The organism is Bradyrhizobium sp. LB14.3 (assembly GCF_040547985.1).
Classification (GTDB): Bacteria; Pseudomonadota; Alphaproteobacteria; order Rhizobiales; family Xanthobacteraceae; genus Bradyrhizobium.
Genome location: NZ_JBEPQT010000002.1, coordinates 278143 through 390968 on the forward strand (window position 1 = coordinate 278143; position 112826 = coordinate 390968).

At 64.3% G+C, this 112826-nt stretch carries 112 protein-coding genes and 3 pseudogenes (2 of these 115 only partly in view); 61 read left to right on the forward strand and 54 right to left on the reverse strand.

Annotation, left to right across the window (positions count from 1 at the left end):
* The 4 genes from ABIB00_RS05025 to ABIB00_RS05040 form a co-directional block, all read left to right on the forward strand.
* On the forward strand, positions 1-373 hold the 3' portion of the coding sequence (locus tag ABIB00_RS05025; protein WP_354103600.1) for a tyrosine-protein phosphatase. Its footprint begins 401 nt before the window's first position; only the last 373 of its 774 coding nucleotides appear in the window; its start codon lies off the left edge, out of view; it ends in the stop codon at positions 371-373.
* A 40-nt stretch (positions 374-413) separates the two neighbouring features.
* On the forward strand, positions 414-1094 hold the full coding sequence (locus ABIB00_RS05030) for an SDR family oxidoreductase (protein ID WP_354103601.1): 681 nt from the start codon (positions 414-416) through the stop codon (positions 1092-1094).
* Between the two features lie 97 nt (positions 1095-1191).
* Complete coding sequence (locus ABIB00_RS05035; protein WP_247346547.1) at positions 1192-1878, forward strand: DUF2161 domain-containing phosphodiesterase; 687 nt, start codon at positions 1192-1194, stop codon at positions 1876-1878.
* A 95-nt stretch (positions 1879-1973) separates the two neighbouring features.
* Positions 1974-2279, forward strand: coding sequence for a hypothetical protein (locus tag ABIB00_RS05040; RefSeq protein WP_247346545.1), 306 nt, complete (start codon positions 1974-1976; stop codon positions 2277-2279).
* Between the two features lie 80 nt (positions 2280-2359).
* Here the strand turns inward: ABIB00_RS05040 and ABIB00_RS05045 are convergent, their stop codons facing one another.
* From ABIB00_RS05045 to ABIB00_RS05075, 7 genes are all read right to left on the reverse strand, one after another.
* Positions 2360-2989, reverse strand: coding sequence for a GNAT family N-acetyltransferase (locus ABIB00_RS05045; protein ID WP_354052976.1), 630 nt, complete (start codon positions 2987-2989; stop codon positions 2360-2362).
* Positions 2990-3139: 150 nt separating this feature from the next.
* Positions 3140-3541 (reverse strand): PaaI family thioesterase, encoded by a 402-nt coding sequence (locus ABIB00_RS05050; RefSeq protein ID WP_354103602.1) that lies wholly within the window; start codon positions 3539-3541, stop codon positions 3140-3142.
* A 145-nt stretch (positions 3542-3686) separates the two neighbouring features.
* Positions 3687-4889 carry a kynureninase gene (gene kynU / locus ABIB00_RS05055; protein WP_354103603.1) on the reverse strand — a complete coding sequence of 401 codons (1203 nt, stop codon included), beginning with the start codon at positions 4887-4889 and terminating at the stop codon, positions 3687-3689.
* Positions 4890-4897: 8 nt separating this feature from the next.
* Positions 4898-5737: a tryptophan 2,3-dioxygenase gene (gene kynA / locus ABIB00_RS05060; protein WP_247346527.1), complete on the reverse strand. Its 840-nt coding sequence runs from the start codon at positions 5735-5737 to the stop codon at positions 4898-4900.
* A gap of 33 nt (positions 5738-5770) precedes the next feature.
* Positions 5771-6580: a hormone-sensitive lipase gene (locus ABIB00_RS05065; protein WP_354103604.1), complete on the reverse strand. Its 810-nt coding sequence runs from the start codon at positions 6578-6580 to the stop codon at positions 5771-5773.
* A gap of 264 nt (positions 6581-6844) precedes the next feature.
* The gene (locus tag ABIB00_RS05070; RefSeq protein ID WP_247346510.1) at positions 6845-8122 is read right to left on the reverse strand and encodes an ArgE/DapE family deacylase; all 1278 of its coding nucleotides are present in this window, start codon (positions 8120-8122) and stop codon (positions 6845-6847) included.
* A 54-nt stretch (positions 8123-8176) separates the two neighbouring features.
* Complete coding sequence (locus ABIB00_RS05075) at positions 8177-8902, reverse strand: pyridoxamine 5'-phosphate oxidase family protein (RefSeq protein ID WP_354103605.1); 726 nt, start codon at positions 8900-8902, stop codon at positions 8177-8179.
* A 74-nt stretch (positions 8903-8976) separates the two neighbouring features.
* On the opposite strand from ABIB00_RS05075, the gene pdxR reads away from it, so the two are divergent.
* On the forward strand, positions 8977-10449 hold the full coding sequence (pdxR, locus tag ABIB00_RS05080; RefSeq protein ID WP_354103606.1) for a MocR-like pyridoxine biosynthesis transcription factor PdxR: 1473 nt from the start codon (positions 8977-8979) through the stop codon (positions 10447-10449).
* Between the two features lie 67 nt (positions 10450-10516).
* A complete protein-coding gene (locus tag ABIB00_RS05085) occupies positions 10517-10762 on the forward strand; it encodes a DUF6719 family protein (RefSeq protein WP_354053025.1) in 246 nt (81 codons plus the stop codon).
* Between the two features lie 3 nt (positions 10763-10765).
* On the opposite strand, the gene ABIB00_RS05090 is transcribed toward ABIB00_RS05085, so the two are convergent.
* Both ABIB00_RS05090 and ABIB00_RS05095 read right to left on the reverse strand, forming a co-directional pair.
* A complete protein-coding gene (locus ABIB00_RS05090; protein ID WP_247443474.1) occupies positions 10766-11131 on the reverse strand; it encodes a hypothetical protein in 366 nt (121 codons plus the stop codon).
* Positions 11132-11165: 34 nt separating this feature from the next.
* Positions 11166-11330 carry a hypothetical protein gene (locus ABIB00_RS05095; RefSeq protein ID WP_354103607.1) on the reverse strand — a complete coding sequence of 55 codons (165 nt, stop codon included), beginning with the start codon at positions 11328-11330 and terminating at the stop codon, positions 11166-11168.
* Between the two features lie 414 nt (positions 11331-11744).
* Between ABIB00_RS05095 and ABIB00_RS05100 the strand changes: the two genes are divergently transcribed.
* Positions 11745-11954: a hypothetical protein gene (locus tag ABIB00_RS05100; protein ID WP_354103856.1), complete on the forward strand. Its 210-nt coding sequence runs from the start codon at positions 11745-11747 to the stop codon at positions 11952-11954.
* Positions 11955-11985: 31 nt separating this feature from the next.
* On the opposite strand, the gene ABIB00_RS05105 is transcribed toward ABIB00_RS05100, so the two are convergent.
* Positions 11986-12534: a CreA family protein gene (locus ABIB00_RS05105; RefSeq protein ID WP_354103608.1), complete on the reverse strand. Its 549-nt coding sequence runs from the start codon at positions 12532-12534 to the stop codon at positions 11986-11988.
* Positions 12535-12742: 208 nt separating this feature from the next.
* On the opposite strand from ABIB00_RS05105, the gene ABIB00_RS05110 reads away from it, so the two are divergent.
* From ABIB00_RS05110 to ABIB00_RS05125, 4 genes are all read left to right on the forward strand, one after another.
* Complete coding sequence (locus ABIB00_RS05110) at positions 12743-14374, forward strand: L,D-transpeptidase family protein (RefSeq protein WP_354103609.1); 1632 nt, start codon at positions 12743-12745, stop codon at positions 14372-14374.
* A 101-nt stretch (positions 14375-14475) separates the two neighbouring features.
* On the forward strand, positions 14476-15042 hold the full coding sequence (locus tag ABIB00_RS05115; protein WP_354103610.1) for a glutathione peroxidase: 567 nt from the start codon (positions 14476-14478) through the stop codon (positions 15040-15042).
* 164 nt (positions 15043-15206) lie between these two features.
* Positions 15207-16217 (forward strand): polysaccharide deacetylase family protein, encoded by a 1011-nt coding sequence (locus ABIB00_RS05120; protein ID WP_247346437.1) that lies wholly within the window; start codon positions 15207-15209, stop codon positions 16215-16217.
* Positions 16218-16224: 7 nt separating this feature from the next.
* A complete protein-coding gene (locus ABIB00_RS05125; RefSeq protein ID WP_354103611.1) occupies positions 16225-16776 on the forward strand; it encodes a dihydrofolate reductase family protein in 552 nt (183 codons plus the stop codon).
* An 11-nt stretch (positions 16777-16787) separates the two neighbouring features.
* Here ABIB00_RS05125 and ABIB00_RS05130 read toward each other — a convergent pair whose 3' ends face one another.
* Complete coding sequence (locus ABIB00_RS05130) at positions 16788-17240, reverse strand: DoxX family protein (RefSeq protein WP_354103612.1); 453 nt, start codon at positions 17238-17240, stop codon at positions 16788-16790.
* A gap of 220 nt (positions 17241-17460) precedes the next feature.
* Positions 17461-19770, reverse strand: coding sequence for an NADP-dependent malic enzyme (locus tag ABIB00_RS05135; RefSeq protein ID WP_247346419.1), 2310 nt, complete (start codon positions 19768-19770; stop codon positions 17461-17463).
* 244 nt (positions 19771-20014) lie between these two features.
* Here ABIB00_RS05135 and ABIB00_RS05140 point away from each other — a divergent pair, with 244 nt between their 5' ends.
* Positions 20015-21982: an aq_1923 C-terminal domain gene (locus tag ABIB00_RS05140; RefSeq protein ID WP_354103613.1), complete on the forward strand. Its 1968-nt coding sequence runs from the start codon at positions 20015-20017 to the stop codon at positions 21980-21982.
* A gap of 43 nt (positions 21983-22025) precedes the next feature.
* Here ABIB00_RS05140 and aspS read toward each other — a convergent pair whose 3' ends face one another.
* On the reverse strand, positions 22026-23864 hold the full coding sequence (aspS, locus tag ABIB00_RS05145; protein ID WP_354103614.1) for an aspartate--tRNA ligase: 1839 nt from the start codon (positions 23862-23864) through the stop codon (positions 22026-22028).
* Between the two features lie 196 nt (positions 23865-24060).
* On the opposite strand from aspS, the gene ABIB00_RS05150 reads away from it, so the two are divergent.
* The 3 genes and pseudogenes from ABIB00_RS05150 to rnd all read left to right on the forward strand — a co-directional run bounded on the left by ABIB00_RS05150 (position 24061) and on the right by rnd (position 27216).
* Entirely contained in the window at positions 24061-25533 is a 1473-nt protein-coding gene (locus tag ABIB00_RS05150; RefSeq protein ID WP_354103615.1) for a protein adenylyltransferase SelO, read from the forward strand.
* 56 nt (positions 25534-25589) lie between these two features.
* Positions 25590-25698 (forward strand): annotated as a pseudogene (locus tag ABIB00_RS39055) (LysR family transcriptional regulator); the annotation flags it as partial.
* 366 nt (positions 25699-26064) lie between these two features.
* Positions 26065-27216, forward strand: coding sequence for a ribonuclease D (rnd, locus tag ABIB00_RS05155; protein ID WP_247346408.1), 1152 nt, complete (start codon positions 26065-26067; stop codon positions 27214-27216).
* Between the two features lie 229 nt (positions 27217-27445).
* Here the strand turns inward: rnd and ABIB00_RS05160 are convergent, their stop codons facing one another.
* The 5 genes from ABIB00_RS05160 to ABIB00_RS05180 all read right to left on the reverse strand — a co-directional run bounded on the left by ABIB00_RS05160 (position 27446) and on the right by ABIB00_RS05180 (position 31008).
* On the reverse strand, positions 27446-28828 hold the full coding sequence (locus tag ABIB00_RS05160) for an aspartate aminotransferase family protein (protein ID WP_247346405.1): 1383 nt from the start codon (positions 28826-28828) through the stop codon (positions 27446-27448).
* Positions 28829-28999: 171 nt separating this feature from the next.
* A complete protein-coding gene (locus tag ABIB00_RS05165) occupies positions 29000-29170 on the reverse strand; it encodes a hypothetical protein (protein ID WP_247346393.1) in 171 nt (56 codons plus the stop codon).
* A 30-nt stretch (positions 29171-29200) separates the two neighbouring features.
* Entirely contained in the window at positions 29201-29764 is a 564-nt protein-coding gene (locus ABIB00_RS05170; protein ID WP_354103616.1) for an isochorismatase family protein, read from the reverse strand.
* Between the two features lie 25 nt (positions 29765-29789).
* Complete coding sequence (locus ABIB00_RS05175) at positions 29790-30410, reverse strand: GNAT family N-acetyltransferase (RefSeq protein WP_247443457.1); 621 nt, start codon at positions 30408-30410, stop codon at positions 29790-29792.
* A complete protein-coding gene (locus ABIB00_RS05180) occupies positions 30397-31008 on the reverse strand; it encodes a hypothetical protein (RefSeq protein ID WP_354103617.1) in 612 nt (203 codons plus the stop codon). Before ABIB00_RS05180 ends, ABIB00_RS05175 begins: the two co-directional genes overlap by 14 nt.
* A gap of 77 nt (positions 31009-31085) precedes the next feature.
* On the opposite strand from ABIB00_RS05180, the gene ABIB00_RS05185 reads away from it, so the two are divergent.
* Positions 31086-32126 carry a LysR family transcriptional regulator gene (locus ABIB00_RS05185; protein WP_354053011.1) on the forward strand — a complete coding sequence of 347 codons (1041 nt, stop codon included), beginning with the start codon at positions 31086-31088 and terminating at the stop codon, positions 32124-32126.
* A 79-nt stretch (positions 32127-32205) separates the two neighbouring features.
* Here the strand turns inward: ABIB00_RS05185 and ABIB00_RS05190 are convergent, their stop codons facing one another.
* Positions 32206-33363 carry an autotransporter outer membrane beta-barrel domain-containing protein gene (locus tag ABIB00_RS05190; RefSeq protein ID WP_354103618.1) on the reverse strand — a complete coding sequence of 386 codons (1158 nt, stop codon included), beginning with the start codon at positions 33361-33363 and terminating at the stop codon, positions 32206-32208.
* 378 nt (positions 33364-33741) lie between these two features.
* On the opposite strand from ABIB00_RS05190, the gene ABIB00_RS05195 reads away from it, so the two are divergent.
* Positions 33742-33948: a cold-shock protein gene (locus tag ABIB00_RS05195; protein WP_148752975.1), complete on the forward strand. Its 207-nt coding sequence runs from the start codon at positions 33742-33744 to the stop codon at positions 33946-33948.
* An 87-nt stretch (positions 33949-34035) separates the two neighbouring features.
* Here the strand turns inward: ABIB00_RS05195 and purN are convergent, their stop codons facing one another.
* Together purN and purM are read right to left on the reverse strand one after the other, a co-directional pair.
* Positions 34036-34689, reverse strand: a complete 654-nt coding sequence (purN, locus tag ABIB00_RS05200) for a phosphoribosylglycinamide formyltransferase (RefSeq protein ID WP_354103619.1) — start codon at positions 34687-34689, stop codon at positions 34036-34038.
* On the reverse strand, positions 34689-35762 hold the full coding sequence (gene purM, locus ABIB00_RS05205; RefSeq protein ID WP_354103620.1) for a phosphoribosylformylglycinamidine cyclo-ligase: 1074 nt from the start codon (positions 35760-35762) through the stop codon (positions 34689-34691). Before purM ends, purN begins: the two co-directional genes overlap by 1 nt.
* A 155-nt stretch (positions 35763-35917) precedes the next feature.
* Between purM and ABIB00_RS05210 the strand changes: the two genes are divergently transcribed.
* The 4 genes from ABIB00_RS05210 (at position 35918) to ppx (ending at position 41102) form a co-directional block, all read left to right on the forward strand.
* On the forward strand, positions 35918-36460 hold the full coding sequence (locus ABIB00_RS05210; protein ID WP_354103621.1) for a CDP-alcohol phosphatidyltransferase family protein: 543 nt from the start codon (positions 35918-35920) through the stop codon (positions 36458-36460).
* Between the two features lie 125 nt (positions 36461-36585).
* A complete protein-coding gene (locus tag ABIB00_RS05215; RefSeq protein WP_354103622.1) occupies positions 36586-37263 on the forward strand; it encodes a P-loop NTPase family protein in 678 nt (225 codons plus the stop codon).
* A gap of 128 nt (positions 37264-37391) precedes the next feature.
* A complete protein-coding gene (locus ABIB00_RS05220) occupies positions 37392-39584 on the forward strand; it encodes an RNA degradosome polyphosphate kinase (RefSeq protein WP_354103857.1) in 2193 nt (730 codons plus the stop codon).
* Positions 39585-39599: 15 nt separating this feature from the next.
* The gene (gene ppx, locus ABIB00_RS05225; RefSeq protein WP_247443449.1) at positions 39600-41102 is read left to right on the forward strand and encodes an exopolyphosphatase; all 1503 of its coding nucleotides are present in this window, start codon (positions 39600-39602) and stop codon (positions 41100-41102) included.
* A gap of 22 nt (positions 41103-41124) precedes the next feature.
* On the opposite strand, the gene ABIB00_RS05230 is transcribed toward ppx, so the two are convergent.
* Both ABIB00_RS05230 and ndk read right to left on the reverse strand, forming a co-directional pair.
* Entirely contained in the window at positions 41125-41985 is an 861-nt protein-coding gene (locus ABIB00_RS05230; RefSeq protein ID WP_354103623.1) for a TerC family protein, read from the reverse strand.
* A 44-nt stretch (positions 41986-42029) separates the two neighbouring features.
* Positions 42030-42452, reverse strand: a complete 423-nt coding sequence (gene ndk / locus ABIB00_RS05235; protein ID WP_106943663.1) for a nucleoside-diphosphate kinase — start codon at positions 42450-42452, stop codon at positions 42030-42032.
* 310 nt (positions 42453-42762) lie between these two features.
* Between ndk and ABIB00_RS05240 the strand changes: the two genes are divergently transcribed.
* The 3 genes from ABIB00_RS05240 (at position 42763) to ABIB00_RS05250 (ending at position 45333) form a co-directional block, all read left to right on the forward strand.
* Positions 42763-43017 (forward strand): sulfur globule protein precursor, encoded by a 255-nt coding sequence (locus ABIB00_RS05240; RefSeq protein ID WP_247443447.1) that lies wholly within the window; start codon positions 42763-42765, stop codon positions 43015-43017.
* Positions 43018-43236: 219 nt separating this feature from the next.
* Positions 43237-43410 carry a hypothetical protein gene (locus ABIB00_RS05245; RefSeq protein ID WP_354103624.1) on the forward strand — a complete coding sequence of 58 codons (174 nt, stop codon included), beginning with the start codon at positions 43237-43239 and terminating at the stop codon, positions 43408-43410.
* A 57-nt stretch (positions 43411-43467) separates the two neighbouring features.
* On the forward strand, positions 43468-45333 hold the full coding sequence (locus ABIB00_RS05250) for an ABC-F family ATP-binding cassette domain-containing protein (RefSeq protein ID WP_354103625.1): 1866 nt from the start codon (positions 43468-43470) through the stop codon (positions 45331-45333).
* A gap of 100 nt (positions 45334-45433) precedes the next feature.
* On the opposite strand, the gene ABIB00_RS05255 is transcribed toward ABIB00_RS05250, so the two are convergent.
* From ABIB00_RS05255 to ABIB00_RS05265, 3 genes are read right to left on the reverse strand one after another with little or no spacing between them, the layout of a single operon-like run.
* Complete coding sequence (locus ABIB00_RS05255; protein WP_354103626.1) at positions 45434-46888, reverse strand: HlyD family type I secretion periplasmic adaptor subunit; 1455 nt, start codon at positions 46886-46888, stop codon at positions 45434-45436.
* Positions 46875-49007: a type I secretion system permease/ATPase gene (locus tag ABIB00_RS05260; RefSeq protein ID WP_354103627.1), complete on the reverse strand. Its 2133-nt coding sequence runs from the start codon at positions 49005-49007 to the stop codon at positions 46875-46877. The genes ABIB00_RS05255 and ABIB00_RS05260 overlap by 14 nt, the downstream gene beginning before the upstream one ends.
* Positions 49008-49036: 29 nt before the next feature.
* Positions 49037-51886 carry a beta strand repeat-containing protein gene (locus tag ABIB00_RS05265; RefSeq protein WP_354103628.1) on the reverse strand — a complete coding sequence of 950 codons (2850 nt, stop codon included), beginning with the start codon at positions 51884-51886 and terminating at the stop codon, positions 49037-49039.
* Positions 51887-52144: 258 nt separating this feature from the next.
* Here ABIB00_RS05265 and ABIB00_RS05270 point away from each other — a divergent pair.
* A pseudogene (locus ABIB00_RS05270) lies at positions 52145-52348 on the forward strand (class I SAM-dependent methyltransferase); the annotation flags it as partial.
* Between the two features lie 188 nt (positions 52349-52536).
* Positions 52537-52788, forward strand: a complete 252-nt coding sequence (locus ABIB00_RS05275) for a hypothetical protein (protein WP_354103872.1) — start codon at positions 52537-52539, stop codon at positions 52786-52788.
* Between the two features lie 73 nt (positions 52789-52861).
* Here ABIB00_RS05275 and ABIB00_RS05280 read toward each other — a convergent pair whose 3' ends face one another.
* From ABIB00_RS05280 to ABIB00_RS05290, 3 genes are all read right to left on the reverse strand, one after another.
* The gene (locus ABIB00_RS05280; protein ID WP_354103858.1) at positions 52862-53353 is read right to left on the reverse strand and encodes a hypothetical protein; all 492 of its coding nucleotides are present in this window, start codon (positions 53351-53353) and stop codon (positions 52862-52864) included.
* A 166-nt stretch (positions 53354-53519) separates the two neighbouring features.
* Positions 53520-53972 (reverse strand): DNA polymerase III subunit chi, encoded by a 453-nt coding sequence (locus ABIB00_RS05285; protein WP_247346350.1) that lies wholly within the window; start codon positions 53970-53972, stop codon positions 53520-53522.
* A 6-nt stretch (positions 53973-53978) separates the two neighbouring features.
* Positions 53979-55478 carry a leucyl aminopeptidase gene (locus ABIB00_RS05290; protein ID WP_354103629.1) on the reverse strand — a complete coding sequence of 500 codons (1500 nt, stop codon included), beginning with the start codon at positions 55476-55478 and terminating at the stop codon, positions 53979-53981.
* Positions 55479-55817: 339 nt separating this feature from the next.
* On the opposite strand from ABIB00_RS05290, the gene lptF reads away from it, so the two are divergent.
* The 10 genes from lptF to ABIB00_RS05340 all read left to right on the forward strand — a co-directional run bounded on the left by lptF (position 55818) and on the right by ABIB00_RS05340 (position 66241).
* Positions 55818-56987, forward strand: a complete 1170-nt coding sequence (lptF, locus tag ABIB00_RS05295) for an LPS export ABC transporter permease LptF (RefSeq protein WP_247346345.1) — start codon at positions 55818-55820, stop codon at positions 56985-56987.
* Entirely contained in the window at positions 56984-58081 is a 1098-nt protein-coding gene (lptG, locus tag ABIB00_RS05300) for an LPS export ABC transporter permease LptG (RefSeq protein WP_247443439.1), read from the forward strand. The genes lptF and lptG overlap by 4 nt, the downstream gene beginning before the upstream one ends.
* Entirely contained in the window at positions 58081-60570 is a 2490-nt protein-coding gene (locus ABIB00_RS05305; protein WP_354103630.1) for an LPS-assembly protein LptD, read from the forward strand. Before lptG ends, ABIB00_RS05305 begins: the two co-directional genes overlap by 1 nt.
* Before the next feature lie 68 nt (positions 60571-60638).
* Entirely contained in the window at positions 60639-61565 is a 927-nt protein-coding gene (locus ABIB00_RS05310; RefSeq protein WP_247443437.1) for a peptidylprolyl isomerase family protein, read from the forward strand.
* Entirely contained in the window at positions 61565-62581 is a 1017-nt protein-coding gene (pdxA, locus tag ABIB00_RS05315; protein ID WP_247346337.1) for a 4-hydroxythreonine-4-phosphate dehydrogenase PdxA, read from the forward strand. Before ABIB00_RS05310 ends, pdxA begins: the two co-directional genes overlap by 1 nt.
* Positions 62578-63432 carry a 16S rRNA (adenine(1518)-N(6)/adenine(1519)-N(6))-dimethyltransferase RsmA gene (gene rsmA, locus ABIB00_RS05320; RefSeq protein ID WP_247346335.1) on the forward strand — a complete coding sequence of 285 codons (855 nt, stop codon included), beginning with the start codon at positions 62578-62580 and terminating at the stop codon, positions 63430-63432. Before pdxA ends, rsmA begins: the two co-directional genes overlap by 4 nt.
* A gap of 24 nt (positions 63433-63456) precedes the next feature.
* A complete protein-coding gene (locus ABIB00_RS05325; protein ID WP_247346333.1) occupies positions 63457-64515 on the forward strand; it encodes an alcohol dehydrogenase in 1059 nt (352 codons plus the stop codon).
* 214 nt (positions 64516-64729) lie between these two features.
* A complete protein-coding gene (locus ABIB00_RS05330) occupies positions 64730-64843 on the forward strand; it encodes a Flp family type IVb pilin (RefSeq protein ID WP_247346784.1) in 114 nt (37 codons plus the stop codon).
* 75 nt (positions 64844-64918) lie between these two features.
* A complete protein-coding gene (locus ABIB00_RS05335; RefSeq protein WP_247346331.1) occupies positions 64919-65155 on the forward strand; it encodes a hypothetical protein in 237 nt (78 codons plus the stop codon).
* Between the two features lie 333 nt (positions 65156-65488).
* Positions 65489-66241, forward strand: a complete 753-nt coding sequence (locus tag ABIB00_RS05340) for a Crp/Fnr family transcriptional regulator (RefSeq protein ID WP_247346329.1) — start codon at positions 65489-65491, stop codon at positions 66239-66241.
* Here ABIB00_RS05340 and ABIB00_RS05345 read toward each other — a convergent pair.
* The gene (locus ABIB00_RS05345) at positions 66220-66957 is read right to left on the reverse strand and encodes a Crp/Fnr family transcriptional regulator (RefSeq protein ID WP_247346327.1); all 738 of its coding nucleotides are present in this window, start codon (positions 66955-66957) and stop codon (positions 66220-66222) included. The genes ABIB00_RS05340 and ABIB00_RS05345 overlap by 22 nt on opposite strands.
* Positions 66958-67437: 480 nt before the next feature.
* Here ABIB00_RS05345 and ABIB00_RS05350 point away from each other — a divergent pair, with 480 nt between their 5' ends.
* Positions 67438-67689 (forward strand): Crp/Fnr family transcriptional regulator, encoded by a 252-nt coding sequence (locus ABIB00_RS05350; protein ID WP_247346325.1) that lies wholly within the window; start codon positions 67438-67440, stop codon positions 67687-67689.
* A 42-nt stretch (positions 67690-67731) separates the two neighbouring features.
* On the opposite strand, the gene ABIB00_RS39060 is transcribed toward ABIB00_RS05350, so the two are convergent.
* The 4 genes and pseudogenes from ABIB00_RS39060 to ABIB00_RS05370 form a co-directional block, all read right to left on the reverse strand.
* Complete coding sequence (locus tag ABIB00_RS39060; protein WP_247346323.1) at positions 67732-67896, reverse strand: low affinity iron permease family protein; 165 nt, start codon at positions 67894-67896, stop codon at positions 67732-67734.
* Between the two features lie 95 nt (positions 67897-67991).
* Positions 67992-68759, reverse strand: coding sequence for a LysR substrate-binding domain-containing protein (locus ABIB00_RS05360; RefSeq protein WP_354103631.1), 768 nt, complete (start codon positions 68757-68759; stop codon positions 67992-67994).
* A gap of 201 nt (positions 68760-68960) precedes the next feature.
* Positions 68961-69482 (reverse strand): hypothetical protein, encoded by a 522-nt coding sequence (locus ABIB00_RS05365; RefSeq protein ID WP_354103632.1) that lies wholly within the window; start codon positions 69480-69482, stop codon positions 68961-68963.
* A 64-nt stretch (positions 69483-69546) separates the two neighbouring features.
* Positions 69547-70084 (reverse strand): annotated as a pseudogene (locus ABIB00_RS05370) (REP-associated tyrosine transposase).
* 1151 nt (positions 70085-71235) lie between these two features.
* Here ABIB00_RS05370 and ABIB00_RS05375 point away from each other — a divergent pair.
* Positions 71236-72429, forward strand: a complete 1194-nt coding sequence (locus tag ABIB00_RS05375; protein WP_354103633.1) for a hypothetical protein — start codon at positions 71236-71238, stop codon at positions 72427-72429.
* Here the strand turns inward: ABIB00_RS05375 and gmk are convergent.
* The 9 genes from gmk to ABIB00_RS05420 form a co-directional block, all read right to left on the reverse strand.
* Positions 72362-73021, reverse strand: a complete 660-nt coding sequence (gene gmk, locus ABIB00_RS05380; RefSeq protein WP_247346312.1) for a guanylate kinase — start codon at positions 73019-73021, stop codon at positions 72362-72364. The two genes, ABIB00_RS05375 and gmk, sit on opposite strands and share 68 nt — an antisense overlap.
* 3 nt (positions 73022-73024) lie before the next feature.
* The gene (locus tag ABIB00_RS05385) at positions 73025-73912 is read right to left on the reverse strand and encodes a YicC/YloC family endoribonuclease (RefSeq protein WP_354103634.1); all 888 of its coding nucleotides are present in this window, start codon (positions 73910-73912) and stop codon (positions 73025-73027) included.
* Positions 73913-74029: 117 nt separating this feature from the next.
* Positions 74030-75304, reverse strand: coding sequence for an endolytic transglycosylase MltG (gene mltG, locus ABIB00_RS05390; RefSeq protein ID WP_354103635.1), 1275 nt, complete (start codon positions 75302-75304; stop codon positions 74030-74032).
* A gap of 125 nt (positions 75305-75429) precedes the next feature.
* Positions 75430-76695, reverse strand: a complete 1266-nt coding sequence (fabF, locus tag ABIB00_RS05395; RefSeq protein WP_354103636.1) for a beta-ketoacyl-ACP synthase II — start codon at positions 76693-76695, stop codon at positions 75430-75432.
* A 108-nt stretch (positions 76696-76803) separates the two neighbouring features.
* Complete coding sequence (locus ABIB00_RS05400) at positions 76804-77043, reverse strand: acyl carrier protein (RefSeq protein ID WP_006020277.1); 240 nt, start codon at positions 77041-77043, stop codon at positions 76804-76806.
* A gap of 311 nt (positions 77044-77354) precedes the next feature.
* Positions 77355-78092 (reverse strand): 3-oxoacyl-[acyl-carrier-protein] reductase, encoded by a 738-nt coding sequence (gene fabG / locus ABIB00_RS05405; RefSeq protein ID WP_247346302.1) that lies wholly within the window; start codon positions 78090-78092, stop codon positions 77355-77357.
* 102 nt (positions 78093-78194) lie between these two features.
* On the reverse strand, positions 78195-79154 hold the full coding sequence (gene fabD / locus ABIB00_RS05410) for an ACP S-malonyltransferase (RefSeq protein ID WP_247346300.1): 960 nt from the start codon (positions 79152-79154) through the stop codon (positions 78195-78197).
* 172 nt (positions 79155-79326) lie between these two features.
* Positions 79327-80352: a fatty acid desaturase family protein gene (locus ABIB00_RS05415; RefSeq protein WP_247346297.1), complete on the reverse strand. Its 1026-nt coding sequence runs from the start codon at positions 80350-80352 to the stop codon at positions 79327-79329.
* 3 nt (positions 80353-80355) lie between these two features.
* On the reverse strand, positions 80356-81060 hold the full coding sequence (locus ABIB00_RS05420) for a TetR/AcrR family transcriptional regulator C-terminal domain-containing protein (RefSeq protein ID WP_354103637.1): 705 nt from the start codon (positions 81058-81060) through the stop codon (positions 80356-80358).
* Positions 81061-81404: 344 nt separating this feature from the next.
* Here ABIB00_RS05420 and rpsF point away from each other — a divergent pair, with 344 nt between their 5' ends.
* The 4 genes from rpsF to rplI all read left to right on the forward strand — a co-directional run bounded on the left by rpsF (position 81405) and on the right by rplI (position 83942).
* A complete protein-coding gene (rpsF, locus tag ABIB00_RS05425; protein WP_247346293.1) occupies positions 81405-81935 on the forward strand; it encodes a 30S ribosomal protein S6 in 531 nt (176 codons plus the stop codon).
* A gap of 5 nt (positions 81936-81940) precedes the next feature.
* The gene (gene rpsR / locus ABIB00_RS05430) at positions 81941-82180 is read left to right on the forward strand and encodes a 30S ribosomal protein S18 (protein WP_007592020.1); all 240 of its coding nucleotides are present in this window, start codon (positions 81941-81943) and stop codon (positions 82178-82180) included.
* Positions 82181-82309: 129 nt separating this feature from the next.
* The gene (locus ABIB00_RS05435) at positions 82310-83287 is read left to right on the forward strand and encodes a DUF2232 domain-containing protein (RefSeq protein WP_354103638.1); all 978 of its coding nucleotides are present in this window, start codon (positions 82310-82312) and stop codon (positions 83285-83287) included.
* A 49-nt stretch (positions 83288-83336) separates the two neighbouring features.
* Positions 83337-83942, forward strand: a complete 606-nt coding sequence (gene rplI, locus ABIB00_RS05440; RefSeq protein WP_354046926.1) for a 50S ribosomal protein L9 — start codon at positions 83337-83339, stop codon at positions 83940-83942.
* A 37-nt stretch (positions 83943-83979) separates the two neighbouring features.
* Here rplI and ABIB00_RS05445 read toward each other — a convergent pair whose 3' ends face one another.
* Both ABIB00_RS05445 and ABIB00_RS05450 read right to left on the reverse strand, forming a co-directional pair.
* Positions 83980-84606: a TetR/AcrR family transcriptional regulator gene (locus tag ABIB00_RS05445; protein ID WP_354103639.1), complete on the reverse strand. Its 627-nt coding sequence runs from the start codon at positions 84604-84606 to the stop codon at positions 83980-83982.
* Entirely contained in the window at positions 84578-85555 is a 978-nt protein-coding gene (locus ABIB00_RS05450) for a hypothetical protein (RefSeq protein WP_354103640.1), read from the reverse strand. The genes ABIB00_RS05445 and ABIB00_RS05450 overlap by 29 nt, the downstream gene beginning before the upstream one ends.
* 279 nt (positions 85556-85834) lie before the next feature.
* On the opposite strand from ABIB00_RS05450, the gene ABIB00_RS05455 reads away from it, so the two are divergent.
* The 3 genes from ABIB00_RS05455 (at position 85835) to alr (ending at position 90699) form a co-directional block, all read left to right on the forward strand.
* The gene (locus ABIB00_RS05455; protein WP_247346282.1) at positions 85835-87085 is read left to right on the forward strand and encodes a cyclopropane fatty acid synthase; all 1251 of its coding nucleotides are present in this window, start codon (positions 85835-85837) and stop codon (positions 87083-87085) included.
* Positions 87086-87838: 753 nt separating this feature from the next.
* A complete protein-coding gene (locus tag ABIB00_RS05460; RefSeq protein WP_354103641.1) occupies positions 87839-89347 on the forward strand; it encodes a replicative DNA helicase in 1509 nt (502 codons plus the stop codon).
* A gap of 74 nt (positions 89348-89421) precedes the next feature.
* Positions 89422-90699: an alanine racemase gene (gene alr, locus ABIB00_RS05465; protein WP_354103859.1), complete on the forward strand. Its 1278-nt coding sequence runs from the start codon at positions 89422-89424 to the stop codon at positions 90697-90699.
* A gap of 12 nt (positions 90700-90711) precedes the next feature.
* On the opposite strand, the gene ABIB00_RS05470 is transcribed toward alr, so the two are convergent.
* A complete protein-coding gene (locus ABIB00_RS05470) occupies positions 90712-90930 on the reverse strand; it encodes a cysteine rich repeat-containing protein (protein ID WP_247446976.1) in 219 nt (72 codons plus the stop codon).
* Between the two features lie 41 nt (positions 90931-90971).
* Between ABIB00_RS05470 and ABIB00_RS05475 the strand changes: the two genes are divergently transcribed.
* Positions 90972-91742: an exodeoxyribonuclease III gene (locus ABIB00_RS05475; protein WP_354103642.1), complete on the forward strand. Its 771-nt coding sequence runs from the start codon at positions 90972-90974 to the stop codon at positions 91740-91742.
* A gap of 107 nt (positions 91743-91849) precedes the next feature.
* On the opposite strand, the gene ABIB00_RS05480 is transcribed toward ABIB00_RS05475, so the two are convergent.
* Both ABIB00_RS05480 and ABIB00_RS05485 read right to left on the reverse strand, forming a co-directional pair.
* Positions 91850-92218, reverse strand: coding sequence for a GFA family protein (locus ABIB00_RS05480; protein WP_354103643.1), 369 nt, complete (start codon positions 92216-92218; stop codon positions 91850-91852).
* Between the two features lie 75 nt (positions 92219-92293).
* Complete coding sequence (locus tag ABIB00_RS05485; RefSeq protein WP_354103644.1) at positions 92294-92611, reverse strand: hypothetical protein; 318 nt, start codon at positions 92609-92611, stop codon at positions 92294-92296.
* Between the two features lie 177 nt (positions 92612-92788).
* On the opposite strand from ABIB00_RS05485, the gene ABIB00_RS05490 reads away from it, so the two are divergent.
* From ABIB00_RS05490 to ABIB00_RS05530, 9 genes are all read left to right on the forward strand, one after another.
* Positions 92789-93529 carry a FadR/GntR family transcriptional regulator gene (locus tag ABIB00_RS05490; protein ID WP_247346266.1) on the forward strand — a complete coding sequence of 247 codons (741 nt, stop codon included), beginning with the start codon at positions 92789-92791 and terminating at the stop codon, positions 93527-93529.
* Positions 93475-94464: an NAD(P)-dependent oxidoreductase gene (locus tag ABIB00_RS05495; protein ID WP_354103860.1), complete on the forward strand. Its 990-nt coding sequence runs from the start codon at positions 93475-93477 to the stop codon at positions 94462-94464. The genes ABIB00_RS05490 and ABIB00_RS05495 overlap by 55 nt, the downstream gene beginning before the upstream one ends.
* 10 nt (positions 94465-94474) lie before the next feature.
* The gene (locus ABIB00_RS05500) at positions 94475-95158 is read left to right on the forward strand and encodes an amino acid ABC transporter permease (RefSeq protein ID WP_247346263.1); all 684 of its coding nucleotides are present in this window, start codon (positions 94475-94477) and stop codon (positions 95156-95158) included.
* A 7-nt stretch (positions 95159-95165) separates the two neighbouring features.
* Entirely contained in the window at positions 95166-95834 is a 669-nt protein-coding gene (locus tag ABIB00_RS05505) for an amino acid ABC transporter permease (protein WP_247446971.1), read from the forward strand.
* A gap of 1 nt (position 95835) precedes the next feature.
* A complete protein-coding gene (locus ABIB00_RS05510; protein WP_354103645.1) occupies positions 95836-96594 on the forward strand; it encodes an amino acid ABC transporter ATP-binding protein in 759 nt (252 codons plus the stop codon).
* 20 nt (positions 96595-96614) lie between these two features.
* On the forward strand, positions 96615-97412 hold the full coding sequence (locus tag ABIB00_RS05515; protein WP_354103646.1) for a transporter substrate-binding domain-containing protein: 798 nt from the start codon (positions 96615-96617) through the stop codon (positions 97410-97412).
* A gap of 67 nt (positions 97413-97479) precedes the next feature.
* Entirely contained in the window at positions 97480-97926 is a 447-nt protein-coding gene (gene rpiB / locus ABIB00_RS05520; RefSeq protein ID WP_247346250.1) for a ribose 5-phosphate isomerase B, read from the forward strand.
* Positions 97927-97940: 14 nt separating this feature from the next.
* Entirely contained in the window at positions 97941-98858 is a 918-nt protein-coding gene (locus tag ABIB00_RS05525) for a ribokinase (RefSeq protein ID WP_354103647.1), read from the forward strand.
* A gap of 44 nt (positions 98859-98902) precedes the next feature.
* Positions 98903-99628 (forward strand): sulfite exporter TauE/SafE family protein, encoded by a 726-nt coding sequence (locus tag ABIB00_RS05530; protein WP_354103648.1) that lies wholly within the window; start codon positions 98903-98905, stop codon positions 99626-99628.
* A gap of 11 nt (positions 99629-99639) precedes the next feature.
* Here ABIB00_RS05530 and ABIB00_RS05535 read toward each other — a convergent pair whose 3' ends face one another.
* Positions 99640-99825: a hypothetical protein gene (locus tag ABIB00_RS05535; protein ID WP_354046904.1), complete on the reverse strand. Its 186-nt coding sequence runs from the start codon at positions 99823-99825 to the stop codon at positions 99640-99642.
* A 230-nt stretch (positions 99826-100055) separates the two neighbouring features.
* On the opposite strand from ABIB00_RS05535, the gene radA reads away from it, so the two are divergent.
* The 6 genes from radA to ABIB00_RS05565 all read left to right on the forward strand — a co-directional run bounded on the left by radA (position 100056) and on the right by ABIB00_RS05565 (position 107339).
* Positions 100056-101501, forward strand: coding sequence for a DNA repair protein RadA (gene radA / locus ABIB00_RS05540; protein ID WP_354103649.1), 1446 nt, complete (start codon positions 100056-100058; stop codon positions 101499-101501).
* 165 nt (positions 101502-101666) lie between these two features.
* A complete protein-coding gene (locus ABIB00_RS05545) occupies positions 101667-102296 on the forward strand; it encodes a CvpA family protein (protein ID WP_247346236.1) in 630 nt (209 codons plus the stop codon).
* A gap of 28 nt (positions 102297-102324) precedes the next feature.
* Entirely contained in the window at positions 102325-103830 is a 1506-nt protein-coding gene (gene purF / locus ABIB00_RS05550) for an amidophosphoribosyltransferase (RefSeq protein ID WP_354103650.1), read from the forward strand.
* A gap of 144 nt (positions 103831-103974) precedes the next feature.
* Positions 103975-104715 (forward strand): SDR family NAD(P)-dependent oxidoreductase, encoded by a 741-nt coding sequence (locus ABIB00_RS05555; RefSeq protein WP_247346230.1) that lies wholly within the window; start codon positions 103975-103977, stop codon positions 104713-104715.
* Positions 104716-104793: 78 nt separating this feature from the next.
* On the forward strand, positions 104794-105942 hold the full coding sequence (locus ABIB00_RS05560; protein ID WP_354103651.1) for an NHL repeat-containing protein: 1149 nt from the start codon (positions 104794-104796) through the stop codon (positions 105940-105942).
* Positions 105943-106112: 170 nt separating this feature from the next.
* The gene (locus tag ABIB00_RS05565) at positions 106113-107339 is read left to right on the forward strand and encodes an ABC transporter substrate-binding protein (RefSeq protein WP_247446965.1); all 1227 of its coding nucleotides are present in this window, start codon (positions 106113-106115) and stop codon (positions 107337-107339) included.
* A gap of 201 nt (positions 107340-107540) precedes the next feature.
* Here the strand turns inward: ABIB00_RS05565 and ABIB00_RS05570 are convergent, their stop codons facing one another.
* The 5 genes from ABIB00_RS05570 to ABIB00_RS05590 all read right to left on the reverse strand — a co-directional run.
* Positions 107541-108797 carry a TCR/Tet family MFS transporter gene (locus ABIB00_RS05570; RefSeq protein ID WP_247446964.1) on the reverse strand — a complete coding sequence of 419 codons (1257 nt, stop codon included), beginning with the start codon at positions 108795-108797 and terminating at the stop codon, positions 107541-107543.
* Entirely contained in the window at positions 108794-110176 is a 1383-nt protein-coding gene (der, locus tag ABIB00_RS05575; protein ID WP_247446963.1) for a ribosome biogenesis GTPase Der, read from the reverse strand. Before der ends, ABIB00_RS05570 begins: the two co-directional genes overlap by 4 nt.
* 49 nt (positions 110177-110225) lie before the next feature.
* The gene (locus ABIB00_RS05580; protein WP_247446962.1) at positions 110226-110774 is read right to left on the reverse strand and encodes a hypothetical protein; all 549 of its coding nucleotides are present in this window, start codon (positions 110772-110774) and stop codon (positions 110226-110228) included.
* 30 nt (positions 110775-110804) lie between these two features.
* A complete protein-coding gene (locus ABIB00_RS05585) occupies positions 110805-111458 on the reverse strand; it encodes a tetratricopeptide repeat protein (protein ID WP_354103652.1) in 654 nt (217 codons plus the stop codon).
* 168 nt (positions 111459-111626) lie between these two features.
* A protein-coding gene (locus ABIB00_RS05590; RefSeq protein ID WP_354103653.1) for a class I adenylate-forming enzyme family protein crosses the window boundary here: on the reverse strand, positions 111627-112826 show its 3' portion. 393 nt of this gene lie beyond the right edge of the window; only the last 1200 of its 1593 coding nucleotides appear in the window; the start codon falls outside the window, past its right edge; it ends in the stop codon at positions 111627-111629.

Below are 112826 nucleotides of genomic sequence, written 5' to 3' on the forward strand. Positions count from 1 at the left end.
CACGGCCAGTTTCCGCAACCTGTTCGGTTATCTGCTGGAGGACCGCGCCCCGCTCGTCATTCACTGCACCGCTGGCAAGGATCGCACCGGCTTTGCCAGCGCGCTGATCCTGCATGCGCTCGGCGTCGCCGACGAGGTCATTGCCGAGGACTACCTGCTGACCAACCAGCACTACAAGCGCGATGCGACGGCCGCTACCGATCTGCCCGAGGACGTCCGCAATGCCATCGGTAACGTCGATGCCTCGTATCTTGCCGCGGCTTTCGAAGCCGTCGGCAAGGAATATGGCGATCTCGAAACCTACTTGCGCGACGGCCTCAAGCTCGGCACACCGGAGCAGACCGCGCTGAAGGCGCGTTATCTGCAATCGTAAGCGGCCGTAAATCTCAATCGGCCGCGCCGGGAGAACGACGATGCAAGGCAAGGTTCTGATCGTGACCGGAGCACTCGGCGCACTTGGAAAAGTCGTCGCCGAGGCCGCGCAGTCGCGCGGCGCGCGCGTGGCCGGCATTGACCAAGCGCCCTCGCAAATCTCCGCGACGCCTGAAAGCATCGAGATCGGCGGCGTCGATCTGTCCGACGCAGCACAAGCAAAGACGGCGGTCGAGGCGGCCGCGAAGCACTTCGGCAAGCTCGATGGGTTGATCAACGTCGCCGGCGGATTCGCGTTCGAGACCATCGGCGACGGCGACATCAAGACATGGCAGCGCATGCATGCGCTCAACGTGCTGACGGCGCTCAACGCCTCGCACACGGCGCTGCCGCATCTGGCCGCCTCCAATGCCGGTCGCATCGTCAATATCGGCGCCATGGGCGCGCTTCAGGCCGGCTCGGGCATGGGCCCCTATGCGGCGTCGAAAGCCGGCGTCCATCGCCTCACCGAGGCGCTTGCGAGCGAGTGGAAAGGCAAGGTCACGGTGAACGCAGTGCTCCCTTCGATCATCGACACCAAGGCCAACCGCGCCGACATGCCGAAAGCGGACTTCGCCAAGTGGGTGACGCCCCAGGAGCTCGCGGAGGTCATCCTGTTCCTCGCCGGCGATGCCGCAAGCGGCGTCACCGGCGCGCTGATCCCGGTGGGCGGGCGGGTTTAGTCGCATACCGGCTTGATTGTCTCTGCCCCTGCTCCGATTCAATCGGGACCAGGAAAGCTCTACACTGCCCGCAACTGATTCTCCGATCGGACGTGCCGTGGAAACCACGCTCTATCTGCCTGTCAAACGCTTCCTCGAAGAGCTGGGCTTCACGGTCAAGGGCGAGATCGTCGGCTGCGATCTCGTGGGCCTCAGCGCCGGCGATCCGCCTGTCGTAGTGATCGGCGAGCTCAAGCTCGCCTTCAATCTCGAGCTGATTCTTCAGGCGGTCGACCGCGCACCCGCCGGCGACGAGGTCTGGATCGCCGCAAAGATGTCAGCGCGCGGCAAGGGACGCGAGACTGACGCGCGCTATCGCAATCTCTGCCGCCGTCTCGGCTTCGGTATGCTCGGAGTGACCGACCGCGGCCAGGTCGAGGTGCTGGTGAAGCCGCCGACGGCAGCTCCGCGCCGCGAGCCGAAGGTCCGTTCGCGCCTGGTCGCAGAGCATCAGCGCCGCCAGGGCGATCCTGTGCTGGGCGGCAGCACCCGCGCGCCGATCATGACGGCCTATCGGCAGCAGGCTCTCGCCTGCGCCTCGGAGCTTGCGGCCGGCCCGCGGCGCGTGGTCGAATTGCGCCAACGCTGTCCCGATGCCGGCAAGATCATGCTTAACAATGTGTATGGCTGGTTCGAACGCACGGAGCGGGGAATCTACGGGCTGACCGAGGCCGGACGCGCGGCGCTGAAGCGCTGGCCGCAACAGCGGGCTGAGGTTGTTGAGGGTGTCGCGTCACCGCCCTGACACCCAACCGGTGCATAGCTGAGCTGCCACATGAAATTCATATTGCAATGCAACATGGACGGCACTAGGTATCCCGGCATCGAAACGAGGCCGTTATGAACACAGACTGGAATACCAAATATGGCACGCGGCGCGTGCGCCACGATCCGCCGACCCTGGACGAGGCGATCTTCGCCGCCGTCGGCATCACTGACGATCAGGAGCAGCAGGCCGAGATCGCCGCAGCCCTGATGGGCATGCCGCTCGATGTCGTCCAGGCCGAGGTCAAGAAGCAGGTTCGCACCAACAGCCGCATCACCTCGACCCGCGTGATCGCCGGCGAACAGGGCGCCCAGCGCTCGGTGGTGGTCGAACGCCGCGTCGTGCGCCGCTTCGGCAACGACAAGCGCACCGGCACCTGAGCGCTCAGTTCTCTGTTTCCAATACGAAAGCGGACCAGTTTTGCCGGTCCGCTTTTTTGATTCCAGTCGGCTGTTTCAGGTCAGGCGGCGCGATTGCCATAGATGCTGGAGATGATCTTCCAGCAGGTCGAGTTGAAGCTGAGCAGAGCGCGGCCGGCCGTGAATGGCGAGGCGGCGAGATCGGCGAATTCGTCCTCAGGTGCCCTGGCGAGATCGATCGTCCCGGTCGATTCGCCATGACGGAATTGCAGATCCGCCCCGAACTTCCTGGCGAGCGCCCGCATTGCGTGATTCTCGGCGCCCGTGGTGATGCGCAGGCGCTTGTAGCCTTTCCAGCGCGCTTCCGCGATCAGGCGGCTGAACAGCACGGTGCCGACGTTCTGGCGCCGCGCTGAGGCCTCCACGCTGAAGGCGACCTCGGGCAGTGAATCGTCCTCAGGCGGATGCAGCTCGGCTGCACCGCGGACCACGCCGTCGACGATGTAAGCGACGATCACAGTGCCGTCCTCGGCACAGCGGGCGGCGTAACGCTCGATAAAACTGTCGTCGAGAAAACCGTTGAAACGGTCGTGCCGGCTTCCGGCATCGAGCCTCAGCAGGTGATCGCGCAAAAGCGGCAATTCTTCCTGTTGGCTCAAGGTCCGCACATAGCCCTGAACGGACTTCGTGCGGTTGGTTTCTTCAAGTGCGAAATCTGCTTCGAGTGACAAGTCTAAACTCCTCTTGGTGTCCCTCGAGGAGGCGTTCGAATCCCTAGACCTCCAATATTGTGCATCGCAACAAATTTTTCAAGACGGGAACCTGCCCAAGTTTCGGGCATCGGAAACGACTAATTCGTTAACAAAATCAATCCCCCGTATTCATATGAGGACCAGCTGGGTCTGGGTCACCACCGCGACCAGCTTGCCGTCCTCAGTCTCCAGCCGGGTGGTCCAGACCTGGGTCCGCCGGCCCCGGTGGATCGGGGTAGCGGTTGCGACGATCGTGGTTCCCTCCTTGGCTCCGCCGATGAAATTGGTCTTACTCTCGAGTGTGGTCGTGCCCGTGGCGTCCTCCGGCAGATTGATCACGGTGGCCGCAGCGCCAACGGAATCGGCCAGCGCCATCACTGCGCCGCCGTGGATGGTGTGGTGAAGGGTGCAGAGATCCGGCCTGACCATCATCCGCGCCACCACGCGATCTTTCCCGGCCTCGACGAACTCGACGCCCTTAAGCTCGGCGAACGGCATCTTCATCGCTTTAAGTTTCTCGAGCGGCGTCATCGGATCTCCTCCCAATTCATTGTTGTCTCAGCGTGAATTGCTTCGCGCGGCAAAGCAATGACGTCCGAGGTAATCGCTGCCGTGACATTGGACGAAGCGTTTGCGCATATGGTGCCGCCATGCGCCACTTCACGGCAGCCCCTTCTCAAGTCACCGCATTCACGACCTGATACTCCGGCCGCCGCCACACCTCGCCCGCGATCACCTCCTCGATGATCTCGGCTGCCTTCATTGCCTCGGCCTCGCCGATATACAGCGGCGTGATGCCGAACCTCATGATGTCAGGCGCGCGGAAATCGCCGATGACGCCGCGGGCGATGAGGGCCTGCATCGCGGCATAGCCGCCCTCGAAGGCGAACGAGACTTGCGAGCCGCGGCGCTCATGGGCGCGCGGGGTAACGAGCGTCAGCTGCGGGCAGCGGCGCTCGACTTCGCTGATGAGGAGATCGCCGAGCGCCAGCGAGCGGGCCCGGACCTCCGCGATATCGACCCTGTCCCAGATATCGAGCGAGGCCTCCAGCGCCGCCATCGCCAGCACTGGAGGTGTCCCGACGCGCATGCGCTCGACGCCGCCCGCAGCCGCATAGGCCAATTCGAACGCGAACGGCTTTGCGTGGCCCATCCACCCCGACAGCGCGGCGCGCACGCTGTCGGCGTGGCGCGGCGCGACGTAGAGGAAGGCCGGCGCGCCGGGGCCGGCGTTGATGTATTTGTAGGTGCACCCGGCGGCGAAATCGGCGGCGGTGCCAGCAAGGTCAACCGGCAGTGCGCCGGCCGAATGCGCGAGGTCCCAGACCGTGACAATGCCGAGCGCATGCGCTCTTGCAGTCAGCTTCGCCATGTCGTGGCGTCGTCCGGTGCGGTAATCGACCTCGGTGATGTAGAGCACCGCGATCTCCTCCGACAACGAAGCCTCGATCTCCTCCGGCGCCACCAGGCGCAATTGATGGCCACGGCCGAGCGTCGCGATCAGGCCTTCGGCCATGTAGAGGTCGGTCGGGAAATTGCCGGCGTCTGACAAGACGACCTTGCGCGACGCGTTCATGTCGAGCGCGGCCGCGAGCGCTTGATAGACTTTCAGCGACAGAGTATCGCCCACCATCACTGAGCCGGCTTCCGCACCGATCAGTCGTGCGATGCGATCGCCGACATGGCGCGGCTGGGCATACCAGCCCGCGCTGTTCCAGGCGCGGATCAACTGGTCACCCCACTCGGCGGTGATGACGCGGCTGACGCGCTCGGCCACGCCAAGCGGCAACGCGCCGAGCGAATTGCCGTCGAGATAGATTACACCATCGGGCAAATGGAACAGCGCTTTGGTGTCGTCGTAGACGCGAAGCTTGGTCATGAAAATCTCTACAGGATCGTGCGCACGCGCCAGAGTTCAGGGAACAGCTCCACCTCCAGCATGCGCTTGAGATAGCTGACGCCGCCGGTGCCGCCGGTGCCGCGCTTGAAGCCGATGACGCGCTCGACCGTCGTCACATGGTTGAAACGCCAGCGCCGGAAATAATCCTCGAAATCGACCAGCTTTTCGGCGACCTCGTAGAGCATCCAATGCGTTTCCGGCGCCTCGTAGACGATACGCCAGGCCTGCAGAACGCCTTCATTGAAGCTATGGGTCTCGCGAACATCGCGCGCCAGCACGGCCGCAGGCATTTTGAGCCCGTTGCGGTCGGCGAGCCGCAGCACCTCGTCATAGAGGCTTGGCGTCGCCAGCTCGGCTTCGAGCAGCTGCGTGGTTTCCACATCGTGCGCGTGCGGCTTGAGCATGGCGTGGTTGCGGTTGCCGAGCAGGAATTCGATCAGCCGGTATTGCCGCGACTGGAAGCCTGAGGACTGGCCAAGCTGCGAGCGGAAGCGCGTGTACTCGCTGGGCGTCATGGTGCGCAGCACGTCCCAGGCATTGTTGAGCTGTTCAAAGATGCGCGACATCCGTGCCAGCATCTTCATCGCGGGGGCGACCTCGTCCTTTCCGATCGCGCGGCGTGCGGCGCTGAGCTCGTGGATAGCGAGCCGCATCCAGAGTTCGGTGGTCTGATGCTGGATGATGAACAGCATCTCGTCATGCGCTTCCGAGAGCGGATGCTGCGCGCCGAGAATGGCGTCCAGCGCCAGATAGTTGCCATAGGACATGCGCCGGGCGAAATCGGTCTCGGCGCCGTCGCTTGCGGGATCGTAGTCGCTGGACGTCATGACAAGCCCTTTCGATCGATCTTCCAGGCCTCGTCAGTCGAGGCCGATCAGGCGTGCGGTGATTGGCGATGACGGGTCCTTGAGGGCGTCGATCACGGTGAAATGGTTCAGCCCGGGATCGACAACGAGACGCGTCGACACGTCGAATCCAGTCCAGACATTGGCCATCAGATCGGACTGGCGAATGAATTCGGGCCGCTCGCTGCCGCCGACCCAGGCGGTCACGGGCGAATGCCCGCGCGGCAGATGCAGCGCCGCGCTTTCCAGCGTCGCCTCCTCCGTCGTCATGCCAAGCGTTTCGTTCATCCTGGTCTTGAGCAGCGGACGCAGATCATGCAGCCCGCTGATCGAGAGCGTGCCGACGATGCGGTTGAAGACGGCGGGCTCGAGCCGGCTATCATTGCACAGCATGCGCGTGACGAGATGCCCGCCGGCGGAGTGGCCGGCGAGCCGGATCGGGCCTGCGACGAGCGAAGCCGCCTTGGAGATGGCGGCAGTGATCTCGACGGTGATGTCTGAAATGCGCGCGGATGGCGCGAGCGTGTAGCTCGGCAATGCCGCCGTCCAGCCGTGATGGCGCGCGCCTTCGGCGAGATCAGTCCATGTCGATTTGTCGAAGCGCATCCAGTAGCCGCCGTGGACGAACACGACGAGGCCCTTACTGTCGCCGTCGGGCAGGATCAGGTCGAGGCACTGGCGCTCAGCCGGGCCATAGGCGATGTCAGCGCGAAAACCTTTCAGACCGGCGCGGTAAGCCGCCGCCCGCTCCGTCCATTGCGCCGGCATCTTGTCCGAGCCCGGGATATGGGCTGAATTGGCGTAAGCATCATCCCAATCGCGCATCGCTGCTTCCTCGACGGACTCAGGCCTTGTGGACCTGACGCCAGTCTGCCACCGGCGCGGGCGGCATCCTAGTCTTTAGTTTAAGCTTAAAGGATTTGGGGCGCCGGTGGATTGGGCAGGCGAAGCTTTGTCTGGTTCGTTCCCCGGGCGCAGCGCAGCGCGAAGCGGTGCGCTGCTGAACCGGGGTCCAACGTGTGCGGTGACGTGGGTCCCGGCTCTGCGGCGCACAGCTTCGCGCTACGCCGCAGAGCCGGGACACGAGACCTACCCCTTCTCGACCCCGCACCAATCCGCGATGAACAGCGCCATCGCCTTGGTCGTCTTCCTTAGCGAGTCCAGATCGACGAATTCATTGAAGCCGTGCATCTCGCCGCCGCTCGCGCCGAAGCAGAGGCTTGGGATACCGTGATTGAGGCCATAGAAGCGGGTGTCGGTGAGCGCGGTGAAGACGAGGTCTTCGACCTCGCCGCCATAGACGCTGTTGAAGGCCTTGCCGAACGCCGCCTCGGGCGCGGCGGCGTCAGTCAGTTCATACCCCTCCGACAAGAAGCCCGACCATTCGATCTCCGGCGGATTGTTGGCGAGGAAGCGGTGGTTGCGCGCGGCAGCAGCAACGCAGGCCATGATCTCCTTCTGGTGATCGGCGATCGACCAGCCCGGCAACACTGCAATGCGGCAATCGACGTCGCACCAGGCCGGCACACTGGAAGCCCAGTCGCCGCCCTTGATGATGCCGGGGTTGAAGTTGATGGGATGGTTCAGCGTCTTGAAGTGCCGATCGGCTTTCGCACGCTCGTTCCACTCGACCTCGAGCTTTTGCAGCGACTGGATCAAATGATAGGCAGCCATGATTGCGTTCGCGCCGGAGCCGGCGAAGGCGACGTGGGTCGGATGGCCCTTCACGCGCAGACGAAACCAGATCACGCCGACCTGCGAGCGCACCATCTTGCCGCCGGTCGGCTCAGGGATGAAGCAGGCGTCCGCACGATAGCCGCGCTGAAGCGTCGAGAGCGCACCGACGCCGGTGCTCTCCTCCTCGATCACGGACTGGAAATGAATCCGCGCCGTCGGCTTGAGGCCCGCGGCCTTGATCGCATCGAGCGCTGACAGGGCTGCGATGGTGCCCGACTTCATGTCGCAGGCACCGCGGCCGAACATCTTGCCGTCCTTGATGACGGGCGAGAATGGCGGGGTGTCCCACAGTTCCAGCGGCCCCGCGGGCACGACGTCGCAGTGGCCCTGCAGGATCAGCGATTTGCCGCCATTCGTTTGCGGACGATAGGTCCCGACCACCGAGCGCGCCTTCGAGAAGTCATGCTCGATGGGCCCGAAGCCGCGCAAATCCTTGAGGTCGTCGACATTGATGTGCCAGTCGTCGACCTCGTAGCCGCGCTCGCGCAGAAGGTCGCCGATCATGTCCTGGCACGGTCCCTCCGCCCCGCGGGTCGAGGGGATCGCGACGAAATCGCTTGTGATCGCAAGCTGGGCTTCGAAGCCGGCGTCGACGGCGCCAAGAATCCTCTGCTGCGTTTCGGCATTCATCAGGCAACTCCAATTGGGCATTCAGATCATCGATGGAGCGCAAGCTAGCCGATTTCAGCCGTTCGGGTACTCTGCAAAATAGGCATCCCGCAATGCATCTTCGAGCAGCCGGCCCTCGGAATAGCCATTCAGTGTCGCCGGCCGGCTCACGCCCTCGAGCAGCCGCGGGCAAGGTTCCGGCGCGCCGAGCACGGTGCGCACCGGAATGCGCTCGGCATAGATCGGCAATTCGTAGTCCTCGTCATCGTCGGCGACACCCTTGGCACGGACTTTCGCGGAGGCTTCCTCGATCTCCATCGCGATGAAGGAGGTCGCCTTGATCTCCTGCGTATTGGTCGCCCGCAGGCTTGCGGTGCGATCCGGGAAGAAGCGGTCGACCATGGCGATCACCGCGCGCTCTTTCTCCTCTGGATCGGTGACGAGATAGGCGGTGCCGAACGCCATCACCGCACGGTAGTCGGCCGAGTGATTGAACCCGCAGCGTGCCAGCACCAGGCTGTCGAGATGGGCGACCGTCAGGCACACGCGTTCGCCCTTGGTCTGGTTGCGCAGCATGCGGCTGGCGCTCGATCCGTGCCAGTACAGCTTGGTCCGTTCGCGCCAGAAGAAAGTGGGTGTGCAATAGGGTTGGCCGTCGATCGCGTAAGAGACATGGCAGAGCATCGCGGAATCCAGGATGCGATGAACGGTATCGTGATCGTAGAAACCGCGGTCGTGACGGCGCTTCACCTGGTTGCGCGCGGACGTCGGATAGGAATTTTGGCTCTCGGTCTGGCTCACGGCCGCTCCTGTCGGACTGGTACAATTCCCGAGCAGTTGTAGCCCTGGGTTTGGTCTGCGATAGTGCCAATTCCATGCAAAAAATTCCGACCAATTCTGTCCCTTCGCCGGCCAAGGCCGAGCTGCCGCTCGACCTCACCGGTCCGCACATCACGGCCGCCGCCTCGTCGGCGCACCGGCTGTATCAGGCACTGTGCGAGATGATCGTCGGCGGCCTGGTGAAACCCGGCGAGCCGCTGCCGCCGTCGCGCACGCTGGCCAAACAGACCGGCTTTCGGCGCAACGCCGTCGTCACCGCCTATGAGCGCCTGATCGCCGACGGCTTTGCCGACGCCACCGTCGGCTCCGGCACGTTCGTCGCCGCGCGTATCCCCGCGCGCGCGGCCGAGCCGAAGCGGCCGAAGATCATCGTCGAAACGCCGGGGCAAGGCGCGTTTTCGCTCGGCTGCACCCATATCGACGCGCGAGCCGTGCAGCGTTTCCGCGCCTTCGTCGGCCGGCGCATGCGCGCCTTCGGCGCGGAGCATCTGCATTACGGCGATCCTCGTGGAAGCCGCGAGCTGCGTGCCGCCATAGCCGATCATCTTTTGTCAGCGCGGGGCCTGCGCTGCGATCCCGATCAGATCATGCTAACGTCAGGCACGCTGCACGCGCTGCGCATCGTGCTGAGCGCGATCCTGAAGCCGAACGACCAGGTTTGGTGCGAAGACCCCGGCTACCCGGCTGCGCGGAAAACCATCGCGCATTGCGGCTATCGCGCCGTGCCCGTTCCCGTCGACCCGCACGGCATGCGTGTCGCCAGGGGCCGCAATGCGGCGCGGTCCGCGCGCGCAGCCTATGTGACGCCGTCGCACCAGTTTCCGCTGGGCGTGCAGATGTCGATGCCGCGGCGGCTCGAGCTGCTGGACTGGGCGAAGCAGGCTGGCGCCTTCGTGCTGGAGGACGATTACGACAGTGAGTTCCGTTATGACGGCGCGCCGCTGATGTCGCTTGCCGGCATCGATCACCTCCAGCGCGTGATCTACATGGGCACCTTCGCCAAGACGCTGTTTCCGGGCCTGCGCATCGGCTATTGCGCCCTGCCCGAGCGCCTGATCGCGGATGTCACCGCCGCGCGGGCCGCGCTCGACCGGTTTCCCGGCACGCTGATGGAGGGCGCGGTGGCCGACATGCTCAACTCCGGCGCGTTTGCCGCGAACCTGAAGCGGGTGCGCAAGCTGTACCGCGAGGCGCGTGACGCGCTGGCCGAGACCCTGGAAGCCGCATCCGACGGCGTGCTGTCGGTGCCGGTCCCGTCACAGGGCCTGCATCTCGTCGCCCGGTTCGAGCCCTCGGTCGACCTGCCTGTGGCCGCAGAAGCCAAGCAGGCCGCCGGCGCCGAAGGCTGGCTATTGGCCGACACCTATTCACGGGCACGTCCCCTGCCCGGTTTCGTGCTGGGATTTTCCGGCCACTCGGTTCCGAAGCTCGTGGCTTCCGCCGAGCGGCTCGCGCGGGAATCGCGCGCGGCCTTGCGTGCGAGGAGCAAGCCGGCCCGGCGGGCATGACGAACGTTCACTATGAGAATCGGCGGCCGCTCCCTACATTGCGGCATTGATGCTGGGACCTCACACCATGCTGCTGCGCCGTGCGACTTACCTCTCGCTCCTGATCTCCATCGCACTCGCCGCGACGGCGCGCGCAGGCACGATCGGACGCGAGCAGGACATCGTCGATCTCAAGCTCGGCCAGCGCGTGCAGGTGGATGACGGAACCTGCCCCGCTGGACAGATCAAGGAAGTGCGCGGCGCCAAGATGACCGAGAAGGGCGTGGCGCGGACCAGCGTCTGCGTGCCGCGACACGGTCCAAGATCGAGGTGACGGCTACGATTTGGCCGGATCGAACATGCATTGCAGGGTCGGCTTGGCGATTTTGGTGAAAGTCGGCCCGATCTCGCCTTGCTTGGACGTCGGCACCCAATCGGTCTCGATCGTCGGCACGCCGGTCTCGCTGATGCCGCGCAGCAGCGCCTCGCGCAAATCCCGATCCTCGACGACCGCGGCGGCATGGTCGTGCAGGCAGCCGCAGACTTCCTCCGGATGTTCCCAGCGCCCGAGCATGCGCGGCGCACACTGACGCACGAATTCGGTGCGCGGATCCGGCAGCCTCGCGGGCGAACGCACCTGGGCCTGGGCGGCACTGATCGTCAGAACGGATATGAACGCCGCAGCGCCGAAACGAACAAGCATGATGGCCTTTATCGGCTGATTTTTTTGTTGGCGATCAGAAGCGCGCGGCGACCACGATCGGCTGCGGCGTAGTGGTCGTGATTGGCGAGCCGCTGTACCGGAAGGTGCCGACACCCGGGAGATTGCCGTCCGGCGAGCCTGCGAACGAGGAGCCGGCGAGCACGAAACCAAAAGCAAGGATGAGGCTGAGCGTGCGCATGGACTTGTCTCCGAATTCGGTGGCCGGCGGTGAACCGTCGTCGTTGTGAGGTTGATAACCATGGGCGGTTTCGCGTGTGATGCGCCAAAGACCGAAAATGGTTTCATCTCCGTGAGAATTGTTTCGTCCCGCTCGGGGCGACGACACATTCGACGGAAAATATCAATCTTTTCAAATGGGTCGAGCCGCTGCCCAATGTCGTTGGCAGGTTCCGTGCGATCTCGGACGTACCCCGGACGATAGACGCCGTCATGGTCCCGCCTCACACGCTTCACATGCATTTTACGTTTTTCTGCTGAAGAGAAGCCGAACGAAGGCTGGGCCCTGTTGAACCGGGGGCGCTTCGGCTGCGACCCAAGCCATCGAAACCTGGAGTCCGGATCACCGGGCGCGTTCATTTGAGGAATGGCCATCATGATGGCGCAAGATCGCGCAACGCCGCGCGATGCGGACCTACGGACAGACCGCGGAGATCAACGACCCGTTCGCAGCGGCGCCACCTCGTCGGGCGAAATGGTGCTGCAATCGAGCCGCGGCTTTGAGGCCGTGCCACAGATGTTCGTGCGGCTGACCGGCTCGCATCTTGCTAAGCCCCGCGCCTGCCGCGCAGGCATCACTGAGTGAACGCAAACGTCATTGAGTGAACGCAAGCGCGTCACTGAGTGAAGAATTCGCCGCACTTCTGGACGTTTGCGTCCGCAGGCCCCCATGGCATGATCGGTACGGTCGAGGTCGAGTTCTTCGGTGAACCCTCGATCAGCCTGTCCGAATAAACCATGTAGATCAGCACGTTGCGCTTGGCGTCACAGCCGCGAACGATCTGCATCTTCTTGAAGAACAGCGAGCGGCGCTGGCGGAACATGTCGTCGCCCTGCTCCATCTTGTTCTTGAACTTGATCGGGCCGACCTGACGGCAGGCGAGCGAGATGTCCGAAACCTCCTCGGCAAGGCCCAACCAGCCCTTGAAGCCGCCCTTCTCCGGTATCGTGAAATGACAGGCCACGCCTTCGACCTCAGGATCGTCCAACCCGTAGGTCGCGAGCTTGTCGTTCGGGCTCATCCATTTGAACACGGTCGATCGGCGGAAGATCAGATCGGGCTCGTCCGCGGCGGAGGCGGACATTGCCGACCCGGTCAGCGCCAGGAAGAATAAAGCGAGGCCTTTCAAGCGGATGCCGGAAAGACCGGGGAAACGAGATGACATGAAGTTCTCCGGTAACAAGTCCCTGCAATGTAGGCATATGGCGGCCGATCGGGAAGACGGCCCGCAATCCGACACGCCCGCCGTTTACCGCTCCGTGAGGCTTTCTTGCTACGGTTTGGACAAAAGTAGCTGATGGCAGAACTGCCGTGCTGGTGAACGCGTATCCCCTCTGAGAGACTAACATCTGATTTGGATTGTGGATTGGAAGATGAATAGCGTGAAAGGGTCCGGTTTTTCTGCCAAACCGACGCGGCTTTGGCAGGTCGCCATTTTGACGGCGGCGGGTGCGATCGGTACCGCAAGCCAGGCAGACGCAGCGTTTTATTACTGGACCGATTATTCCGACGGGTTCTATGGGCGCCAGGAGCGCCATTCCGAAGTCCCGCGCCAGAAGCCACAGAAGCGCGGCGCGGCCGGCAAGAAAGGCGTCGTTGCCGAGAAAGAAGCCGGCACGAAACCGCAAGGTCCTCTCGTCATCGTCGTTTCGATCGACCGGCAGAGAGTCACGGTCTACGACACCAACGGCGTGTTCGCGGAATCTCCGGTGTCGACGGGCATGAAGGGCCATTCGACGCCGATGGGTGTGTTCAGTGTCATCCAAAAGCACAAATTCCACCACTCCAACATCTATAGCGGCGCGCCGATGCCGTACATGCAGCGGGTCACGTGGTCCGGCATCGCCATGCATGCCGGCGTGCTGCCGGGCTATCCGGCCTCGCATGGCTGCATCCGCATGCCGATGGCGTTCGCGGTGAAGATGTGGAACTGGACCAGGATGGGCGCGCGCGTGATCGTTTCGCCCCGCCAGATATCGCCGCAGAACTTCTCACATCCGCTGCTCGCCTCCGTGCGCGTGCCGCCGCAACCCGCGGCCAGCCTGGAGCCGCAGACCAATGCCAGCGACAAGGCCGACAAGGACGCGGCCAATACCTGGGCCGCCGAAGCCAAGCCGGCTGAAACGAAGACCGCCAGCGCCGACGGCGCGCTCGAGCTGCGCTCGTCGGTAGGCCACACCGTAATGTCGGACGTGACCACCGGCAATGCGCCGACCCGCGGCGAAGCCGCGGCATCGACCCAGACCGAGCCGACGGCAAAGCCTGAGACCAAGACCGCTGAGGCATCTGACGCGGCCAAACCACAGGAACCCGCAAGCACCGAAGCGAAGCCTGTCGAAGCCGCGGAGGCACCCAAAGCTTCGACGGCTGTCGAAGACAAGCCCGCCGACAAGGTAGAGGCTGCCAAGTCTGACACCGCAAAGTCCGAGCCCGCGAAGACGTCCGATGCACCGGCCACCGCGCCGGCACAGGCCGCCATGCCCGACGTCAAGAAGGACGAAGCCCGCGCCGCCGATCCGGCGCCGGCCGCAAAGCCGGAAGCGCCCAAGCGCGCCGGCCAGATCGCTGTCTTCATCAGCCGCAAGGATTCCAAGCTCTACGTGCGGCAGAACTTTGCGCCGCTATTCGAGGTGCCCGTCACGATCGCAGCGAGCGATCGGCCGCTCGGCACGCATGTCTTCACCGCCGAAGTCGACAAAGCCGATGCCAATGCGCTGCATTGGTCGGTGGTGTCCTTGCCAGTGTCCGTCCGCTCTGCCGCGCGCGAAGATGACGGCCGCGCGACACGCCGCCAGAGTGGTGCCGCCGTCATCCCCGTCGCCATCAAGCCGGTGGTGACACCGGACAGCCCGGCCGAGGCGCTCGACCGCGTCTCGATCCCTGCCGACATCATGGTCAAGATCAACGAGATGCTGACGTCGGGCGGATCGATCATCATCTCCGATCAGGGCATCAACCAGGGCGAGACTGGCGAAGGCACCGACTTCATCGTGCGGCTCTACTGAGCAGTTCGCCGCGTCAGATCGCGTCAGATAACGTGGTGTTGAGCAGGCTGATCGCCGCGGCGGAGTAAGGTGAGTCCCGGATCAGGTCGGGGGACGCCGCCATGCTGAACCGCAGGACCATGCTCGCCGCGCTTCTGACGACGGCCGCATCCGCAACGCGCGCTTTGGCCAACGGCGGCATGAGCCGTATACCGGCCTACGCCTTTTCCTTCCCTGCATTGTCAGGCGACGACATCCGCCTTGCGGCTTTCACCGGCAAGCCGCTGCTGGTGGTCAACACCGCCTCGCTCTGCGGTTACACGCCGCAATATGCCGGCCTGCAAGAAATCTGGAGCGAGTTTCGCGAACGCGGGCTCACAGTGATCGGCGTTCCCTCCAACGATTTTGGCGGACAGGAGCCCGGCGGCACCAGCGAGATCTCTGAGACCGCGCACCACCAATATGGCGTTACCTTCCCGATTGCGGCCAAGGCCGTCGTGGTCGGTGCGAAGGCGCATCCATTCTACAAATGGGCGGCAGAGGCGCGGCCAAAGGAGGTCCCGAAATGGAACTTCCACAAATATCTGATCGGCCGTGACGGCTACATCGCCGACGTCTTTGCATCCACGGTCGAGCCGGCCGACACGCGGATCAAGACGGCAATCGCCAAGACGCTGGCCGACAGCTGACGGGCCGCAGCCCAATCCGGTTGGGCACAATTGTGGTGAGGCGCCAAACAGCCGTTGCAATGGCGAGGGCCCACCATCTAGGCTAGGATTGTTTGGGGCAGGATGGTTTTGCCGGAAGCGAAAAGCCACGGCAGAACAACGGGATCAATCTCGAGGACAACACCATGCGTGTGGCAGCAGGACTGATTTTGGCAAGCGCGATGTCAGTTGCGTTGACAGGCGCGGCTTGGTCGCAGACCCCCGCGGCAAAACCTGCAGCCGCTACCCAGGCGGCACCCGCCGCAGTGCCCGCTCCAGCACCTGCTGCTCCCGCGGCTGCAGCCGCCGCACCGGCGCAACCGGCCTTCCCACCGCCGCCGAAGCAAGCGCCGCAGCCTGCCCGTGCCGCCTGCAACACGCCCGGCGCACTCGGCGTCGCCCGCACCGTCGAGATCGACACCACGGGTGGCCCCGGCTTTGGCTTCGAGCATTTCAAGGAGCTCGACTTCCTGCGCGACAAGGAGGTGGTGCTGACCTTCGACGACGGTCCATGGCCGAAGAACACACCCGCGGTGCTGAAGGCGCTCGCCGACGAATGCACCACCGGCATCTTCTTCTCGATCGGCAAGCACGCGACCTATGAGCCGGAGATCCTGAAGCAGGTCTACGCGGCCGGCCACACCGTGGGTACCCACACCTGGTCGCACGCCAACCTCAACAACAAGAAGCTCAGCGAGCAGCAGCGCAAGGAAGAGATCGAGAAGGGTCTTTCCGCGGTGAAATGGGCGCTCGGCGGCATCTCGCCCTCGCCGTTCTTCCGCTTCCCGGCGCTCCAGCACCCGCCGGAGATGGTCACCTATCTCGGCAACCGCAACGTCGCGATCTTCTCCTGCGACATCGACTCCTTCGACTTCAAGGCCTCGAAGCCCGAGAAGGTGATCGAGACCGTGATGAAGAAGCTCGACAGCAAGGGCAAGGGCATCATCCTGATGCACGACTTCCAGAAGCATACGGCGGAGGCCCTGCCCGAGTTGCTCAAGCGCCTGAAGGCGGGCGGCTACAAGGTGGTGGCGATGCGCGCCAAGTTCCCGGCTTCGTCGCTGCCCGAATACGATCAGGAACTGCTCAAGGACGTCAAGCTGCCGACAGTCAGCACCCGGCCGGTCAACAGCGTCGTCACGACAGTTTCCGAATAGCCGGCAATTGTCTTTCCGCTTCGAAGGCTACGTCATCGTCTCCGCGGACGGCATGCTCGCCGATCCGGTGCACGTCATGCCAGACAGCCTGAAGTTCGAAGGCGACAAGCTGTTCTTCGAACAGGCGCTCGATCGCGCCGCGCTGGTCGTGCACGGCCGGCACTCCCACGAGCAGCAGCCGAATTCACCCAAGCGCAAGCGCCTGATCCTGACCCGCAAGATCAAGGCTCTGACCGTCGATCCCGAGATGCCGAACGCGACATTGTGGAATCCGGATCATGCGCGCTTCGAGGAGGCCTGCGCCTTCGCCGATGTCGCCTCCGGCACCATCGCGATCATCGGCGGCCCCGTCGTGTTCGACATGTTCATGGACCGCTACGACACGTTCTGGCTGTCGGAAGCCCCCCATCTGCGGCTGCCCGGCGGCGAAGGCTGTTTTGTGGATGTACCGGCGCGGACGCCGCACGAGGTGCTTGCGTCACACGGGATGAAGCCGGGCACGCCGTATCTGCTCGATGCGGCGCATGACGTGACCGTCACGCCGTGGCGTAGGACGTAGGTGGTTTAGCCTCACACGTCCCCGTAGGCCGCCTCGGCCGGACGCGTGGCGCGGCCGTAGCCCATGATCATGAACAGCGCGCCGATGATCGAGAGGTTCTTGAGCGCGTCGACCAGCATCTTGGCGTTCTCGGGCGCCGCCTGGTTCCAGAAGTCGTAGAACAGGAAGGTCGCGACCGCGACATAGATGATCATCAGCATCGCGAAGAAGCGCGCGCCGAAATTCAGCGCGATCATCACCCCCGCGATGATCTCGAGCACGCCCACCGCGATCGCCAGCAGTTGCGGCGTGGACATGGCCGTCGCCGTCTCGATCTGCTTGGCGTAAGGCGCGATCATCTCGGGCACCACGACCTTGGCGGTGATGAAATCAACCGTCGCCTGCATGGCAAACAGTCTTGCCGCGCCCGTGTAGATGAACAGCACGGCGAACAGGATTCGCCCGAAAGTCACGAACGCTGGCATGATCGGCCTCTTGGCTCAGGCTTTCTGAAATCGCAACCTTGACGAAAGCACCGAGCGATTATGAAGAGTCATTCGCCGGTTTACAAACGGGGAAATCGCTAACTGCAAGTAATTCAAAAATAGCCCCGCGCACGAACTTCCCCTCATCCGGCGCTTCGCGCCACCTTCTCCCACAACAAGGGGAGAAGGGATTGCACCTCCGGCGGCGCTTCAGTTCGCCTTAGGTAAACAACGTCGGCTGCTGCCGGGCCGCGCGCTCCTGCGCTTCGACCACGGCCACCGCGGTCATGTTGAGGATGCCACGTGCCGTCACCGACGGGGTGAGGATGTGGGCCGGGCGCGCCGGGCCGATCAGGATCGGGCCGACGGGGAGCGCGTCCGCCAGCGACTTGATCATCTGATAGGCGACGTTGGCGGTGTCGAGGCTCGGCATCATCATGATGTTGGCCTCACCCTCGAGCTTGGAGTGCGGCAGCACCATTTTTCGCGCCGCGGCTGAGAGGGCGGTGTCGCCCTGCATCTCGCCGTCGGCCTCGATCTCCGGATGCTTCTCCTTCAGGAGCTGGGTTGCCCGGCGCATCTTGCGCGAGGAGTCCGTGTCGTAGCTGCCGAAATCCGAATGCGAGACAAAGGCGATCTTCGGCTTGATGTTGAAGCGCTGGACGTGAACCGCCGCGAGCGAAGCGATCTCGGCGAGCTCCTCGGCGCTCGGATTGGGCCGCACCTGGGTGTCGGCGATGAAGAAGGCGCCCTTGCTCGTGATCAGCAGCGCCAGCGCCGCATAGTCGCTGATCCCCGGGCAGAACCCGACGATCTCGCGGACATGGCGCAGATGGCTCATGTAGCGGCCCTCGACTCCACAGAGCATGGCGTCGGCCTCTCCGCGCACCACCGCGAGCGCGGCGATGACAGTGTTGTTGGTGCGCACCACCGTCCGCGCCGCATCCGGCGTGACGCCGCAGCGGCCGGCGACCTCGACATAGGACTGCACGTAGGAGCGGTAGCGCGGATCGTCCTCGGGATTGATGAGGTCGAAGTCCTTGCCGGCCTTGATCGAGAGGCCGAAGCGCTTGATGCGCGCCTCGACCACCGACGGACGTCCGACCAGGATCGGCGTCGCCAGTTTCTCTTCCAGCACCACTTGCGTGGCGCGCAGCACGCGCTCGTCCTCGCCTTCGGCGTAGATCACGCGCACCGGCTGGGTCTTGGCCTTGGCGAACATCGGCTTCATGACGAGGCCGGAGCGGAAGGCGAAGCGCTCGAGCAGCGCGGTGTATTCGTCGAAATTCGTGATGGGCCGGGTCGCAACGCCCGATTCTATCGCCGCTTTCGCCACCGCCGGCGCGATGCGCAGGATCAATCGGGGATCAAACGGACTCGGGATCAGCGAGCCCGGTCCGAAACCCTGCGTTTCGCCGGTGTCAAAGCCTTGCGCGACCGCATCGGACGGCGCCTCGCGCGCGAGCTGTGCGATGGCCTCCACGGCGGCGTGCTTCATCTCCTCGTTGATCGCGGTGGCGCCGACGTCGAGCGCGCCGCGGAAGATGAAGGGAAAGCACAGGACGTTGTTGACCTGGTTCGGATAGTCCGAGCGCCCGGTGCAGATCATGGCGTCAGGGCGGGCCTTGCGCGCCTCTTCCGGCATGATCTCCGGCGTCGGGTTCGCGAGCGCCATGATCAGGGGCTTGTCGCCCATCACCTTGGCCATCTCGGGCTTGAGCACGCCCGGTGCCGACAGGCCGATGAAGATGTCGGCGCCGCCGATCACGTCGGCCAGCGTGCGCTTGTCGGTCTTCTGCGCATAGACCGCCTTCCAGCGGTCCATCGTGGTGTTGCGGCCCTCGTGCACGAGGCCGTCGATGTCGCAGACCCAGATGTTCTTGCGCTGCGCGCCCATCGACACCAGCAGGTTCAGCGTCGCGATCGCTGCGGCCCCTGCCCCCGACGCCACGATCTTGACGTCGGACAGCTTCTTGCCGTTCAGCCTGAGACCATTGGTGATGGCGGCGGCAACGATGATCGCGGTGCCGTGCTGGTCGTCATGGAAGACCGGGATCTTCATGCGCTCCTTGAGCTGCGCCTCGATCTCGAAGCACTCCGGTCCGCGGATGTCCTCGAGATTGATGCCGCCGAAGGTCGGCTCGAGCGCGGCCACGGTCTCGACAACGCGATCGATAGTGTCGGCGGCGATCTCGATGTCGAACACGTCGATGCCGGCGAATTTCTTGAACAGGACCGCCTTGCCCTCCATCACCGGCTTCGAGGCCAGCGGGCCGATATTGCCGAGACCAAGCACGGCGGTGCCGTTCGAGACCACGGCGACCAGATTGGAGCGGATCGTCAGCGTCGCCGCTTCCGCCGGGTTCTTGGCGATCTCCATGCAGGCGGCGGCGACGCCTGGAGAATAGGCAAGCGCGAGGTCGCGCTGGTTCGCGAGCGGCTTGCTCGCCTGGATCTCGAGCTTTCCGGGGCGCGGCAGACGGTGATAGGCCAGCGCCGCCTGGTGGAGATCATCGGAATAAGACGACATGCGGTGTCTCGCCTCGCGTTACCGGCCTCAAACTACGTTGTCCTGACCGGCCCGCCTTCCGGTGGTATTTCCGGGTCATGGAAACGGGATGAAGCACGGCGGGCGCCCCGGTGGCAACATCCGATTGCGGCCCCATCAACAGGGCGCGCGGTCAAATATCTGATAGCGCTAGCTTTCCCTAGACCGCGCGTTGCTTCGCGAATATGGCAGGTGCGTAGTGCAACGCGAGCAACTGGGGCTGGGAATGAAGCGAATCCTGATCGGCCTGATCGTTGTGGCCGTGGTGGCCGCGGGCGGATGGTTCGGCTTCAGCCTCTACGCAAAACATCGCGTCACCGCCGAGATCGAGGCGGTCTTCGAGCAGATCCGCTCCGGCGGCGGCAAGGCGAGCCACGGCAAGGTGGCGTTCGAGCTCACGAGCCGGACGTTGACTATCGAGGATATCGCGGTTGAGCCTGCCAAGCAGCCGCAGGCTCATGTCAAGATCGCCGCCATCAAGGGCGTGGGCATCCGCCAGGTCGAGGAGACGCGCTTCGCCGCGGACAGTATCGATATCTCGGGCTTCGAAGTCACGCTGGACGAGGTCGGCCCGGGGAAGCTGAAAGTCTCCTACAAGGTCCCGCAGTTGACCATGCGGGATTACGTCGGTCCCATTCATGCTCAGAACGCGCCGACGTCAGGCTCCCTGATCGACATGTACCGTTTCGTGCTCGATCAATACGCAAACGTGACGGCTTCTTCCGTCATAGCGCCGACCCTCGCAGTCGCCTTCGATGCGGGCAAAAGCACCGGAGGCAGTGGCGAGGTCGCCTATTCGGGTCTCGCGATCCAGAAGCTCGGCCAAGGCAAGATCGCCGCGATCAAGGCGGAGCGCGCCCGTTTCACGATCAACGTGTCGCAGCCGGGCAAGGCGGACAAGCTGACCGGCGAGTTGTCCGACATCATCATCAATGATTTCGATTCTACCGCGATCGCCGCCGCGCTCGATCCGCTGAAGGCCAACGACGACAGCTATCATCGTGTCTACGGAAAGATATCCAGCGGCACTTATGTCGTGACGTCGACGCTCGGCATCCGGATGCAGGTCGATGGGGTCGCCATCACCGACATGGCGGTGCAACCATCGAAATTCCGGCCGGCCGAGATCCTGGCGCTGCTGCCGACGGACAGCTCGGTCCCGCCGACGCCGGCGCAATCGCGCGAGATGCTGGAAAAGCTTGCCGGTTTCTATGAAGGCCTTCGCGTCGGCAAGATCGAGATCGGCACCATGTCGATGACGACCCCGCAAGGGACGCCCCGGCTCAGGGCCATCAGATACCAGGAGGGCGAGTTCGCGCTCGAAGGTCTCGATGCGCCGACGCCGCAAGGGCAAATCAAGATGGAGCGCTTCGCACTCAAATCCCTCAGCATCGCGAACCTTATGCGCTGGGCGGCGAGCCTCAGCCATCCCGGACAGCCCCCCTCGCCGGATCAGATGCTGGGCCTGTTCCGGGTGCTCGCGGGCGCGGAGATCAAGGGTGTGTCGGCGCCTTACAAAAACACCAAGAAGCTGGTCACGATCGACACGCTCAGCCTGGACTGGGGACAGATGATCGGCTCTATCCCGAGCAAGGTACATGCGGTCGCCAAGATGGTCATGCCCACCGATCCATCCGACCCGAAGCAGATCACATTGATGCTCAGCGGGATCGACAAGCTCGCGATCGACCTCGATCTCGGCGCGGCGTGGACAGAACAGTCCAACAGCTTCGTTCTGACGCCCGCGACCCTCGACATCGGGATCGCAAAAGTGCAATTGCGTATCGCGCTCAGCAACGTACCACGCGAAGTGTTTTCGACCGATCCCGCCCAACTGATGGGTCAAGCGGCCCGGATTGAGGCTGTCGCGTTCGAGTTCTCAGTGCGCGACAATGGTTTCGTCGATTCCGCGGTGACGCAGAATGCACGGGGGCGAAATGTCAGCCGCGACGCCGCGCGCCAGACACTCGTCGACAGCGTCAAAGCCTACCGAGCAGATATCGCCGCCGCCAATCCGGAGGCAGGCACGGCGGTGGATGCGGTCGCAAGCTTCATCGAAACGCCGGGCCAGACGCTCGTCATCAAAGTCACGCCGCGCGCGAAGGTGCCGCTGATGCAATTGATGCAGCTCTTCAATGCCGACCCGGAGCGCACGCTGGCGCAGTTCAATATCGAGGCGTCGACGGGGCTGTAGGGAAACGAGGCGCAGCTCTCTCGGCGTCATTGCGGAGACAGCCTCACTTCTGCGGCAGGCTCACCTTCACATGCAGATCGCGGAGCTGCTTGGTGCTGGCGTCCGACGGCGCGCCCATCAGCAAATCCATGGCCTGCTGGTTCATCGGGAACAGCGAGATCTCGCGCAGATTGTTGGTGCCGCACAAGAGCATCACGATGCGGTCAACGCCCGCGGCCATGCCGCCATGCGGCGGCGCGCCGTACTGGAAAGCGCGGTACATGCCGCCGAAGCGATCGACCACTTCCTGCTCGCCATAGCCGGCGATCTCGAACGCCTTCACCATGGCTTCCGGTACGTGGTTGCGGATGCCGCCCGAGGCAATCTCGTACCCGTTGCAGGTGATGTCGTACTGGAACGCCTTGATGGTCAGCGGATCCTGCGACTTCAACGTTTCCAAGCCGCCCTGCGGCATCGAGAACGGGTTGTGCGAGAAGTCGACCTTCTTGTCCTCCTCGTTGTACTCGTACATCGGGAAGTCGACGATCCAGGCCAGTTCGAACCGCTCCTTGTCGGTGAGGTTCAATTCCTCGCCGACCTTGTTGCGGGCCAACCCTGAAAACTTCCAGAACTTGTCGGGATCGCCGGCGACGAAGAAGGCGGCATCGCCTTCCTTCACGCCGATCTGCGCGCGGATCGCTTCCGTTCGTTCCGGTCCAATATTGTTTGCAAGCGGGCCCGCACCAACTGTGGTTTTCTCCGGAGAGCCGCTGAGCACCAGCGAACCGCTGAGAGTGCCCTCGCCCGGCTTACTGGTCTCCTCGCGCCACATGATGTAGCCGAGGCCGGGCTGGCCTTCGCCCTGCGCCCACGAGTTCATGCGGTCGCAGAAGGCGCGGCTGCCGCCACCCGGCGCCGGGATCGCCCAGACCTGGTTCTTGGGGTCTTCGAGCATGCGCGCAAAGACCTTGAAGCCGGAGCCGCGGAAGTGTTCGGAGACATCCTGCATCTCGATGGGGTTGCGCAGGTCCGGCTTGTCGCTGCCGTATTTGCGCAGCGCCTCGGCGAACGGAATCTGGCGCCAGTTCTTGCTCACCGGCTTGCCCTTGGCGAACTCCTCGAACACGCCGGTGATGACAGGCTCCATCGCCGCGAAGACGTCTTCCTGCGTGACAAAGCTCATCTCGACATCGAGCTGGTAGAACTCGCCCGGCAGCCGGTCGGCGCGCGGGTCCTCGTCGCGGAAACAGGGCGCGATCTGGAAGTAGCGGTCGAAGCCCGACATCATCAAGAGCTGCTTGTACTGCTGCGGCGCCTGCGGCAGCGCGTAGAATTTTCCCGGATGGATGCGCGAGGGCACCAGGAAGTCGCGCGCGCCTTCCGGCGAGGACGCGGTCAGGATCGGGGTGTTGAACTCGAAGAAGCCTTGCCCCTCCATGCGCCGACGCATCGACTTGATGATTTCGACGCGCGTCATGATGTTCTGGTGCAGCTTCTCGCGGCGCAAATCGAGGAAGCGGTACTTCAGGCGAATGTCCTCGGGGTATTCCTGCTCGCCGAACACCGGCAGCGGCAGGTCGCCGGCCGGGCCCAGAATTTCGATCTCGTTGACATAGATCTCGATCTTGCCGGTCGGCAAATCGTCATTGTCGGTTCCTTCGGGGCGGCGGCGGGCTTTGCCGTCCATCCGTACCACGAATTCCGAGCGCAGCTTTTCAGCTTGCGAGAACGCCGGCGAGTCCGGGTCGACCACGCATTGGGTCAGGCCGTAATGGTCGCGCAGGTCGATGAACAGCACGCCGCCATGGTCGCGAACGCGATGGACCCAGCCTGAAAGGCGGACCGTCTCGCCGATGTTGTTCTCGCGGAGCGCGCCGCATGTATGTGACCGGTAGCGATGCATGGTCGTCCCAAAATCAATGTCGGAGGATCGAATCGGACCTGCCGAAAACGGCCGGTCCAAAGTTGCGGCAGGGTTTACCCGACGAGGCCCAAGGCGGCAACCAAGGGAACGCCCTGTTTTCGCCTGGAAGTGCCCATTTCTGGTCAATCTGGGCTCAAGCCTTTGCCATCAGGCGTTCCACGCCTATCTTGAGGCCATGACGGTTCATTTCCCCTTCCAGAACTCCTATTCGGCGCTGCCGGACAGCTTCTTCGCCCGCGTCGCGCCGACCCCCGTGGCCGCGCCCCGGCTGATCAAGCTGAACCGGCCGCTGGCGCTCCAGCTCGGACTCGACCCTGATGTCTTGGAGACGCCGGAGGGCGCCGAGATCCTGGCCGGCAAGACGGTTCCCGCAGGCGCCGATCCCATCGCCATGGCCTATGCCGGCCACCAGTTCGGGCAATTCGTCCCACAGCTCGGCGACGGCCGGGCGGTCCTGCTCGGCGAGGTCATCGACAACGACGGCATCCGCCGCGACGTCCAGCTCAAGGGCTCGGGCCCCACCCCGTTTTCCCGCCGCGGCGATGGCCGCGCCGCGCTCGGGCCGGTGCTGCGCGAATACATCGTCAGCGAGGCGATGTTCGCGCTGGGCATTCCGACCACCCGCTCGCTCGCCGCCGTCGTCACCGGCGAGCACGTCATTCGCGAGACCGCGCTGCCCGGCGCGGTGCTGACCCGCGTGGCCTCGAGCCACATCCGCGTCGGCACCTTCCAGTTCTTTGCCGTCCGCCGCGACGCCGACGCGATCCGCCAGCTCGCCGACCACGTCCTCGCCAGGCACTATCCGGAGCTGCTTGGCGTCGATAGGCCCTACCACGCACTGCTCGCCGGTGTCGTCGCGCGCCAGGCCGACCTCGTCGCGCGCTGGCTGCTGGTTGGCTTCATCCACGGCGTGATGAACACCGACAACAGCTCCGTCTCCGGCGAGACCATCGATTACGGTCCGTGCGCCTTCATGGACGCCTATAATCCCGCGCAGGTGTTTTCCTCGATCGACGAGATGGGCCGCTATGCCTATGCCAACCAGCCGCGCATCGCGTTGTGGAATCTGACCCGACTGGCCGAATGCCTGTTGCCACTGTTTGGTGAAGAGCAGGAAAAGGCGATCGAGCAGGCGCAGGAGATCCTTGGCGCATTTCCGGACACCTTCAGCAAAGCCTATCAGGCAGGCCTGCGCCGGAAGATCGGGCTATTCACCGAGCGCGACGGCGACGAGGCGCTGATCCAGGACCTGCTGGATGCGATGGCGAAGAACCAGGCTGATTTCACCCTCACCTTCCGCAAGCTGGGCGACGCCGCAGGCAGTCTCGTTGCGGATGCCGCGCGCGCACAGTTCACGGACCCCACAGCCTTCGACGAGTGGGCCAGGCGCTGGCACGAGCGCACGGCTCTGGAGCCGCAGTCTGCAACCGAGCGGCAAGCCGCCATGCACGCCGTCAACCCGATGTTCATTCCCCGCAACCACCGCGTCGAAGCCGTGATCCAGGCGGCGGTGAATGATGACTACGCGCCGTTCGAGGAATTGGTGAAGGTGCTGGCCAAGCCCTACGAGGACCAGCCCGAGTACGCGGCCTACGCCGATCCGCCGCTGCCGGACCAACGGGTGTTGCAGACGTTCTGCGGGACGTGAGGACGTTCAATTCGTAGGGTGGATCAGATTAGCCGAAGGCGTAACCTATGATGCGGGGGCGTGTCCGGCCGTGGCTGTTTCCAAACAGACCGGCCTCTACGCGAGATCATGCCTTCAGGCAGGCTGAGGCTCGACGATCTCGAGCCGATCGCCGATGCCGCCGCGGTCGTGACGTGATCGTGGGCCTCAAGTCCCGTTAACCCCGCGTCCACCATCCGGCCCGGCCCGCCGCCGGTAACCACGAGAATTAACAGACCCTCAATTCGCCCCGGACAAGTTTAGCAATGTTTCCGAGGGGTTTTGCCATGGATCTGTTGGTTTTCGAGTTCCTGGGACTGGCGCTGGTCGCCATGTGCGTGGTCGTGGTGGCACTGCCTTGCGCCCGAAAACCCTCGCGGCGGGTCCGCTACGAATAGGATTATCGTCGGAAAATGCGATTCCGGCCCAAATGCAAGGCTCGAATTCGCTTAGAGCCCCTTGACATCACAGCGCTTTCGGCAGAACGGCTGATGGACTTGTCATGGGCCGTTCATGGATTTGATTACCACCACCGCTGACCTTGCGGCTGCCTGCAGCCGGCTGGCCAAGCACCCCGTCATAACAGTCGATACCGAGTTCCTGCGCGAGACCACCTATTACCCGCTGCTGTGCGTGGTGCAGATGGCCAGCGCCGAGGAAGCGATCGTCATCGACACCCTGGCCGAGGGCATCGACCTCAAGCCGTTCTTCGAGCTGATGGCCAACGAGGGCGTGCTGAAGGTGTTCCACGCCGCCCGCCAGGACATCGAGATCATCTGGCACCAGGCCAACATCATTCCGCACCCGGTGTTCGACACCCAGGTCGCGGCCATGGTGCTCGGCTACGGCGACAGCATCGCCTACGACGCGCTGGTCGAGAAGGTCGCCGGCCACCGGCCCGACAAGACCCACCGCTTTACCGACTGGTCGCGCCGGCCGCTGACCAAGGAGCAGATGCATTACGCCGTGTCCGACGTCACGCATCTGCGTGACGTGTTCGCCGCGCTCGATGCCGATCTGAAGAAGCGCCGCCGCAGCGAGTGGGTCTCCATCGAGATGGAGGTCCTGACCTCGCCGAAGACCTACGACTTCCACCCCGAACGCGCCTGGGAACGGCTCAAGACGCGGGTGCGCAAGCCCAAGGACCTTGCGGTCCTGATGGAGGTCGCCGCCTGGCGCGAGCAGGAGGCGCAGAGCCGCGACGTGCCGCGCGGCCGCGTGCTGCGCGACGAGGCCGTCAGCGACATCGCGACCCACGCGCCGAACACGATCGAAAAGCTCGCAAACTTGCGCTCCGTGCCGAAGGGTTTCGAGAAATCAAAATGGGGCGCGGACATCGTCGCCGCGGTCGAGCGCGGGCTGGCGCGGGATCCCGCCACGCTGCCGAAGCTGGAGAAGCCGCGCAACAATAACAATGGCGCCGCGATCGTGGAGCTATTGAAGGTGCTGCTGCGGATGACCGCGGAGCGCCATGCGGTCGCCAGCAAGGTGATTGCGACCGTCGACGATCTCGAGGAGATCGCGGCCAGCGACGAGGCCGACGTGCCGGCGCTACGCGGCTGGCGCCGCGAACTGTTCGGCGAAGCCGCACTGAAACTGAAGCGCGGCGAGCTGGCGCTGGCGGTCGAGAAAGGCCGCGTGATCGGGGTTCAGCGGGCGGAATAGGCAAGTCGCTAACTGCCAACGCGAAAACAGTGTTGCACCGTCATCCTGAGGTGCGAGGCGCGCGGTGCGAAGCATCGCACGGGGAGCCTCGAAGGATGCACGGCCCCGCTGCCGCAGTCGGGCCGTCGCCCTTCGAGGCTCGCCAAAGGGGCGAGCGCCTCCAGCGACAACGGCTTCGCCGTTGCGCGGGGGTGACGGTGTTAGACCGAACGCCGTACGAAGCGAGAGCCTACGCCGGCGTCAGTTTCGCCACTTCCGGCTTCATGTCATCCAGCACGCCTGAGATCGCCGCGATCAGCTCGTCGATCTGGGCCTTGGTGACGATCAGCGGCGGACAGATGGCGATGGCGTCCAGCATGTTGCGCGAAATCACGCCGCGCTCCTGCAGCATGCGGCTGGCCATGCCGCCAACGGCGCCGGGCGTCGCCGCTGCGGTCTTGCGCCCCTTGTCCAGTACCAATTCGATCGCAGCGATCATGCCGACGCCGCGAACCTCGCCGACCAGCGGATGGCTGGTGAGCTCGCGCAGCTTGGCTTGCATGTAGCCGCCGAGCTCGGCGGCATGTGCGACCAGGCCACGCTCCTCGATGATCTTCAAATTCTCCAGCGCAATCGCCGAGCCGACCGGATGACCGCCCGCGGTAAAGCCGTGGCCAAGCACGCCGATCTTGTTGCTCTCGTCCGCGATCGGCTCGAACATGCGCTCGTTCAGGAGGATCGCCGACAGCGGGAAATAGCTCGAGGTGATCTGCTTGGAGACCACGATCGCGTCAGGCTTGATACCATAGGTCTCGCAGCCGAACATCTTCCCGGTGCGGCCAAAACCGCAGATCACCTCGTCGGCGACCAGCAGGATGTCGTACTTGTTCAAAACCTTCTGGATCTTGTCCCAATAGGTCGCCGGCGGCACGATGACGCCGCCCGCCCCCATCACCGGCTCGCCGAAGAAGGCCGCGATCGTGTCCGGGCCTTCCTTCTGGATCAGCGCATCGAGCTCCTCGGCCCGCCGTGTCGCGAAGGCCTCCTCGCTCTCGCCGGGCGCGCCGTCCTTGTAGAAATGCGGCGAGCCCGTGTGCAGGATATTCGGCAGCGGCAGGTCGAATGAGCGGTGGTTGTTCGGCAGGCCGGTCAGGCTGGCGGACGCGATAGTGACGCCGTGATAGGCGCGCATCCGGCTTATCACCTTCTTGCGCTGCGGCTGGCCGAGCGCGTTGGAGCGATAGGCGATCAGCTTCAGGACGGTGTCGTTCGCCTCCGAGCCGGAATTGGTGAAGAACACCTTGCTCATGGGCACCGGCGCGAGCGCCACCAGCTTCTCGGCGAGATCGATCGAGGGCCCGTGCGATTTGGCGGAGAACGTATGGTAGAACGGCAGCGCCAGCATCTGCTTGTGCGCGGCCTCGACCAGCCGCTTCTCGTTGAAGCCGAGCCCGACGCTCCACAGGCCTGCCATCGCCTCGAAATAGCGCTTGCCCGACGCGTCGAACACGTAAGGACCCTCGCCGCGTTCGATCACCAGGGGACCGGCCTGCTGATGGGCGCGCGCGTTGGTGTAGGAATGGAGCTGGTAGGCCACATCCCGGGCCTCTTGCGAATTGGGCAGCATGGACATTTGCGAGAATCCTTGAAAGCGTCACGTCGCCGGCGCGGCCAGCGTCATCACTCGATGATCCAGTCACTTGGCTATTGCGGCAACGCAAAACTTGCAACGCCAATTCGTCGGCGGCAAGCGCTCAGCAGCGTTGCACAAAGCCGCACATCGGGCAGCTGCACGGGGCAGCGCTCACGCCGCGCCGTCGTCATTCCCATCGCCATCGGCGGCAGTGGCTTCCCGCACTTCCACCAGCGCCATCGACAGCAGATATACCGTCGTGGACAAACCAAGACGGCGCGCCGCCTCGGCGGCATGCGACAGGTCGCTTGCCAGCTCCTTGAGCTGATCTCCCCGTGACAATGTCCCACTCCATCCGCCGATCGCGGCCGTCTACACCGCAACGGCGCCGCTGGCTCTGATCAGTTCGGCGCTGGACTGGATTGTAGCAAAATTCCCGATCACATTCACTACCGCATGCTTGTAGGCGGCGGCGTCGCCAGTTCCCGGCTGGCGGCAGGCCACCGCATCGGCGGCCACCTGGTAGCGATGGCTGCGATGAAACCCGTCGACAGCGGTGGCCAGGATGGTTTCGTCCAGGGAAAAGCCTGCGAGCACGCAACGCACATTGCGGATATTGGACATGTAGTCCACGAACCGCGACGAACTGTAGGCCGACGGCAGCGGGTGCTCGAACGTCATTTCTCCCGGCCGCGGCTTCGCGTCCACGATCCAATCGGTCAGCCTGGATGCCGGATTGAACCAGGCTGCCTGAGCGATGCGCTTCAAATGCATCACCGGCCAGAGATTGTCGCGCCACAGCGTCAGCAGTTCCAGGCAACGCGCCGTCGCAACCTCGCCGTCGAGGATGACGTGGCGACGTCCAGGGGTCAGATATTCGACCTGGAGATCCGCGCAGACCAGGATTGGCGGATCGTCGGTGATGGAAGCTAGCATGATCTTGTGCGCAGCTGCACTGGTTTCAACGGCCAGCGAGCGCGACGTCCCGCAGCGGCGACGTCACGGCTCGTCCTGCCGAGGCGTCGAGCACGCCCGGCCGGTCCCAATCGCCCTCGGGACGGATGATCACATAGGGATCGCTGTCCAGTGTAATCGCGTCCGGACCCGGTTCGATCTCCAGCAGCATTTCCGTGTAGGAGAAGTCGGAGAAGGTAACCTTGCGATTGTGGCCGAGCGGCTTGGCGCCGAAATGGGCCCAGAAATCGACCAGACGGTCCTGCGCCTGGCCGTAGATCTTGCGAAAGCCCTTGCGCTTCACATAGTCGACGCTCGCCTGTACCAACTTGAACGAGACGCGCGAGCGCCGATATTGATGCCGCACCGCAAGCCGTTCCACCTTGGCGAAATCGCCGAAGAACCGCACCCGCAGACAGCCGGCAGGCTCGTTGCCGACATAGCCGATGAAATGCGCGGCGACCATGTCGTTGCCGTCGAACTCCTCATCGAACGGGCAATCCTGCTCGGCGAGATAGACGGCTGAGCGGATCGAGGTGACCAGCATGAGATCGCTGAGGTCGCGTGCGAGGCGAATGGTGATGGCGCGGGAGTCGGGCTTCGCGAGAGGAATCCTAGTACCGTGCATCTGCAAAACTCCTTGCTTGGATGACCGCGCCGGGCATGCGCATGGGTTGTCGATGCCAGGGGCGCTCGTAGCACCAGAGGTCGGGTTGGAAGCTCGGAACAGGCTCGAAGCCGGTCGCCTTCATGATGTCGCGTCCGGCCACGGTTGACGGCTGCGCATAGCAATCCGCGTTACGAAACCTTAGCTGTCTTAGATGAGCCGCGGCCTTGCCGAGACCGGCGACGCCGCGCCCTGTCGCCGCGATCGCCCAGATGTAGATGGCAGAAACGTCCTCCTTCGCAGAAGCGAGATGGCGCGTTTCCGGCGCGGTGAGACAGATCTCGTCGAGCAGCAGCGCATCGTGGCCGCGTTCGTTCAGAAACAGGAAGGCCATGCCGCCGACGAGGTTGCCCTTCCGGCTGAAAGTCAGGATGCTCTCGGGATCGAAGGTGAAGTATCTTGCAAGCTCAGCCGTCCCGATCCGAACGCCCGGCACCAGCCGGTGCGCCATCTGCGAAAGCGCGGCAATTTCGGAAAATTGGGCGCAACGGACGTCGACATCCGGACTGAGCGGCAGCGCGTCGAAATCATGCCTTGCGGCAAACGAGCCCCTTTCCATACCTATGTCACCCCTTTATCGTCCGCGGCTTTCGTGCCCCGCTATCGCGAAGAGCTTAGCGGCTGGGGATCAGGAGTATGCAGCAGTTATTGCACCGGGGTGCTGCTATGATGCAGCACCGTGAAGAAGCCCTGGATGCGTCCTGGGACGATTTGAAATTATTTTTAGCTTGCGCAAAATATAAAAGCTTTCGCAACGCCGCTGAGGAGCTCGGGCTCACCTCCACGACCCTCATGCGCAGGATCGACCGGCTCGAAGAGAGCATCGACTGCAAGCTGTTCCTGCGCGACCAGAGCGGGCTCACGCTCAGCGACGAAGGCAGCGCCATGATCGCCGACGTGGCGCTGATGGAGCGTCATGCCTTCAACGTCCTCCGGCGTGCCTCGCGATCGTCGAACGATATGTCAGGCACCGTGCGCGTCGCGGTGACGGAAGGCCCCGGCAATTTCTGGATCCTGCCGCGACTGATCGACTTCCAGAAGACCTATCGCAAGATCACCGTCGACCTGCGCTGCGCGATGGAGCAGGCCGACGTCGCGCGGCTGGAATCCGATATCGCGATCCAGCTCGAGCCGCCGACCAATCCGGATCTGATCGTCGCCAAGCTCGGCCGTCTGCACATCTATCCGTTCGTCTCCAAGGAGTACGAAAACCTCTACGGCGTCCCGGCGGGCCTGGCCGAGCTGAAGAACCACCGCATCATCAAGCAGAACGCGCCGCAGGTCGATGACGGCGCCTACGCCCGCGTGCTCGGACTGAAGTCGCTCGAGGGCATCGTCGGGATCAAGACCAACTCGTCGGTCGGCGTGCTCTATGCAGTGGAGCGCGGCGCCGGCATCGGGTTCCTGCCGACGGTCTCGATCGCGCTCGGCGCCCCGCTCGTTGCCGTCGATCTCGGCGTCAGCCACCACGCCGATCTCTGGCTCACCTATCACAAGGAGTTCCGCACCTCCGAGCGCCACAAGATCGTGGTCGACTGGCTGAAGAAAATCTTCGATCCCAAGATGCATCCCTGTTTCCGCGACGAGTTCATCCACCCGAACGCGCTGGTGCCGATGATGACGGCCGCGCGCGAAGGCTTTGGATTGACGGGATATATCGCGGCAACGCCGACCTGAAGCTTGGGCATGACCTTTTCAAACAACCGCTCCGCACTTTTCCGGATCATGCTCTGGGCGGATGCAGGCAGGCTTCGCCTCACCACCGATATTCGACGCCGAGCGTGCCCTGGTGCGACGTCAGCTCGTTGCGGAACTTGCCGTCGTAATTGATGTAGAGCCGCGCAGTGTTGGTCAAGCTGAGCGAGGCCGAGGCGCCGGCATCCATGCCGTAGCGGCTCTCGCCGATGCCGGGCACGACAATGCTCTGGGTCCCGAGGCTCACCTGCACCGATCCCAGGTTCTGATAAAAATTGTCGACGAACTTGCCGTAGGCGGACAGGTCCAGGATCTTCTGCTCGAAGATGAAGTAGCGCCCGATCTCGGCCCCGATCATGACGCGCGCGCGTGAGAGCGCCGTCGAGCCGACATTGAGGGGATCGAGGCCGTCGGCCTCCTGGAACGCGGCGCTGGTGGCGCGGACATATTCCAGCGCCCCCTTGGGCACGATGCGCATCTGGTCCTGAGTCCAGTAGTAGCTGATCTCGGTCAGCGCGCCGTCGATTGCGGCGCCATAACCCGCGGTCGCAAAACCCAGGCCGGTATCCCGGCCGGAACGGACCTTGCCGAAACCGTGCACCACCGCGAAAGCCCAGGTCCATGGGCCCTTGTCGACGGAGCCGTTGAAGCCGAGCTGCGTCAGGTCCAGTGTCGCGGACTGAAGCGCGAGCGGCACGTCGATGTCGGTGTCGCTCTGGTCGACGGAGAAGCCGATATTGACGCCCGGCGCGAGCCGCGCGCCAAAGCCCGCGACACCGCCAACCGTCTTGCGCTTGTCGCCGACGAAATCGCCCTGTGCATCGGTCCGGACCGAGATGCCGTAGCCCTCGAACCAGGCGCGGTAGCGCGGATCCTCCGTGGCCGTCGACGCGCCGCCGCCGCCCGGATTGGTCCGAAACGCCCGGTTGACGCCGCCAGATGCCTGGTTGCCGAGCCGCTCCAGGAAATTCGAGCCGAGATCGAGCGCGCTGTTGCCGGCCGACTGGTCGTAATTGGTCGAGGTCGGCATAGGAACCGGAGTCGGTGACGGCAATGGGGTTGGGGTCGGCGTGGGCGTCGGACTTTGCGCCAAGCCGGGCGTCGCGGCCGACATCATCACGACGAACGTACAGGCCATGGCGATCGCCGTCGCAATCCGGCGGAAGCGATCCAGTCCGATCGTCTGCCGTGTCCCGGAGAGCTGCGAGGTGCAGCACATGACGACCTTCCCGAAGCGAGTGGCGGAGCGCTGGAATGCAACACAAGCTGCGGCGCGTGCGGCGATTTGTTCCGAACTGTCACGGAGGGTCAACGGGTTGGCACGCTATGGCCGAGGCTATTGCCCGGGATTGTGGTTCCACGGCCACAGGTCGCAAATTGCAATCCTGTTCGCCCGGCCCTGGCTTGAAATTCGCGCACGGCTTGCTAACGCGCGATTTTCATGTTGCAATATCGGACACAATCGGAATTGGCGCTCGGCTGTGCGTTTCGCGACATTGAGATTCAAGACTCGAACAGACTTCCGGAAGCCCGTTTGTGGCGTGGCACGCGAAAAAAGCGGCCGCGTCTTTTTTGTATCTAGCGGAGGAGACTGAGGATGCCGCAAAAGGGCACCGTCAAATGGTTCAACCCGACCAAGGGCTATGGGTTCATCAAGCCGAACGGCAGCGACAAGGACGTGTTCGTCCATATCTCCGCCGTCGAGCGTGCGGGACTTTCCACCCTCAACGAAAACCAAGCGGTTGAATACGACCTCGTGGAGAACCGCGGCAAAGCATCCGCGGAGAACCTCAAGGTTTCCTGATTTCTCTCGATTTTGCGCGAGAGATCATGACGTTGCCCCCGGCTCCGCCGGGGGTTTTTATTTATGACGACGAAACGCGACAGCGCTTCAATTCGCCACCGGCGCAATCAAAAAATTCTCCGACGGCCCGCCGCCCGCCGTCTTGCAGACGTCACCCTCGATCCGGATCTTGCCGGCCGCGAGCAGCCGTAGCGCCTCAGGATAGATGCGGTGCTCGATCTCGAGGATGCGCTCCGACAGCGTGGCCCCGGTATCGTGGTCGCTCACAGGCACCGCGCCCTGCATCACGATGGGACCGGCGTCGGTCTCGGGGATCACGAAGTGCACCGTCGCGCCAGACAGCTTGACGCCGGCGCGCAAGGCCTGGCCGTGCGGGTCGAGACCGGGGAAAGACGGCAGCAGCGAGGGATGGATGTTGAGCATCCGCCCGTACCAGGCCTTGGTGAATTCCGCCGTGAACAGGCGCATGAAGCCGCCGAGACAGATCAGCTCGATGCCATGCTGATCGAGCGCTGTCTGCAGTACCGTCTCGAAGCCGGCGCGGTTCTTGCCGAACGGCTTGCTTTCGATCACCAGCGTCTTCACGCCGCGCGCTTTGGCCGTTTCCAGCCCCAGCGCATCGGCCTTGTTCGAGATGACCAGGGAAATCTCCGCCGGAAAATCCGGTGCGGCCGCGCCCTTGATCAGCGCGGCCATGTTGGAGCCGCGCCCCGATATCAGGATGGCGACGCGGCGCTTCATCACAGCGCCAGGTCGAGGTGGCCGTTATAGACGACGCGGTGCTCGCCTTCGGCTGGGATCACGGTGCCGAGCTGTGCCACGGTCTCACCGGCCTCAGCGAAGACCTGCATGATCTCGTTCACCTTGTCCGGCTCGACAATCGCGATCATGCCGATCCCGCAATTGAAGGTCCGCAGCATTTCGAGCTCGGCGATGCCGGCTTGAGCTGCCAGCCATTTGAACACCGGCAGCACCGGAAGGCGCGCCAGGTCGATACCGACGCCGAGATGGTTCGGCAGCACGCGCGGAATGTTGTCCGTGAAGCCGCCGCCGGTGATATGGGCAAGCCCCTTCACCGCACCGGTCTCGCGGATCGCGCGCAGGCAGGATTTGACGTAGAGCCGCGTCGGCGTCAGCAACGCGCCGCCGAGCGTCATGACGGGCGAGAACGGCGCCTGCGCCTCGAAGCCGAGGCCGGATTGTTCCACAATTTTGCGCACCAGCGAGAAACCGTTGGAGTGCACGCCCGACGAGGCGAGCCCGATCACGGCATCGCCGGCGGCGATGTCCTTGCGCGGCAACAGCGTGCCACGCTCCGCGGCGCCGACGGCAAAGCCGCCGAGATCGTAATCGCCGTCCTTGTAGAGGCCGGGCATCTCGGCCGTCTCGCCGCCGATCAGGGCGCAACCGGATTCGCGGCAGCCTTCGGCGACACCGGCGACGATCGAGGCGGTCGCCTCCGGATCGAGCTTGCCGCAGGCAAAATAATCCAGGAAGAACAGCGGCTCGGCGCCCTGCACCACAAGGTCATTGACGCTCATGGCGACAAGGTCGATGCCGATCCCGCCATGCAGGCCGGTCTCGATCGCGATCTTGACCTTGGTGCCGACGCCGTCGGTCGCGGCCACCAGGATGGGGTCTTTGAAGCCGGCCGCCTTGAGGTCGAACAGGCCGCCGAATCCGCCGATTTCGGCGTCGGCGCCGGGCCGAGCGGTGGCGCGCACCATCGGCTTGATCAGGTCGACCAGGCGGTTGCCCGCGTCGATATCGACGCCTGAATCGGCGTAAGTGAGGCCGTTTTTGCGGTCGGTCATGCCCGATTTCCAGTGGGTTTGCGGCTGGTTACGTCGAATTCCGGGGACGCGCAATGGCTCGCATGGCGCGCCTTCGTATACTATGTAGAGATATCAACCGGTTCAGCCTCTAAGGGCCGGATTCGAGGTCAGACCGGGTGCCGGGAAGCGCTTTCGTGAGTATTCCGAATATCATTACCCTGGGCCGCATCATGCTGGTCCCGATCATCGTCTGGGCCATCGTGTCGAGCCAAATGGAGGTGGCGTTCGCCGTCTTCCTGATCGCGGGTATCAGCGATGCGGTCGACGGCTTCCTTGCCAAGCGCTTCAACATGACGAGCGAGCTCGGCGCCTTGCTCGACCCGCTCGCCGACAAGGCGCTGCTGGTCTCGATCTACATGGCCCTGGGCATCTGGGGTGCGATTCCGCGCTGGATCGTCATCCTGGTGGTCTCGCGCGACATCATGATCGTCGCCGCCGTGATCGTTTCGTGGCTGTTCGACCGCCCTGTCGAGATGAAGCCCTCGAGGGTATCCAAGCTCAACACTGTGGCCCAGGTGGCATTCGCGGCGCTGGTGCTGGCCGCCCTCGCCTTCGGCTTCAAGCCCGGTCCTTATGATATAATCCTGATGGGCCTCGTCACGGCCTTCACGCTCTCCTCGGTGTCGCTCTATCTCGTCGAGTGGTTGCGGCACATGAGTACGATCGAAGCCAAGTAGTACTTATCAAGTAGCACTATCGAGGCCAAATGAGTTGGGATGCGGCCCCGCAAAAGGCCAACTCCGCTCGATTAAGTCGCATCTCCTCAAACGAAGCCGGCACGCCGGCACGGAGCAAAGCAAGCGTGCCAGGCCGCGTTCATCCCCGACAATTGGCGTTTTCGCTTCCGCATGCGGAGAGCCTGAGCCGGGACAATTTCCTCGAAGGCCCCGCCAACGCCGCCGGTGTTGCCCTCATCGACGCCTGGCCGGAATGGCCGAACCGGATCATGTGGCTGGCCGGCCCGGAAGGGAGCGGCAAGAGCCATCTCGCCGCGATCTGGTCCGAGGCTTCGGGCGCCCGTTCGACCACCGCCAATGCGCTGACCGCCGAAGCCGTCCCGGGTGCGCTCGTCACCGGCGCGCTGGTGGTCGAGGATCCCAAGGTCAGGGAATTTGACGAGCGCGCCTTGTTCCATCTGATGAACCTGGCCCGCGAGGACGACGCCTACGTCCTCTTCACCGGGCGCCAGATGCCGGCATCGCTCGAGATCGAGCTGCCCGACCTGCGCTCGCGGCTGCGCGCCGTGCCTGTCATCGCGCTGCTGCCGCCTGACGACCAGCTCTTCCGCGGCCTGATCGTCAAATTCTGCGCCGACCGCCAGCTCGCCGTGGACGAGAGCGTGGTCAGCTACCTCGCTACCCGCCTGGAGCGGTCCTCGGCCGCCGCCCGGCAGGCCGTGGAGCTGCTGGACAGCGAGGCCCTGCGCCTCGGCCGTCCCGTCACCCGGGCCCTGGCCGCCGAGCTCTTGCGGGATGTCTGACCAAGGCGGCTTGACGCGGCCCGGCAGCGGAACATCAATGTCATCGAAACGTCATCGCTCTAACACAAGCTCCCGACGGTTTTGCGCATAAGTCGCAAATTTGGGCGAACTGGATGGATCGATTTCTGATGGACTCTGCGCAAGCTGTTGAAGTTAAAGAAAAAGCTCCGGAAGCCGAGGGCCATCCGGCGATCGCATCGAGCCCCGAGCGGTTCATCAATCGCGAGCTCTCCTGGCTGCACTTCAACCGCCGCGTCCTGGAGGAATCGGTCAATGCCAGCCACCCCATGCTGGAGCGGGTGCGATTCCTGTCGATTTCAGCGAATAATCTCGACGAGTTCTTCATGGTCCGCGTCGCCGGCATCAAGGCCCAGGTGCGCGAGGGCATTGCCGAACGCAGCCCCGATGGCCTGACGCCGTCCGAGCAGCTCGCGCTTATCAACCGGACCGTCTCGCAACTGGCCTCCGACCAGCAGGCGATCTGGCGCGACCTGCGCGGCACGTTGGCCAACGAGGGCATCGTTCTGGTCGAGGGCAAGGAGGTCACCAAGGCGGAGCGAACCTGGGTCGAGGACTACTTCCTCAGCAACGTGTTTCCGCTGCTGACACCGCTCGCGATCGACCCGGCCCACCCCTTCCCGTTCATTCCGAGCCTCGGCTTCACCATCGCGCTCCAACTCACGCGCGCCGCCGACGGCAAGCAGATGAACGCGCTGATCCGCATGCCCGGCAAGATCGACCGCTTCATCCGCCTGCCGGCTGACGGCAAGGTCGTCCGGCTGATCTCGCTGGAGCAGGCCACCGCGCTGTTCATCAACCGCCTGTTCCCCGGCTACAATCTTCAAGGCCAGGGCGCTTTCCGCATCATCCGCGACTCCGAGCTCGAGATCGAGGAAGAGGCCGAGGATCTCGTCCGCCTATTCGAGACCGCGCTGAAGCGCCGCCGCCGCGGGTCGGTGATCCGGCTCGAGATCGACGCCAAGATGCCGGAGCAGCTGCGCAGCTTCGTGCAGCATGCGCTATCGGCCGCCGACGACGAGGTGTTGCTGGTCGACGGCGTACTGGCCATGAACGAGCTCTCGCAGCTCACCCGCCTCGACCGGCCCGATCTCGAATTCACCCCTTACGTCCCGCGCCATCCCGAGCGCGTGCGCGAGCACGGCGGCGACATCTTCGCGGCGATCCGGCAGAAGGACCTCGTCGTCCATCATCCCTACGAATCCTTCGACGTGGTGGTGCAGTTTCTCCAGCAGGCGACGCGCGACCCCGACGTCGTCGCCATCAAGCAGACGCTCTACCGCACCTCCAGCAACTCGCCGATCGTGCGCGCGCTTGTGGAAGCCGCCGAAGCCGGCAAATCCGTCACCGCGCTGATCGAGCTGAAGGCGCGCTTCGACGAAGAGGCCAACATCCGCTGGGCGCGCGATCTCGAACGCGCCGGCGTCCAGGTCGTCTATGGCTTCCTCGAACTGAAGACGCACGCGAAGCTGTCGATGGTGGTGCGCCGCGAGGGCGGCAGCCTGACAACCTACGTCCACACCGGCACCGGCAATTACCACCCGGTGACCGCGCGCATCTACACCGACCTCTCCTACTTCACCTCGGAGCCGACCATCGGCCGCGACGCTGCGCGCGTGTTCAACTTTATCACCGGCTATGCGGCGCCGAGCGATCTGGAAAAGATGGCGGTGTCGCCGCTGACCTTGCGCAAGCGCATCATCGAGCACATCCAGGGCGAGACCGCGCATGCGCGGCACGGCCGGCCCGGCGCGGTCTGGATGAAGATGAACGCGTTGGTCGACCCCGACATCATCGACGCACTCTACGAGGCCTCACAGGCGGGCGTGCAGGTCGAGCTCGTGGTGCGCGGCATCTGTTGCCTGCGGCCCGGCATCCCCGGCCTGTCGGAGAACATCCGCGTCAAGTCGATCATCGGACGCTTCCTGGAACACGGCCGAATCTACTGCTTCGGCATGGGCCAGGGCCTGCCGAGCGCGAAAGCGGCTGTGTATATCTCCTCGGCCGACATGATGCCGCGCAACCTCGACCGCCGCGTCGAGGTGCTGTGTCCGCTGCAAAATCCCACGGTGCATCAGCAGGTTCTCGAACAGATCATGGTCGCGAATCTCAAGGACAACGAGCAGAGCTGGCAATTGTTGCCGGACGGGTCCTCAACGCGTATGAAGACCGCGAAGGGCGAGGAGCCTTTCAACGCTCACAACTACTTCATGACAAATCCGAGTCTGTCTGGCCGTGGTAAGTCGCTCAAGGAATCCTCGCCGCGCCGCCTCACGCGCCGTAATGAACGTCATCAATCCTGATCCGGGATCTCTGACGTGAAGCGGCCGCGCAAGCGCGGCTCGAGCGTCGCGGTCATCGATATCGGCTCCAACTCGGTCCGCCTCGTCGTGTACGAGGGACTGACGCGGAGCCTCATTCCGATCTTCAACGAGAAGACGCTGTGCGGCCTCGGGCGCGAGGTGCAGAGCACGGGCCTGCTCGCACCCGACGCCGTCGACAAGGCGCTGACCTCGCTCAAGCGCTTCCGTGCGCTGTGCCGGGTGATGCAGGTCGGACGGGTGTTTGCGATTGCGACCGCCGCCTGCCGCGATGCCTCCAACGGCCCCGACTTCATCGCCAAAGCCGAGCGCATCTGCGCGGTGAAGATCGAGATCCTGTCGGGCCCGCGCGAGGCGCGGTTGTCGGCGCTGGGCGTGATCTCCGGCATCCATCACCCCGACGGCATCGTCGGCGATCTCGGCGGCGGTTCGCTCGAACTGATCGACGTGCGTAAGAACAGCGTGCGCAGCGGCGTGACGCTGCCGCTCGGCGGCCTCGCTCTGCAGGACCTCGCGCATAAATCTCTCAAACGCGCCGACCGCATCGTCCGCGAGACGCTCGACGGGGTGCCGCAACTCAAGGCAGGTGGCGGCCGGAGCTTCTACGCGGTCGGCGGCACCTGGCGCGCGCTCGCGCGCATCCACATCATCCAGAGCGGCTATCCGCTCCAGGTGATGCACGGCTATTCGATCTCGGCTGCCGAGGCGCTCGACTTCTCGCGTCGTCTGCGTCGTCTTGCGGCTGTCGACATGCTCGCCGACATCGAGATCGTCGCGGATGCGCGTCGTCCTCTCCTGACCTATGCAGCGCTGGTGCTCGAGCACATCATCCGCGTGGCGAAGCCGAAGACCATCGTGTTCTCGACCTTCGGCGTGCGCGAGGGCCTGCTGCACGAGAAGCTGTCGGAAACCGAGCGCAACAAGGACGGGCTGATTTGCGCGGCGGAGGAGCTGAACCAGCTGCTGTCGCGTTCGGCGAAGCACGCCCGCGAGCTGATTGCCTGGAGCGACCGCCTCGCACGCGTGGTGAAGCTGCGCGAGACCGAGGAGGACCGCCGCCTGCGCCATGCCGCGTGCCTGCTGTCCGACATCGGCTGGCGCGTGCATCCCGATCATCGCGGCGAGCAGACGCTGAGTCTCGTCGTCAACGGCAATTTCGGCGCGATCACCCACACCGAACGCGCGTTCGTCGGCCTATCCGTGTTCTATCGCTACGCCGGCCTGAGTGAAGAGAACCAGCCGCCAGTCGCCATGCAGGAGCTGCTGACGCCGGCGCAGCTTGAACGCGCCCGCCTGCTGGGCGCGGCCTTCCGCGTCGCGCATCTGATCTCGGCGGCGCGTCCGGGCGTCTTGCCGGCGACGCATTTCCGCAGCGTGGGCCGCAAGCTGTTGCTGGTGTTCGAGCACCGCCTCGGCGATCTCGTCGCGGACCGCGTCGGCAGCCGCTTCCGCGCGCTCGCCCGGCTGATCAACCGCGCCGGCTCGATCGTCCGGCGCTAGAGAATTACTCAGCCGAAGCCTTTTACTCCGCCGAAGCCTTGGCGTGGCGCTCGGAGGACTCCAGCGCGGCCGCGCTGAGGCTGCGTCGGCGCCAGATGGTGCCGACGACCAGCACGACGACGACGCCCAGGATCGCGCAAAAATATTCGCCGCCCCCGCCACCATGGGCGAACTGCGGCGGGATGCGCAACGCGCCGAGCATGTTGTCCAGCGAGGCGCCGAACGGACCGTCGAACAGCGTGTGCAGCCGCGGCGCAATGGCGGGATCGGTGGCAATCACTTCGCCTGCGATCCAGCCGAGCAGCGCCGCGCCGGCCCACACCAGAACCGGCAGCTTTGTAAGCAGCGCCATGATCAGCGCCGCACCGGCGACGATCAGCGGCACGCTGATGGCAAGACCGAGCACCAGCAAGGGCACGCTGCCATTGGCGGCGGCAGCCACCGCAATGACGTTGTCCAGACTCATGACGATGTCGGCGACGACGACGATCTGCACGGCCTGCCACAGATGCGAGGCCGACTTGACGCCGTCCTCGTCCTCTTGTTCCGGCACCAGCAGTTTGGCCGCAATCACGATCAGCGCGAGACCGCCGACGAGCTTGAGGTACGGCAGCTCCATCAGGCTCGCGACGATGCCCGTGAAGATGATCCGCAGCAGCACCGCTGCGCCGGCACCGAAGATCATGCCCCAGAGCCGATGCCGCGGCTTGAGGCCGCGGCAGGCGAGCGCGATCACCAGCGCATTGTCGCCGGACAAAAGGATGTTGATCCAGATGATCTTGCCGACCGCAACCCAGAAGGTCGGTTCGGCCATCTCGTTGCGAAACTGGGTGAAGAATGCCCCGATCGTAGCGGGATCGAAGATCTGCCAGAGCCAGTTCACACTACGTCCTTTCGCCGTGTCTCTTTAACTTATCGGCTGACGGATCAGCCGACGATCTCGTTGCCCGAGAAGAACTGCGCGATCTCGATCGCGGCGGTCTCCGGCGCGTCCGAACCGTGCGCAGAGTTCTCGCCGATCGACTTTGCGTAGAGCTTGCGGATGGTGCCGTCGGCCGCCTTGGACGGATCGGTCGCACCCATGGCATCGCGGTACTTGGCGACGGCGCCCTCGCCTTCCAGCACCTGGACCACCACCGGGCCCGAGGTCATGAATTCCACGAGCTCACCGAAGAACGGCCGCGCCTTGTGGACCGCATAGAACGTCTCGGCCTGTTCCTTGGTCATGCGGATGCGCTTCTGCGCGACGATGCGCAGGCCCGCCTTCTCGATCACGGCGTTAACCGCACCGGTCAGGTTACGCGCGGTGGCGTCGGGCTTGATGATCGAGAAAGTGCGTTCGATGGCCATAATCTTGTCCTTGGGGAAGAATGCGGTGGTTCGGAGTTGCCGGGCTTATATCGGCGCCTTCGCCGGACGGCAAGCGACCGCCCGAATGTCTCACAGGCGCTTCGCCGCAGGAGCGAACGGCCGATTCCAGCATGGCTTACAACAATTTCACCCAGATGAACCCAATCTGAAGCCCCCGTCAGGATTCGGTTCAGCTTCGCCGGCGTAACGTCAGGTCTATCGAAACCGAAACCTGATGATCAGGCAGACCGTTTCGGCGGCCTTTCCATCGACGCGATAGCCCCGCGCCGGCAATTTTGAGGAGATCACCATGTTGAGGAAACTTTCGCTTGCCGCTGTTGCCGCGGTCGCGCTGGGTGCCGCGCTGGCGCCGACCTCCGCGTCCGCTCACTGGCATGGCGGCTGGGGCCACGGCGGCGGTGGTGGCTGGCATCACGGCTGGGGTGGACCGCGCTTCTATGCCGGCGGCCCCGTCTCCTACGGTTATGGCGGCGGCTGCTATGTGCGGCGGCTGGTCCCGACTCCCTGGGGCCCCCGCTGGCGCCTGACCAATCGCTGCTACTGAGCCCGACAGCACCTTCCCAAAAGGGTACCTAAGCCCCCAGGTACCTTTCAAGCGAAGCCCCGGCGTTCCCCTGCGCCGGGGCTTTGTATTCGGGTTGGGGTATCGCGCGCTCTCATACAATTTTTGCTAGAATGACGGGCAATCTCCGCGAGTGGCGAAACCATTTGGGGGCCAAGGACTTGATACCGTGTCGCTTCTTTGAAAACACGGAACCCTGCGATGGCCGGCCTTTCTGCCAATGACGGCGAACAAATCGACCGGCGCACCAGCCGCGCGATCTCCGATGCCGTGGGCGAACGGCTCCGGCAGAGCCTGCGCCCCGAAGCCAGGCTCCCGACGCACCTCGAGCAGCTCCTCAACGAGCTGAAGCAGCGCGACCGCGATTCGCACTGACTTCAACCTCACGGAAAAACGGGTTGCGTTTGGTCCCGGGTGCGGTGACAAGGCCGCATGCTTGCGATCACCGACCTCTCCATCCGCCTCGCCGGACGCCTTCTGATTGACCAGAGTTCCGTGCAGATCACGCCCGGATCCCGCGTCGGCATGGTCGGTCGCAACGGCACCGGCAAATCGACCCTGTTCAAGGTGATCCGCGGCGAGCTCGCGGCCGAGCACGGCACGGTCACATTGCCGCCCCGTTGGCGCGTCGGCAGCCTCGCGCAGGAAGCGCCGAACGGCCCCGAAAGCCTGATCTCAGTGGTGCTCAAGGCCGACCTCGAACGCGACGCTTTGCTTACCGAGGCCGAGAGCGCGACCGACCCGCACCGGATCGCCGAGATCCAGACCCGGTTGGTCGACATCGACGCGCATTCCGCCCCGTCGCGTGCGGCCGCGATCCTCTCCGGCCTGGGCTTCTCGGCCACCGACCAGCTCCGCCCCTGCGCCGAATTCTCCGGCGGCTGGCGCATGCGCGTTGCGCTCGCCGCAACGCTGTTCGCCGCTCCCGACCTGTTGCTGCTCGACGAGCCCACCAACTATCTCGACCTCGAAGGCACGCTGTGGCTGGAGGATCACCTCGCGCATTATCCGCGCACAGTGATCGTGATCAGCCATGACCGCGATCTCCTCGAAAGCTCGGTCGACCAGATCCTGCATCTGGAGCGCAGCAAGCTCACGCTTTACAAAGGCACCTACTCCTCCTTCGAGGAGCAGCGCGCCATGCGCGAGATGCTCGATGCCAAACAGGTCAAGCGCCAGGAAGCCGAACGCGCGCGCCTGCAAGCCTTCGTCGATCGCTTCAAGGCCAAGGCCTCGAAAGCCCGGCAGGCCCAATCACGCGTCAAAATGCTGGAGCGGCTGAAGCCGATCACGGCGCTGGTCACCCAGGATGTGCGCGAGATCAGCTTTCCGGCGCCCGAGAAAATCCTGTCGCCGCCGATCATCGCCGTCGACAACGCCGCGGTCGGCTACGATCCGGGAACGCCGGTGCTGGGCCGCGTCACCTTGCGGATCGACAATGACGACCGCATTGCGCTGCTCGGCTCCAACGGCAACGGCAAGTCGACACTGGTCAAACTGCTCGCCGGCCGCCTCGCGCCATTCTCGGGCAAGGTGACGCGCGCGGACAAGCTGTCGATCGCCTATTTCGCGCAGCACCAGCTCGACGAATTGAACGAGGACGGCTCCGCCTATGACCACATCCGCAAGCTGATGGGCGGCGAAGCGCCCGAGGCCAAGGTGCGCGCCCGCGCCGGCGCGATCGGTTTTTCCGGCAAGGCGGCCGACACCAAGGTTGGAAAACTGTCGGGCGGCGAGAAGGCGCGGCTTCTGCTGGGACTCGCAACCTTCTTCGGCCCCAACATGATCATCCTGGACGAGCCGACCAACCATCTCGACATCGACAGCCGCGCCGCGCTCGCCGAAGCCATCAACGAATTCCCCGGCGCCGTTATCATGGTCTCGCACGATCGCTATCTAATCGAGGCCTGCGCCGACCGGCTCTGGATCGTCGCCGACCGCACCGTGACCAATTACGACGGCGACCTCGACGAATATCGCCGCCTGGTGCTGTCCGCGCGCAACGGCGAGCCCGCCCCGCGCGAGCGCAGCGCGGCAAGCGAGAAGCCGCAGCGTCCGAGGTCGGACAACCGCGGCCCGCTGAAGAAGCGCATCGCGGAAGCCGAGTCCGAGATCGCCCGCGTCAGCGAGATCATCACCAAGATCGACACGGCGCTCGCCCTCCCCGACATCTTCACCCGCGATCCCAAGCAGGCCGCGCAACTGTCAAAGGCACGCGCCAACGCCGCCGGCGCGCTGGCACGCGCCGAGGAGCAGTGGTTGGAGGCGAGCACGCAGTTTGACGAGGCGGCGGGGTAACGTCTTCGCCTACCCGCGCTTGCAGGAAATGGCTCAGTCGGCGAACTGGCCGGTTGCCGTGATCATGGGCGCCAAGCGGTCGTCGGCAGCGGGGTCGGAACTACCGCTCCCGCATGATGTCGTGCCGGTAGCGCTGCAGCGGCGACAACAAATAGCTCAGGATGGTGCGCGAGCCGGTTCTGATCTCCACCGTCACCGCCATGCCCGGCGCCAGGCTGACGAGGCGGTCGTCCACCTGCATCTGCGTGCGATCCAGCGAGATGCGTGCGCTGTAGCTCAGCTCCTGCCCGTTGGGCTCACTGCTATCGCGCGGCGCCCCGAGCGGGCGGTCGCTTCCGCGCTCCGGTGGACGGTCGTGAATGATGGCATCATGCGAGACGCTCAGCACTCGGCCTTCCAACAAGCCGTAGCGGGTGAAGTTGAAGGTGTCGATCTTGACGGCGGCGCCCTGCCCGGCCTCGACAAAGCCGATATCGCGGTTGGAGATCATCGCCTCGACCTCGAGCCGCGTATCTGATGGCACGATCACCAGCAGCGATTGCGCGGGCGTGACCACGCCGCCGACGGTGTGGATCGCAAGCTGCTGCACGACGCCGTCGACCGGCGACGTCAGTTGCTGAAGCCTCGTCCTCTGCTGCGCCTTGATCAGATCGCGCGCGACGCCGTTGGCTTTCTGCTCGCTCTTGGCGAGTTCGTCGGACAGGTTCTTCCTGTACTCGGCTACGGCCTGGTTACGGGTCTCCCGGATCGCGGCAACGGCGGACTCGGCCTCCTTCAAGCGGCTGCTTTGGACGCGAAGCTCCTCCTGCTGCTCGATCTGGAGCTGAAGGGTCTCGTAGTAGGTCAGCTTCGAGCCGATCTCCTTCTCCATCAGCGTCTTGCGGATCTCGACACGTTGCTGCGTGACGGGGAGCAGCGAGTCGAGCTTATGAATCGTGGCCGCGATCGTCTGATGCTCGGCGTCCTTCTGCGCCTCCTGGCGCGCAAGCGCCGCGAGCTTGGCCCTGTTCTCGCTGACCTGATTGGCGAGAAGCTGCCGCTGCGTCGCGATCAGCATCGGATCGGCGTCCGCGGGCGGGGTCAGATCGGCAGAAGCCTCCTCGCCAGCTGTCAGCGCGGCGCGAAGGCGCGCGATATTGAGCCGTTCAGCCATGAGATCGTCATGAAGACGATCGCGCTCCGCGGCGTTGACGGTCGGATCAAGCTCTATCAGCAAATCGCCTAATTTGACCGCCTGCCCATCCTGCACGTGGATGGCCCGTACCACGCCGGTCTCGAACGGTTGCACCACCTTGCTTCGCCCGCTCGAAACGACCTTCCCGGTTGCGGAAGCGACAATGTCGATCGTGCCCCATGCCGACCATGCGAGCGCCGCACAGACAAGCAGCATCAGGGCCATGCCGATGGCGCGGCCGGTTGGCGACGGCGGTGTTTCGGTGATCTCCAACGCCGCCGGCAGGAAGGCGATTTCCTCGGCGCGTCGCTCTTTCGCTTTCCGGAAAGGAACCACCGTCTGCTGCGGCCGCGCAGCCGGCACAGCCCTAGCCGACCTCATAGATCCCTCCCTGAAGACGATGCAGCGCCGCGTAGCGGCCGCCGGTCTTGATCAAGCCGTCATGCGTGCCGTCCTCGACCAGCCGGCCTCGCTCCAGCGTGAAGATGCGGTCGGCGCCGCGGACGGTGGACAGGCGGTGGGCGATGATCAGGACCGTGCGGCCGCTGGCGATCTCCTTCATGTTGTCGTGGATGATCCGCTCGCTCTCATAGTCGAGCGCGCTGGTCGCCTCGTCGAAGATCAGGATACGCGGATTGGTCACCAGCGCGCGGGCGATCGCGATGCGCTGGCGCTGTCCGCCGGAGAGCGTCGAGCCGCGCTCGCCGACCACCGTGTCGTAGCCCTCAGGAAGCTCTAGAATGAAGTCATGCGCGCCCGCAAGCTTTGCAGCGTCCATGATGCGCGTCATCGGCAGGGTCGGATCGGCCAGCGCGATATTGTCGCGCACCGAGCGGTTGAACAGCATGTTGTCCTGGAGCACCACGCCGATCTGCCGACGCAGCCAGGCCGGGTCGGTCATCACCAGATCCATGCCGTCGATCAGCACGCGGCCGCCTTGCGGCACATAGAGCCGCTGCACCAGTTTTGCAAACGTGCTCTTGCCCGAGCCCGATGATCCCACGATGCCGACGGTTTGGCCTGCCGGAATATCGAACGAGACGTCGTGCAAGATTTCCGGCCCGTCGAGCCTGTACCGAAAGCCCACGTGCTCGAACCTGATATTGCCCCGGAGCGGCGGCAGCCCCGCGCGTGCCGCGGAGTGAGCCGGCTCCGCCGCGCTGTTGAGAATATCGCCGAGCCGCGCGATCGACAGCCGCGCCTGATGAAAATCCTGCCAGACCTGGGCCAGCCGCAGCACCGGGGCCGAAACTCTCCCTGCGAAAATGTTGAAGGCCACGAGCTCACCGACCGTCAATGCGTCCCCGATCACGAGTCGCGCGCCGACATAGAGGATGGCGGCAGTGACGATCTTGCTGACGAATTGCACCAGCTGGCTCGCCGTGTTGCCGAGGCTGGTGACACCAAAACTCGCGGAGACATAGCCGGCGAGTTGCTCTTCCCAGCGGCGCTGCATCTGCGGTTCGACCGCCATTGCCTTCAGCGTTTCGATGCCGCTGACGCTCTCGACCAGGAACGCCTGGTTCTCGGCGCCGCGGCGGAATTTCTCGTCCAGCCTGCGGCGGAACAGCGGCGTCGCCACCGCCGAAATCGCGATGTAGAACGGGAACGATGCCAGCACGATGCAGCTCATCAACGGCGAATAGGCGAACATCACCGCCAGGAACACCGAGGTGAAGAACAGGTCGATGAGAAGCGTCAGCGAGGAGCTGGTGATGAAATTGCGGATGTTCTCGAGCTCGCGGACACGGGCCACGGAATCGCCGACACGCCGGGCCTGAAACCACGCCATCGGCAGCGCCAGCAGATGGTGGAACAGGCGCGCGCCGAGTTCGACGTCGATGCGGTTGGTCGTATGCGAGAACAGATAGTTGCGCAGGATTCCGAGCACGGTGTCGAACAGGGAGACGACCACGAGGCCGATGACGAGAACGTCGAGCGTGGACAGCGAGCGGTGAACCAGTACCTTGTCGATCACGACCTGGAAGAACAGCGGTGAGACCAATGCAAAGAGCTGGAGGAAGAACGAGGCAGCCACCACCTCGCCGAGCAGTCGCCGGTATTTGCCAATCGCGCCGATGAACCAGGTGATGTCGAAGTGGCGCCCGAGGTCGGATAGCCCGGCGCGCCGCGCCATCAGGATCAACCCGCCGTCCCAGATCGCGCACAGCTCGTCGCGCTCCATCAATACAGGCCGCTGCACCCCCGGCGACTGCACCAGCACCTGGTCGGGGGAAGCTTTGGCGATGACCATGAAGCTGCCGTCACGCAGCATCGCAATCGCAGGCAGTGGGCTGTCCGGCAAACGGCTCCACTGCGTTCGATAGGTTCGTGCTTTCAGTCCGAGAGACCTGGCGCAGCGGACGATGTCCGCTGCGCCGAAGACTGCCGCTCCGGTCCGGTGCCTGAGCTGGTCGCGATCGGCCGCAACGCCCTTCAAATGCAGAAGCGTCAGCAGCGCGTCGAGCCCCGTATCGGCCACGCCAGCGTTCGTCGTCATGAGCGTTCTCCAGGCCGCACCGGCTAACGTCAGGCGTGCTGCGGCGGAGCGAGCGTCTGGCTTTGGCCAGCGTGCGGATCGGGCAACGGCATCTCGCCGTGGCCGTCACCTGCCGGGACGAAGCTGGCCGCCATGGCCTGGTTGAGCAGCATCGCGGCCGCCATCGCCGCTCCGCCCTGAATGACGACGTTGTTTCCGCTGCCGCCATCGAGAACGTCGAAGCCCCCGCCACCGATCAGCACGTCGTCACCCGCGCCGCCCGTAAGCGTGTCGTTGCCGGGGCTGCCGATCAGGATGTCGTCGCCATTGCCGCCGTTGGCAACGAGCTGGATGCCGCCGTGCAAACCGGATGCCGTGATGACGTCGTCCCCATCGAGGCCGTTGATGACGATCCTGTCGCCGGTGCCGGCATCGGTGATGTTGATGTCCTGGCCAAGCCCCGAGACCGTGATGATGCCGTCGTGCTCGGTCACCGTGATGACATCGTTGCCGCCGGTCGCGTTGATGGTCACCGTATCGGCGGCGCCGTCATTGGCGCCGAGGTCGAGATTGACCTCGTTCACGCTGGTCCCGGAGAGGTCATTGACGGTGATGTTGTCGGCACCGCCGAGGGCTTTGAAGTCGACATGTTCGACGCCGTTCAGGTCCATCGCGATGGCGGCAACGTCGCGCGTGAACAGCACCCGACCACCGTTGGCCGAGATGTTGATGTTCTCGTTGATGTTGGCGCCGTTGAACGCCAGCGTGTCGGTGCCGTTGCCGCCTTCGACGGTGTCGCTGCCGTCGCCGGGATTCCAGACGAAGGTGTCGTCACCCGCGCCAAGACTGGCCACGTCGTTGCCGCGTCCGCCATTGACGATATCATTGCCGGCGCTGCCGGTGATGGTGTCGTTGCCATCGCCGCCGTTGATGTTGAGGCTGAACGACTGTCCCGCCTTGATGGAAGACGCATTGATCACGTCGTTGCCACCTCCGCCGTTGATGCCGAGCACATCACCGGCGTCCGCGTGTGCAATCGTCACCTGCGCGGCGAGGCCGTTGACCACGATCGATCCGCCGGAGGTCACGACCGATATGTTGTCGACACCGGTCGTGCCGTTCACGGTCACGCGGTCCGCCGCACCGTCGCCACCCTGGCTGCCGGGGCCGGCACTGAGGTCGACGGCAACCTGGGCGATTCCTGTCCCGGTCAGATCGTTGACGGTGATGTTGTCGGCGCCGCCGGCCGCCGCGATCTGCACGCGCTCGATACCGTCGAGATCCATGACGATGGCGGCGACGTCGCGGGTGAGCAGCGCATGGCCGCCGTTTGCCGAGATCGACATGTTCTCGGCGACATTCGAGCCGTTGAACACCAGCGTGTCCGTTCCCGCGTCACCGAAGACGGTGTCGCTGCCGTCGCCGGGATTCCACGTGAAGATGTCGTCGCCCGCGCCGAGGAGAGCCACGTCGTTGCCGCGGCCGCCGGTGACGTTGTCGTTGCCATCGCCCCCGATCAGGGTGTCGGCCCCCTGACTGCCGGTGATGGTGTCGTTGCCCGCGCCGCCGTCGATGGTCAGCCCGATCGCCGCCGCGAGCAGGGATGCATCAATGACATCGTTGCCGCCGAGCGCCTGGATCACCAGCCGGTCGTTGGCAGCCTCTGCATTTGCGATCGTCACGGCCTCCGGCATCCCCGTGACGGTTACCGTTGTGCCCGTGGCTATGACTTCGATGTGCTGATTGCCGCCGGTGCCGCTGACGGTCACCGTATCAGCCGCACCGTCGCCTTGCGTCCCTCCGGGCGTGGCTCCGAGATCGACCAGCACCTGCTTGACGCCGGTGCCGGTGAGATCGCCGACAAGGATGTTGTCAGCGCCGCCGCGCGCATCGAATTCGATCTGCTCGATGCTGTTGAGGTCCATCGTGATGTTGGCAACGTCGCGGGTGAAGCGCACCCGGCCGCCATTGGCCGATATGTTGATGGTCTCGTTGATATTGGCACCGTTGAACAACAACTTGTCGTTGCCCGATCCGCCCTCGACCGTGTCGCTGCCGTCGCCGGGATTCCAGATGAAGGTATCGTCGCCCGATCCAAGCTCGGCAACGTCGTTGCCGCGTCCGCCATTGACGATGTCGTCGCCGCTACCGCCGATCAGGAGATCGTTGCCGTCGCCGCCGGTAATCCTGTCGTTGCCGGCGCCGCCATCGAGCGTCAGCGAAATCAGGCTGCCGAGCCCGTTGCCCGCGGTGATGACATCGTCGCCGCCGCCGGCGTGCAGGACGAGATTCTCCGTCGTGCCGATGTCGAGCGAAAATGGCGCCGCGCCCGTCCCGTCGAACCGCACCCGCGTGCCGTTCGCCGTGATCGTGAACGTCTCGTCGCCGTTGCTTCCGTTGACCTTAGCCGTATCATTGCCCTCACCGCCCTCGAACAGGTTGGTGCCGCCACCGGGATTCCAGATCATGAGATCGTCGCCGGTCTCGCCAAACAACTGGTTGTCGCCGCTGCCGCCGTCCAGCGTGTCGTTACCCGCGCCGCCGAACAGCAGATCGTTGCCGCCGCCGCCGTTGATCACATCGTTGCCGGCCTGACCAAACAGAAGGTCGGCCCCCGAGCCGCCCGTGATCCTGTCATTGCCGTCACCGCCGAAAATGTGCACCGCGGGCATCGGGCCATGGCATTCGTTAACGGTGATCGTGTCGTCGCCGCCTTGACCGAAGATGTCGATCTCGCTGGTGTTGGCGACGGTGGGGGCGCCACCGATTGGCGTCACAGACCCGTTATTGATGAGAATGCGGCCTGCGTTATTACGGCTGATCACGACGCCGTTATTGGCGCTATCGCCGAAAATGGTGAGTTGGCCCGTAACCGGGGAAAAAACAGAGGTAGTAGACATTCAAAATGATCCTTCGGTCGATCTAGCCCCACCCCTCCACGTAACAGCCGCGAACATGACATTCTTGAACCGTTGCTTGAGACGCGCGTGATTATTCTGGAGATTTCGTCCAGATTTGCTTCGGGGGAGTTTTCGACAGCGGATGCGAAGGCTCTCTCATCACGAATGGCCTGATCACGGATCACGCGTAACGACCCCGTGATTTTCAAACGCGCGCGGAAGAACCGCGGCTCGAGACAAGCGCGCAGTTTGACCTGGGTGGATGTCGGTTGCGGCAAGGGCGCGTTCACTGAGCTCCTTGTTGCGAAGTCCGCCCCTTCGTCCGTTTGCGCGACCGATCCGTCCGACGGACAGATTGCGACTGCACGCCGGAAATTATCAGCAAAGCAGGTCGAGTTTTCGATTGGCGACGCGATGGCACTTCCCTACGACGTCAACCGCTTCGACGTTGCGGTGATGGCGCTGGTGCTGTTCTTCGTCCCGGATGCGCACAAAGGTGCCTCGGGAATAGTCCGCATGGTCGCATCCTACACCTGGGACATCTTGCGGAGTGGGCTCGCCCACGCAGCCCTTATGGGAGGAGATGGACGCTCTCGGCAAACCTGCAGCGCCCACCGAGCGCGGATGTATCGCGATACGAGGCACTCAAGGTGCTTTGGGCGAAGCTCGGCATCCGCGATGTCGAAACTCGCGAACTGGTCGTCGAGCGAACGTTTGCGAATTTCGATGACTACTGGCTGTCGATGGTCGTCAGCAGCCCGGCCGGCGTATTAGGAAGGCTGTCGGAGACAGGGAGCGCGGAACTCAAACGCCGGCTACAGGCAAGATTGCCGGCGAGCGCGAACGGAGAGATCACCGTTCACGCCTCGGCCACCGCAATCAAGGAATGCAAAGCCGCTTGACGATGGGGACGAGCATGGGCGGCTGATCGCATCGACAGCCGCAACCAGCTTCAGGGCAGAAGGCCGACCCGTGTTACGCCGCCGATTTCTTCTTCGCCTTCGGCTTGGCAGCCTTCGGCACAACCGGTGCCTCCGGCGTGCCCTCGATCGAGGACAGGCGGCCGGCCGTGAAGGTGTAGATGCCCGCGCGCGGGCCGGTCGTCCACGTCACGACCGCGACGCGCCTGCCGGCGGCATCAGCGGAGAGGTTGACGTTCGAGGGCGCGCCAATGCCGCGCACCACGTCGCATTCGGTGTGGCCGAGCGCAACGGTGCCCCCCATGGGCGCCGGCGCCGTCGTGGACGCATTGGCATCAGCCGGCCCGGGCTGCGGCGCCATGCCGGCACAGCCTCCGTCTGCACTGACCAGATCCTCGGCCCCAACCGCCCTGTCGGGGGTCAGCGGCGGCGACTCAATCGAGATGTTCCGGATGAACATGCGGCTGGGCGTGTTGAACCACTGGGCGTCCCTGGAGAACACATCGGTCCCAGAGCAGCCCGCGACCAGCGGGGCTACGGCAGCCAACGCAACTATGAGCGAGCCGGGAAGCTTTTGATGTCGCACGATAAACTAAATTCCCCGTGTGAAGGATCGACCCTAAGCGTTTGTCCCAACATCACTTTGCGGCACGAAGGTGACCAAAGCCATCATCGTCCGAAAAGTGCAAATTATCATTAATTGTGCGCGACCGCTAATTCCGCTTCTGCCACCGGCCCCGTTCGTCGGCCTGCCAATAGGTGACATCAAATCCCCGCGCCTTGCAATCCGTCCAGGCGCTGCGGGCAAATGCAAGCGCGTCCGGATCGTCGCCGTTGAACAGCAGCACCATGCGCTCATAGCCCTGGGCGTCCTGCGGCAGCGCGGCGTTGTCGACGAGGAAGCGGACATTGGCGCCGTTCGGATTGTCCTCCTCGATCGCCAGCACGATCGGCTGATCGGCGGCGTCGCCCACCCGCCATGTCGCGTGCGGCAAGAAGGAATCGTCGCGGTAGGTCCACAAGTGCGCGTCGAGCGCATCCGCGCGCTCCGGCGAATTCGACTGCACCACGACGCGCCAACCGCGCTCGAGCGATTTCTCGAGAAGCGGCGGCAATACGTTCTCCACCGTCATGTTTTGCAGATGATAGAACAGCACTTCAGTCATCTTGGGTCATTTGCGCTCGTAATGGTCGGCGACCAGACGGTCGAGCAGACGGACGCCATACCCGCTTCCCCAGCTCTGGTTGATGTCGGTTTTCGGCGCGCCCATGGCGGTGCCGGCGATGTCGAGATGCGCCCAGGGCGTGCCGTCGACAAAACGCTGGAGGAACTGCGCCGCGGTGATCGAGCCGCCGTGGCGGCCGCCGGTGTTCTTCATGTCGGCGAACTGGGAATCAATCAGCTTGTCGTATTCGGGGCCGAGCGGCAGGCGCCAGACCTTTTCGCCGCTCTCGATGCCGGCCGCCAGCAGCCGCTCGGCAAGTTCGTCATTGTTGGAGAACATGCCGGCATGGTCGGTGCCGAGCGCGACCACGATCGCACCGGTCAGCGTCGCCAGATCCACCATGAATTTCGGCTTGGTTTTCTTGGCGACGTACCAGAGCACATCGGCAAGCACCAGGCGGCCTTCCGCGTCGGTGTTGATGATCTCGATGGTCTGGCCCGACATCGAGGTGACGATGTCGCCCGGGCGCTGCGCATTGCCGTCGGGCATGTTCTCGACGAGGCCGATGGCACCGACGACGTTGACCTTGGCCTTGCGTGCCGCGAGCGCATGCATCAGGCCGACGACGCAGGCCGCGCCTCCCATGTCGCCCTTCATGTCCTCCATACTGCCGGCCGGCTTGATCGAAATGCCGCCGGTGTCGAAGCAGACGCCCTTGCCGACGAAGGCAACCGGTGCCTCACCCTTCTTGCCGCCGTCCCAGCGCATGATCACGGTCCGGCTCGGCCGCGACGAGCCCTGGCCGACGCCGAGCAGCGCGCCCATGCCGAGCTTGTCCATCGCCTTCACGTCGAGCACCTCGATCTTGACGCCGAGCTTGCGGAGCAAGCCTGCGCGGCGCGCGAACTCCTCGGGAAAAAGCACGTTCGGCGGTTCGTTGACGAGGTCGCGCGCAATGATCACGCCGTCCACGATCGCACCGGCCGATGCAAACGCCTTCTTCGCGGCGGCGGCATCGCCAACGGCAAGCGAGATGTCGGCGCTGGAGCCGTCCTCCTCGCCGTCCTTCTTCTTGGTCTTGTAGCGGTCGAACTTGTAGCTGCGCAGCCGCAGGCCCGAGGCGATCGCAACCGCCTGCTCGCTCGTCATGGCGCCATTGGGCAGTTCCGCCATGATGGTCATGGCCGCGGCTCCGGCGGGAAGCTTGCTCGCCGCCACGCCGCCGAATTTGAGGAAGTCGTTCGCCTTCAGGCCGGCCGCCTTGCCGGCACCGATCACGATCAGGCGGGTGGCCTTCACCCCCTCCGGCGCCAGGATGTCCAGCGCGGCGCCGCTTTTGCCTTTGAAGGCGGCGGCGGAGGCGGCCCGCTTCACGAGTTCGATTGCCCCGCCAAGCGCCTTGACGGTCGCTGGGCCGAGCTTCAGACCGTCGTCGCAGAACACGACCATGATGCCACGGACGGCGGTAGACAACGGGACAATGCCGACCTTGATGGCATCGGACATAGGTAACTCCTCCAAAACATGGGGCTTTTTGCCGATCGGCGGTCCCGGCCACGGGCCGGAGCTGAACGGCGATTCACTGACTCTGCCGTACTATGGGCTAGGGGCCCGGCAGATGCCAAGCACCCCCGTGGCCGCGAGGCCACAACGAGGGAAATGTTAACCATATGTTGAGGGTGCCACGGGGCGGCCATTTTGTTGACGGATCAAAGGGATGGTAGTGAGAGAGTAAGCTGCTGGAAGAGACGGTTGGCCGACCTTGGGGATCCCCTCGCGGGGATTGGTTGGACAGCCGAAATTACGGCCGACGTTGGGGACTTGGTGGGATTCGTGCGGTAGCGCATGGGGTCAATCGACAGGTATATCTTCCGCACGACGCTCGCGTCGTTTGCGCTGGTCTTGGTCAGCCTGACGGGCGTGATCTGGATTACGCAGGCGTTGCGCGGCATCGACCTGATGACGAGCCAGGGTCAGACCATCCTGACCTTCCTCGGCATCACCAGCCTCGTCGTGCCCGCGTTGGTCCTGATCATCTCGCCGATCGCGCTGATGATCGCGATCTCGCATACGCTGAACAAGCTCGCGACCGATTCCGAGATCATCGTGATGAATGCCGCCGGCTTCTCGCCGTTCCGGCTGTTCTATCCGTTCTTCTACGCCACCTGCGTGGTGGCGCTGCTGGTCGCCTTCATCGCGGCCTATCTCGCCCCCGACGGCATGCGGCGGATCAAGCAGTGGGACGCCGAGATCACTGCCGACGTGCTCACAAACATCCTCCAGCCCGGCCGCTTCGCCCAGCTCGACAAGAACCTGACGATCCGGATTCGCGAACGTCAGCCCGGCGGCATCCTCGCCGGCATCTTCATCGACGACCGCCGCGATCCGAACGAGCGCGTCTCGATCGTCGCCGAGCACGGCGAAGTCGTGAAGAACGACACCGGATCGTTCCTGGTGCTGGAGACCGGCAATCTCCAGCGCTTCGAGGCCGGCAAGCGCGATCCCGCGCTGGTGGCGTTCGGCCGCTACGGCTTCGACATGTCGAAGTTCTCGGGCCAGGGCCGCGACGTCGCCCTCGGCATCCGCGAGCGTTATCTCTGGGAGCTGCTCTCGCCGTCAGAAGACGACCCCGTCTACAAGCAGATTCCCGGCCAGTTCCGCTCGGCCTTGCATGACAGCCTGTTGGCGCCGATCTATCCGTTCGCCTTTGCCGTGCTGACCTTTGCGTTCCTGGGGGCGCCACGCACCACCCGCCAGAGCCGCAATTTCTCGATCGGCTCCTCGATCCTCGCCGTGTTCGGCCTGCGCATGGCCGGCTTCGCCTGCTCGGTGGTGGCCGTGAAATCGCCGGGCGCGGTGCTGGTCCAATATGCGATGGTCTTTGGTGCCATCGGCATCGGGCTGGCGATCATCATCGGCGGCCTCGTGGTCGAACCGCCGCCGCGCCTCATGGAGGCCATCAACAGGTCAAACGCGCGCATCGCGCGGCTGTTCGGACGGCCGGCTACCGCATGAGCATGCTCACCAACACACTCGGGCGCTATTTCGCCGGCCGTTTCGTGGTCGCAGCGCTCGGCGTGTTCGCCAGCATTTTCCTGCTGCTGGTGCTGGTCGACTACATCGAGATGGTGCGCAAGACCTCGGGCCTTGCATCCGCCTCCGCAGTCATGGTGGCCGAGACCTCGCTGTTCCGCGTGCCGCAACTGTTGGAGAAGCTGACGCCGTTCTGCATGCTGATCGGCGCCATGACCTGCTATCTCGCCCTCTCCCGCCGGCTCGAGCTCGTGGTCGCGCGCGCCGCCGGCGTCTCCGCATGGCAATTCATCTCGCCGGCGCTCGGCAGTGCGCTGCTGATCGGAGTGATCGCCACCGTCGCCTACAATCCGATGTCGGCCAATCTGCGCGAACTCTCCAAGCGCATGGAAGCCGAGCTGTTCGGCTCTGCGCCCGGCGGTGGCATTCAGGACGCCTCCGGTTTCTGGCTCAATCAGGTCACCAATGACGGCCAGACCATCATCAACGCGGCGCGCAGCGAGCAGCAGGGAGTCCGGCTCACGGGGCTCACGCTGTTCCGGTTCGACACGGAGCAGCACTTCAAGGAACGCGTCGAGGCGCGCGAGGCGACGCTCGAGTCCGGCCGTTGGCTGTTCAAGGGCGTCCGCCGCTTCTCGCTGGATTCGCCGCCGATCGACCAGGCCAGCCTGGAGATTCCGACGACGCTGACCGAGGCACAGGTCCGCAACAGTTTTTCCACACCCGAGACTGTGTCCTTTTGGCAACTACCGAGCTACATCCGCTCCTCCGAAAGCTCGGGCTTCGCGACAGCCGGATACCGACTCCAGTATCAGAAGCTTCTGGCGCAGCCGTTTTTGCTTGCAGCAATGGTGATGCTGGCGGCCTCCGTGTCGTTGCGCTTCTTCCGGATGGGCGGCGTACAGAAGATGGTTTTGAGTGGCGTGGGCGCAGGCTTTCTGCTCTACGTTTTGTCGAAAGTGACTGAAGATTTGAGCAAGGCTGAGTTGATGCATCCGATCGCTGCGGCGTGGTTGCCCGTGGTGGTGGGCGGCCTCACCGGCTTTTTGGCCTTGCTGTATCAGGAGGACGGATAGTGACGGCCGTCCACCAAGGACCCGTGTCTCGTTGGACGCGGCGCACATTGGTGCGCGCGAACGGGTTTGGCTTGTCCATTCGCAGGTTCCTGCTTGCTTTCGCCGCCGTGGCATCGCTCGGTGGCCTGATCGACGTTGCCGTCGTGGCGCCGGCCTCCGCCCAGGGCTTCACCTACAATCCGCTGCCGCCGCGTCCGAAGCCGCCGAAGGTCGCCAACGACAACCAGATGCTGGTTCAGGCAACCGAGGTCGACTACGACTACAACAATTCGCGCGTCTCCGCGGTCGGTAACGTCCAGCTGTTCTATAACGGCACCAGCGTCGAGGCCGACAAGGTCATCTACGACCAGAAGACCAAGCGGCTCCATGCCGAAGGCAACATCCGCATGACGGATGCCGACGGCAAGATCACCTATGCCGAGATCCTGGATCTTTCCGACGATTACCGTGACGGTTTCGTCGATTCGCTGCGCGTGGACACGGCCGACCAGACCCGCATGGCGGCGAGCCGCTCCGATCGCTCCAGCGGCAACTACACGGTGTTCGAGAACGGCGTCTACACCGCCTGCGCGCCGTGCAAGGACGATCCGAAGAAGCCGCCGCTGTGGCAGGTCAAGGGTGCGCGCATCATCCACGACCAGCAGGAGAAGATGCTGTATTTCGAGACGGCGCAGCTCGAATTCTTCGGCGTGCCGATCGCCTATATGCCCTATTTCTCGACGCCCGACCCGACCGTGAAGCGCAAGTCCGGCTTCCTGATGCCGGGCTTCACGTCGAACACGCCGTTCGGCTACGGCGTCGAGGTTCCGTTCTACTGGGCGATCGCGCCCGACATGGACGCGACCTTCAACCCGCGCATCACGTCCAAGCAGGGCGTGCTATTCCAGGCCGAGTTCCGCCAGCGCCTGATGGACGGCGCCTATCAGATCCGCGTCTACGGCATCGACCAGCTCGATCCGAGCGCGCTCGCCGGCCAGCCCGGCGACAGGCAGTTCCGCGGCGCCGTCGACACCAAGGGTCAGTTCGCGCTGAACGACAAGTGGGTCTGGGGCTGGGACGGCGTCCTCATGTCCGACTATTACTTCTTCTCGGACTACCGGTTGTCGCAATATCGCGATCCGTTGGGCTCGTTCCTTTATCTGCCGACGGATGCGCTCTCGCAGCTTTATCTGACCGGTGTCGGCAATCGCAGCTTCTTCGACGCGCGCACGATGTACTGGCTGAGTTACTCGGGCAACCAGAGCCAGGTGCCGGTCGTCTACCCCGTGATCGATTACTCGAACGTGCTGAACTATCCGGTGTTCGGCGGCGAGTTCAGCTACAAGACAAATTTCGTGAACCTGTCGCGTGACACCGCGGTGTTCGATCCGATCACGACGCTCGCCAACACCAACAGCCTGTGCACGACGGCGTCGGCCGATCCGCTCGCGCGCACGCCGTCGCAGTGCCTGCTACGCGGCTTCCCGGGCACCTACACCCGCCTGACGGCCGAAGCGCAGTGGCGCAAATCCTACACCGATCCGTTCGGTGAAATCTGGACTCCGTTCGCCATTCTCCGCGCCGACGCGATCAACTCCTCGGTCTCCAACCAGCCGGGCGTGTCGAACTATCTTCCCGTCGGCGACACCCAGGCATTCCGCCTGATGCCGACTGTCGGTCTCGAATACCGCTACCCGTTCATCAACATTCAGCCCTGGGGCTCGACCACCATCGAACCGATCGCGCAGGTCATCATCCGGCCGAACGAGACCTATGCCGGCAAGCTCCCCAACGAGGACGCCCAGAGCATGGTGTTCGACGCCTCGAACCTGTTCAGCGTCGACAAGTTTTCCGGCTATGACCGCGTCGAGGGCGGCGGCCGCGCCAATGTCGGCGTGCAGTCCACCACGCAGTTCGACAAGGGCGGCGCCGTCAAGGTGCTGTTCGGCCAGTCCTACCAGCTGTTCGGCATGAACTCCTTCGCAGTCCAGGACACCATCAATACCGGCGTGGATTCCGGCCTGCAAAGGCCGCGTTCCGACTATGTGGCGAGCGCGGCCTACTCGCCTAACAGCACCTATACGTTCAGCGTCCGCTCCCGCATGGACGAGCAGACCTGGAACGTCCAGCGCTTCGAGGCGGAAGGCCGCGCCAACTTCAATCGCTGGTCGATCAGCATGCTGTACGGCAATTACGCGGCGCAGCCGGAACTCGGCTATCTGACCCGCCGCGAGGGCATCCTGACGTCGGGCTCGATCAAGGTCGCGGCCAATTGGGTGGTCACGGGCTCGGCGCGCTGGGACCTGGAGGCCAACAAGATCAACCAGTATGTGCTCGGTGCCGGCTATGTCGACGATTGTTTTGTGCTCGGCTTGAACTACGTAACTGCGTATAGCTATTCCGCGGGCTCGACGCCGCCCGTGCTGAACCACGCGATCATGTTCCAGATCGGCCTGCGCACGCTGGCGAATACATCGACGGCCAGCAGTTCCGGCGGCGGCCTCCAGTGAACGGTTTGAAGTGACGTCCGCGTGTTCCCGATCGCAGGTTCACCGCGGCTGACATGCGAGCGACAAATATGACGATGCCATTGCCTGTCTTCCGCCTCCTCCTCGTTCTCGCCGCCCTGCTCCTGGCCGGCACGCCCTCGCGCGCGCAGAACATCGTCGTGATGGTCAACGGCGATCCGATCACCGACTTCGACATCGAGCAGCGCTCCAAGCTCGACCAGCTGACGACGCAGAAGATGCCGGCCCGCCAGGACGTCATCAACGAGCTGATCGACGACCGGGTGAAGCTGAAGGAAGGCAAGAAATACGGCGTCGACCCAGGCGTCTCCGACATCAACCAGTCCTACGAGGGCATGGCGCAACGCATGCGCATCTCGCCGGACCAGCTCACCAAATCGCTCGAGATCAAGGGCGTCCGCCCCGAAACCCTGAAGACCCGCATGAAGGCCGAGATGGTCTGGACAAGCCTCGTGCGCGGCCGCTTCAAGGAGAAGCTGATGGTCGGCGAGAAGGACGTCGCGCAGGCCGTGCAGGCCCAGACCGGCGACAAGCTTCAGATCGAGGGCACCGAATACAAGATGCAGCCGATCGTGCTGATCGTGCCGCGCGGCTCGTCGCCGGCATTCCTGGAGACGCGGCACAAGGAAGCCGAGCAATATCGCTCGCGCGTCGGAAGCTGCGAAGAAGCCAATTCCTTGTTCCGTTCCACGCCGAACGCCACCATCCGCGACACCGTCACCAAGACCACGGCGGAGCTGCCCGAGGCGCTGCGCAAGGTGCTCGACGACACGCCGATCGGCCACCTGACCGCGCCCGAGGCGACCAAGGCGGGCATCGAGATGGTGGTGCTGTGCTCGCGCAAGCCGACCATGATCGACACGCCGAAGAAGCGCGAGGTCCGCGAGAAGATGTATCAGGAGAAGTACGAGAAGACCCAGAAGACCTATCTCGATGACCTCCGCAGGGCCGCAATGATCGAATATCGCAACCGCTGATGGCCAGGCAGCCAGCCAAGCCCCTCGCCCTGACGCTGGGAGAGCCTGCCGGCATCGGCCCCGACATCACCATCGCAGCCTGGCTCAAGCGCCGCGAACTGGACCTGCCCGCCTTCTACCTACTTGGCGACGAGGCGCTGATCGCCCGCCGCGCCAAGGCGCTCGGCGCCGACGTCAGGATCGCCTCGGTGAGCGCCAGCGGGGCCTTATCCGTCTTCGCCGAGGCCCTGCCCGTGGTTGCGACCGGCGAGCCCGCGAGCGCCGAGCCCGGCAAGCCCGACGCATCGAGCGCCCCGGCCGCGCTCGCCTCGATCCGCCAGGCGGTCACTGACGTCCGCGAGGGTCGCGCCGGCGCCGTCGTCACCAACCCGATCGCCAAGAGCGTGCTCTACCGCGCCGGATTCCGCCATCCCGGCCACACCGAATTCCTCGCCGAACTCGCCGCGGAAGACGGCCGCGTGCCGCAGCCGGTGATGATGCTGTGGTCGCCGCGGCTCGCCGTGGTGCCCGTGACCATCCACGTCTCCTTGCGCGATGCGCTGGCCCAGCTCACCAGCGAGCTGATCGTCTCGACCGTGCGCATCGTCGCAACCGAACTGAAATCCCGCTTCGGCATCTCGAATCCGCGCATCGCGATCTCCGGCCTCAATCCGCATGCGGGCGAGGACGGTTCGCTCGGCCACGAGGAGCAGACCGTGATCGCGCCGGCGCTCAAGGCGTTGCGCAGCGAGGGCATCGAGGCGAAGGGACCGCTTCCTGCCGACACCATGTTTCACGAAGCCGCGCGAAACAGCTATGACTGCGCCGTCTGCATGTACCACGACCAGGCGCTGATCCCGATCAAGACGGTGGCATTCGACGACGCGGTCAACGTCACGCTCGGCCTGCCCTTCATCCGCACCTCGCCCGACCACGGCACCGCCTTCGACATCGCCGGCACCGGCAAAGCCAATCCGGCAAGCCTGATCGCGGCGTTGAGGCTTGCGAGCCGGATGGCGGCTGCGAAAATCCGATGAGCGCGATCGACGACCTCCCGCCGCTTCGCGAGGTCATTCGCCAGCACGATCTGTCGGCACGCAAATCGCTCGGCCAGAATTTCCTCCTCGACCTCAATCTCACCGCGCGCATCGCCCGTGCGGCGGCTCCGCTCGAGGACTCCACCGTCGTCGAGATCGGTCCCGGCCCGGGCGGACTGACGCGCGCGCTGCTCGCGCTCGGCGCCAGACGCGTCATCGCCATCGAGCATGACGAGCGTGCTATTCCTGCCTTGCAGGATATTTCCGCGCGCTATCCCGGCCGTCTGGAGATCGTGCATGGCGACGCCACAACCTTCGACCCGCGCCCGCTGCTATCAGGCGAACGAGCAAAGATTATCGCCAACCTGCCCTACAACATCGCGACCCACCTTCTGATCGGCTGGCTCACCACCGAGCCCTGGCCGCCCTGGTACGACATGATGGTCTTGATGTTCCAGCGCGAGGTCGGCGAACGCATCGTGGCGCGCGAGGACGAGGAGGCCTTTGGCCGCCTTGGCGTGCTCGCCAACTGGCGCTGCGAGACCAAGATCCTGTTCGACATCGCGCCGACCGCCTTCGTGCCGCCGCCGAAGGTCACGTCTTCGGTCGTACGACTGACACCGCGCGAACAGCCTCTCGCCTGCGACCGCAAGCTGCTCGAACAGGTCGCGGCCGCCGCCTTCGGCCAGCGCCGCAAGATGCTGCGCCAGAGCCTGAAGTCGCTCGGCGCCGATCCCGCGCGGCTCGCCGCAGCGGCCGGCGTCGATGCGACGCGGCGCGCGGAGACCATTCCGATTTCCGGCTTTGTTGCCATGGCGCGTGAATTGGCGGATATACGAAACGAAAACTAAGACAGAAATTCCGGAGGAAGAAATATGGCGTTGATGCGTCGGCAGTCCCTGGTCAAGTTCGATGCGCCGCTGTGCGAGACCATCGTTGACACGCCAAAGCCGACAGGGCGCGAGGTGCTGGTGCGGATCGAGCGCTGCGGCCTCTGCCACTCCGATCTGCACATCCAGGACGGTTATGCCGATCTCGGCGGCGGCAAGAAGCTCGATACCACGCGCGGCATGACGCTGCCCTTCACGCTCGGCCACGAGATCGCCGGCGTGGTCGACGAAGTTGGTCCGGAGGTAGCGACCGGCCTCCTAGGTCAGAAGAAGGCGGTGTTTCCGTGGATCGGCTGCGGCCAGTGCCGCGACTGCGCCAATGGCGACGAGAACCTCTGCGCCAAACAGCGCTTTCTCGGCGTCTCCATCGACGGTGGCTTCGCCACCCACGTGCTGGTGCCCGACGCGAAATATCTGCTCGACTACGACCCCCTGCCCGTCAACCAGGCTGCGACCCTGATGTGCTCCGGCGTCACCGCCTACGGTGCGCTCAAGCGCCTGGTCGACCGTCCGCGCCAGCGCAACCTCCTGCTGATCGGCCTCGGCGGTGTCGGCATGATGGGCCTTTCCTTTGCGGAGGCCATGTTCAAGCAGCCGATCTCGGTCGCCGACCTCAGCAGCGCCGCGCGCGAGACCGCGCTGAAGAACGGCGCGGCGGTGGCTTACGATCCGGCCGAGCCCGACGTGGTCAAGCGCATCCTCAAGGAGACCGAGGGCGGCTTCGACGAGATCGTCGATTTCGCCGGCAACGAGAAGTCGATGGCCTTCGCGGTCGCCGTCGCGGCGCGCGGCGGCAAGATTGTAGTCTCCGGCCTTATGGGCGGCCAGTTCACGCTGCCGATGGTGCAGTGGGTCTACAAGCGCATGACCATCGAGGGCTTCATGGTCGGCACGCTCACCGAGGCCCAGGAGCTGATGGCGCTCGCCCGCGCCGGCAAGATCAAGCCGACGCCGATGCGCGAGGAGCCGATGGGCGACGTCCAGACATGGATCGACGAATTGCGCGCCGGCAAGGTCGTCGGCCGCATAGTGCTGAAGAATTAGCGACGCAAGGATCGAGCGGTCGTGGCGGCGGGATCGATCTCCCGCCGCCCGCTTCGATGATCGCGATTGACGCAAGGTGCGGTTCCGAATTGGGGAACCCACCGCCCGCGGATATGGTCCTCGCCAGCTCCTTCCTGGAATTCTCGCAAGACAATTCTCGCAAGACCATGCAGACCATTCGCCACCTCTCGCCGGCGAATCCGGCGCCACCGCGATCGAGTACGGCCTGATCGCCGCCGGCATCGCGCTCGCGATCATCGCCGTCGTCAACAACCTTGGCTCGACACTGAACAAGAAGTTCAGCGCGATCAGCACCTCGCTGAACTAGCGCGGACACCCGCGTTAGTTCGCGGCACCTCGCCTTGGGCGCGGAACGTCGGCGGCCGCCTTGCGTTGGCAGCGCATGTCCATTCGTTGCACCGTCGAAAGCGCATTCTTCATCGCCTGGAGCTTCCTGGAGCAGAGCGGAGAGCTCGGCCCTCCGGACGAGTCCGCGAACGTCCTTCTCGACGCCATCGAAGCCCAGCTCAGGACCGGCGAACGCCGGCAGTTGATGCTCGCCAACAAGGCGATCGATGCCTATCGCGCGCATGCAGCCAAAGTGCGGTCCGCGCACGACTGCGAAGCCCGCTTCGGGTGACGAACGTCGCCGCCGCACTCGGGACCGCCGGCTCCGCGGCGTACAGGTATAGGCCGGCGGTCCGTCGGGCGGAGCGCGCGGGGTGCGTCGCTCCCGCGACGAGGACGCTACGCCGATCCGCGTGCCTGCTGTGTGCACTCCTGCACAGAGTTCATGAAGTTGAATGCCTCCGGTTCGGCCGCGCCACGCGGCCCTACCGACTTCCGGATTCCGCAAGTGAGAGGCCAACTTTTCAACGCCCGAAAAACGCTTTGTGTGCACTTTGGAACCGTCGGCCTCGTTACGGAAACGTAGGGTTCTGGCTGGTGCCGATTCCCGGCCAGAGCAAGTCATGTGACCGGTTGGCCCCAGAACGATCTTCTCCAGCGGCTCAGTTATCCGGATTTCGAGCTGCTCGCGCCTCACCTCCAGCCGGTCGAACTCGAGGCAAGCCACATCCTGCATCACGCCGGCGACGAGATGACGGCGGTTCATTTTCCTTGCGGCTCCACTCTGGTGTCGTTCGCGGTGCCGGTCGAGGACGATCGCGAGGTCGAAAGCCTGCTGGTGGGGCACGAGGGCGCGGTGGGCATTGCCGCCGGCCGCAGCGCCTCGCTCGCCTATTCGCGCATCGTCGTGAAGCTGGGCGGCACCCTGATGCGGCTGCCGCTGCGCGGGCTCGAGCAGGCCCAGCAGAGGTCGGCCACGCTCCATCAGGTGTTCTCGCGCTATGCCGACTGCCAGTTCGCGCAGCTGCTCCAGACCGCGGCCTGCAACGCCGCCCATTCGATCGAGCAGCGTGCCGCCAAGTGGATCATCTCGGCGCAGGAGCACATCGGCGGCCCCGAGATCCCCCTCACCCACGAGCAGCTCGCCGGCATGCTCGGCGTGTCCCGCAGCTATGCCAGCCGCGTCATCCAGATGTTCAAGGCGAGGCGGATCCTCGCGACCCGCCGTGGCGCCATCCTGATCCTCGACGCGCCGGCGCTCGAAGCCAGAGCCTGCCGTTGCAACGATTGGGTGAAGAAGCATTTCGACGAAGTGCTGGGCGGGCGGCATCTGCCGACGGCTGACACTTTGCGGCCTCACGCTAACGGCGGCGACTGACGCTTGAGGTGCAGATAGATCGGACTGAAGTCTCCGAGCCGCTGCAATTCGCGCCATTTCAGGACGATCAGCTCGCTGTCGCGCAAGTCCACGGTCCCACTCCGCCTGAGGTCGGCGAGCGTCCGGTTCACCGTCGCGATCGCCATGCCCAGCGTCTCGCCGAGCTGCGCCAAGCTGATCGGCAGGCGGCAGCGATTCCCGCGGACGAGCTGCGCGGCGCGGGCGCGGTAGAACAGCTCGCAGAACAGGTGCGCCATGCGCGCCTGCATCGGCCGCGCACTGTTGTTGGTGATGGCCTCGCGAAATATCGAGGCATCGCGCAGCGTTTCGCGCCAGACCGCCAGAGCAAAGGTCGGCCGCCGCCGGAAGGCAGCGAACAATTGGCGATGCGGAATAAAGGCGATCGAGGCTGGCCCCAACGCACTCAAGCCGTGATCCATCTGGTCGATGAACAGACCCTGCGCATCGGGCAGGTCGCCGGCCAGATGGAACGCAAGATATTGCCGCCGCCCGCTGCCGAGCAGATGGTAGCGCGCGATCATGCCTGTGACGACCAGTGCCGAATGTTCGGGCTCATCGCCCTGACGGATGAAATCCTCGTTCGGCGCGACCTCGCGCAGCATGAAGGTGAGCGCGCGGATCTCGGCGATGTCCTCCAGCGCGAGCGCGGTGTGCTCGCACAGGTTCCGGATCAGCACGTCATATGCTTTTTCCATGCACAGGGTCCGCGAAAAAAAGGTGCCCACTGTATCAATTGATACATCTGGCAAGAATCTCGCGGACTAGAACTCGCATCGACGGGACTGGTTGCTAAGTGCGTCGGCAACGGTCTGGATCCTGACTCTCATCAATCCCGAATGCGGAATGGGCCGCCTCCTCTCATGAGTTACACGACCGTACTGGAGCGCATTTGCGGATTGCTCAGCTGGGGCCCAAGCAAAGCTTCGGGCAGGATCAGGGACATCTCGCGGGAGGCCGCGCACGAGGAGCCGAGCCGGCCGATGTCGGACTGGGAATTGGCCCGCGCCATCCGCGAGTTCCGTTCCGCGCCAGCATCGAAGGACGAATGACTGCACCCACGGCCAACACACGCCACGCCAAATTCATCCAGCGGCTCCAGGCGATCGCGGACCTCTCTGACGGCGATCTCGCGGCAGTGGGTCGCGCGTCTCGGCGGGCAGGCGGCGCTCTCAAGGGTGGCGCACCTGATCTGCGAACTGGCGACACGACTGGAGACGGTTGGGCTTGCGGCGGAAGGCTGCTTCCAGATACCGATGACGCAGCGGCACGTTGCCGATGCCAGCGGATTGTCGATCGTCCACGTCAATCGTACCATCCAGGAACTGAGACAGCGCCGATTGATTGCCTGGGAGGGAAGCGAGATCGAGCTGCTGCAACCCGACCAACTCCGCACGCTCGCGGATTTCACGCCGGATTATCTGGCCTGACCGAGGCGGGTGAATGCGCCGCCAGCTGGGGCGCCGCACGCGCTACCCGCTCCGTCGAATCTCCTCCCGCTCCTTCTCGACCCGCTCGGCGTCTTTGTCATCGACCTTCATCAGATCGGCGCGGCCGCTGGCCTTGAGCAGCTCGTCGAGCTTGGCGTGAGTCGCCTGGGTATCGCGGTGCTCGGTCCGCTGGATCACCAGCGTCATGCCCCATGTCGCCAGCGTCGCGAACGAGTGCCATTCAAGCCCGTTGCCCAGCGCGCCCAGGCGACGCGATGTGGCAGAAGCAGAAGAACAATCGGTCAATTTCGTCGATTGGGCGAGGCGTTTCGCTTACCTGCGAGCGGCTTCGCTACCTCTCGAGCGCACTCGACGAGCAGCCGCTGAGCAGGGTTTGGCGTTCTGCCATTAAGCGCAACGATCCCTACCGGCCACATCTGAATAGGCATTTCGACGGGTAAGACCTTCATCGACAGCCGCTTCGCGCTGAAGTGCAACATCGATGCCGGAAGGAAACTCAGGAATCGTTCCGACGAAAGCAACGCCGACTGCATAAGGATCGAATACACGGTTACGCTGGCACGTGGCACCTCCAGTCCGGAGGCGTGAAATGCGCGGGCAATCCAACCGCCCGGAAAACTTTCGCGCGGCGGCAGGCACCAACGCTCGTTGACCAGCTCGTCGAGGCGGATCTTGCGCCGCCGCACCCACGGACTGTGCAAGCCTGCAACAACGACACCGCTTTCGTGCAGCAGCACCTCAACATCGGTATCGGCAGCCGGCGTCGAGCTCGGCAGGCGCCCTATCATGAGGTCGATGTCGTGATTGCGCAGATGGCGATCCTGAAGCTCAGGCGGTTCGCCCTCGATGATGTGAAGCGCGAGCCTCGGGTATTGCCGGGACAGCCGGTCAATAATGGCGGGCAGTAATCCAGCCATGACGGGCTCGGTGCTGCCAATGCGCAATTCACCCATCGCGGGATCAGCGAGCGATTGCAGCTCGTCCACACCGCTCCGCAAATCGTTGCACAACGCAATGCTACGCTTGAGGCCGTAGGATGGGTTGAGCACTTGCGAAACCCATCGCCTAGCGACTGGACACTAGCCTGAAACGCCGCACCAGAACATCGAGGCACGCTCGTCAGCAAGATTGTCGGCAAAGAAGAAGGGTCCAGCCGGGGCGAAGTTGCGACGGTGCGGTCTCGACGCTACGTCACCACGAGCGAGAACGATGGGTTTCGCAAGAGCTCTCCCCATCCTACGACATCTCGCTCAATCTCTGGGGAATAGGCCACCGAACAGTGAATTGCCCGGATGCTGCGCTTTCATGATCTCTTTTTGGAGATCGACAAGTTCAAGAACAAATGCCCTAATCTTGGCAGACAGACCATCAATTTCAGATGAAGAAATCGGTTTGGCTTCGTACGGTATCCCACCGGTGCTGGGCACGGGAGTTCGCAGCATGATGTAAATTTGGTCAGTAATGCTTCTTCCAATCGGATTGTGCAAAAGCTGATTGCGACCCTCGGCAAGGGCCGCATATGTCTTGAGGGCGCGAGTAAGACGGCCCCGCAAATCCTGCGTCATGAAGGGCGAGATCTTGGCGAGCTTCTTTAGAACGGCGCTCTGAGTATTCGTTGATTTGAAAAAACTGAAAACCGTCACAGCGATTGTGTGGTCTGTCTGAGTGAGACTCGCGAAAATCCATGCGAGCGTGGCCTCAGCGTGCGTCCAGTTGTTGGAGCATCGCCCGATGGCAGATGCCATCATAGGATCGTCATCGACGGGATGCATCGTGTTAAGTTCCTGCTATCAGCGATTAGGATGGGTTTTGCTCCGCGATACCCATCACTTGCTTCTATCCTCTTTCACCATAGTCGCGGATGCCCTCGGAATGGTCGCCCGCCCAGTCCACCGGGTAATTGCCAAGTCTCACATGACGATGAAACGAGGACAATGCCCAGTCGCTCACCCGCGTGACGAAACCATGCTTGACCGGGTTGATGTGGACATAGTCGACATGCCGAGCGAAGTCGCCCTCATCCCGAATGGTGTGCTCCCCAATAGCGGCGCTGCCAGATACCGCGCTCACCCTTTGCGGCGCGGCTGGAAGATATCCGCTCGCCGCGCGCGACGCCGCGTGAAAATGCCGATTTGATCAACCGCCAGCGCGTGGCGAAGTTGGCATCGCCTTCGGGCAGTGTCCAGACCGCATGGAGATGATCGGGTAGCACAACGACGGCATCAATCGTGAATGGATGACGCTGGCGCGTTTCGCGAAACGCGGCGCGTAATATCTCGACATGATCCGTCAGCAAGGAAAGCCTCCGCTCCGCCAGATTGACGGTGAAGAAGAAGCTGCCTCCGGGGATAAAGTTGCGACGATAACCCGTCATGATGGAAGGTGATTAGAGGAGGAAAAGATGGATTCGCAAGGGCTCAACCCATCCTACGGGCCTGCCTCCTCGCTGTCATTCCGGAATACGTGTGATCTTGTTCATCGAATCTCGACGAGCGAAGGGTGAAGCACGCATGCCGTAGGATGGGTAGAGCGAAAGCGAAACCCATCATTTCGATCGGCTTTCGGGCGATGGGTTTCGCAAGGGCTCAACCCATCCTACGGACTCACGCACCCCATGGGCGGAGATCGGGGCGCTCCACGCAACCCGTCGGGCAAAACACCCCGTCAAGCCCTCCGCGTAAAAAGATTTCACTTTTCCGAATTTCGGATTTGTGGCATACAGCACTGATCCTGGCCCTGCCAAAGGGGCGCTCGCGATCGTCACGACATGCGGGCCGGGTGGCGGTGGACGCGGCAGCGACGGCGCGGGCAGCGTGATGACAGGGCGGGCAACCGTGAGTCCTCACGCGACGCGGTACGACACGGCGCTGGAGAGCGGGCTTGTCGATTGTCCGGGGTGAGCACACGCAAGCCCCTGACGATCAGGCGGGACCGTCCGCGGACGGAGAAGTCGTGTGGTCCTGACGCCCGGGGTCTGTGCGTCAAGTCCAGCGGTGATGTGGCGGCCCGACCGGGCGCGCGCATCAGTCATCCGCAGGGCGACGGGGGCAATAGTGCATCGCTCCCCGGGGAGAGCACGAAGGACACCGTTAAAACCATCCGCGCAGGGAAGGCCGGGCGATCGGCCCCCCATCGGTCCACCCCGTGTGCACTCTTGTCGCGCACGGACCAACGGGTGCCGCCGGCGCCCGGCCTTCCCTGCGCCCTTTGGCCTCCATTGGGCGATGAACAAAAGCAAGACCCGGGCAAAACCTGCCGCGGGAACGCGCAACCATGCTCCCTTCCCGGCTCTCGCCCCTCGGTGCCTGCAGCGGCTCCGGAACCTTCCGCCGCTCGGACGGCTGCGGCGGAACCGAGACCTTGAGCAAGCAGTCGCAGCGAAAAAGTCTGATTCCGCGGCGGAACGAATGCCGCGCAGGCCCGATTCAAGCCACATCCTCTCCGGATTCGCGGCTCATTGCCACCCAAGTCTTTGACGACAAAGGGAAGGTAACGAGTTGCGTCAGGCGTAATCGGGAGACCAGGATGGGCAACCGCACCGCAAAGTTCATATCCGCCCTCGCGGGCAGCATCATTGCCGGTGCGCCTCTGGCCGCCGTATCGCAGAATGCACCGACGGCACCGAACACGGCAAATGCCGCGAGCGACTGCCTTGCCTCGCCAAAGGGCGCCGCGCCGCAGGGCCAGCATTGGCACTATCGCCTCGAGCGCGGGACCAAGCGGCAGTGCTGGTATCTGCGCGCCGAAGGCGGCAAGGCCACACAAACCGCACGGGTTGCGGCCGATACGCCGACAGCAGATTCAGCCGCGCCGCAGCAACACCCGGTGCAGGATGCGCGCGCCGAATATCTGACGCCGCAGAGCATTGCCGCGCCGAAGACGCCGGCGGCGCCGATGCAACAAGCTGCGAGCCCCTCCGCTGACACCAACGCGCAGCAGCCCGCCGTCGACGCGCGCTGGCCCGATGCCTCCGCGGCGTCCGTCACGCCCGCAGTGCAGCCATCGCCCGCACCTGTCGCGGCTGCCGCGCAGCCGAGCGCGAAGCCGGCGAAATCCCCTGCTCCCATGGCTCTGGCTGCGGCCGACAGCTCCGCCGACAAGCCGACCGGCTCACTCCAGATGCTGCTGCTCGCGATCGGCGGCGCGCTGGCACTTGCCGGCATCCTCGCCAGCATCATCTATCGGTTCGCCGGCGGACGCGGACGCGTCCAGGCCGCCGACCATCGCCGCGTCAACTGGGACAATTTTGAGCCGCACGATCACGACGACGGCCGCGCGCCCTGGCTCAAGGCAGCGCCGGCCGGCGCGCCGCGCGCGCAGCAGCCGCGCCCGGTCGATTTCGATGCCGTGCGTCCGCAGGCCGCGCCGCTCAAGACGGTACAGCTCGCCGCGATCGATCGCGAGATCGATGTGATCCACGCACGAGCACCGCAGGCCCGCGACGAGGCCGCAGCGTTCGACGACGCCGACATGTTCAACGGAGAATTCGAGATCGAGGCCGCAACGCCGCGGCTCGCGGCCAACGACGTCACTGACGAAGAGCCGGCCGTTCGCGATAATGGTGTGCAAATCGAGGACGCTGTCGACGTCGACGTGATCACGGCGATGCTGGAACGGCTGGCGCAGGAAGGGCCGCGGCTGAGGCAGCCAGCTATTTCTCGAGCTGATTACGTAGACCCCGCACGAAGCCTTCAAGTCCGACCTGGCGTTCGCGCTTAAGCTGCTCGGCGCGAAGGATCGAACGCACAGCCTCGAATGCGAGGCCAATGTTGTCGTTGACAACGATATAGTCGTAAGCGTCGAAGTGGCTCATTTCGTCGCCCGCTTTTTTCATGCGGCCGCGGATGACCTCATCTGAATCCTGCGCACGCGTATGTAGGCGCTGCTCAAGTGCAGCAACCGACGGCGGAAGGATAAAAACGCTAACGACATCCTTTCCTGAACGATCGCGGAGTTGCTGGGTCCCTTGCCAATCGATGTCAAACAACACATCGTTCCCAGACGCTAGCGCAGCATCGACCGGACCTCGCGGTGTGCCATAACGATTCCCGAAGACGTGAGCCGATTCCAGTAGCTCACCAGCCTGCACCATCGTTTCGAAGCGTTTTTGATCGACGAAGAAATAGTCCTTCCCATCGACCTCGCCCGGCCGCATCGGCCGTGTTGTTGCGGACACCGACATCTGGAGACCTGGAGTCTCCGCAATCAGCATGCGCGACAGCGTCGTCTTGCCCGCGCCCGACGGCGAGGACAGCACGAACATCAATCCACGCCGCTCGACACCGTCAGTTCCGTGACCGCCAATCGTCATCGATCACTCCAGATTCTGGACCTGCTCGCGAAACTGCTCGACCACGTTCTTCATGGCGAGCCCCGTATTGGTCAGTTCGATGTCGTTCGACTTCGAGCAGCAGGTGTTGACCTCGCGGTGAAACTCCTGCGCCAGGAAGTCGAGCTTGCGCCCCACCGGGCCGCCCTTGCCGATCAGCTCGCGCGCCTGCGCGATGTGCGAGGCGATGCGGTCGAGCTCCTCGCGGATGTCGGCCCTGGTCGCGATCAGGATCGCCTCCTGCATCAGGCGGTCGGAATCGAAACGGTCTGAAGTGTCGAGCAGCGTCGCGATCTGCTCGGCGAGCCTGGCCTTGATCGCCTCGGGCTTGCGACCGGGCGCAGCCTCGGCTTTTTTCGCAAGCTGCTCGACCTCGTCCACCCGCTGGATCAGGATCTGCCCCAGCGAAGTCCCCTCGCGCTTGCGCATCTCGACGAGTTCGGTGAGCGCCTTGTCGAAGGCGTCGGCGGCCGCGGCGCGCGCGGCCTTGTCCTCCTCCTCGTCGCCCTCGGGCTCGGCGACCTCAATGACACCCTTGATGGACAAAAGCCCGTCGACGCTTGGTGCGACTGCATCGACCTTGCCGGCGATCACGGCGGCGGCCTTCAGGACGGCGTTCAGCACGTCGTCGTTGACGCGGACCGTGGTGGCGGCATTGGCGCGCTTGACGGTCAGATTGGCGTAGACGGTGCCGCGCGAGAGCAGCTCGGCGGCGCGTTTCTTGGCGTGGGCCTCCAGCTCGTCAAACCCCTGCGGCAGCCGCACGCGCAGGTCAAAGCCCTTGGCGTTGACCGACTTCAATTCCCATTCGAACGTATACGGCCCGCTCGCGCCGTGGCTTCGGGCAAAGCCGGTCATGGACGACAACGCCATCAGGTCAATTTCTCCAGAAGCACGGGATTCGCGGGGCCATCAAGCCACGCGAATCTTAAGACTATTTTGCAGGAAAGTGGAATGCGCAAAGTCCCGTGGGCAGGTCTGCGCGCAGACCTAGCGCTGGACCACCGGGGGCGAGGGCTGCACCGCGCCTTGCCGGGCCGGCGCCGGACCTGCGGGGCGAGCGGCCGGCGGCTTTTTCTGCTGGTTGGGGCGGGCCGGCGTGGTCGCCGTCGGCGTATCGGCGGCGCCGGGCGCGGCGGCGGCCGGCGGCTGCGCGTCCTCGGCCGGCTCGACCGTGTCGTTCTGGATTTGCTTTTCCATCGCACGCAGCTTGGCGACGTTCTTCTGATGCGCGTCGTAAGTCTCGGTGAACGCATGGCCGCCGGTCCCGTCGGCGACGAAATAGAGGTCGCGGGTGCGGGCCGGGTTGGCGGCGGCCTCGAGCGAGGCCCGGCCGGGATTGGAGATCGGCCCCGGCGGCAGGCCCTCGATCACATAGGTGTTGTAGGGCGAGGGCTGCGTGATCTCGCTGCGCTTGATCGGACGGCCGAGCGTGCCCTTGCCGCCGACGAGGCCATAGATGATCGTGGGATCGGACTGCAGCTTGATCCGCTGCTTCAGGCGGTTGACGAACACCGCGGCGACGCGGCTGCGCTCGTCGGGCTTGCCGGTTTCCTTTTCGACGATCGAGGCCAGCGTCACCAGTTGCTCCGGACTCTTGACCGGAATGTCCTGATTGCGGCGCTCCCAGATCTCGGTCAGCACGCGCTTGTGCGCCTGCTGCATGCGCTGGACCACCTGATCACGTGGCGTCCCGCGCGGGAATTTGTAGGTCTCGGGCAACAGCGTGCCTTCGCGCGGCAGCTCACGCACGCTGCCGGTGAAGATGTCGTTGTCGGACAGCCGCGCCACGATCTGCTCGGAGGTCAGGCCCTCCGGTACCGTCACGGCATGCTGCACCACCTTGCCCTCGACGATGGTGGCGACGACGTCGCGCAAGGACGCGTTTTTCTGGAACGAATACTCACCGGGCTTGAGGTCAGAACTCGCCTTCAGCGCAGCGACACTCGCGATGAATACCCACGGATTGACGTCGGTGACGCCTTCCCGGTTCAACGTCTCGGCGATGTCGCGCTTGCCGGCGCGCTGCGGGATGTTGACGATCTTGTCGTCCTTCAGCGGTCCCGGCGCCTCGAGCACCTGCCGGCCGTAATAGTACACGCCGCCCGCGCCGATCATCGCGATCAGCAGCAGGGTGATGATGGCGTTGCCGACGATCACGAAGGGATTGCGCGCACGGTCCGATCGCTTCGGCGGCGGCGGGACCTGCTCGGGCTCAAGCGCTGCCCGCGGACTCCGGGGCGAAATGGGCGGCCTTTCACTCATCGAAGCAACCTGAATCCTGCCGGTTCAAATGCGGCCTGACAATCGCTTGTCCGGCCAAGTACACGCGCCCACTTGTATGACTATCGCCGAATACGGCAAATCGGTGGATTCGTCGAAAACACAAACTAGTGGACCGGACGCCGAAAGATTACCGACGCGTTGGTACCGCCAAAACCGAAAGAATTCGACAACGCGACGTTGACCTCGCGCTTCTTCGACTTATGCGGCACGAGATCAATCGCAGTCTCGACCGACGGATTGTCCAGATTGATGGTCGGCGGCACGACATTATCGCGAATCGCGAGAATGGCGAAGATCGCCTCGATCGCGCCGGCTGCACCGAGAAGATGGCCGGTCGACGATTTGGTCGAGGACATCGCGACCTTGGAGGCGGCGTTGCCGAGCAGGCGCTCCACCGCACCGAGCTCGATCTCGTCGCCGAGCGGTGTCGAGGTGCCGTGCGCGTTGATGTAATCGAGATCGGACGGCGTGAGGCCGGCGCGCTTGAGCGCTGCCGCCATGCTGCGGAAGCCGCCATCGCCATCGGGCGATGGCGAGGTGATATGATAGGCATCGCCGGAGAGACCGTAGCCGACCACCTCGGCATAGATCTTCGCGCCGCGGCGCCGGGCGTGCTCGAGCTCTTCCAGGACCAGGACGCCGGCACCCTCGCCCATCACAAAGCCGTCGCGGTCCTTGTCATAGGGACGCGAGGCCTTCTCGGGCGTCTCGTTGAAGCCGGTGGAGAGCGCACGCGCGGCGTTGAAGCCGGCAATGCCGATGCGGCCGATCGGCGATTCGGCACCGCCGGCGACCATGACGTCGGCATCGCCGAGCGCAATCAGGCGGGCGGCATCGCCGACCGCATGTGCACCGGTCGAGCAGGCCGTGACCACCGAGTGGTTCGGCCCCTTCAGCCCGTGCTTGATCGAGACATAGCCGGAGGCGAGATTGATCAGGCGGCCCGGAATGAAGAACGGCGACACCCGGCGCGGCCCGCGTTCCTTCAGGAGGATCGCGGTGTCCGCGATGCCGTTGAGGCCGCCGATGCCGGAACCGATCATTGTGCCGGTCGCGCATTTGTCCTCTTCGGTCGCGGGATGCCAATTGGCATCGTCGAGCGCCTGGCCGGCCGCGGCCATGCCGAAGATGATGAAGTCGTCGACCTTGCGCTGGTCCTTCGGCTCCATCCAGATATCGGGATCGAAAGTGTCGTTCGTCCCGTCGCCGCGCACGACGGTGCAGGCGTATTTGGTCTGAAGATCGGAGACATCGAAGCTCTCGATCCTGCGTGCGCCGCTTTCGCCGTTGAGGATGCGCTTCCAGGTCGGCTCGACACCGCAGCCGAGTGGCGAAACCATGCCAAGACCCGTGACGACAACCCGCCTCATATCCGAAAACTCCGCATCGAAACATTCACGGCCAATAACAAGAAACCGGCTGACCGCTGTTGGGCGGCCCGTCCGGTTTCAATGTTTTCCCCGCGAAAATGAAGAGCCTTAGCTCTTCGCGTTCTTCTCGAGAAACTTCGTGGCGTCGCCGACGGTGAGAATCGTCTCCGCGGCGTCGTCCGGAATCTCGCAGCCGAATTCTTCTTCGAATGCCATCACCAGCTCGACGGTGTCCAGACTGTCGGCGCCGAGGTCGTCGATGAAGCTCGCAGCGTCGACAACCTTCTCGGGTTCAACACCAAGGTGTTCGACCACGATCTTCTTAACCCGCTCGCCAATCTCACTCATTGCATAACCTCGTGTTGTTCCCTGTAGACCCGACCCCCCGGGACGATACGAGCCGTCGTGGTCGTTGACTGCCTTCGCTTACAAACTTTGATTTGGCCCCATCCTAACCGATGCAGGCCCGGCGAATGACGGCCAAGGCTCCGCATCGCCAATATACAGGGTTTCAAAAACCTGCAATGGCGTTCTTTGCCCATCCGTTGAAGGTCCGGTTATCATACTTCAATTGCCTTGACTACAAGCCTCATTTCGCTCCGGAAACGGCCGTTTGCCGTATCCGGCGCCGCCTGAGGGGGGCGGTACGGCATCAGGCGTCAGATCATGGCCATGCCGCCGTTGACGTGGATGGTTTGGCCGGTGACGTAGGCCGCTTCGTTCGAACTCAGGTAGACGGCAGCCGCCGCGATGTCCTCTGGCGTCCCCAGGCGATTGGCCGGAACCTTGGTCAGAATCGTTTCGCGCTGCTTGTCGTTGAGCGCATCGGTCATCGGCGTCTTGATGAAGCCGGGCGCAATGCAGTTCGCAGTGACGCCGCGTTTGGCGTATTCCGCACCCAACGTCTTGATCATGCCGATCAGGCCCGCCTTCGACGCGGTATAATTGCCCTGCCCCGGATTGCCGGTGACGCCGACCACCGAGGTGATGGCGATGATGCGGCCGAAGCGCTTGCGCATCATCAATTTCGTGGCGGCGCGGGCAAGCCGGAAGGTCGAGGTCAAATTGATGTTGATGACCTCCTCCCAGTCCTCGTCACGGAGCTGCACGAAGAGATTGTCGCGGGTGATGCCGGCATTGGCGACGAGGATGTCGACCTGTCCCATTGCCGCTTCCGCCGCGGGCACCAGCGCCTCGACCTCGTCGGCCTTGGAGAGATTGCAGGGCAGCACATGGGTGCGCTCGCCGAGCTTGCCGGCAAGCTCATCCAGCGCTTCCTTGCGCGTCCCTGATATCGCGACGGTGGCGCCCTGCGCGTGCAGCGCCTGTGCGATCGCACCGCCGATGCCGCCGGTTGCGCCGGTGACGAGCGCCTTTTTGCCAGTCAGATCGAACATCGATAACTCCTCCAAAGCACGATCCGGAAAAGTGCGCAGCGGTTTTCCGAAAAGATCGAGCGTAAACTAAAGAACGCAAGCGCGACCAGGAATCATCGCGCTTCAGGCCTGCTTCGAAGCGGCCAATGCATCCCTGGCGGCAGCAATGTCGTTGGGCCCGCTGACCGCAACGCCGACCGCACCGTCAGCAATACGCTTGACGAGGCCGGTCAGCACCTTGCCGGCGCCGATCTCGAAGAAACAGTTGACGCCCTGCCCTGCCATATAGGCAACCGACTCGCGCCAGCGCACGGTGCCGGTGACCTGCTCGACAAGGCGGCGTCGGATCTCATCAGGGTCGGTAATCGCGCTCGCCAGCACGTTCGACACCAGCGCCGCCGCCGGCGCCTTGATCGTGACCGTGGCCAGCGCCGCCGCCATCGCCTCCGCAGCCGGCTGCATCAGCGTGCAATGGAACGGCGCCGACACTGGCAGCAACATCGCGCGCTTGGCGCCCTTGGTTTTGGCGATCTCGACGGCGCGATCGACCGCGGCCTTGTCTCCGGAGACGACCACTTGTCCGCCGCCATTGTCGTTCGCAGCCTGGCAGACCTGCCCCTGCGCCGCCTCCTTGGCGACCTCCAGGGCGGCCTCGTAGTCGAGGCCAAGCAGAGCGGCCATCGCGCCGGCGCCAACCGGCACGGCTTTTTGCATTGCGAGACCGCGGGTGCGAAGCAGCCGCGCGGTGTCGGAAATCGTCAGGCTGCCGGCCGCAGCGAGCGCTGAATATTCACCGAGGGAATGGCCGGCGACGAAGGCAGCATCCCGCCCCACGGAAAACCCGGCTTCGACCTCCAGCACGCGCAGAGTGGCGATGGACACAGCCATCAGGGCCGGCTGGGCGTTTTGGGTGAGCTGGAGGGTTTCGGCCGGACCATCCCAGATGATTGCCGTCAGCTTCTCTCCCAGCGCGGCATCGACCTCGTCGAACACGGCGCGTGCCACCGGAAAGGCGTCAGCCAGAGCCTTGCCCATACCGACCGCCTGGGAACCCTGCCCCGGAAATGTGAATGCTGCCGTCATCGGCGCTCCCCTGGATCGCTCGAGCAGTTGTCTTCGAGAACCGGCAGCCGACTACGTCCGGCCCGAGCCTTGGTTCCCGATCATGCCCCAAAGGGGGCCGTAGACACTGTCCGAGGCCGGAATGTCAAGCCAGGGGGAGCATCGGCCGGCATTCAACCGGAGATGCGGGTCCCTAGAATCCGCCGGCGGTCTGGTTGGCGTCGACCTCCGACCCCGCCTGCGCGCGGCGCGCGCTGTTCACCAGTTGACCCGGCCGGTCGTCGCGGTTCGGCTTCGCGGTCGCAAGCCGCAGTACCGCGGCGTAACTCGGTTGCACCTCCATGCGGCCCGCGTGCCGGCTTTCGCTCAGCAGGCGATGAACCTTCGGCAGATTGTAGCAGGGCACGTAGAACAAGAGATGATGTTCGAGATGATAGTTCACGTAGTACGGCGCGATGAACAGGCGCTCGAGAAAATTGGCGTAGGTGGTGCGGGTGTTGCGCAAGGGATCGCTGCTGTCAGGCACGACCGCGTGCTCGGCGATATTGCGGATGCGGGTGATGACCATCATCCAGCTTACGAGCGGCACCAGCCATAGCAGCGGATAGGCCCACCACACGCCGGCCACGGTGAGCGCTGCGAACATCGCGCCATTGACGAGGCATTGCGGGCCGAGCTTCTCCCAAAAATGCGCTGCGCGCTGCCGCAACGGCCAGTCCTTCGGCCCGAGCGCGTTGAGCAGTTGCGCCTTGCGCTGTTGGAAGCCGGTCTGTCCGGTGATGTCGCGAATGAACTTGCGGCGATAGCTCAGCTTCGTGATCGGAAACGGCGCCGACAGCACGAGGTCAGGATCATCCTCCTGCTGGGTACGCGCATGATGCTGAAGGTGATAGCGCCGGTAGCTACGCGTCTCTGCGAACAGAGGATAGGCGCAGAACCACTGGCTCAGGGTCAGATTGGCTTTCTCGTCGGCGGACAGGCAGCCATGTGCGCCGTCATGCATGAGGATCGCGAGCCCGAGTTGGCGCGAGCCGATGATGGCGACGGCGAAGATATAGGTGATCGGATTGGGCCACCACGCGACCAAGGCGATTGCGGCTATGATGAGCGCCCAGGCGTGCGCGATCAGCGCGACGCCTTTCCAGGTCACGCGCTGGCGCACGTCGGCGAGTTGATCGTCGGTCAGGAAATCGCGGGCACGCATGCGAAGCGCGGTCATGGCCTAACCCTCCTCATTCGAATTGCTTGATGCGTCCCGCTCGTCGACGAGACGAAGGCGCGCCGTGTCGCCCGTGCATTTCGCCTGCTCGCCGAGCACGCGCAGCATCTCGGCGCACAGAGCCTCGGGCGAACGGCCCATGGCGTAGCCTTCGAGAATGACGCCGATGGCGACGGCCCAGAATCGCCGCGAGCTTTCGTCGGGCGCGCGCAGGGAGCGCCAGCCGTGCCGCTCAACCTGGCTTGCATAGGCCCGCGCGCCTTCGCTGTGCAGGCGCTCGATGGTGCGCTCCACCAGCGGTGCGAGATCCTGGCGCCGCCGCGTCAGCGTCAGCGCCTCGGCGAAGAAGGCCACCGAATCGTTTGCCGTCACGGTCTCGGCCAGCGCACGGGTGTAGTCCCGTGGCGTGCGCGCCTGCAGCGCCGCCCGCTCGGTCGCCCGCGCCAGATACAGCAGCTCGCGGCAGGCGCATTCGACGAACAGCGCCTCTTTGGTGCGGAAATAGTAAGTGATCTGGCTCGGGAACGCGTTCGCGGCGGCTGCGATGTCGGTGATTGCCGTGCCCGATAGCCCCCGCTCCCGAAACAGCGGGCTCGCGGCATCCAGCAGCAGCGAGCGCATTCTGCGGCCGGCCGAGCGCGTAGCGCGGGCGGCGTGCTTGGGGTCGCCAGCCGCCTCAAACGGCTCCTGGGACAAGTTTTCTGCCATTGGGGTCCGCTCCGTTGATTTATTTGTATGACATACAAACAAATAAATCAACCCGGCATGTTACTCTGCGGTGGGTCAGGCCGCCCGCATCGGGACCATCCGCGCCGAAAATGCCGCCCTCAACCTTGCCAAGTCAGCCAAAATCCGTATAAGGCGCGCATCCGCAGACCCCGGCCGGGAGCTGAACGGACGGTCTCAGCAAATCATTCGTGATCTTGGTGTGGCAGGGCCAGTCGGCCCGTCGTCCCGTGTTTCCGCCTTCTGAGCTTAATCCCAGAGTCCTTTCCGAAGGCCTCTTAAGGGCTTGACGCCGGGCGATGCGCCAACATGAGGAAAGGACTTCCATGGCTCTCTATGAGCATGTTTTTCTCGCGCGCCAAGACGCGAGCACGCAGCAGGTCGAAGAACTGACCGCGCAGATGACCGGCATTGTCGAGGGTCTCGGCGGCAAGGTTGTCAAGACCGAGAATTGGGGCGTGCGCTCCCTCACCTACCGCATGAACAAGAATCGCAAGGCGCACTTCGTGCTGCTCAACATCGACGCGCCGTCCGCGGCGATCGCCGAGATCGAGCGCCAGGAGCGCATCAGCGAAGACGTGATCCGCTATCTCAGCGTCCGCGTCGAGGAGCTCGAGGAAGGTCCGTCCGCGATGATGCGCAAGGCCGACCGTGACCGCGAGCGTGACGACCGTGGCGGCGGCTTCCGTGGCGATCGCGAAGGCGGTGGCTTCCGTGGCGACCGCGAGGGTGGTTTCCGTGGCGGCGATCGTGAAGGTGGCGGCTTCCGCGGTGACCGCGGTCCGCGCCGTCCGCGCGACGACGCTGAAACCACGACCACTGCCACCACCACCACCACCACGACGGATGGGGAGTAAGAACAATGGCTGAAGCTGGTGCACGCCGCCCGTTTTTCCGTCGTCGCAAGAGCTGCCCGTTCACGGGCGCGAATGCTCCGAAGATCGACTACAAGGACTCCAAGCTGCTGATGCGTTACGTCTCCGAGCGCGGCAAGATCGTGCCGAGCCGCATCACCGCGGTGTCCGCGAAGAAGCAGCGTGAGCTCGCCCGCGCCATCAAGCGCGCGCGGTTCCTGGGCCTGCTGCCCTACGTCATTCGCTAAGACGAATTCGGCCGGCGGTGACATCGCCGCCGGCCGTATTACCTAGTTTCTCATAAGGCTTCCGGGTCGTCCGGTCGCCGATGGTTGGGGCGAGATGCCTCTAACCGCTCGAAGGGAGCGGGACAGCTGATGATGGCCTTTGGACTGATAGCCCTGATCGCCGGCGCTGCGTCGGCCGTGATGTTCGCCTCGATCGTCTCGGGCGCGCTGATCTCGCTCGTCCTGTTCTATCTCGCACCGCTGCCGCTGATGGTCGCCACGATCGGCTGGGGACCGCTTTGCGCGACCCTCGGCGGCATCGCCGCCGCGCTTGGCCTCGGCGCCCTGTTCGGCCTGCCCTACGGCATCGCGTTCGCCGTCACCGTCGCACTGCCGGCCTGGTGGCTCGGCCACCTCGTCCTGCTCAGCCGGCAGCGAGAACCCGTCGCCCCGGGGGCCGCCGCCGAGCCGTCGGCCGAACCTGCGCTCGAGTGGTATCCGGTCGGCCGCATCCTGCTATGGATCGCGGGCTTCGCCACGCTGACCACGATCGCCGCCCTGCTCACCCTCGGCACCGACGCCGAAACCATCATCGGCACGCTGCGTCGTGGCCTGATGCGCCTCCTCCGCGCCGCCGACCCGCAGACCTCCGGCGAGACCGACCAATTTGTCGACGCGCTGGTGCGGATCGCGCCGGCCGGCGCCACCATCGTCGCGATGATGACGCTGACCCTCAATCTCTGGCTCAGCACCAAGGTGACGGCGACGTCGGGCCGGCTGCGGCGCCCCTGGCCGGACCTGATGACGGCGGAGCTGCCGCCGATGACGCTCGTGGCGCTCTGCATCGCGCTTGCCTTCTGCTTCACCGGCGGACTGCTTGCGATCGTGGCGCAGATCGCCACGGCGGCGCTAATGATGGGATATGCGCTGACCGGCTTTGCGGTGCTGCATACGCTGACGCTGGCGCTGAAGAGCCGCACTTTCTGGCTCGGCTCGACCTACGCCGTCGTCGTCGTGTTCGGATGGCCCGTCATCGCGATGGTGATCCTCGGCCTTGCGGATGCCGTGTTCGGCCTCCGCGAACGCTTCCTGCGTACGCGCCAGCCACCGCCGCTGCCGGTCCCCTAAGTTCAAGTCCGAAAATCCAACCCACTCAACACTTCGAAGGAGAACGAATATGGAAGTCATTTTGCTGGAACGCGTCAACAAGCTCGGTCACATGGGCGAAGTCGTGAAGGTTCGCGACGGCTATGGCCGCAATTTCCTGCTCAAGCGCGGCAAGGCGCTGCGCGCCACCGCCGACAACCGCGCCAAGTACGACGGCATGAAGGCCGACCTCGAGGCTCGCAACCTTGAGTCCAAGGGCGAGGCGTCCAAGGTCGCCGAGAAGATCCAGGGCAAGAACATCATCGTGATCCGTCAGGCTTCGGAAGCCGGCCAACTGTTCGGCTCGGTCAACGTGCGCGACATCGTCGTGGCGTTCGAAGCCGACGGCGTTTCGCTGTCCCGCCCGCAGGTTCAGCTCGACGCGCCGATCAAGACCATCGGCAAGCACACCATCAAAGTTGCCGTCCACCCCGAGGTCGAGGTCGAGATCAGTGTCACTGTGGCGCGCAGCCAGGACGAGGCCGAGCGCATCAACCGCGGCGAAGACATCTCGACCCGCAACGAAGACCGGGATGCTGCCGCCGAAGCGATCGCCGCCGCCGGCGAGTTCTTCGATCCGGAAGCCCAGCAGGACGAGGCCGAGCCGGCGCCGGCTGCGGAAGAGACCGAAAAGTAAGCCTCGCGTTCGCGCAGGCTTTCGAAACCCGGTCGCCTCAGGCGGCCGGGTTTTTCGTTTTCGCGACGACGTCCTCGCTCAGCATCGCGATCGAGGCGAGCGCCGTTGCCGTATGCTTCTCGATGCCATCGCAGGCGATCAACGTATCGGTCTCGGCGCGCGGATCGGCGCGGTCGCGTCCCGACAGGAAGGCGCGGCAAAAACTCTGCGCCGGACCGATGAGCTGGCTGACGAACATCACCGGCGTCATCGGCAAAAGCTCTCCGCGCGTGACCAGCGGTGCGCGCCAGCACTCGATGCCTTCGGCAAGGCGCGCATTCTGCGCGCGCTGGGCGTCGCGAACGCTCCCGCCCCATTCGCTGCGCGAGATCTCGAAAAGATAGCGCGCCTCGCGGCGGCTGATGACGACCCAATCAAGATGCGCCCGGATCAGGCGATCGATCCCCTGCCCGGCGTCCGGCACAGGATCGAGCGCGGCCAGTATCGCGGCGTGATAGTACCCAAGCACATCGAGGAACAGTGCACCGGCCAGCTCCTTCTTCGAGCCGAAGACGTGGAGAAGCTGCCATGGCGGCGCGATGCGAGGACCGCGGATGCGTGCGGCCTTCGCAAGTCGATCGGAAAAAATGGGTCGCTTATCTCGAAATCGGCGGCGTCGGCGCACCGGACGATTCGGCTGGCGCCGCGGGTGGGGCGGCAGCGGTCGCGGGCGGCGCCGGCTCCTGCGACTTCGCTGGCGGTTCGGAGCTCGCGGCAGGCTTGGGAGCAGCCTCTTCCGCCGGCTTGGGCGCAGCTGGCTCGGCGGGCTTCGCGGCGGCCGGTGCAGCGGGTGTCACCTGCGGCACTGGATCGGGCCGCAGCGCCGGAGTATCGCTGCCGCGCGGCTCAACCTTGGCGCTCTCGGGCTTGGCCTCGGCCGGCTTCTCGGCCGGCTTGCTGCTTTCAGATTTGGACTCGCCGGAATCATCCTTCGCAGTCTCGGGCTTGGATTCGACCTTCGGCTCATTCTTCTTGTCGTCTGCCGCCGGCGACGCGGCGTCGACCTTCGGCGCTTCCTCGATCGCGGGCTTGCCGCGACGCTTACCTTTGCGCCCTTCGGGTGCGGCTTGGCCCTCGGGCTTCACGCCTTCCTTGGCGCCCTCCTCGGCCGGCCGCGCCGCGCGCTTCTGACGTGCGCCCTCGGCCGCGGGAGCGGCACCCTCGCCTTCCGGCCTGGCGGACTCCTGCGAACGTTGGCGGCGGCCCTGATGTTCAGGGGACTGCGCGGGATTGGTATTGGCTTCCTTGTCCTTGGCGCCGTCCTTCTTGTCCTTGCCGTCCTTGGCCTGATAGCGGGTGTCGGTGGCGCCGTTGGAGACGAGGTAGGAAGCAAGCACGCCGGCCATGTCGGAGCTGGTCGTGTAATGCTGACGCAGGAAGCCCGGCAGCGAACCCGGCGCCACGGACTTCAACAGGCCGCGCGGGCTCTTGTGACATGCAGTGCAGGTCTGCGTGAACAGCTGGGATGGGGCCTTACCGGCCTCGAGGTTCGTCGCCTGCGCGAGAGCGGCATCGGTCGCGCCGAAGCCGATCAAAAGCAATACCGTCGCGAGGCTGAGCGCTCGGCTCGACATTCCCATCATCTCCATTGAATTCCGAGAGGTGCAGCCGGCATGGGGCGCGGCGGCGGGTCACCTTTTATCCGATTGAGCCGCGAATGGAAGCAGGCTCCACGCGCAAGAATGTGATTAAGCGCTTTTTGAATATCGGCCGTGAACACAGCGCAATAGCCGGGACGGGACACTTCCCCTAGATTTAGATGCAAACGCATAGGAACCGCTGCGGTGGCCGCGCGTAGGGTGAATGCCGGCTTAGTCGCATCTCTTCGGGTTCGCTCGAGAGGATGGGTATCGATGGACCGATTGTTGCGTCAATTCCTGTCTCAATTCATCCGCCGCGGGTCGATGACGGTGACCGCGGCAAAGGGTTCGAAGTTCACGGTCGGCGATGGCTCAGGCGAACCGGTTGCAGTCCGCTTCGTCACCGCGGACGCAGAGCGGAAGATCCTCGTCAATCCCGAGCTCGGGCTTGGCGAGGCCTATATGGACGGCGAGTTCGTCGTCGAGCACGGCACCATAGCTGATGCCCTCGCGATCCTGCTCGATCAACCCGACCTATTGCCGCACTGGGCAAAACCCTGGTGGCACCTTCGCTACCTAGCGCGGCACCTGAGGCAGTTCAATCCGCGCCCGCGCTCCCGCAGCAACGTCGCACACCACTACGATCTCGATGCGAGGCTCTATTCGCTCTTCCTCGACGCCGACAAGCAATATAGCTGCGCCTATTTCGAGACGCCGAAGACCACCCTCGACGATGCGCAGCTCGCCAAGAAACGACACATCGCCGCAAAGCTGCTCGTCAAGGGCGGCCAGCGCGTGCTCGACATCGGCTCGGGCTGGGGCGGACTTGGGCTCTATCTCGCCGGGATCGCAGGTGTTGACGTCACCGGCATAACGTTGTCGACCGAGCAGTTGCAGATCGCCAATGCGCGCGCAGCCGAAAAGGGTCTGACCGGATCGGCCAAATTCCTGCTTCAGGACTATCGCGACGTCGCCGGCCCGTTCGACCGCATCGTCTCAGTCGGCATGTTGGAGCATGTCGGCGCCCGCTTCTACGACACCTACTTCCGGCGCTGCGCCGAGCTGTTGGACAAAGACGGCGTCATGCTGCTGCACTCGATCGGCCGTTCGCAGGGCCCGGACTCCACCAATCCCTGGATCGCCAAATACATCTTTCCCGGCGGCTACATCCCCGCTCTTTCGGAGGTGCTGCCGGCGATCGAGCGGGCGGGCCTGCTGGTCTGCGACATCGAGATTCTGCGGCTGCATTACGCCGAAACCTTGAAAGCATGGCGCGAGCGCTTCATGGCGCGGCGCGAAGAAGCCGTACAGCTGTACGACGAGCGCTTCGCGCTGATGTGGGAATTTTATCTGGCAGCCAGCGAGATGACGTTCCGCAAGCAGGATATGATGAACTTCCAGATTCAACTCACCCGGCGTCAGGGCATAGTGCCGATGACACGCAACTACATCGCGCGTGAAGAAGCCCGGCTGCTGGCCGTCGAAGCCGGCGCCAAGCCGAGGCTGAAGATGGCTGGTGAATAAGTCCTAGTGGTGCAGGGTCGAAATCGGAGCGGACCGGAAAGAGGCAGTCAAGGCCAACTGTATCCGCAGTGCCTTCAGGATTTCGGGGGCGACCGGTTCCCGACGCACTTCAGGCCGCTCAGCGTGCTCCATGGCCGCGATCAGCCCCGACAGCCAAAGCCGGCTGCCTGCTTCGCTTCGCCAATTCCGGAGCTGCCGTCCTGGCCGCATCGCTTGCCTCGTTCCTGGTGGCGGATCGCGGGAGACAACCCCCCGCCCGCTCGCCTGTTCCGGCCGTACCCCCGAAAGAATCCGGGGAGATGTGATCTGCTTCACATAAGTCCCGCCGGCCCTGGCCTAGACCGTCGCCATGAGCAAAGAGACCCAAACCTCATTCGACGTGCAGGACGACCTCCGCACCGATTACGCCCTGATCGCTACCGGCGTCGGGGCGGCCCTGGTTGCACTGGTCTACCTTCTGCTGGTCTGAACCGAGCCGAAAGCTCCCAGCGTGCGTCATTTCGCGCGCGTCTCGATAGGTCTGCCCGCCAACCCATTAGGTTCACTTCATCCGGAGTTTTCCGTGGCGCGGTCGCTTCCTGCGCCGCGACCTGATTCAGCGAAAATCCGTCAAGCGCGGCGCGCACTGCGGCGGCCAATCATCCACCATTTTAATGATCGGTTGATAGCGGCGAGCTTTTGCTTCCGCTTTGCGCTGAGGCGGCGCTTTATCCCGGCCCCGCATCCGCCCCAGAAAATTGCTATCGCTCGACCATGGCCCTGACTGATTCGAACGTTCTCAAGCTCGCGCCGGAATCCGGAACTCCCGCCTATCGGAGCGCGCCGCATAATATCGAAGCGGAACAGAGCCTTCTGGGCGCGATCCTGGTCAACAACGACGCATTTTACCGCGTCTCCGACTTCCTGGAGCCGAAGCATTACTTCGAGCCGCTGCACCAGACCATCTTCGAGACCGCCTCGAGCCTGATCCGGATGGGCAAGATCGCGACGCCCGTCACGCTGAAGACCTTCCTGCCCGCCGACACCGATGTCGGCGGCATGACCATCGGGCAATATCTGGCGCGGCTCGCCGCCGAAGCGACCACCATCATCAATGCGCAGGATTATGGGCGCACCATCTACGACCTGGCATTGCGCCGCGATCTGATCGGCATCGGCGAGGACATGGTCAATGTCGCCTATGACGCCCCGGTCGACTTCGCGCCGCGGGCGCAGATCGAGGACGCCGAACGCCGCCTCTACGAGCTCGCCGAGTCCGGCCGCTACGACGGCGGCTTCCAGAAATTCTCGCAGGCGCTAACGCTCGCGGTCGATCTCGCCGCGAAAGCGTTCCAGCGCGACGGAAAGCTGTCCGGCATCTCGACGGGCCTGCGCGACCTCGACACCAAGATGGGCGGCTTGCAGCACTCCGACCTCATCATCGTCGCCGGCCGCCCCGGCATGGGCAAGACGTCGCTTGCAACCAACATCGCCTATAATGTCGCCCGGGCCTATGTTCCGGAACTGCAGGCCGACGGCACCACGAAGGCCGCCCATGGCGGCGTCATCGGCTTCTTCTCCTGCGAAATGTCGGCCGACCAGCTCGCCACGCGTATCGTCGCCGAGCGCACCGGCATTCCCTCCTCCCACATCCGCCGCGGCGGCATCTCGGAAGCCGATTTTGAGAGTATCCGCGAGGTTTCGATCGAGCTGCAATCGCTGCCCTTCTATGTCGACGAGACCGGCGGCCTCTCGATCTCGCAGCTGATGGCGCGCGCCCGCCGGCTGAAACGGCAGAAGGGCCTCGACCTCATCGTCATCGACTACATCCAGCTCTTGTCAGGCTCGGGCAAGCGCAGCGAAAACCGCGTGCAGGAAATCACCGAGATCACGACAAGTCTGAAGGCCCTGGCCAAGGAACTGAGCGTGCCCGTGATCGCGCTCTCGCAGCTCTCGCGCCAGGTGGAGTCGCGCGACGACAAGCGGCCGCAGCTCTCAGATCTGCGCGAATCCGGCTCGATCGAGCAGGACGCCGACGTCGTTCTGTTCGTCTACCGCGAGGAATATTACCTCGGAAACAAGGAGCCGCGCCCGGGCACACCCGAGCACGAAAAATGGCGCCTGGACATGGATCTTGCGCATGGCAAGGCCGAAGTCATCATCGGCAAGCAGCGCCACGGCCCGACCGGCACCGTCGATCTGGCCTTTGAAGCTTCGATCACACGATTTGGCGACCTTGCGCCGGACAGTCAGGTGCCGGACCGCGGTGGCGGCGACTACTAGGCTCCTCGTTCGGTTCCTTGTTGGTTCCTTGGGTTGAACCGCAGCGGTCTCTTGCGTAAAACGGCGTCATGACAATGGCGTCCGACCCGAAAATGATCCCGCAATCCGGCCTTCTCTCCGCGGAGGCCAATCAAACTGCCACGCTCGCTGCCTTCGGCGGCGTGCTCACCGTCGACCTTGACGCCATCATCGCCAACTGGCGCAAGCTCGAGAAGACCGCGGTGCCAGCCGAATGCTCGGCGGTGATCAAGGCCGACGCCTATGGCTGCGGTGCCGAGCAGGTTGCGCGTGCCCTGAACAAGGCCGGTTGCAAGACCTTCTTCGTCGCCACCATCGAGGAAGCGCGCAAGGTGCGAGCAGCCGTGCCGGAGCCTACGATCTACGTGCTCGGCGGCTATTTCCAGAACACCGGCGAGCACTACGCCCAAATCAACTGCCGCCCCGTGATCGGCGATCTCAACGAGCTTGCCGAATGGGACGTGTTCTGCCGCCGAACCGGCTGGACCGGTGGCGCGGCTGTTCACATCGACACCGGCATGAACCGGCTTGGCCTGACGCTTGCGGAAGCGCACGCCATCATCCCGCGCATCAATGCCGGCGACCACGGCATCACGCTGGTGATGAGTCATCTGGTCTCGGCCGAGCAGCTCAACAACCCAGCGAACGCCAAGCAACTCGCGGCCTTCCGCGGTATCGCCAGCGAATTCTCTGGCGTGCCCGCCGCGCTCGCCAATTCCTCCGGCGTCTTCCTCGGCGCACCTTTCCAGTTCGACATGGTGCGGCCGGGCGCCGCGCTCTACGGCGTCAACCCGACGCCGGAGGCCGACAATCCGATGCAGCCGGTGGTCGACCTCAAGGCCCGCATCGTGCAGATCCGCAGCGTCGAGCGCGGCGAAAGCGTCGGCTATGGCGGCACCTGGACCGCACGGCGGCCGACGAAACTGGCGATCATCGCAGTCGGTTATGCCGACGGCTATTTCCGCGCCGCAAGCTCCAATGACGGCACCCGCGGCGCCGAGGTCATCGTCGCCGGCAAGCGCTGCCCCGTCGCGGGCCGCGTCTCGATGGACCTGATCGCGATCGACATCACGGACTTGCCGCCGAACGCGGCGCGGCGCGGCCACATGGTGACGCTGCTTGGCGAGGGCATCACCGTCGACGAGCTCGCCCATCATTTCGGCACGATCGGCTATGAGGTGCTGACCAGCCTCGGCCACCGCTACGCGCGAATCTACAAGGGCGGCAATGTGGTGGAGCCGCTGGCAAAGCCGGCTCCCGCGACCATGGCAGAGCAACTGCCCTCCCCGCCGCCGGTCGAGCGGCCCGCGAACCCGCCGCCGCTGCCGAGCTGAGCAGCTCGCTGCTTACTTCTTTTTCCTGCTGTCCAGCGCCGTCCTGCAGGTTGCGCTGAGCTGATCGCGCTTGCCGTTGAGGCAGGCGACGATGCCCCCGCCCGGTGCGAGGCCGGCGCAGAATTTATCGTAGTCCGCCTTGCACGCGCCGCGCGGATCGGAGGATTGTGCCGAAGTCGCTCCGGAGAATGCGACGAGCAATGCGATGGCGGCAAAGTTCAACTTGGACATTGTATCTCCGGTGTCGGAACGTAAGAAGCGGTCAGCTCTACATGAAGATTGCGACATTCAACATCAACAACATCAATCGCCGCCTGCCCAATCTGTTGGCATGGATGCGAACGGCGAAACCTGATGTCGTTGCGCTTCAAGAATTGAAGGCAAGTGATGGCGAATTTCCGGCGGCCGCCATCGAAAAGGCCGGTTACGGCGCAGTGTGGTGTGGACAAAAGACCTGGAATGGCGTCGCCATCCTCGCTCGCAATGCCGAGCCCATTCTCATCCGCGATCGCTTGCCGGGAAAGCCTGCCGATCTCGAAGCCCGCTACATCGAGGCCGCCGTAAGCGGTGTCATCGTCACCAGCATCTACCTGCCGAACGGCAATCCGCAGCCGGGACCGAAATTCGAGTACAAGCTCGACTGGTTCGCGCGGCTCAAGCGCCACGCCAAAACTTTCATCAAGCAGGACCTGCCCGTGGTGCTCGCCGGCGACTATAACGTTGCGCCTGATGAGATCGACATCTATCCGACGCGCTCGTGGGACAACGATGCCTTGATCCAGCCGAAGAGCCGCGCGGCCTTCGGCTCGCTGGTGGCACAAGGCTGGTGTGACGCGATCCGTGAACTGCACCCGGAGCAACGCATCTACACCTTCTGGGATTACAAGCGAAACCGCTGGCCGCGCGATGCGGGCCTGCGGCTCGATCATGTCCTGCTCAGCCCCGCCCTCGTCTCACGCCTGGCTAAAGCGGGCGTGGACAAGAAGGTTCGCGGCGAGGATGGCGCCAGCGATCACGCGCCGGCGTGGGTCGTGCTGAAATAAATGAACGAACTCGTAAGGCGGCAAAGCGAAGCGTGCCCACCACTGCCGCTTGCGTTGGTGAGGAATGGTGGACAGACCGTGCGGCAGATATGCCTGAGAGCGCATGCTCACCACAAATTCTTGCCGTCGATCATGTTCACCGGCACGGCCTCCAGGTCGAAATCGTCGAACAGGCGCGCGTTGACGCCGACCTTGGGATTGTCGAAATCGGGCTTGCCAGTCGACCAGTCCGGCGACTCCGAATAGGTGCCGCAGCCGCAGCTCGCGCAGAAATGATGTTTGACCGTGCGGCTGCCCCAGAGATAGGTCGTGACATTCTCCGGCGGCGACAGCAGCCGAAACTGCGTCGGCGTGTAATAGGCCCACAACGCGCCGCGCTTGGCACAGAGCGAACAGGTGCAGCGGGTCACGCTCGAGGGCGCCTCCGCCACCTCGAACACCGTCTCACCGCAATGACAGCTTGCCTCGATCGGCATGACCCGCTCTCCGTTTTGTCAGGAGATGGTCGTAGCCGGACCCTGCTGCCAACATGCTGTCAGCAGCGCGGCCCGTCACGGAGCCTCGCTCGCGGACAACCGCTTGGCATTCGCGGCCACATGCTCGCGATAGCGCTGGACAATCACTGCCGGCGTCGCCCCGGCAAGCAGGCTAGCTGCCGTCTCGAAGGCAGCTGCGATCTTCTCGCTCACCATCAGCACGGCCTCCCGCCCGGCGGCCTCGTTGCCCTGGCTGAGTTTTTCGTAGCGCAAGCGCATCACATCACTCGCCTCGACCGCAAGCATCGCGCCCGCGTACCAGGGGAAACCGTCATCGGATCCGCTCAACACCGCATGGCGATCGAGCACGGAGAAGGAATGATGGTCGGGCATCGCGGACCTCAAATTCTCAAGCGAACGCTCCGATCAATACGCTTCAAATTCTAAGGATCGGGCCGGCGAACGGCTCGGATTGGCGGTGCCTGCGACACCGGAGGTTAACCAAGGCGCTTGACGCATCATTCTGGTCATCCTACTGGTCTTACCAAGATCAGACCAAAAGAGACAGGGATGGAACTCAAGCGCGCGGCCGAAGGCGAAAAGGGCTTTGAGAAGGTGTTCGCCTTCTTGCGCGAACGGCTGCTTGCAGGCTCGCTCAAGCCCGGCGATCGCCTGATCTCCGAGCGTGAGCTCGCGAGCCTTCTCGGCGTCAGCCGGCCAATCGTGCGCGAGGCGCTGCGCGCCCTCACCGTGCTCGGCATCGTCGAGATCCGCGACCGCGTCGGCACCGTGGTGACGCGGCCGGACGTCTCCGTGCTGAACGACTTCTTCACCTTCGCGCTCGCCCAGCAAGCGGACATGCTCGACGACGTCATGCAGGCGCGCGTCGCGATCGAGTGCCAGGCGATCCGGCTTGCCTGCGAGCGCGCAAACATTGCCGATTACGAGCGGCTCCAGCGCGCACTTGCGAAAATCGAGGAAACGATCGACGAGGCGGATGGTGGCGGTAAAGCCGACTTCGATTTCCACCGCACGATCGTGATGGCTTCACGCTCGGAAACCCTGACCGTCCTCCATGGCTCGATGGCCGGCCTGTTGACGCATTCGCATCGCAGTCGCCGCGAACTGGTGCAGGCCTTCCCGTCCATGAAGACCTATCTGATCGACGACCACCGCCGCATCTTTGAAGCTGTGATCGCGCGCGATCCGGAGCGCGCGGACGCAACGCTGCGCAAGCATTTTGCCATTGGAGACGAATTCCGCAGACGCGCCGTCGTCGGCGACTTGGACAAGACCAGCGCCTCGCGCTGACCGCAGACAGACGAAACAAGAAACGGACTGATAACATGGGACGGAACGACAAGGGCAGCGTCGGCTTCATCGGCATCGGCACGATGGGCCTGGAGATGGTGCGCAACCTCTTGAAGGCCGGGCACGCGGTGCGCGCCTTCGACCTCAATGAGGCTGCTGTCGCCGACATCGTCAAGGAAGGCGCGGTTCGCGCCAAAAGTCCGGCCGAGGCCGCGCAAGCCGCCGATGTCGTCATCACCATGCTGCCCGACACGCCCCATGTCGAGGCGACCATTTACGGCGAGCATGGGCTGTTGAAGTCGCCACCATCAGGCGAGCTCATCGTCGACATGAGCACGATCTCGCCGGTCACCGTCCGCCGCATCCATGCAGACCTGCAAAAGGCCGGCGTCAGCTTCATCGATGCGCCGGTCTCGGGCGGCCCGCTCGGCGCGAGGAACGCCGCGCTCTCGATCATGGCCGGCGGCGACGCCGAAGCATTTGCCAAAGCCGAGCCGTTCTTCCGCGCGATGGGCACGACCATCACGCATGTCGGGGCGGCCGGCGCCGGCCAGACCGTAAAACTCTGCAATCAGCTCATCTGCGGCATCAACATCCAGGCGATCTGCGAGGCGCTGGCGCTCGGTCGCGCTTCTGGCCTCGATCTCGATCTGCTGCGCCGCGTGCTGCTCGGTGGCTCCGCCGCATCCTGGATGCTCGACAAGCTCGGCCCCGCGATGATCGCGGGCGACGTCTCCGCCGGCTTTCGGATCGATCTGCAGCTCAAGGACCTCCGCCTGGTGCAAGAGCAGGCGCAGGCGCTGAGCGTGCCGCTGCCCGGCACCGCGCTCGTCACCAGCCAATATGTCGATGCGCGCGCCCACGGCGAAGGCAACAACGGCAACCAGGCGCTGTTCCGCGTCTACGACCGCATGACCAACCAGACCACCGGCTGACCCTGATACGATGAGCCTCCAACTCGACTTTCCCGCAGTGCTGGAGCGTTGGCCGAGTTTCCTTGCCGGCGCCGTCCTCACGCTGGAGCTGGCGGCCTTTTCGACGGTCTGCGGCGCCGTCCTTGGCACGCTCGCGGCGGTCGGGCGCGGCGCGCACAGTGCCCTGATCGCAGCCGCCTGCAAGATCTATGTCGAGGCCATCCGCAATACGCCGCTGCTGGTGCAGATCTTCCTGGTCTATTTTGGCCTCGCCAGCCTCGGGCTGAAATTCTCCGCCTTCACCGTGGCGGTGGCCGCGCTGACGATCAATGTCGGCGCCTATACCGCCGAGATCATGCGCGCCGGTTTCGAGGCGATCCCGCGCGGACAGATCGAGGCGGCCGAGGGGCTGGCGCTGTCGCGCCTCCAGATCTACTGGCATATCATCCTGCTGCCCGCGATCGAGAAGGTCTATCCGGCGCTGACCAGCCAGTTCGTGCTGTTGATGCTGGCCTCCTCGGTCTGCTCGCAGATCTCGGCGGAAGAACTCACCGCAGTCGCCAACTACATCCAGTCGGATACTTACCGCGCGTTCGAGACCTACATCATCGTCGCGGTCCTCTACATCATCCTGTCGCTGGTGATGCGCGCGGGCTTCTGGGGCCTCGGCCTCGTACTGTTTCCGCGCCGTCGCCGGCTCGGCACACCGTTGTGAGATGACCATGGGCGGACATCTGAACATCAACCATCTGATATTCCTCGGTCAGGGCGCGTTGTGGACCATTGGTCTATCGGTGATCGCGCTGATCGGCGGCGGCATCGTCGGCTTCGTGATCGCGCTGGCGCGAATCTCGCCGCTCAAATCGGTGCGGATCGCCAGTGCCGTTTATGTCCAGCTCATTCAGGGCACACCGCTGCTTGTCATCCTGTTCCTCGGCTATTTCGGCCTTGCCGCCATCGGCCTCAAGGTCTCGCCGCTCGCGGCCGCCGGCGCCTCGCTCACGCTCTATGTCGCCGCTTATCTCGGCGAGATCTGGCGCGGCTGCATCCAGTCCGTGCCGAAGCCGCAATGGGAGGCTGCCGAGGGCCTCGCGCTGAGCCGCACCCAGCGCATGATGAAGGTGATCCTGCCGCAGGCGATCCGCATCGCCACGCCGCCCACCGTCGGCTTCATGGTGCAGATCGTCAAGAACACCTCGCTCGCCTCCGTCGTCGGATTCGTCGAGCTGATGCGCTCGGGCCAGATCGTCAACAACTCCCTGTTCGAGCCGTTTGCCATCTACGCCATCATTGCCGTCACCTACTTCGCCATGTGCTATCCCCTCTCCCTGTTCAGCCAGAGGCTGGAACGGCGGATGGGGCGTGGCAGGTCCAACCTCGCGCCAGCCTGACATGCAACAAAAACCCACCTCCTCCGAACCGGTCGTGTCGCTTCGCGACGTGCAGAAGAGCTTTGGCCCGCTCCGGGTCCTCGATGGCGTCTCCTTCTTCGTCGAGCGCGGTGAGGTGCTGGCGCTGATTGGCCGTTCCGGCTCCGGCAAGAGCACGGCGCTTCGCTGTATCGACCGCTTCGAGAAGGTCGACGGCGGCGAGATCGTGGTGTGCGGTCATCGGGTCGACCGTCCGGACGTCGATCTGCGCGCGCTACGCCAGGACGTCGGCATCGTCTTCCAGAGCTACAATCTGTTTCCCCATCTCACGATCGAGCAGAACATCACGCTCGCGCCTTGCGCCGTGAAGAGCCTTGCCAAAGGCGAGGCCAAAGACCTGGCGCGGAAAGTGCTTGCGCAGGTCGGGCTCGAGGAGAAGCTGCACGCCTACCCCGAGCAGCTTTCGGGCGGCCAGCAGCAGCGCGCGGCGATCGCCCGCTCGCTCGCAATGCAGCCGAAAGTCATGCTGTTCGACGAAGTCACCTCCGCGCTCGATCCCGAGCTCACCGGCGAAGTGCTGAAGGTGATCGAACAGTTGGCGGCGGACGGCATGACCATGGTGATGGTCACCCACGAGATGGGTTTTGCCAAGGGCATCGCCGACCGGATCGTCTTCATGCATCGCGGCAAGGTTCATGAGACCGGACCCGCCTCGATCCTGACGTCGCCAACGACGCCGGAGCTGACGCAATTCGTCGGCACAGGAAACTTGAAATCATAACAGGGAGAGGAGAACCAAGGATGACAAAGAGGACATTTCTGGGCGCAGCCGTTTCGGCGTGTTGTCTCATGTTGATCGCAGCCGGCCCGGCGTCGGCGGCCGATTTGCTCGACGAGATCATGCAGGCGAAGAAGATCCGCATCTCGACGGACGTCGCCATTCCGCCCTCGGGCATGATGGATGCCAGCATGAAGCCGACCGGCTCCGACGTCGAAGTGGCGCAGCTGCTTGCCAAGGACTGGGGATTCGAGCTCGAATTCATCCAGACCACCGGCGCAACGCGCATCCCCAACGTCCTGACCGGCAAGGCCGACATCATCATTTCGACGCTCTCGGTGACGCCCGAGCGCGCCAAGGTCATCGACTTCACCAAGCGCTACGCGACGCTGCAATCCGACGTCGGCTGCATCAAGTCGCTCAACGTCAAGGACTGGCCCGACCTGAAGGACAAGACGATCGGCGTCTCGCGCGGCACCACGCAGGACACCACCTTGTCGAACATGAAGGACAAGGAACTGAAGATCGCCCGCTATGACGACGACGCCACGGAAGTGACGGCGGCGGTCTCCGGCCAGGTCGATTGCGTCGGCACCTCCGCGACGATCATCAACCAGATCGGGGTGAAGAATCCGGCCCGCATCTTCGAGTCCAAGATTCCGCTTGCTACCTTCGACCTCGCTATTGGCTTGAAGAAGGGCGAGCAGCGCCTGATGGACAAGCTCAACGCCTGGATCACCGAGAACGTCAAGAACGGCAAGCTCAACGCGATCTACAAGAAATTCCACGGCGTCGATCTGCCGCCCGACATGCGTAGCTGAAACTACGGAAAATCGTGGCAGCCGCTTGCGGCTGTCACGACCAATGCAAAATCAAGAAGGACATCACATGCGTCTCGTCATCGGATCAGACCACGCCGGCTGGCCGCTCAAGCAGACCGTTATCGACCACATCCGCAGCCTCGGCCACGACGTTCTCGACGTCGGCTCCCATGACGACAAGCCGGTGGACTTTCCCGACATCGCGCGCGCAGTCGCCCAGAAGGTCACGTCGGGCGAAGCCACACGCGGCATTATGGTGTGCGGCACCGGCGTCGGTGCCTCGATCGCGGCCAACAAGATGAAGGGCATCCGCGCCGCGGTCTGCCACGACGTCCATTCCGCCCATCAGAGCGTCGAGCATGACGACGTCAACGTCATGTGCATCGGCGCGCAGATCGTCGGCGCCTGGCTCGCCGTGGATCTCGTCTCGTCGTACCTCTCCGCCGAATTCTCCACTGACGAGGATTTCCGCCGCCGCGTGGAAAAGCTGCGCGTCATGGACGAGCAAGGCTGACGGACCTCACCGCCATGATCCTGGTGTTCGGATCGCTCAATATCGATCTGGTCGCGGCGGTCCCGGTCATTCCCGGGCCGGGCCGAACGGTGCTCGCGCCGTCCTACCAGACGCATTTCGGCGGCAAGGGCGCCAATCAGGCCGTGGCCGCCGCGCGGATCGCAGGACCGGGACAGGTCCGGATGGCCGGCCGCATCGGACGGGACGGATTCGGCGATCGCGCGATCGAGAACCTCCGGGCAAACAATGTTGATGCCGATCTCGTCGTCAGATCGGATGAGCCGACCGGCTGCGCCTTCATCACGGTCGACCATGCCGGCGAGAATGCGATCACGGTGGCCAGCGGCGCCAACATGACCACGAGCGCCGGTGACCTCCCTGCGGGGCTATTCGGTCCCGACACGGTGCTGGTGCTCCAGATGGAGGTGCCCTTTGCGCAGGCGCTCGAGGCCGCACGCAGGACGAGAGCGGAATTCGGCACCGTCATTTGGAACCTGGCGCCAGTCCCGGAGCAGATGACGCGCGATATGGTTGCAGCGCTTCTCGCCGTGACCGACTATCTCCTCGTCAATGAGCATGAGGCTATGGACGCGGCCGCGGCCATAGGCTTCGCTCCATCCGATTACGAATCGGCAGCCGCCGACCTCGCCAGGACCGGGGACCTCACCTGCATCGTCACCGCCGGTGCGCAAGGCGCGCTGGCCGTCACGGCCGATGACACCCGCCTGCGCGCCCCTGCCCCGCGCATCACGCCGGTGGACACGACCGGCGCCGGCGACACTTTTGTCGGCGCGTTCGCGGCCATGTTGAGCGAGAAGGCACCATTGCAAACCGCCCTCCAGGTCGGGTGCGACGCGGCAGCCCAAAAGTGCCTCACGCGCGGCGCGCAGGCCGGCATGCCGATGCGGGCCGCGATTCCCTCTCTCGCCTGACATCGTTCCGCGGCTACACTGCTCCGATTCCCGGAGCAGTTCCCTTGGCCTTCCTGTTCGTCCTCACCGTCGGTCTCGTCGCCGGCACCATCTCGGGCATCGTCGGCACGGGGTCGTCGATCATGCTGATGCCGGTGCTGGTCTATGCCTATGGGCCGAAGGAAGCGGTGCCGATCATGGCAGTCGCCGCGGTGATGGCGAATTTTTCGCGGATTTTAGCCTGGTGGCGCGAAGTGGACTGGCGCGCCTGCGCGGCCTATTCGGTCACGGGTATTCCGGCCGCGGTGCTCGGCGCGCGGACGCTGCTGGCGCTGCCCCCGCACACCGTCGATCTTGCCATCGGCCTCTTTCTGATCGCGATGGTGCCGGTGCGGCACTGGCTGGCGCGGCACGATCTCAAGGCCAATCTCTGGCATCTCGCCATCGGCGGGGCCCTCATCGGCTATCTCACCGGCATCGTCGTCTCCACCGGCCCGCTCAGCGTGCCGCTGTTTTTGTTCTACGGCTTGTCCAGGGGCGCCTTCCTTGCCACCGAGGCGGCTTCTTCGCTCGGCCTCTATTTCGCAAAGTCCGTGACCTTCGAACGTTTCGGCGCGCTCACCGGCGATGTGTTCGTCAAAGGCCTGGTCGCAGGATCTTCGTTGATGGCCGGCGCCTTCATCGCCAAGCGCTTCGTGCTGCATCTGAAGCCCGAAATGTTCCGCGTGGTGATGGACGCGATCATGATCGCGGCCGGCCTTTCCATGCTGTGGAATGCGGCGCAGCCGTAGCCGCGCTGCGCTCAGGCGGCAAATTCGGGCGCGATCGACGGGCTATCCTCGAGGACGCGGCTCTCTTGGGCCGGTTGTTCCTCGAGCCATAGCAACACGGCCGCGAGCGGCTGCGGCCGGTGATAGAGAAAGCCCTGCCCGAGCGTCACGCCCATCTCGCGCATGGCCTTGGCCTGCTCGGCGCGCTCGATCGGCACGCGCCGCACCGATCAGGGCATTGGCCATCCGCGCGCCCACCGTCCGAAGATCCGTCGTGATGTCGCCGAGCCAGGTCTTGAGCTTTTGGCGCGGCGGTGCGGCGACACAGAGCTAACAAAGCGTGTATCAGGCGCGCTGAATTGCGATATTCGGGATTCGGCCGGTCTGCTCTCTCGACCCGTCATTCCGTGCTATCAGCAAACCTGCAACCCTTGGACTCGCTGTCCCCATGGCTAAGAACACGCTTTCCTTCGTCTGTCAGAACTGCGGCGCGGCCTATAACCGCTGGCAGGGCAAGTGCGAGTCCTGCGGCGAGTGGAATACGCTCGCCGAGGAGGACGCGACCAGCAGCGTACCGGTGTCGATCCGCTCCAAGCGCAAGGGCCGGACGTTCACGCTCGAAAGCCTGTCCGGAAAAACCCAGGACGCCCCGCGCCTGTCCTCAGGCATGACGGAGCTAGACCGCGTCACCGGCGGCGGTTTCGTCCGCGGCTCGGTGCTTCTGGTCGGCGGCGATCCCGGCATCGGCAAGTCGACGCTGCTGACACAAGCAACCAGCCTGATGGCACGCGCTGGGCATCGCATCGTGTACATCTCGGGCGAAGAGGCGGTCGCGCAGGTGCGGCTGCGCGCGGAGCGGCTCGGGCTATCGGACGCGCCCGTGCAGCTCGCCGCCGAGACGTCGGTCGAAGACATCGTCTCGACCCTGTCGGAAGGTGCGGTGCCGCGGCTCATCGTGATCGATTCGATCCAGACCATGTGGACCGACACGGTGGAATCCGCGCCCGGCACAGTCACCCAGGTGCGCGCCTCGGCGCAGGCGCTGATCCGGTTCGCCAAGAAGACCGGCGCGGCTATCATTCTGGTCGGCCATGTCACCAAGGACGGCCAGATTGCCGGCCCCCGCGTGGTCGAGCACATGGTCGATGCCGTGCTGTCGTTCGAGGGCGAAGGCTCGCAGCAATTCCGCATCCTGCGCGCCGTGAAGAACCGTTTCGGGCCGACCGACGAGATCGGCGTGTTCGAGATGACCGGGCTCGGCCTGCGCGAGGTCACCAACCCCTCGGAGCTATTCCTGTCCGAGCGCGATCTCGGCACGCCGGGCACCGCAGTCTTCGCGGGCATCGAGGGCACCAGGCCCGTCCTGGTCGAATTGCAGGCGCTGGTGGCCCCGACCTCGCTCGGCACCCCGCGCCGGGCCGTGGTCGGCTGGGATCCGAGCCGGCTGTCGATGGTGCTGGCGGTGCTGGAGGCCCATTGCGGGGTCAAGCTGTCCGGCCACGACGTCTATCTGAACGTTGCGGGCGGGCTGCGCATCCACGAGCCGGCGGCCGATCTGGCCGCCGCGGCCGCGCTCGTGTCCTCTCTGGTTAATGCACAATTACCCACCGATGCGGTCTATTTCGGCGAGATTTCGCTGTCCGGCGTGGTCCGCCCGGTGGCGCAGACCCCGGCCCGGCTGAAGGAAGCGGCAAAACTCGGCTTTCAGCGCGCCGTGCTGCCCGAATCGGCCCGGGGCGAAGCCAGCGGCGATGCCGGACTATCGCTGAACGCGATCAACAGCCTGACGACGTTGGTCGCCGAAATCGCCGCCCGCGGCTCCCGCCGGGGCGACTCGAGCTCGCCGGCAGAGAAAAATGCCACACCGGCAAGATTCCGCCGTGGAGAGGGTTAGGCGGAGGTGACGTTCCCCGTCCCCGCCGCTATACAGCCGTCACAAAAGCAGCATGGGATTGCGTGGTTGCGGCCTTGCCGGAAACGTCGTCTGGCCCTCACTTAGGGCGGCGGCAAACACCGATTCGCTGAGCACCTTTGAAGTACGAGCGGACCAGACCAGCCGATGCCAGTAACCATCCTCGACCTGATCCTGCTCGGTGTGATGCTGATCTCGGGCCTGCTCGCCATGGTTCGCGGTTTCATGCGCGAAATCCTGTCGATCGCGGCGTGGGGCACGGCGGCGATCGTCACCCTTTATTCATTCTCGAAGCTGCTGCCGACCGCCAAGACCTATTTCAACAACGATACCGTCGCGAGCGTGGTCGTGGTCGCCGGCGTGTTCGTTGGCACCCTGGTCGTGGTCTCCGTGATCACGGTCCGGATCTCCGACATGATCCTCGATTCGCGCATCGGCGCGCTGGACCGCACCCTCGGCTTCCTGTTCGGGCTGGCTCGCGGGCTTTTGATCGTCGTGGTCGCCTTCCTGTTCTTCACCTGGCTGGTGCCGGACAAGCAGCGCCCGGACTGGGTCACGGGGGCCAAGTCCCGCGTTGTGCTCCAGGGAACCGGCGATTGGCTGATGGCCCTCTTGCCTGACGACCCCGAGAACACCATCTTGAAGAGATTCAAGAAAAACAAACCAGATGATGAGCAGACTGATTCCGAGCAGCAGCCTTCGGGCAATGGCGACGGATACAGCAAACCGGCTCGTGACGGCCTTAAAAAACTGATCGAGAAACCCGCGGCGCGTTGATTAAGCCCTAAAGAGAGGCTCGGACGAGATGCGAAATCCTGACCAGGACGCCCTACTTGATCTCGGCCCGGCCGCGCTAGTGCTTCAGGACGATCTGGAAGGGGATACGCTGCGCGAGGAATGCGGCGTCTTCGGCATCTATGGCCACCCCGATGCCGCCGCCATCACGGCGCTCGGCCTCCATGCCCTTCAGCACCGCGGTCAGGAAGCCGCCGGCATCGTCTCCTATGACGGCAGCCGCTTTCATTCCGAACGCCGCCTCGGCCTCGTCGGCGACACGTTTTCCCGCCGCGAGGTGATCGACCGCCTGCCCGGCAACATGGCGGTCGGCCATGTCCGCTATTCCACCACCGGCGCGACCATCCTGCGCAACGTGCAGCCCCTGTTCGCCGAATTGAATGCCGGCGGCCTTGCGGTCGCCCACAACGGTAACCTCACCAACGGCCTGACACTGCGCCGCGAGCTGGTGAAGAGCGGCGCAATGATGCAGTCGACCACCGACACCGAAGTGATCCTGCATCTGGTCGCGCGCTCCAGGCGCAGCCGCTTCATCGAGCGCTATGTCGACGCGTTGCGCGAGATCGAGGGCGCCTATGCGCTGGTCTCGCTGACCAACAAGAAGCTGGTCGGCGCGCGCGATCCGCGCGGCATCCGTCCGCTGGTGCTCGGCGACCTCGACGGCTGCCCGATCCTGACCTCGGAGACCTGCGCACTCGACATCATCGGTGCGCGCTTCGTCCGCGACATCGAGCCCGGCGAGGTCATCGTGTTCGACGAGAACGGGAAGGACATTCACAAGCCGTTCCCGCCGATCGCGCCGCGTCCCTGCATCTTCGAATACATCTACTTCTCCCGTCCCGATTCCATCGTTCACGGCCGCTCGGTCTACGAGGTGCGCAAGGCCTTTGGCGCGCAGCTCGCGCGCGAGAGCCACGTCCCGGTCGACGTCGTCGTGCCGGTGCCGGATTCCGGCGTGCCCGCCGCGGTCGGCTACAGCCAGCATTCCGGCGTGCCGTTCGAGCTCGGTATCATCCGCAACCATTATGTCGGCCGCACCTTCATCCAGCCGACGCAGGCGATCCGGGAATCCGGCGTGCGCATGAAGCATTCGGCCAACCGCGCCGCGATCGAAGGCAAGCGCATCATCCTGATCGACGACTCGCTGGTGCGCGGCACCACCTCGAAGAAGATCGTGCGCATGATGCGCGACGCGGGCGCCAAGGAAGTGCATTTCCGCCTCGCCTCGCCGCCGATCCTCTATCCCGACTATTACGGCATTGACCTGCCGGACCGCGGCGGCCTGCTGGCCGCGACGCATTCGCTGGAGGAGATGCGCGAGATCATGGGCGCCGACTCGCTCGCCTTCCTGTCGATCGACGGCATGTACCGCGCGATGGGCGAGCCTGGCCGCGACCCCGCCAATCCAAAATTCTCTGATCATTGCTTCACCGGGGCGTATCCGACCCACCTCACCGATCAGACCCAGACCGAGCAGCAGCCGCGACAATTGTCGCTGCTGGCGGAGGCGAGCTAGGCTGGTCGTCCTGGCGAAAGCCAAGACCCATTACCACAGGCCTCTCTGCTTCGAAGAAGGTGTGACAATCATCTTCCCTAGCCATAAACGTCACGGCGTATGGGTCCTGGCTTTCGCCAGGACGACGCTGGATAGAACCTTTCAATGACAAATCCCCTCGCCAACCGCATCGCTCTCGTCACCGGCGCCTCGCGCGGCATCGGCTTCGCCACGGCCAAGGCGCTCGCGAAGGCCGGCGCGCATATCGTGGCGGTCGCGCGCACGCAGGGCGGGTTGGAAGAGCTTGACGATGAGATCCGCCAGGACGGCGGCAGCGCAACGCTGGTGCCGCTCAACCTCACCGATTCCGACGGCATCGCGCGGCTCGGCGCCGGCCTGCACGAACGCTACGGCAAGCTCGACATCCTCGTCGGCAATGCCGGGGTGCTCGGCCCGTCCTCGCCGGTCGGTCATATCGAGCTGAAGGCTTTCAACGACGTGATGGCCGTCAACGTCTCCGCGAACTTCCAGTTGATCCGCTGCATGGAGCCGCTGCTCAAGCAATCCGACGCGGGCCGCGCGGTGTTCATCACCTCGGGCGCGGCCAACAAGGCCACCGCCTATGTCAGCCCCTACGCCGCCTCCAAGGCCGCGCTGGAAACGCTGGCGCGCGCCTGGGCGCAGGAGACCGCAAATACGAAGCTGCGCATCAATCTGTTCAATCCCGGCCCGGTCCGCACCCGCATGCGTGCCACGCTGATGCCGGGCGAAGACCCGGCGACGCTGGAAACGTCCGAGCAGGTCGCCGAATTCATCGTGCCGATGTGCGCGCCGGACTGGACCGAGACCGGCAAGTTCTACGATTACAAGTCCCGCAGCCTGATGAGCTTCCGCTCGCCGGCCTGATTGACTTGACGGCCTCCCCGCGATTGACTGCCCGCACTCAAGCGGCAGCAAGCCGCAAGCCAATAAAGGGAGGTCGCCATGGCGCCACGGCATGATCGCGCAGGCGTTACGCGTGCGCTCGCAAATGTCTCACACGCCTTTGCCATCCTGATTGCTGCCATCGCATTCGCGCTTCCGAGCGTTGCCACAGCAGGCGATGTTCCGGCCTTCGCGGTCGATGCCTCCTGGCCGAAGCCGCTGCCGAACAATTGGATCCTCGGCCAGGTCGGCGGCATCACCGTCGACTGGCAGGGCCACATCTGGGTGATCCATCGCCCGCGCTCGCTCACCGATGACGAGAAAGGCGCGAGCCTCAACCCGCCGCGTTCCAAATGCTGCGTTTCAGCACCGCCGGTGCTCGAATTCGACACCGACGGCAACCTGCTACGATCATGGGGCGGTGCCGGTGAAGGCTATGAATGGGTCGGCCGCGAGCATGGCATCGAGGTCGACGAGCGCGGCTTCGTCTGGGTCGGCGGCAATGCCGACAATGACAACGCGATCCTGAAGTTCACGCTCGACGGCAAGTTCGTGGCCCAGATCGGCAAGATCGCGCCGAGCCTCGGCAGCAACGACACGACGCAGCTCGGCAAGCCCGCCGAGACCGCGATCGACAAGGCTACGAACGAAATCTACGTCGCCGATGGCTATGGCAACCGCCGCGTCATCGTGTTCGACGCAACCACGCTCGCCTACAAGCGGCACTGGGGCGCCTACGGCAACAAGCCCGATGACACCAAGCAGGCAGCGTATGATCCCAAGGCGCCAGTGTCGCAGCAATTCGGCAACCCAGTCCATTGCGTGAAGCTCGCCAATGACGGGCTCGTCTACGTCTGCGACCGCATCAACAACCGCATCCAGGTCTTCAAGAAGGACGGCACCTTCGTAAAGGAGTTCTTCTTCGAAAAGAACACGCTCGGCAACGGCGCCGTGTGGGACATCGCGATCTGGCCCGATCCGAAGCAGACCTGGCTGCTCAGCGCCGACGGCGAAAACAACGAGATCAGGGTCATCAAGCGCGAGGACGGCAGCGTGGTCGGCAGCTTCGGGCACAACGGCCGCAATGCCGGACAATTCCACTGGGTGCACGCCATGGCGGTCGACGCCAAGGGTAACGTCTATACCGCCGAGGTCGACACCGGAAAGCGCATCCAGAAATTCAAGCTGACGTCGGACGCGCTGAAATAGCGTCTCGACGCATTTTGCCCAAAAGTTAACCGACGGATGACGCTACGACGCAGCGCCATCCGGCTTTAGGCGCATTGCCGCCGGCCGTGGGAGACGGTAGAGCCATCAGCCGGAACAAGGCTCCCATTCAAGAGGGCTGTCCGCATGTTCGACAATGGAGGAAACCTTTTATGACGATGACGTTAACGCGCCGGTCTGCGGCGCTTCTGGCCTGTGCCGCCTTCGGTTTTGCAACGTCCGCATACGCGCAGGACAAGACAGTAAAGATCGGCGTGTTGAACGACATGTCGAGCCTCTATGCCGACATCGGCGGCCCGAACTCTGTGGTCGCGATCAAGATGGCGGTCGAGGATTCCGGGCTGCTCAAGAAGGGCTGGAAGATCGACGTGCTGAGCGGCGATCACCAGAACAAGCCCGACGTCGGCGTCAATATCGCCCGGCAGTGGATCGACAACGAGAAGGTCGATGCGATCGCCGATACACCGAACTCCGGCGTGGCGCTGGCAGTCAGCAACCTCGTCAAGGAAAAGAACGCAGTGCTGCTGAATTCCGGCGCCGCTTCAGCCGACCTGACCGGCAAGGCCTGCACGCCGAACACGATCTCCTATACTTACGACACCTACATGCTCGCCAACGGCACCGGCAAGGCGCTGACCAAGGCAGGCGGCGACACCTGGTTCTTTCTTACCGCCGATTATGCTTTTGGTCACGCGCTGGAACGCGACACCACGGCCGTGGTGACCGCGAATGGCGGCAAGGTGCTCGGCAGCGTCAAGCATCCGATCAACAGCTCGGACTTCTCGTCATTCCTGCTGCAGGCGCAATCGTCCAAAGCCAAAGTGGTGGGCCTCGCCAACGCCGGCGGCGACACCACGAACGCGATCAAGCAAGCGGCCGAATTCGGCATCGTCGCCGGCGGTCAGAAGCTCGCGGCACTGCTGCTGTTCATCAACGACGTGCATTCGCTGGGACTCAAGACTGCGCAGGGCCTCACCTTCACCGAGTCCTTTTACTGGGACATGAACGACCAGACCCGTGCCTGGTCGAAGCGCTTCGCCGCACTGTCCAGCAAGAACGCGATGCCGTCGATGACTCAGGCCGGCAACTACGCGATGGTGCTGCACTATCTCAAGGCAATGGACGCGCTCGGCGGCAATCCGCATGACGGCGCCAAGGTTGTCGCCAAGATGAAGGAGCTTCCGACCGACGACCCGCTGTTCGGCAAGGGCCCGCTGCGCGCCGACGGCCGCCGCCTCATCCCCGCCTATCTGTTCGAGGTGAAGAAGCCCGAGGAGTCGAAGGGGCCGTGGGACTATTATAAGCAGATCGCCACGATCTCGGCGGAAGACGCGGCCAAGCCGCTCAAGGACAGCGAGTGCCCGCTGGTGAAGAAGTAACCGCGTAGCGGTCACGCAAATTCTCAACGACGCCATGCCCGGGCAAAAGCGCGAAGCGCGTCTTCGCGCTGGATGTCCCGGGCATTTACGTTATTGGCTCCGGAAAAGCTGCCGTAGGGTGGGCAAAGCGGAGCGTGCCCACCGTTTCTTTCGAGATCGAGGAAGGATGGTGGGAACGGCACAAGAGCGCTTTTGCCCACCCTACGAGACCGTCTTCGTCGCTGCCAGCGCCCGCACCGCGATCGCCACGCACACCACCATCAGCACCGCCGCGAGCAGGAACGGCGCGCCGGGCAGTTGCCACGGCGCGCTGGCGCCGATGAAATATGAAAACGTCAGCGTAAACAGGAACGGGCCGACGAGCTGCGACACGCTTTGCACGCTCGCGGTCGCACCCTGCAACTGTCCCTGCTGATGGGGCGCGACGAGCCGCGTCATCAGCGACTGCATGGCGGCACCCGAGATTCCCCACAGCGACATCACGGGAATACCGAGCCAGAACAGCGGCCCGGTCGGCGCCGCGCCGAAGATCACGAAGCCGACCGCGCCACAGCACAGGCCCATCAACAACGCGTTCCGCTCGCCGAGCACGCGCACGATTGGGCCGATCGCGAGCCCCTGCACCACCATGGCGCAGATGCCGACCATCGCCAGCGTCAGTCCCACGGTTTTCGAATCCCAGCCGTAGCGATAGGTGGCATAGAGCACGAAGGTCGAGGGCAGCACGACATGCGCGACCTGCGCGATGAAGTTGACGACGGACAACGCAGCGAGCACCGCGTTGGAACGCAGCAGGCGCAGCGCGCCGACCGGATTGGCGCTGGTCCAGTGGAACGGCGAGCGCTTCTCCGGCGCCAGCGATTCCGGCAGCACGAACAGCCCATAGAGTGCATTGGCAAGGCTCAGGGCTGCCGAGGCCCAGAACGGCAGGCGCGGATCGATGTCGCCGAGCAGACCGCCCAGCGCCGGGCCCAGCACGAAACCGGCGCCGAAGGCAGCGCCAATCCTGCCGAAGACCGCCGCGCGCCGCTCCGGCGGCGTGATGTCGGCAATATAGGCAAAGGCGGTCGAGATACTGGCCGAGGTGATGCCGGAAATGACGCGACCGACGAACAGCCAGACCAGCGACGGCGCCAGCGCCATCAGCACATAGTCGGCCGCGAGCCCGAAATTCGACAGCAGCACCACCGGCCGCCGCCCGAATCGATCCGACAGCGCGCCGAGCACCGGCGAGAACACGAACTGCATCAGCGCCCAGGCAGTGCCGAACAGGCCGAAGATGCGGGCCGCGTGCGCCGTGTCGTTGTCGACGAAGCTCTCGATCAGCTTTGGCAGGATCGGCATGATCACGCCGAGCGCGAGCATGTCGAGCAGGATGGTGACGAAGATGAAGGCGACCGCACCGCGCCGGACCGGCGCAGCGCTCTGCGCCATCGCCTCGCCGGCATCGTCGCTCACGACAGCCGCTTGCGCTTGTGGGCGAAGGGGTTGGCCTTCTCGCGCAAGGTGATGCGCACCGGCGTGCCCGGCAATTCGAAGGCCTCTCGCATCGAATTGGTGAGATAGCGCATATACGACTGAGGCACCGCGTCCGCGCGCGAGCAGAACAGCACGAAGCTCGGCGGGCGGGCCTTGGTCTGCGTGATGTAATTCAGCTTCAGCCTGCGGCCGGATACGGCGGGCGGCGGATTGGCCTGGACTGCCTCTTCGAACCAGCGGTTCAGCGATGATGTCGACACGCGTTTGTTCCAGAGCGCGTAGGCGTCCTGGATCGCTTGCATCAGGCGGTCAATGCCCTCGCCCATCAGACCGGAGACGGCGACGATCGGCACGCCCCTGACCTGCGGCAACAAATGGTCGGCATCCCGGCGCAGGCCGGAGATCGCGCCGCCGCCCTTGCTCTCCATCAGGTCCCATTTGTTGACGGCGAGCACGACAGCGCGGCCCTCGCGCTCGATCAGGTCGGCGATGCGAAGATCCTGCTCCTCGAAGCGGTTCTGCGCATCCATCATCATCACGACGACTTCGGCAAAGCGCACCGCGCGCAGTGCGTCGGCGACCGAGAGCTTTTCGAGCTTCTCCTCGATCCGCGAGCGCCGGCGCAGACCCGCCGTGTCGAACACGCGAAAATCGCGGCCCTTCCAGTTGATCTCGACCGCGATGGAATCGCGCGTGGTGCCGGCCTCCGCGCTCGTCAGCAGGCGCTCCTCGCCGAGCAGATGATTGATCATCGTCGACTTGCCGGCGTTGGGCCGGCCGACGATGGCGACCCGGATCGGGCGCGTGGCGGCCTCTTCCTCGGTCAGCGGCTCGTCGTCTTCGAGCTCATCGTCCTCCACCGGCTCCGGCATCAGCGGGCGCAGAGCGTCGTAGAGCTCACCCATGCCCTCGCCGTGCTCGGCCGAGACCTGGATCGGATCGCCGAGGCCGAGCGCGAAGGACTCCATCGCGCCGACGTCGCCATGCTTGCCCTCGCTCTTGTTGGCGACGAGCAGCACCGGCTTGTTGGCCTTGCGGGCGAAATCGGCGAAGGCGCGATCGTTGGGCGTGAGGCCGATACGGGCATCGATCACGAAGAACAGCGCGTCGGCCTGTGCGATCGCTGCCTCCGTCTGCTCCTGCATGCGCGCGGTCAGCGAGCCCTTGGCGCCCTCGTCGAGCCCTGCGGTATCGATGATGGTGAACTCGAGGTCGCCGAGCCTGGCCTCCCCCTCGCGGCGGTCGCGGGTGACGCCCGGCAGGTCATCGACGAGCGCGAGCTTCTGCCCGACCAGGCGGTTGAACAGCGTCGACTTGCCGACATTGGGTCGGCCGATAATGGCAATTGTATAGGACATCGGTCATTCGTGCGCTGCCGGAGCTGCGCCTGTCAATGAAATGAAGCAATTAGCGCGAGAAGCTGCCGCTCGGCATCGGCGCCGGGAAGGCGCCCTGCGATTGCTGCTGGGTGGTCTGGGTCGGTTGCGCCTGCTGGACGGGTTGATCGGGCGGCGGCGCGGTGGTGCGCTTGCGCACGATCTTCTGCCTGGGCGGCGGAGCGGCCGCGGGCGCCGCCTCCGGCTGGGCCTCGCCATCGACTTCGCCGGCGGGCGCCTCAGCCGGCGCGACTGCTGCGGCGGCCGGCTGCCTGGTCTTTTTCGCCTTGGCTCCCTTCGCCGGCTTGGCCGGCTCGGGCTGAGGCTCCACAGGCAAGGCCGCAACGGCAGGCGCGTTCGGATCGGGCTGTTGCTGGGCGCCCTTGTACATGTCTTTCGGCACGCCCTGCTCGAGGCCCGGCACACCTTCCGGGAACACCGGCTTGCGGTCGCCCGGCAGCTTCTTCTTGGTATCGAGGAAGTCGAGCATGTCGCTCGGATCGAAGCTGGAGCAACCGCCCAGGACGCCCGTGAAGGCGATCAGGACGGCGGCTGCGATCAAGCGTGGCGTGCGGCGCATATCGGTATCTCGTCTCAGCTCTCGGGGCCGTCAGCTTTTGGCGACGGGCGGCAGCAGCGCCTGCAGGGCCTCGGCGCGTGAGCGCAGGCCGGGCGGCGTTTCGCCGTCCTCAGCGATCGCATCGAGCCATTTGCGGGCCGCAGTCATGTCGTTGTTGCGCCAGGCCGACAGCGCCAGCATCTCGCGGGCACTGTGACGGAAGGTCGATTTGGGCGCGGCGGAGGCTTCCAGCCGCTGCTGCATGTCGGCATAGCCGGCGCTGTCGAGCAGGAGGCCGGCCGCGCGGAGCTTCGCCAGATCCTGCCACTCACCGCGCACGCTGCGGTCGGCGGCAATGTCGTCATACAGCTTGGCGGCCGCCTTGGGATCGCGGGCCGCCGTCTCGGCTGCCGCACGCAGGCGCGCCAGTGTGCGATAGCCCGATGGAGCCTTGGCGGCGAGTTCGGTGAAGGCCGCTTCGGCCTCCGCGTGCTTGTCCTGCTCGGACAGCTCAGCGGCCTTCTCGAAGGCGGCACCGGCCTCGGCGGCCTTCTGGGCCTCCAGATATTGGTAACCGCGCCAGCCACCCACGGCGGCAACGATCAGCACCATCAGGGCGATGAAGAAGATCGAATACTTATCCCACAGCTTCTTGAGCTGTTCGCGACGTACTTCCTCGTTGACTTCGTCAAATAATTCAGACACTTATGCTAATCCCATGCCCGTCCGGGTGCGCGCGCCAAAGCGTTCGCGTCAGGAATCCCGTCCCCACGTGGCGGCGAGGTAGCCTAACGATATGGCCGTGGCAAGGCAAAGCGAGCCCGATCAAGGCGTTAACCACCCGGGACAGCCCGGAAAGACCACCTGCCCGGCTCAGGTTCCCAGGAGTTCCCGCAACTGCCGCTTCAGCACCTTGCCGTTGGCATTGCGCGGCAACGGCTCGGCGGTGATCACCATGGTTTCGGGGACCTTGTAGTCGGACAGCCGTTCCGCGCACCAGGCGCGCAAGGCCTCGCTGTCCACCAGCGCGCGCGTCACCACCACCGCGTGAACGCGTTCGCCCAGCACCGGGCATGTCTTGGCAACGATCGCGCTTTCGACCACGGCGGGATGGCTGGCCAGCACGGATTCGACCTCGGCCGAATAGATCTTGAGGCCGCCACGGTTGATCATGTCCTTCTGCCGGTCGAACACCCGGACAAATCCCTCGTTGTCGACCGAGCCGAGATCGCCGGAATGCCAGAACCCGCTGGTAAAACTTTCGGCCGTGGCCTTCGGATTGTTCCAATAGCCCTTGATGACGGAGGCACTCTGGATCCAGAGCTCGCCGATTTCGCCATGCGGCAGCTCATGCCCGTCCGCCCCCATTGCCAGGATACGCGCACCCGGACACGGCAGGCCGACGCTGTCGATATGGCTTGCCGTCAACTCGCCAGGCATGATCGTTGACGGCGATGTCGTCTCGGTCGCGCCGTAGCAGTTCGTCAGTTCGAGCCCGGGAATTATCGCCTTGAGCTTCTCGATGGTGGCAACCGGCATCGGTGCGCCGCCAAAACCACCGATGCGCCAGCTTGAGAGATCATAGCTGTCGAAATCGGGCTGGAGCAGGCAGAGATTGTACATCGCCGGCACCATCACCGTGTAGGTGACGCGCTCGCGCGCGGCGAGCTTGAGGTATTCGGCGGCTTTGAATTCCGGCATGATGATCAGCGCGCCGCCGCAGCAGATCATCGTCGTGATGTTGGCGACGACGCCGGTGACGTGGCCGAGCGGCACCGCCGCGATTGAACGGTCCGCCTGCGTCAATTGCAGGCAGGACACAAAGATCATCGAGGAATGGACAACGTTGCAATGGGCCAGCATCGCGCCCTTCGGCTTGCCTGTCGTGCCCGAGGTGTAGAGGATCATCGCGGTGTCCTCCTCGCTGGTCTCGACCGGCGCCGGGGCCGGCGCGTTGTCGGCGAGCGCCGCGAAATGCGACAGAGCCGGATCGTTGTCGACCGCGATGCGGTGGATCACATCAGGCACATCCCGCGCATCCGGCAGCCGCTCCGCAAGTGCCGCCTCGTGGAT

Bases quoted from the DNA above. Each gene is read 5' to 3' on its own strand.
- ABIB00_RS05030 (WP_354103601.1), top strand. From the start codon at position 414: ATGCAAGGCAAGGTTCTGATCGTGACCGGAGCACTCGGCGCACTTGGA.
- ABIB00_RS05040 (WP_247346545.1), top strand. From the start codon at position 1,974: ATGAACACAGACTGGAATACCAAATATGGCACGCGGCGCGTGCGCCAC.
- ABIB00_RS05050 (WP_354103602.1), bottom strand. From the start codon at position 3,541: ATGACGCCGCTCGAGAAACTTAAAGCGATGAAGATGCCGTTCGCCGAG.
- kynU (WP_354103603.1), bottom strand. From the start codon at position 4,889: ATGACCAAGCTTCGCGTCTACGACGACACCAAAGCGCTGTTCCATTTG.
- kynA (WP_247346527.1), bottom strand. From the start codon at position 5,737: ATGACGTCCAGCGACTACGATCCCGCAAGCGACGGCGCCGAGACCGAT.
- ABIB00_RS05065 (WP_354103604.1), bottom strand. From the start codon at position 6,580: ATGCGCGATTGGGATGATGCTTACGCCAATTCAGCCCATATCCCGGGC.
- ABIB00_RS05070 (WP_247346510.1), bottom strand. From the start codon at position 8,122: ATGAATGCCGAAACGCAGCAGAGGATTCTTGGCGCCGTCGACGCCGGC.
- pdxR (WP_354103606.1), top strand. From the start codon at position 8,977: ATGCAAAAAATTCCGACCAATTCTGTCCCTTCGCCGGCCAAGGCCGAG.
- ABIB00_RS05085 (WP_354053025.1), top strand. From the start codon at position 10,517: ATGCTGCTGCGCCGTGCGACTTACCTCTCGCTCCTGATCTCCATCGCA.
- ABIB00_RS05090 (WP_247443474.1), bottom strand. From the start codon at position 11,131: ATGCTTGTTCGTTTCGGCGCTGCGGCGTTCATATCCGTTCTGACGATC.
- ABIB00_RS05095 (WP_354103607.1), bottom strand. From the start codon at position 11,330: ATGCGCACGCTCAGCCTCATCCTTGCTTTTGGTTTCGTGCTCGCCGGC.
- ABIB00_RS05100 (WP_354103856.1), top strand. From the start codon at position 11,745: ATGATGGCGCAAGATCGCGCAACGCCGCGCGATGCGGACCTACGGACA.
- ABIB00_RS05105 (WP_354103608.1), bottom strand. From the start codon at position 12,534: ATGTCATCTCGTTTCCCCGGTCTTTCCGGCATCCGCTTGAAAGGCCTC.
- ABIB00_RS05110 (WP_354103609.1), top strand. From the start codon at position 12,743: ATGAATAGCGTGAAAGGGTCCGGTTTTTCTGCCAAACCGACGCGGCTT.
- ABIB00_RS05115 (WP_354103610.1), top strand. From the start codon at position 14,476: ATGCTGAACCGCAGGACCATGCTCGCCGCGCTTCTGACGACGGCCGCA.
- ABIB00_RS05120 (WP_247346437.1), top strand. From the start codon at position 15,207: ATGCGTGTGGCAGCAGGACTGATTTTGGCAAGCGCGATGTCAGTTGCG.
- ABIB00_RS05130 (WP_354103612.1), bottom strand. From the start codon at position 17,240: ATGCCAGCGTTCGTGACTTTCGGGCGAATCCTGTTCGCCGTGCTGTTC.
- ABIB00_RS05135 (WP_247346419.1), bottom strand. From the start codon at position 19,770: ATGTCGTCTTATTCCGATGATCTCCACCAGGCGGCGCTGGCCTATCAC.
- ABIB00_RS05140 (WP_354103613.1), top strand. From the start codon at position 20,015: ATGAAGCGAATCCTGATCGGCCTGATCGTTGTGGCCGTGGTGGCCGCG.
- aspS (WP_354103614.1), bottom strand. From the start codon at position 23,864: ATGCATCGCTACCGGTCACATACATGCGGCGCGCTCCGCGAGAACAAC.
- ABIB00_RS05150 (WP_354103615.1), top strand. From the start codon at position 24,061: ATGACGGTTCATTTCCCCTTCCAGAACTCCTATTCGGCGCTGCCGGAC.
- rnd (WP_247346408.1), top strand. From the start codon at position 26,065: ATGGATTTGATTACCACCACCGCTGACCTTGCGGCTGCCTGCAGCCGG.
- ABIB00_RS05160 (WP_247346405.1), bottom strand. From the start codon at position 28,828: ATGTCCATGCTGCCCAATTCGCAAGAGGCCCGGGATGTGGCCTACCAG.
- ABIB00_RS05170 (WP_354103616.1), bottom strand. From the start codon at position 29,764: ATGCTAGCTTCCATCACCGACGATCCGCCAATCCTGGTCTGCGCGGAT.
- ABIB00_RS05175 (WP_247443457.1), bottom strand. From the start codon at position 30,410: ATGCACGGTACTAGGATTCCTCTCGCGAAGCCCGACTCCCGCGCCATC.
- ABIB00_RS05180 (WP_354103617.1), bottom strand. From the start codon at position 31,008: ATGGAAAGGGGCTCGTTTGCCGCAAGGCATGATTTCGACGCGCTGCCG.
- ABIB00_RS05185 (WP_354053011.1), top strand. From the start codon at position 31,086: ATGCAGCAGTTATTGCACCGGGGTGCTGCTATGATGCAGCACCGTGAA.
- ABIB00_RS05190 (WP_354103618.1), bottom strand. From the start codon at position 33,363: ATGTGCTGCACCTCGCAGCTCTCCGGGACACGGCAGACGATCGGACTG.
- ABIB00_RS05195 (WP_148752975.1), top strand. From the start codon at position 33,742: ATGCCGCAAAAGGGCACCGTCAAATGGTTCAACCCGACCAAGGGCTAT.
- purN (WP_354103619.1), bottom strand. From the start codon at position 34,689: ATGAAGCGCCGCGTCGCCATCCTGATATCGGGGCGCGGCTCCAACATG.
- purM (WP_354103620.1), bottom strand. From the start codon at position 35,762: ATGACCGACCGCAAAAACGGCCTCACTTACGCCGATTCAGGCGTCGAT.
- ABIB00_RS05220 (WP_354103857.1), top strand. From the start codon at position 37,392: ATGGACTCTGCGCAAGCTGTTGAAGTTAAAGAAAAAGCTCCGGAAGCC.
- ndk (WP_106943663.1), bottom strand. From the start codon at position 42,452: ATGGCCATCGAACGCACTTTCTCGATCATCAAGCCCGACGCCACCGCG.
- ABIB00_RS05240 (WP_247443447.1), top strand. From the start codon at position 42,763: ATGTTGAGGAAACTTTCGCTTGCCGCTGTTGCCGCGGTCGCGCTGGGT.
- ABIB00_RS05245 (WP_354103624.1), top strand. From the start codon at position 43,237: ATGGCCGGCCTTTCTGCCAATGACGGCGAACAAATCGACCGGCGCACC.
- ABIB00_RS05250 (WP_354103625.1), top strand. From the start codon at position 43,468: ATGCTTGCGATCACCGACCTCTCCATCCGCCTCGCCGGACGCCTTCTG.
- ABIB00_RS05255 (WP_354103626.1), bottom strand. From the start codon at position 46,888: ATGAGGTCGGCTAGGGCTGTGCCGGCTGCGCGGCCGCAGCAGACGGTG.
- ABIB00_RS05260 (WP_354103627.1), bottom strand. From the start codon at position 49,007: ATGACGACGAACGCTGGCGTGGCCGATACGGGGCTCGACGCGCTGCTG.
- ABIB00_RS05265 (WP_354103628.1), bottom strand. From the start codon at position 51,886: ATGTCTACTACCTCTGTTTTTTCCCCGGTTACGGGCCAACTCACCATT.
- ABIB00_RS05285 (WP_247346350.1), bottom strand. From the start codon at position 53,972: ATGACTGAAGTGCTGTTCTATCATCTGCAAAACATGACGGTGGAGAAC.
- ABIB00_RS05290 (WP_354103629.1), bottom strand. From the start codon at position 55,478: ATGTCCGATGCCATCAAGGTCGGCATTGTCCCGTTGTCTACCGCCGTC.
- lptF (WP_247346345.1), top strand. From the start codon at position 55,818: ATGGGGTCAATCGACAGGTATATCTTCCGCACGACGCTCGCGTCGTTT.
- lptG (WP_247443439.1), top strand. From the start codon at position 56,984: ATGAGCATGCTCACCAACACACTCGGGCGCTATTTCGCCGGCCGTTTC.
- ABIB00_RS05310 (WP_247443437.1), top strand. From the start codon at position 60,639: ATGACGATGCCATTGCCTGTCTTCCGCCTCCTCCTCGTTCTCGCCGCC.
- pdxA (WP_247346337.1), top strand. From the start codon at position 61,565: ATGGCCAGGCAGCCAGCCAAGCCCCTCGCCCTGACGCTGGGAGAGCCT.
- rsmA (WP_247346335.1), top strand. From the start codon at position 62,578: ATGAGCGCGATCGACGACCTCCCGCCGCTTCGCGAGGTCATTCGCCAG.
- ABIB00_RS05325 (WP_247346333.1), top strand. From the start codon at position 63,457: ATGGCGTTGATGCGTCGGCAGTCCCTGGTCAAGTTCGATGCGCCGCTG.
- ABIB00_RS05335 (WP_247346331.1), top strand. From the start codon at position 64,919: ATGTCCATTCGTTGCACCGTCGAAAGCGCATTCTTCATCGCCTGGAGC.
- ABIB00_RS05345 (WP_247346327.1), bottom strand. From the start codon at position 66,957: ATGGAAAAAGCATATGACGTGCTGATCCGGAACCTGTGCGAGCACACC.
- ABIB00_RS39060 (WP_247346323.1), bottom strand. From the start codon at position 67,896: ATGACGCTGGTGATCCAGCGGACCGAGCACCGCGATACCCAGGCGACT.
- ABIB00_RS05365 (WP_354103632.1), bottom strand. From the start codon at position 69,482: ATGCATCCCGTCGATGACGATCCTATGATGGCATCTGCCATCGGGCGA.
- ABIB00_RS05375 (WP_354103633.1), top strand. From the start codon at position 71,236: ATGGGCAACCGCACCGCAAAGTTCATATCCGCCCTCGCGGGCAGCATC.
- gmk (WP_247346312.1), bottom strand. From the start codon at position 73,021: ATGACGATTGGCGGTCACGGAACTGACGGTGTCGAGCGGCGTGGATTG.
- ABIB00_RS05385 (WP_354103634.1), bottom strand. From the start codon at position 73,912: ATGGCGTTGTCGTCCATGACCGGCTTTGCCCGAAGCCACGGCGCGAGC.
- mltG (WP_354103635.1), bottom strand. From the start codon at position 75,304: ATGAGTGAAAGGCCGCCCATTTCGCCCCGGAGTCCGCGGGCAGCGCTT.
- fabF (WP_354103636.1), bottom strand. From the start codon at position 76,695: ATGAGGCGGGTTGTCGTCACGGGTCTTGGCATGGTTTCGCCACTCGGC.
- ABIB00_RS05400 (WP_006020277.1), bottom strand. From the start codon at position 77,043: ATGAGTGAGATTGGCGAGCGGGTTAAGAAGATCGTGGTCGAACACCTT.
- fabG (WP_247346302.1), bottom strand. From the start codon at position 78,092: ATGTTCGATCTGACTGGCAAAAAGGCGCTCGTCACCGGCGCAACCGGC.
- fabD (WP_247346300.1), bottom strand. From the start codon at position 79,154: ATGACGGCAGCATTCACATTTCCGGGGCAGGGTTCCCAGGCGGTCGGT.
- ABIB00_RS05415 (WP_247346297.1), bottom strand. From the start codon at position 80,352: ATGACCGCGCTTCGCATGCGTGCCCGCGATTTCCTGACCGACGATCAA.
- ABIB00_RS05420 (WP_354103637.1), bottom strand. From the start codon at position 81,060: ATGGCAGAAAACTTGTCCCAGGAGCCGTTTGAGGCGGCTGGCGACCCC.
- rpsF (WP_247346293.1), top strand. From the start codon at position 81,405: ATGGCTCTCTATGAGCATGTTTTTCTCGCGCGCCAAGACGCGAGCACG.
- rpsR (WP_007592020.1), top strand. From the start codon at position 81,941: ATGGCTGAAGCTGGTGCACGCCGCCCGTTTTTCCGTCGTCGCAAGAGC.
- ABIB00_RS05435 (WP_354103638.1), top strand. From the start codon at position 82,310: ATGATGGCCTTTGGACTGATAGCCCTGATCGCCGGCGCTGCGTCGGCC.
- rplI (WP_354046926.1), top strand. From the start codon at position 83,337: ATGGAAGTCATTTTGCTGGAACGCGTCAACAAGCTCGGTCACATGGGC.
- ABIB00_RS05450 (WP_354103640.1), bottom strand. From the start codon at position 85,555: ATGTCGAGCCGAGCGCTCAGCCTCGCGACGGTATTGCTTTTGATCGGC.
- ABIB00_RS05455 (WP_247346282.1), top strand. From the start codon at position 85,835: ATGGACCGATTGTTGCGTCAATTCCTGTCTCAATTCATCCGCCGCGGG.
- ABIB00_RS05460 (WP_354103641.1), top strand. From the start codon at position 87,839: ATGGCCCTGACTGATTCGAACGTTCTCAAGCTCGCGCCGGAATCCGGA.
- alr (WP_354103859.1), top strand. From the start codon at position 89,422: ATGGCGTCCGACCCGAAAATGATCCCGCAATCCGGCCTTCTCTCCGCG.
- ABIB00_RS05470 (WP_247446976.1), bottom strand. From the start codon at position 90,930: ATGTCCAAGTTGAACTTTGCCGCCATCGCATTGCTCGTCGCATTCTCC.
- ABIB00_RS05475 (WP_354103642.1), top strand. From the start codon at position 90,972: ATGAAGATTGCGACATTCAACATCAACAACATCAATCGCCGCCTGCCC.
- ABIB00_RS05480 (WP_354103643.1), bottom strand. From the start codon at position 92,218: ATGCCGATCGAGGCAAGCTGTCATTGCGGTGAGACGGTGTTCGAGGTG.
- ABIB00_RS05485 (WP_354103644.1), bottom strand. From the start codon at position 92,611: ATGCCCGACCATCATTCCTTCTCCGTGCTCGATCGCCATGCGGTGTTG.
- ABIB00_RS05490 (WP_247346266.1), top strand. From the start codon at position 92,789: ATGGAACTCAAGCGCGCGGCCGAAGGCGAAAAGGGCTTTGAGAAGGTG.
- ABIB00_RS05500 (WP_247346263.1), top strand. From the start codon at position 94,475: ATGAGCCTCCAACTCGACTTTCCCGCAGTGCTGGAGCGTTGGCCGAGT.
- ABIB00_RS05505 (WP_247446971.1), top strand. From the start codon at position 95,166: ATGGGCGGACATCTGAACATCAACCATCTGATATTCCTCGGTCAGGGC.
- ABIB00_RS05510 (WP_354103645.1), top strand. From the start codon at position 95,836: ATGCAACAAAAACCCACCTCCTCCGAACCGGTCGTGTCGCTTCGCGAC.
- ABIB00_RS05515 (WP_354103646.1), top strand. From the start codon at position 96,615: ATGACAAAGAGGACATTTCTGGGCGCAGCCGTTTCGGCGTGTTGTCTC.
- rpiB (WP_247346250.1), top strand. From the start codon at position 97,480: ATGCGTCTCGTCATCGGATCAGACCACGCCGGCTGGCCGCTCAAGCAG.
- ABIB00_RS05525 (WP_354103647.1), top strand. From the start codon at position 97,941: ATGATCCTGGTGTTCGGATCGCTCAATATCGATCTGGTCGCGGCGGTC.
- radA (WP_354103649.1), top strand. From the start codon at position 100,056: ATGGCTAAGAACACGCTTTCCTTCGTCTGTCAGAACTGCGGCGCGGCC.
- ABIB00_RS05545 (WP_247346236.1), top strand. From the start codon at position 101,667: ATGCCAGTAACCATCCTCGACCTGATCCTGCTCGGTGTGATGCTGATC.
- purF (WP_354103650.1), top strand. From the start codon at position 102,325: ATGCGAAATCCTGACCAGGACGCCCTACTTGATCTCGGCCCGGCCGCG.
- ABIB00_RS05555 (WP_247346230.1), top strand. From the start codon at position 103,975: ATGACAAATCCCCTCGCCAACCGCATCGCTCTCGTCACCGGCGCCTCG.
- ABIB00_RS05560 (WP_354103651.1), top strand. From the start codon at position 104,794: ATGGCGCCACGGCATGATCGCGCAGGCGTTACGCGTGCGCTCGCAAAT.
- ABIB00_RS05565 (WP_247446965.1), top strand. From the start codon at position 106,113: ATGACGATGACGTTAACGCGCCGGTCTGCGGCGCTTCTGGCCTGTGCC.
- der (WP_247446963.1), bottom strand. From the start codon at position 110,176: ATGTCCTATACAATTGCCATTATCGGCCGACCCAATGTCGGCAAGTCG.
- ABIB00_RS05580 (WP_247446962.1), bottom strand. From the start codon at position 110,774: ATGCGCCGCACGCCACGCTTGATCGCAGCCGCCGTCCTGATCGCCTTC.